Below are 115,343 nucleotides of genomic sequence, written 5' to 3'. Positions count from 1 at the left end.
GGGCGGGCCACAAGACGCAAAACCTTCATCAGGGACGTGCCGAAGTATTCGTTGGAAAGGAGCAGGCACAGATGCAGCGGCGACACGAGGACTCCGACGAAGCCGCTCACCAGAGCCAGCATCATGTAGCCTAGGATGGCATGGGCTTCCCCAAAACTTTGGATCAAGGAGATCAAGATGGGGAACGTCGTGCCCACGAAAGCGATGGTGATCCCCACGACCATGCCCACCAGGAACGGAAGGATCACGGTGATGGCCAGCAAAGGAATTTTCAACGCGAGCAGCTCGGCGCTGATGGCTTCCACGGCGTGGGCGCTGTCCAGGATGCCCTTGAAGACGAGGATGGATCCCACCATGTAGAACATGTCCCACAACTGACGGCTTTTGAGGATCCGGAGCCGTTGTGGAGGAGAAAGACGTCCGGTGTGCCACACCCAGAAAATACTCACAGCCAGGGCCACAATGAGGCCCAGTTCCTTGGAAACGGTGACTTTCCGCGGCAGCGTCATGGAAAGCAGGAATCCCAGTCCAAGCCCGCCGAGGATGACCATGGCGATAGGGGTGAGTTCGCGGAGGAACGGCCCTAGCGGGGCGCGGCTTCCTTGGATGTGCGCCTTGCCCCCCGCCTCGGGTTCTTCGGGGTTTGTCGCAAAGGACAAAGGAAGATAGCCGGCCGTCACGGCCACGATGGTCATGGGGAAAAGCGCCGCCACGAAGATCCACAGGTCCAGGCCGGCCAGCGTCGTCGTCAAGAGCACCCCGGGATACAGGGGCCACCAGTATTCCCAAATGTGTCGGAACCAGTAGTTGATGTAGCTCAACTGATCTCCGGTGAAATGAAACGCCCGCCCCAGGGTTTTCACCATGGGGGCGGAAAAAATGGCGCCGCCGGGCATGGGTAACAGGCCGATGAGCGACGGAAAAATGACAAGATTCAGTCGAGGGGTCCGGACCAGCCCTTGAAAATTGGCCAAGAGCCGCTCCATCTGGCCTGCGGCTTCCAGGCTGTGGCTGAGCACCAGGATGAGAGACACGATGACCGCCAAGGATAAAGTCTTGGCGTGGGTAAAGGAGCGGAACACGGAGAGCGCCACATCCCCCGGCCCCATGCCGAAAAAGAACCCCAAGGTCACGGAACCGAAAAAGAAAGCGTTGCCCAAGGACACTCTTTTGCGGATGGCAAAAAGCATTCCCACAAAGACGATGAGCACCCGCACCAGGGCGGGGATGTGATCCGGCATGATTCGACGACCTCCTTGTGCGTGACCTTTCAGCGGTGCTCGATGCAACGCGAATCCGTGAGATGACGACTTTGCACGAAATTTTTCCCTGTGGGATTGCCGTCCTCGTCCGGGCGCCCCCGTGGTCGCCCGGATACCGCGACCTTCATCTGATGATGCGCATTCATCCGGGCAGGCACAGGGGCCTGCCCGACATGAACGGTGAAACAATGTCCCAAAGGCCGGGATCGCACGGATTCCGCTGAAAGAAAATCCCACCGGGCCTTCCGGCGCCGTCAAGCGGCCGTTCGGAAAACGGCACGTGTCGGCGGCTGCGCCACACCTCTGAAATCCATAAAACGGCCGGAAAAACCTCCCCGGGAAAAGAAGATCCCAACGCGTTCATGAAGTCTTCGGTGTCCGAGGGGTTTCATGCCGAGCTTCGATCCTCGACAAACACCTTGCCAGAATGAACCGTTGGAACGATGCGGTATCAGGGCCGAAATCCAGATCCATCCGGAAAAAGACGGCCCTTTCGGCCAGGGGCACCGGCATCCGCACCGCGTCTTTTTCCGTGGTCACGATCCAGCGGGCTCCCGTGGATCGCAGCGTATCCAGAAGCCTGCGAACATCCTCAGCCGTCCAGCGGTGGTGATCCCCATAGGCGAGGGCACGGCGGCAGACGATCCCCGCACGCTGCACCGCAGCGAAAAAACGGCCCGGCCTAGCCGTTCCCGCCACAGCGAGACAAGGCTCGTGGAGGATCTCCGCCCAGCGGCGGTCCGGCCCGATGGTTTTTCCCCCATTTCCGTCCTGCGGCGGCTCCAGGGGCTGCAGGGAGTGAGCACGATACAGCCCGCAGAACACGGGAGACGCCCGAAAAACGGGGATGCCGCCCAGGGCCGCGTTGCCGGAAAGACCGGGCGTTTCCCGGGCGTGGTCGAAATCTCCCACGAGAACAAAGGCGTGTGCCCGGGCGGCGTGTGCCGGCGGTTCCCGAAGCGGCCCGGCGGGAAGCGCCCGCCCGTTCCCCAGAGGCCTGGCGGCGTCCATGACAAGGATGTCCGTGTCTCGATCCAACTGGAGATGCTGAAAGCCGTCGTCCAGAAGCAGCACGTCCAGCGGATCTCGCTCCAGGGCCATCCGTCCGGCCTGCCACCGGTCCGCCCCCACCCACACGGGGGCGTCCGGAAGGTTTCGGGCAAGAAGCACGGGTTCGTCCCCGTAGCGGCGAGAGAGCGCGTGGAAGGATCCGTCCAGCACCACCTTTTCCACCGCCCGCCCCGCACGCCCGTAACCCCGGCTCAAGATGCCGACGGCGATATGATGTTCCCGCAACTTCCGGGCGATCCACAGAACGACGGGGGTTTTCCCCGTGCCGCCCACCGTGATGTTGCCGACGCTGATCACCGGGCAGGGAAGCCTTCGGCGCCGCCGCCGCCGCGCCGCCTGGTCCAGGCGAAGACCCAGCAGATACAGTTTTTCCGCAGGCCACAGGGCGGCTTGGGCGATCCGGCGCCGCGGCTCGTCAAGCGTTCCATACCACAGCCATTCCCAAAAAACCTGTGTCGGCATCCTCATGCGATGCACTTTCCCCGTTGACAATGCGCCCTTCCTTTTACCCAAATGCCGACTCAGGAACAAGCGCGCCGACGGAAAGAGCGGCCTTTGCCCCGAAAAGAAAGGGTTCCGGCCCTCCGGTACGGGAGGACGACCGCATGGGTGCAGAGGCGCCGAGGCACAGGGGATGCGGACCTCAAGAGACGGAAAGGAGAGGACGGTATGGCGCAACTTCCGGCTTTGGAGCGACTGGCGTGGATGGATTCGGAAATCCGGGCAGGGCGGTATCCCAACGCACGAAAGATGGCCGAGAAGTTCGAGATCTCTTCCAAAACCGCCCAACGCGCCATCGACTGGATGCGGGACCGGTTCATGGCCCCATTGGAATATGTGCCCGAAAAAAAGGGTACCGGTACTATGAAGATTTCCGGTTGCCGGTCACCGGTTTGACCGTGACGGAACTCACCCATCTGCTGGCCATCCAAAAACTCTTGGAGGACGCCTCTAGGGGAGTGCTGGGCAAACAACTGGCGGGAATAGCCGGGAAAATCCAACGCTGCTTGGCCGAAAACTTCTTCGGCGGCGTCAATCCCCAACAGGTTTTTTCTCTGCGCTGGACCGCCACGGCGCCGTGCGCCGACGAGACTTTCCAGTGTGTCCTCAGGGCCGTGGTCACGCGTCACCGCTTGTCCTTCGAATACGCCTCACCCTACACGGGCGAGATGATGACCCGCACCGTCGAACCCCATCACCTGGTCAATTACCAAGGGACCTGGCACGTCCTGGCGTGGTGTCTCCTGCGGGAGGATTGGCGGGATTTTGTCCTGCCACGGATGAAACAGTGCCGTGTCCTGGACGACACCTTCCGTGTGAGGGACTCCAAAGAGTGGAAAGATCGGCTGGAGAGAGATTTTGGGATTTTTCGGGGTCCAACCCGGTTCCAGGTCACGGTGCGGTTCCTCCCGCCGTTGGCGCGGTGGGCGAAAGACCAGATCTGGCATCCGGACCAGAGGTTGGAAAACCTACCGACCGGGGAGGTGGAAGTGACCTTTCCCGCCTCCCACGAAACGGAAGTGCTGGGGGAAATCCTGCGCTACGGGTCCTCCGTGGAATTGATCGCCCCTCAATGGCTCCGGGACAAGCTGCGCGACGAACTGCGGCGCATGGTCGAGATTTATACAGACTCCACGGAGCCTCAGGAATCCCCAAGGTCTTGAGATTCGGGGGTTTGGCAGCAGGACCGCGCCGTCGAGGATGTCGCTCCTTGGGGCATCCTCGGCATCCATGAAAAAAAGTGTGCCCTATCCGGATGTAGGACACTCTTTGGGGGAGTGGCGCCTTCAGACTGGGCTCAAAATCGGGATTTTCCGTTGGCCGTCGCAACCTGGGGAGGTGAACTTCGATGAACTCCATGGACTATTCACATTTTTTTAAGAACGTCACCGGTGTGCAGCCCTATCCTTATCAACGCACACTGGGCGAGGAGGCGTGGCCGGAATTGCTCTGCATTCCCACGGGCCTGGGAAAAACCGCCGCTTTGGCCGTGGCGTGGCTGTGGAAGACCTTGAACGCGAATGCCGAAACGCCCAGGCGCTTGGTGTACTGCCTGCCCATGAGAGTCCTGGTGGAGCAGACGGCGTCTTGTGTTCAATGGTGGGTGGAGCGGGCGGCGGAACATTTTGACCGTGCCGGCCGACCGTGCCCGACGGTTCATGTGCTCATGGGTGGGGACGTCCAGGATGATTGGACGCTCAAACCCGAAAATCCTGTGATCCTCGTGGGGACGCAGGACATGCTCCTGTCCCGGGCCCTCATGCGCGGCTATGCCATGAGTCGTTACCTCTGGCCGGTGCATTTCGGCCTTTTGCACAACGACGCCTTTTGGATTTTTGACGAAGTGCAGCTCATGGGTTCCGGGCTTCCCACTGCGGTGCAATTGGAAGCTTTTCGCCGTCACCTGAAAACGTTTCTTCCCTGCCGATCCCTGTGGGCTTCTGCCACTCTTCAGCCGACATGGTTGGAAACCGTGGATTTTAAAGATCCCGAGGCGAATTGTTCCTTGCTCCGGTTGAGCGAAGAGGATACGCGTCAGGATTCCGTTCGAGAGCGGCTCCATGCGAAAAAAAATCTGCGTCGCGCCGCAACCCGCCTAGACAAAGCCTCTCAAAAGAAGTCTTGGGCGGCCTACGCCGAAGCCCTGGCGCAGGAGGTCGTCGGTGCCCACAAGGAGGGAACGACCACACTGGTCATGGTCAACACGGTGGAAAGGGCCCAAAAGATCGCAGAAGCGGTCGAACGCCTTACGGAACGTCGAAATGCACCTGAACGCCCCGAGGTTCTTTTGGTCCACTCGAGATTCCGCTCCGCAGAGCGGCAGCTTCTCCATGAGGCTGTGCAAAGGGATCTCCAGGCTCCGGGCCGCATTGTGGTGGCAACCCAGGCCTTGGAAGCCGGGGTGGACATAACCAGCCGAATCCTCTTTACCGAACTTGCCCCGTGGGCTTCCCTGGTCCAGCGGTTCGGCAGGTGCAACCGGGGCGGCGAATTTGAGAACGCCGATGTGTATTGGATCGACATGGATTTGGAAGAGCCACATCTTGTCGTGCCCTATGAAGCGAAAGATTTGCACAACGCCAGGGAAAAACTCGAAAGATTGTCCGATGTGTCCCCGGCCGGACTTCCCCCCGTGGACGATCCCGGCGTCATCCGAGCCGTCATCCGAAAAAAGGATCTGATGGATCTTTTCAACACCGATCCCGATCTCTCGGGATTCGACGTGGATGTGTCCCTTTATATCCGTGATGCCGAGGATGCCGACATCCAGATTTTTTGGCGGGATGTGTCCTCCGGGTGGGAAACACAGCCTCTCCCGCGCCCTGAAGAGCTTTGCCGGGCATCTTTGGCGCAGGCTCAAGAGCTTCTCCGCCGGTGGCGTAAAGCACAAAACCGCAATGCCCACGACTTTGGGCCTTTCATTTGGGACAGCTTGGATGGGAAATGGAGAAGATTTCCAGGGCGCCTTCGTCCGGGCATGGTCCTCATGGTCGGGGCCGAAGCGGGGGGATACTCACCAAAAATGGGACTGTGGCCGGAAGCGCAGGAGGCGGTCCCATGTCTTCCTCCCTCGGCAGAGGAATCTTACGAGGAAATCTATGAATCCGACCCGAGAAGCCGTTCGACGGTCCCCGTCCGTTTAGATATACATCTGGAAGACGTTTCCCGGGCTGCCCGGGATCTGTGCCGGGCGATCGGTTGGAATGCTCCGGAAGCGGAAGCCGTGGAACGAAGCGCAGCCTGGCACGATATGGGAAAAGCCCACCCGGTGTTCCAAGCTTCGATGCATGGGTGTTCCGTCGAAGAGGCCAAGGGCCGCGTGCCGCTTTTGGCCAAATCGGAGAAGGTCCGGCGACATGCCCGCAGGCACTTCCGCCATGAATTGGCATCCGCCTTGGCTTTCTTAGACGAGGCCGACGGCACTTCCCAAGACAACAATCTCATCGCCTACCTTATCGCGGCCCACCATGGGAAGGTTCGGATGTCCCTTCGGGCGATGCCCGATGAAGAAGAACCCCGGATGGGATATGGCCCCCGGTTTGCCCGCGGCGTGTGGGAAGGCGAAGAACTGCCACCGGTGCGCCTCCCCGGAGGGGCATGCTATCCCGGGGGAGAGATCCGCCTTGAAATCATGGAATTGGGTGAGGGTGCCATGGGTCCGTCGTGGACATGGCGTGCGGAAGAGCTCTTGAAAACCTACGGTCCGTTTTGTCTGGCGTGGATGGAAGCCCTTGTGCGGATCGCCGACTGGCGGGCTTCGGCAGAAGAAGAGAAGGAGAGGGCATGAAAAGCACAGTGCGGCTCATGGGTTGTCGGCCCGTTCCTTTGGCCGGTTATCTCAAAGGGTTGGGCGTTCTCAGGTTGGTGGCGGATTGCAAAGATCCGGAAGCCGCCGGCCGATGGCGGAACGAACACTTTGAACTTCGCACCCGCCTTTCGGAATCCGAGCTTACGTCCTTCTTTCTTCAAGAGTATTCACCCACGCCGATTCTTGCCCCGTGGAACAAAGGGAGCGGATTTTATCCAAAGGACAATCAAACCGGCATTCAAGCACTCCGGGCGTCCAAGGCCGCTCGCTTCGCCCCCTATCGGGACGCCCTCGAGACGGCGTTTCGACTCAAAAAGGAATTGGAAGCCCATTGCGGCCAGTCTGAGCCCACTGAAAACACCAAGGTTGTGTGGCTCCAGCATTTCCGCTCTCAGTTTCCCGAAAACGCCTTGCCATGGTTTGACGCGGCCGTTCTCCTGACGTCGGCGAAACCTCAGTTTCCCCCGCTTCTCGGCACGGGAGGCAATGACGGTCGTTTGGATTTCACCAACAATTTCATGCAGGTGCTCGTCAAAGAGCTCTTCGACCCCGACACCGGAAACCCTCGACAACCGGAAACCGGGCGTTGGTTGCGTGCGGCGCTTTTTGGAGAGGCCGTCCCGGGGTTGGTGAACCGGCCCATCGGACAGTTCTCTCCCGGCCATGCCGGCGGTCCGAACGCGGGTCTGGGGTTCGAAGGAGAACCTGTCACCAACCCGTGGGATTTTGCCTTGATGCTTGAAGGCGCCGTGCTTTTTGCCGGAGCGGCAACGCGCCGGCTGGAATCTCTGGAAACGGAAGCCTTGAGTTACCCGTTTACGGTGAAGACCACCCCCGTGGGGTGCGGCACGGGTCACATGGGGGACGAGGCGACGGCGCGGGCGGAGACCTGGGTCCCTTTGTGGGAGCGTTTCCTGACCCTGGCCGAGGTCCACCAATTGCTGAAAGAAGGCCGGGTCACCTTGGGCCGCCGCCCCGTTCGGGATGGACTGGATTTCGTCAGAGCCGTCTGCAGTTACGGGGTGGATCGGGGAATTTCGGCGTTCCAACGCTTCGCGTTCCTCCAGCGCGCCGGTCGGGCTTATCTGGCGACGCCCATGGGAAGGGTTCGGGTGCAGCGAGTACCCCAGGCGGATCTCCTCCATGAGCTGGAGGCCAACCGGTGGCTGGCCCAGGCCCGCTCCTTGGCCCGGGGGGATAATGCCCCGGGACAGTTCCTTCAATGGATGCGGCGCCTGGAAGAGGCCGTGTTCCAATTGGCCCAAGCGCCGGGGCGAAAGCCCGTGCAGGATATCCTCATGTGCCTTGGCCGGATTCAGTGGCTCCTTTCAAAAAGTTCCAAGTGCCGGGAGGCTCTCGGTCCCCTGCCTCTTCTCAGTGAATCCTGGGTGCGGGAGGCGGACGACAGGACCTGCGAATTCCGACTGGCCTGTGCCCTGGCCGGTCTTTCCGGGGCGAGGCGGTTTCTCTTCGGCGTGGAGGACACACACGACGGCAGGAACTCTTTCTGGGTGGATCAACCCCGATGGACAACCGCAGATGTGGTATCCAATCTCGTCGCCATGACCGAACGGCGATTACTTGCCTCGGCCAAGGACTCCGCCCCGAAACGGGACGCGTCCGAACTTTTTGAAAGCCCGGCGCCCGCCGATCTCTCATCGGTCATGGCCTTCTTGGAAGGGCGCACCGACGATGCCAGATTGTCGCTTCTCGTGGCCGCTTTGGCCACGACGCGCCTTCCCACAGACCTGCCCTCACGGGAAAAAGTGGATGTTCCGGTCCCCGCGGTGTACACGATCCTGAAGCCCTTTTTCACCCCCGCATGGATCCTGCGCGGACTCGGTCTGCTCCCTCCGGACGGAGCGCTGCCTTTTCCCAGAGAACTTTTGCGCAGGCTTCATTCCCATGATCGCCCCACATTCGCCGCGGCCGTCAAGGAAGCCTGGCAACGTTTGCGCCTGGCGGGCTTCCCGCTCCCCGCTCATCCCAACACGCCGCCGGAAACCGTTCCCTTTTGGGGCCCTCGCCTGTATGCCGCCTTGGTCGTGCCTGTGCATTTTTCCGACCTTCGAGGCCTTTATGCCCCCAGGATGCGACCCCGGGTCGCCTCGTCATGAACCCATAATAGAAGGAGGACTCACCATGTCGCTGGATTTCTCCCCACTGAAAAAAACCCCCCGTTTCCTCATGGAAGCCGAGCTCCAGCCGATGCAGGGGACGCGCTTTCAACCCACGGGCTTTCCGGACCTCGGCGCCGCCCTCTACTATGCACCGGACGGCACGCGCATGCTCTTGGTGGAATCGGCCCAGAGCATGGCCAACCGGCTGGAAACCGTCTGCTGGGACTTGAGCGCCGATGACTGGGTGGAGCCGCTCAAAGGACTGCCGGTGGTCAAGGTGGTCTTGCCGGACCACAGCCCGCTGACCAATTCCGTTCTCGAAGCCCACCGGCTGAATTCCCCGTACATCCTGGAAGGGCAGGACAAGACGGTCTTCGACATGCTCAAAAAAGAACTGGCCGGCATGGAAGAGCGACCGGTGGACCTGTGCAAACTGGCCCGCGTCGTCTTTCGCTACGACACCAATGCCCTGATTCACGGGGTTTTTCTTGCTAAAAAAGAACTGGCGGGCGGACGGCTGCGGCTGCCGCGGATGCTCTCCGCCTTTATCGAAGCGACGGATGTGAGTGTCGCTCAGAGCGGCGGGGTGAAAAACGATCATGTGAACCCTTCGGGGGACACGGCCAAAGGGTTTGGCAACGTCCCCTTTTCCCGTGATGAATACACGGCGGCCAAGATCACGGCCTATTTCAACGCGGATCTGAGCCAACTCAAGGGGTATGGCTTGGGTGACGAAGCCGAAGATTTGATCCTCGCGCTGATCTTTTTCAAGATTCAAAAATTTTTGAAGGAGGGTCTGCGATTGCGCACGGCCTGTGATCTCAAATGCACGCGGGTCACCGTCAAGAGCCCGGAGGCGTATGCGCTCCCTGCACTGGAGAATCTCGAAAAGCATCTCCCGGAACTCATCCAGGCCGCGGCCCAAAAGGGCCTCTTTGCCGACCCGAGGGTCACCACAGTGCAATGGAGGAAATAGCCATGTTGGCGATCGGTTTTCGGTTCCCGGCGGGCCGCTTCCATGCCACCCCGTGGGGGCGCCATGTGAACGAAGCCGAGGTGGAATGGCCCCCGTCGCCATGGCGCATCGTGCGGGCGCTCGTGGCGGTCTGGCATCGCCTGTCGCAAGAGAGTCGAGGTGAGATCCAACGGCTCGAGGATCTTCTGGCTCACCTTGCCCATTCCCCCCCTTTTTATGCCATCCCCCCGGCCATCCACAGTCATGTGCGCCATTACATGCCTATGCGGGAGGGGACCGAGGAAAAAAAGAGACTCGTTTTCGACGGATTTCTGCGGATTGATCCGTGGGCCGAACTCGTGGTCGCCTGGCCCCATGTGGAGCTCCAGTCCGAGGAGAAGGACCTGTTGGACCGACTCCTTTCCGGGCTCGGGTACCTGGGTCGGGCGGAAAGCTGGGTGGTGGCGCGACGCGTCGAGTCCACCGTCGAAGGGAACACGTTTCCCACCGACGAAGCGCGGACAGACGAATCTCTCGCCCGGCAAAGCGCACCGGAAGGGGAAACCCTTACCCCTGACGCCGAACCTGACCGGACGGATGAACGACAAGAAGGCGGTCCCCTCCGGGTGGAGGAACCGCATGGGGCTGTATCCGCCGAGGCGCCGCAGGGGGGTGATTTTCCGGAAAGGGCCCATGAACTCGTCCCGCTCCTGTGCCCGCTTTCCCCGCGGAACTATGCGGCCTTTGTTGAAAAGGAGCGGGGCGCCTCTTCGGTAAAAGGCTCGGCAAAGACGAGGGGCAAGGCAAAGACGGCAAAGGACGTCCTTCCCTCCACATGGCTCGAAGCCGTGAGCGTGGAGACGGCGACGCTGCGGTCCTCGGGATGGAGCCTGCCGCCGGGGGCCACGGTCGTCTGGTATCGGCGGCCCAAGGATGCGGTGAAAACCGTGGCACCTCCCGTGCCGGTAACGTCCATCGGCGGGGACGTTGGTCCCACCGTGGTCCGCTACGCCGTCTACGGGAAACCGCTTCCCCGCATCGAAGAGGCTCTCAAGGTGACGGAAGCCCTGAGAAAGGCCCTCATGGCGAGGCTTGAACGCCGGCTGGAAAGGATCCCGAACGTCCTCTCAGGCCATGACATGAACGGATCGAGCAACCACCGGCATGCGTTTTACTTGCCCGAACCCGACGGCGCCGGGCGCATTGCGCACCTCATGGTTTACGCTCCCGCAGGTCTTGAACCGGAGGCGGTGTCTGCCATTGGCGAGTTGCGAAGACTCTACCTGACGGGCGGCCAAGAATGGGAATTGTGGCTGGAAGGTGCAGGCGCGCCTTCGGCGTTTTCCCCGGCCTGTCCCGTCTTCCGTTCTTCCACCCGCTGGGTTTCTCTCACCCCGTACATGCACCCCTGGCATGTCAAGAAAGGATTTGGACCCTGGGACCAAATCCGCAAGGAATGCCGGCTTCGGGGGCTGCCGCTTCCGTCTCAGGCCACCCGTTTGGAAGAAATCGCTGTGTCCTCCCGCCCGTTAAGACCGTCCCAGTTCCATCGGTTTCGAGCCAAGCGGGGCTTGGTCCAGCCCGACCGGCGAGGCTCTTTCTGGATGCTGGAATTTCCCGATCCCGTTGCCGGCCCGCTGGTCCTAGGTTTTGCCTGCCATTTCGGCATGGGTTTGTTTGTCCCCGCGGAAGCCTGATGCGGTGCGGTGCCGAGGAGGGGACAAAATGGACGAACTTCAGGGAGAAATTCCTTTGGTTCCTGCGAGGATCCTCAATGAGTACGTTTACTGCCCGAGGCTGGCTTACCTCATGTGGGTGCAAGGGGAGTTCGCGCCCAACGTGTATACCGTGGAGGGATCCATCCGGCACCGCACCGTGGATGCGGGGGGAGGGTCCCTCCCGGAACAGCCTGCGGAAGACGAGGTGATCCACGCTCATTCCGTCATGCTGTCCTCGGCGGGACTGGGCCTGATCGCAAAGATCGACCTGGTGGAAGGCGTCGGTTCGGCGGTTATCCCCGTGGATTACAAGCGGGGCAAGCGCCCTCATACGGCGGGCGGAGTGTACGAGCCCGAGCGGGTCCAGCTGTGCGCTCAGGGTTTGTTGCTTCGAGAGCATGGGTATTCGTGCGAGGAGGGGATGATTTACTATGTGGGCTCCCGGGAACGCGTGCGGGTGAGGTTCGATGAGGCCCTTATGGAAAAGGTGACCAGGACGGTGCAAGAGATCCGCGCTCTTGTGGCTTCCGCTCAGATTCCTCCCCCCTTGGAGGACAGCCCCAAGTGTCCCCATTGCTCCCTCATCGGGATCTGTCTTCCCGATGAAGTCCGTTTTCTCTGTCACCTGGGACAGAAGCCCCGCCCCATCTTCCCCGGCGCCGAGGACGCCCTTCCCCTGATTGTGCAATCTCCCAGGGCTTACATACGCAAGGAGGGCGAGCTGTTCATCGTTGAGGAAAAGGGCAGGGAGCTGGCACGGGCGAGGCTTTCTGAAGTGTCTCAAATCGTGCTTTTTGGTGCGGCCTCCATGAGTGCCCCGGCACTTCAGGAATGTTTCCGCAGAGAAATCCCTGTCACCTGGATGACCTATGGAGGCTGGTTTTTGAGGCACACGGTGGGCGCCGGGCACCGAAACGTTGAAACGAAAACGTGGCAGTACCGTCGCAGCTTCGATCCTGCGGTTTGTCTGCATTTGGCCAAGCGCTGGGTTGTCGCCAAGTTGGCCAACGCGCGGACTTTGCTCCGCAGAAACTGGCGTTGCGGATCGGGAGAGGAGGAGGCGAAAATCCCCGCCGAGCTCCACCAGTCCTTGACGCGGTTGATGCGGCAGGCCATGAAAGCGCCTTCAATGGAGGTGCTCCTGGGCATCGAAGGCGCGGGGGCGAATCTGTATTTTCAGCATTTTTCTCGGATGCTCAAAAGGGACCATGGCGTCTCACAGGGTTTCGATTTCAAGACGAGAAACCGCAGACCCCCGAAGGATCCGGTCAATGCGCTTCTGTCCTTTGCCTATGCGATGTTGACCCGGGAGTGGACCGTGGTTCTTTCGGCGGTGGGGCTGGACCCGTACCGCGGTTTTTATCACCAGCCACGTTTCGGCCGCCCCTCCTTGTCTCTGGACATGATGGAGCCCTTTCGCCCTCTGGTGGCGGACTCCGTGGTTGTCACCGCCATCAACAACGGCGAAGTGCGCGACACGGATTTTTTGACGGCCGCGGGATCCTGCACGTTGAAGGATTCCGGGCGCAAGAGGTTTGTTGCAGTTTTTGAGCGTCGCCTGCAGCAGCAGGTCACCCACCCGATTTTCGGCTATCGGGTGACCTATCGGCAGTTGTTCGAAGTGCAGGCGCGGCTTTTCATCCGGTATCTTGCGGGGGAGATTCCGAGTTACCCGAATTTCGTGACGCGTTGAGGGGCGGCCATGGAACACCTCTTCATTGTGACCTACGATGTGCGGGATCCGCGAAGGTGGAAGCGTCTTTTTGATGTCATGAAGGGTTATGGGGAATGGTTGCAGCTTTCGGTGTTTCAATGTCGGCTGGATGCCATGAGGCGGTTGCGGTTGGAGGAGGCTGTGTCTCGGGTGGTGAAGACAGGGGAGGACCATGTGTTGATCCTGGATCTTGGGCCGGCGGATCGTGTCAGCCTGAAGGTGCAGAGCATTGGGAAGCGTTTTGAGCCGGTTCGGAGGGAACCTTGGATTGTGTGACGGGCGCCGCATGGCGGCGAGCGGTTGGGATCAGGGCATTGCACCGGGACCGCTCGCGTTGGAAAAATCCAGGCGAAGCAAAGAGATGGACACTAGCAGAGAAAAACCCATGGCCAAATTTCCTGAAAAAGTGCACAAAGGAAGGAAGCTCTCGCATTAGGTCCGGCAAACCCAACAGCACAGCCCGTTGGGAAGGGCGGAGTTTTCCGGGGTATTTATGCCCCGGCCCCATTGAAGCCTCGTAAGTGGGGGGGCATCCGAGATCCCAGGGGTGTTTTCCGGGGTATTTATGCCCCGGCCCCATTGAAGCAACGTATTCATCAATAGACTTCATCAATTCATGAAAGTTTTCCGGGGTATTTATGCCCCGGCCCCATTGAAGCGGTTCCGGGAAAATCACATGCCGCGAATAGAGGAAAGTTTTCCGGGGTATTTATGCCCCGGCCCCATTGAAGCCTTCCGCCAACCCCAAACCTGGAGCTTTCGAGAAGGGGGTTTTCCGGGGTATTTATGCCCCGGCCCCATTGAAGCAAGTCAGGGTGCTAACCACGGCGGTTAACAACATCAGTTTTCCGGGGTATTTATGCCCCGGCCCCATTGAAGCTGGACTCCTCCTCCCCTCCTTGCCTGTTCTTGTCCCCGGTTTTCCGGGGTATTTATGCCCCGGCCCCATTGAAGCTCAGTGTTCTGTGGACTTCATCTGCGGCGATGCTGAGTTTTCCGGGGTATTTATGCCCCGGCCCCATTGAAGCTAGGGATTTAGCCAATGTCGCCAGAAGTCGTGACAGTTTTCCGGGGTATTTATGCCCCGGCCCCATTGAAGCATCTGCAAATCGGAGACAAGCGCCATGTCTTCTATTGTTTTCCGGGGTATTTATGCCCCGGCCCCATTGAAGCCATGACGCGGGAAGGGTCGGTGGTTACTGTGACTAGTGTTTTCCGGGGTATTTATGCCCCGGCCCCATTGAAGCACTGTCCTAAAGGCCAAAGCCAAGGAGCTTAAAGCAGAGTTTTCCGGGGTATTTATGCCCCGGCCCCATTGAAGCACAATCAGGAATAAGGACTTATTTTGTTTTTAATTGTTTTCCGGGGTATTTATGCCCCGGCCCCATTGAAGCACTACTTTACCCCTCTTTTACACCCCCTATATATTAGTTTTCCGGGGTATTTATGCCCCGGCCCCATTGAAGCTCCCGGATCGGCCTTGCCTGCCGGCCAGATAATACTTGTTTTCCGGGGTATTTATGCCCCGGCCCCATTGAAGCAGGAGCCTTAATCGACGCAACACATAGAGTGTTTGTGGTTTTCCGGGGTATTTATGCCCCGGCCCCATTGAAGCGATAATCTCCCTTGTCTGGTCAGAATCTTTCCTCCGGTTTTCCGGGGTATTTATGCCCCGGCCCCATTGAAGCTATGCTCCATGAGCCAATACTTACCATCGACTTCCACAAGTTTTCCGGGGTATTTATGCCCCGGCCCCATTGAAGCCATTTATTCCTCCAGCTGCGTTGACAGCGGCTAGCAGAGTTTTCCGGGGTATTTATGCCCCGGCCCCATTGAAGCTGAGCATGGATCCGGTGCTGGAGGATCCTCAGGTCTAGTTTTCCGGGGTATTTATGCCCCGGCCCCATTGAAGCCGCAGAGCCTCGGCCTCAGGGAATGGTGGAATGCAAGTTTTCCGGGGTATTTATGCCCCGGCCCCATTGAAGCCTTTACCGTAATCCCCTCAGACATTCCGGGGATGGCGTTTTCCGGGGTATTTATGCCCCGGCCCCATTGAAGCTGCAACAGCGTTATACGGGGCGTACGTGAGGTGGGCTGTTTTCCGGGGTATTTATGCCCCGGCCCCATTGAAGCTGTTATTGATTGGGCATTGATAGCCGAATCCCGGCCCAGTTTTCCGGGGTATTTATGCCCCGGCCCCATTGAAGCAGCGCCCAACGCAACAAACGCCTGCACAAACCGCCGCTGGTTTTCCGGGGTATTTATGCCCCGGCCCCATTGAAGCGGACACTGTCCCCGATGCGCCTCATTGGAAATCACTAGTTTTCCGGGGTATTTATGCCCCGGCCCCATTGAAGCCACGTCCAGTCATCTATTGCGATGAGAATCTCCCGTTGTTTTCCGGGGTATTTATGCCCCGGCCCCATTGAAGCCTCGACGGAAGCGCCGGCGGCAATGTCGAGCTCACCACGTTTTCCGGGGTATTTATGCCCCGGCCCCATTGAAGCTCGCCATGCGCCGACGTAATCCGCTCCCCGTGCGAGGTTTTCCGGGGTATTTATGCCCCGGCCCCATTGAAGCGCCTACGAGGCCGAGACGCCCATCAGCGCCGTGGGCAAGTTTTCCGGGGTATTTATGCCCCGGCCCCATTGAAGCCATTTTGGGGGAAGTGGCCCATGAGGGGAGAATGCCCGTTTTCCGGGGTATTTATGCCCCGGCCCCATTGAAGCCGAGATCGTTTGTTTGTTGATTTTGCTGTTGAGGAGGTTTTCCGGGGTATTTATGCCCCGGCCCCATTGAAGCAAATTTTGGATCCAAAATGGCCTCTGAAAGCATTTTACGTTTTCCGGGGTATTTATGCCCCGGCCCCATTGAAGCTTTGCAGATAAAATGAGAAAAGTATGTGGGGTGTTATCGTTTTCCGGGGTATTTATGCCCCGGCCCCATTGAAGCATGCCGTAAAGGACGAGGCGGAGGCCACACGCGGCGCGGTTTTCCGGGGTATTTATGCCCCGGCCCCATTGAAGCTTGACAGCCGACCGCTTCACCAGTAGGCCGACGTTCGGGTTTTCCGGGGTATTTATGCCCCGGCCCCATTGAAGCGCATCTTCACGCGCAGGACCTTGGCATTCCTTATCGAGTTTTCCGGGGTATTTATGCCCCGGCCCCATTGAAGCGTGTAATCATCACATACGACAATATAGTCCTCGTTAGGTTTTCCGGGGTATTTATGCCCCGGCCCCATTGAAGCCATCCCCTCGTTAATTGTCCTCTTGTCGAATACGAAGTTTTCCGGGGTATTTATGCCCCGGCCCCATTGAAGCCACAGTGGCCAAGCCCCTAATCCGCCTGGAAGTGAGATGTTTTCCGGGGTATTTATGCCCCGGCCCCATTGAAGCCAGTGGTATGGGTGGGATGGACTGAGCTATTGGTTGTGTTTTCCGGGGTATTTATGCCCCGGCCCCATTGAAGCCACGTAATCGGCTGCCCCAGATCTCCACGCAGAGAAGTTTTCCGGGGTATTTATGCCCCGGCCCCATTGAAGCTGGGATGTGGAGAGACCCGGTGAGGGATTGCCCATGGGTTTTCCGGGGTATTTATGCCCCGGCCCCATTGAAGCTTAATTTGATGAATACGATGTTCAGCAAAGTATATAGTTTTCCGGGGTATTTATGCCCCGGCCCCATTGAAGCTTTTCCGGCCTTCCACATCGAGTAAAGCTTCTTTGGCCGTTTTCCGGGGTATTTATGCCCCGGCCCCATTGAAGCCCGGAGCTTTCCTGAAACAGGCCGCTTGAAGTAGCCTGGTTTTCCGGGGTATTTATGCCCCGGCCCCATTGAAGCGTGAGAAGGCCTGATTCTTCGAGTCGCTTAGCGATTGTTTTCCGGGGTATTTATGCCCCGGCCCCATTGAAGCTTACATAGTGAGACACATGATGCCCTATCATACAGGTGTTTTCCGGGGTATTTATGCCCCGGCCCCATTGAAGCTGCCGTGCCTCCCCGATCCGGTCCGGCGTTAGGTCGGTTTTCCGGGGTATTTATGCCCCGGCCCCATTGAAGCAACATAGCGATGCGTTGTCAGCCGGTGATCCCGATCGTGTTTTCCGGGGTATTTATGCCCCGGCCCCATTGAAGCGTCCCAGAACGTGGGGATGATTTAAAGATGTTTGAAGTTTTCCGGGGTATTTATGCCCCGGCCCCATTGAAGCGCTTCTGAACTCACTGATGAGGAAAAACAAGGTTGGTGTTTTCAGGGGTATTTATGCCCCGGCCCCATTGAAGCCACACCCTTCTATACAATTCGCGTGTGGACCAACAGGGTTTTCCGGGGTCCTGAATCCGTGAAGTGTGATTGCGTGGACTGACGTGCATGGATTCGGCACCCATCTTGGGGGTCACCGAGACCCTGATTCAGCCACTTTTTCGGGTCATCGCCTTTTCAAGGACTGAAAAGCCCTCATGACGATGCCATCTCAGACATTTTCGGACACACCTCACCCCCTTATGCCCAAAGGAGCTTTCAGGCTTTTGCGGCGGCGATCCCTACGCTGGGCAAAATTTGAGATAAACACTCCGAAAAGCGTGAAAAGCGGGACAATGCCGACCAAACTGCAGCTTCAACCGACGACCGGTCCGGATCACACGCCCTGCCAGATAGATCAGCTCCTGCATCACGGTCTTTATGCGACGCCGCTTGGCCCGATGCCGTACTGGCGAAAAATGGGCCAAGAGCCCGGTTTGGCCCAGGATGCGCAATATGTTGTAAGCCAATCCGCCCAGGGTCAGCACCAGCGCATTAGTGGCAAACTTTCCAGACGGCAATCGTTCCAAGTCCAGGTCGGACTTGATCTCACTGTGAAACTGCTCGCTCAGACCTCGGTTCTCGTACAACCGGATTACTTCATCTTCAGGGACGGAAAGCGACGTCCACCAGCCCTCCAGCTTGATATCAGGCCGGATCAAGATTTGTCCCTTGCTATCCGATATCCTCTCGGTCACCCGGATCAGCAGCCGAAACCGATAGGTCCCTTCTTCATGATGTCGCGTCACCCACGTGCTGAAGATCGCCACTTTCTTGCCGGGCCGGGGTTCACACACACGGCCTTCCCTGAAGGCCCGATCACGCCAGGAAAGGATGTCCGCCCTGCGCGGATTCCATCGGATGATGAAGCTCACCTTGGGATGTCGGCGAAGCTCCACAAGCGTTTCCAGGGCATCATGAGCCGCGTCCGTTCGCACCAGCAGGGGCTTGCGGGTCACCTTGCGCGCATGCACCAACATCTTGCGCAAAAAGTCAACAAATCCGCTCTGAGAATGCTGAGACCCAGGGCGAAGCTCCAGGCCCACACACCATCCCTCCTGGCCAAGGTAGGCCCCGATCGGCGCATATCCGTCGTAGTCCTGGTACGTCCGCGAAACCCCTTCTTTCTTTGTGTCGGAATTGTCCAGGCAGAAAACATCCAGGTCCAAAGGCACGTGCCCCGAGGAAAGAGCTGTCACGGGAACCTGGGTCCTCTCAAGCAGTTCTACGCTACTTGCGCTGGCAAGACGTTCGAAAACTATCGCGTGCTTGTCCAAACGTTGCCGCATGGTTTCTTGCGAAGGAACCTTCTGAATGTCCAGAGCGTCTTTGAACCAGTCATCGCCGGAAACGCCCTCAGCGGCTTCAAAGTCACTCTTGCCCAGACACAGAAGCCCCAAGTAGGTCTTGACCACATCCGCGTGCGAGATCATTGGTCGCCCTGGAACTTGCTTTTCCAACTGCTCGCACAGGCTCGTGTACCCGTTGATCAGATTCCCCACAAGGGCCAAGCCTGCCTGCCCGCTGTAGAAGGCCTTGGAAGATTGTTCGATCTCAATTTTCTTCATGAGTGCACCTGCCGGGTGAAAATGTGACAGGAGGTCCTATAGCATAAATGAGATGTAAATTCAATGAGATATCCACCACAAGATAGTCTTGTGCATAGGTGCAATTTCACGGATTAAGGGGGGTATTTATGCCCCGGCCCCATTGAAGCGGTGGATAACCTCACTTCACTCGTTCAGAAGGCAAACAGTTTTCCGGGGTATTTATGCCCCGGCCCCATTGAAGCAGGTGGAGCGAATTGAGGGCTTCCTCGAAACGCGCCAGTTTTCCGGGGTATTTATGCCCCGGCCCCATTGAAGCAGGTGGAGCGAGTTGAGGGCTTCCTCGAAACGCGCCAGTTTTCCGGGGTATTTATGCCCCGGCCCCATTGAAGCCACACCCTTCTATACAATTCGCGTGTGGACCAACAGGGTTTTCCGGGGTATTTATGCCCCGGCCCCATTGAAGCGGTGGATAACCTCACTTCACTCGTTCAGAAGGCAAACAGTTTTCCGGGGTATTTATGCCCCGGCCCCATTGAAGCAGGTGGAGCGAATTGAGGGCTTCCTCGAAACGCGCCAGTTTTCCGGGGTATTTATGCCCCGGCCCCATTGAAGCAGGTGGAGCGAGTTGAGGGCTTCCTCGAAACGCGCCAGTTTTCCGGGGTATTTATGCCCCGGCCCCATTGAAGCTCAGCCCACTGTTTTTCAGTGGCTCAAGGGCAAGAAGTTTTCCGGGGTATTTATGCCCCGGCCCCATTGAAGCTGACCTCGCTCCCCGGTGGGTTCGGGGCCGTGCCGCTAGTTTTCCGGGGTATTTATGCCCCGGCCCCATTGAAGCTGCAGTTTCCCATGCTTGTTCGGGTGTGTCACCGACGTTTTCCGGGGTATTTATGCCCCGGCCCCATTGAAGCAGGGTCCCGCACAAAGCGGCACCGACCAGTTCCGCCTGTTTTCCGGGGTATTTATGCCCCGGCCCCATTGAAGCATGCTCATCTTAAAGGGGTCGTAAGACCTAGCAATAGTTTTCCGGGGTATTTATGCCCCGGCCCCATTGAAGCATATAACTTAGGCTCACTCGCTCTTCGCTAGTGAGGTTTTCCGGGGTATTTATGCCCCGGCCCCATTGAAGCGTGGACAACTTGTTGGAATCCTCACAAGTTTTTTGGCCACGTTTTCCGGGGTATTTATGCCCCGGCCCCATTGAAGCTGTACTTCCCCGCCATCACTTGCTGGAGCGATGCCTGTTTTCCGGGGTATTTATGCCCCGGCCCCATTGAAGCGGCTGCCCGCTCGGCAAGGCCACGGGCCTGAGCACGGAGTTTTCCGGGGTATTTATGCCCCGGCCCCATTTGCTATTGTTATCGCATTTTTATCTGAGAGTTGAATCGATTCGGATAGGTGCAGGTCAGCCTGCGGTGTCTCTTTCCCCGTCTTTAGGTTGATCGCGATGCCAAACCCCATCCATGGCCCTGTTATCCAGGTCGCCGGCGACCTCCGGTGGTCGCCCTGCCGACAGGGTGCGCTCTCATCCAATGCACCGCACCGATTCAGGGCAAATGGGAGACTTGTTTCCACAAGTTCAGGGCAGGCACGGGGGCCTGCCCCTACAGGATCGTTTCCCGAGTTGGCTATTCGTGATCCATCAAGAAGAAAGCGTAAGGCACAGGGGCCTGGCCCTACAGGGCTGTTATCCAAGGCCGGCATCGATTCCAAAGCATGACCACCAAACGATGGAGCCTTGGCGGCGGTCGCAAGGGTTCAGAAAGACGCGGATCCCAACCTGGAATGCGAGTCACCATGCGTAGGAACGTCTTGTCACTTGCCTTTCGAGAATATTGACCTGCCCATGGTCAAGGACGAGGAGGGGTGCTCCAATGGACTCTTGGGTGCGCGTCCCGAATACGGTTCGAGCCGCCCTTGGGATCGGCTGGAAGACAAACCGGCTGGTGAAGCGCAACAAGGAAATCCGCTCCCGGAGTGGCATCTGCGCAAGCAGATGGACAGGCGGGCGGGAAACAAAGGCGGGGGGGCTTCCTGCCCCGAAAATGATGGGCCTAGAGCCGGACGGCCAGGGGAGGCTCAGGCCGCTTATGGCGTTTCCCGCGGTGTTCCAGGAAAGCTTTCCGCGCTGCCGCCCGGCCCGTTGCGCAAAAACCTTTTCCGGAGTATGTATGCCCCGGCCCCGGCGATCATCCGTGGCCTCGATGATGGAAAGCGTGCCGCAAAGCGCCGATACAGCCTCGGTGAGGACACAAGACGCCGCGAAGCGGGAGATGCCCCTTCCGTGCCGCGAGATATCAGCGCCCGAAACAGAGGACGCTGTCCGCGCGAAAACACAGGCGGTGCTGCGCGGGGTTCATGCGGACAACGTGTCCACACTCGGGCCTTCGGACCTCTCGGCTTCCCCGTGCTCGAGGTGCCACGATCCATCAACCCTCTTGAGCCCGCCGGTGCCCCTGGACGTGCACGTTGATGCCAAGGGGATCACGGCGCCGTGATCCACCGGCGGCCGCGGTTCCCCCGCAAGCCCACAGAGGAGTGTGCCATGCTCCCGCGCCACCCGTACCAGTTGGCCCTGATGGGCTTTTGGCTCGATGAAAGCCCGCACGAAGACCTCCCTCGGTACGTCGAGATTCTGGAAACATACACCGCCAAGCTCCAGGAGGAGCTGGACAAGCTGCGCGAGGAAAACGAGGAACTGCGCCGAAAACTCAGCAGCGCCCTGCGGGAAAAAGACGAAACCCGAAGAGCCTTTCAGATCTATACCGCACTTCAAGGCATCAAGCGGGCCGCCCCTGGCCCGAAAGCGCCTGCAGTGGATCCCAACGGCGTCGGCGCGGACAACGGCCCGGTCTGCCCCGATACGGCAGCAGTGGAGACGATACGCCGCTTCCGGGAAGACGTGGAACGGCTGCTTCGGTTTCTGGCGAAGTTTTTCGGGCCCCAGGACAACCCTTTCCTCACATCCCGAGGGATGGCGCACCGAGAAAAACTTCTTCGTTATGTGCGTTATATGACCAAACAACTGGCCGAGATCTTTTAGGACCCGCCCGAAACGCCAAGACAGCTTTCAAGGTCGTCACCCGTCTGCATCCACAGAATCCGCCCCGGCCCCCTAAATTTCCCGCCGTCCGTTCTGCCTCATCCCTCCCCCATAACGGGACCGCCCCCGCAGCGAATCATGTGAGGTGAGGCGTCACGACAAAAAAATTTTTCTCTCGCGCCGGATGTAGGACGCTTTTTGGGGGACCGGACCCTTTACCAATGAGGCCAAGATCCCCACAGGGGTGTGCACCCCACTGCAAGAAAAGGAGGTATCGATTATGGCCAGAGTCTCCGAATTTGTTCCCAAATCTATTTCCCCGGGAGAACCGTCCCACTACGCTTCCATGGCCGTGGTTCCCATCACCAACGGTGAAACGGTCCAAGAATTCGCCACGGTGGTCCTCCTCGAGGAAGCGTTGGAAAAGGGATGGGCGGAAATCACAGAAACAGACGCCGGCGGCCAGGTCCCTTTCCTTCGCGTGAAAAACCTCGGGCCCCAGCCGATCCTCATCCTGGACGGCGAAGAGCTCCGAGGGGGCAAGCAGAACCGCATTGTCAACACATCCATCTTGGTCGCCGCCGGGATGACCCTCAACATGCCGGTGTCCTGCATGGAGGCGGGACGGTGGCGGGAAACACGCAGGGACTTCGAGGCCGCCAAAGCCGTCTTCCCGGCGAGATCCCGGGTTCGCCACAAGGAGAGCGTCATGATGTCCCTGAGCACTCACAGGGAATTTTTCAGCGACCAACACGCCGTGTGGGACGAAGTGTCTTCTCGGCTGGAGGAAGTCGGAGCCTCCTCGCCGACCCAGGACTTTCAGGAAGCCCGCAGGCGTGCGGATGCACGCATGGAAGACTATTTGGAAAAACTCACGCCCCAACCGGACCAGCTGGGGGCGGTCTTCATCGGACCCCAAGGACTCCTGGGAGCTGAGCTGCTGGGATCGGTGGAACTCTTCCGCAAAGCTTTCCCGAAGATCCTGAAGAGCTTTGCGTTCGAGGTGCTCTATGGGCCGCAGGAGCCGCCTTCGGGTGTCGCCGACGCCGCCGGGTGGTGGCAGCGTGTGCTGGAGATCCCCGTGGCGGTGTTCCCGTCTCCCGGTCTCGGCAACGATCTTCGGGTGGATTCTCCCGACGTCATCGCCTCCGGGTTGGTGTGGTCGGAAAGGCTCTTGCACTTTTCCTGTTTTCCCAGGACCTCGAATCAGAGGCGGTCTTACGGGCACCGGGAGACACACCGTGTATCGGCCTCCGAGCGCAGGCGTCGCATGACGTTCTAAGGCGCGCGTCACCGTAACCGAGCGCACGGCGGCAGCGGACTTTTCCGATCACGAAGGGCGGCGGCGTTTTTCGCCGCGCCCTTCATGACACACTGTCCTCGCAGGAAGGACCCGTGATCGGCCCACGCTTATCCGGCGGCGGCGCGTCCGCATCGGCCGGTCCATGCGTGGAAGAGTTCCCCCCGCGGGACAGACCGGTTTCTCTCCCATAATCCGCCCGGGATGCCTGCGTGGCTCTTCTCCCGGCAAGGCGGGCGGTGGACGTCATGATCCAATCGGCCCCAAAAAGCATGACGGATGCCTGCCCGTCCTTTCCACCGACAAAGCGGGGTGTCCTCCACCTCCCGGCGGGACTCCCTGTCCCGAGCCGCGCCGAGGTTCCGCCTTGACATCCCCTGGGGTCGGCGCCCATAGTGCGGTCCGGGGCTTTCTATGAGATCCGCCCTTGAAGGGCGATTCCCCGCGCGGGCGATGTCCACAGGACCGGATGCAGAGGAGGGTTCGATCCATGTTCAGCGCCGACGAAGTGCTCAAGATGGCCGTGCGCATCGAAGAAAACGGAGAAAAATTCTACCGGCGGGCGGCGGGGCTCCAGAGCGATCCCCAACTCCAGGAAATCCTGCAGGATCTTGCGGGCGATGAAGCCCGCCATCGGGAATGGTTCGATACCATGCGGCAGCATCTCCCCCGGGAAGAGGGAGAGGCGCAGTGGGTCCGGGAGGTGAGCGGCGATTTGCTCCAGTCCATGATCGGCGATCAAGCCTTCAGCCTCAAAGAGGTTGACCCGGCAGAGTTGGTGACCATGGAAAAAATCTTCGAAACGGCCTTGGAGTTCGAAAAGGACAGCATCCTCTTTTACGAGATGCTCACCGGATTCATGGACGAAGGGGAGAGCGCCCGGGCCCTCGAAGAAATTATCGCGGAAGAAAAGCTCCATGTGGAAATCTTGGAGGCGCGCCTCAAGGCCCTCCGGTGCGGCACCGAGGCGGCACATCGTTGAAACCTTTTGAAGCTCGCGCCGCTGCCCGACGGCGGTAGTGCGCACGGGATTATCCGAGCCGTGAGGCGCCGTCGTCCGGAGGCAGCGGCCGGCCCAAAGCCCGTGGCGCCCGAGCCCGGATGAACCGCAGGATGCGCCCCGCCCACGGCCGCGCCGCCGCCCACCGTTCCACCTCGGGTCTTCCCCCTAAATGCATGAACACCAAGGTGAAGATCATGAGAGGGAAGGGCGCCGTCTGAAACACCTGGGAGGGAACGGACGGCCAGATGCCCTGCAGGGTGATGCCCAGCATTTGGAGCACCGCGAAAAGATAAGCCCCCACGGCCACCTTCACAGGGTGCCAGCCGCCGAAGATGACCAGGGCCAAAGCGATCCAGCCGATGCCTTCGGCCCCTTGAGGACGCCCCCATCCCGGCTTGACGCTGAGAGAGAAGGCCGCGCCGGCAAGCCCCACCAGCACACCGCCCACCGCCGCACACAGCACCTGCACATGCCGGGCATGTATCCCCCGGGCAAAGGCGGCCCGCGGATTTTCCCCCACAGCCCTTAAAACCAGCCCCGCCCGGGTGCGATAGAAGAGGAACCAGATCACGGCGATGCAGACCATCGAACCATAGGTGACCCAGGTATGCCGGAACAGGGCGGCTCCGAGACCCGGCAGGGCCTCCAGAAGCGGGATGGGCACGGGGGACGTCTGTGGGCCGGGCAGACGCGCATAGGGGTTGCCCAAAAAGTACGCCAGGTCTTTGGTCATGAGGGTAAGGACAAAGCCGACGGCCACCTGCGGCTGCCCGAAGTACAGGCTCATGACGGCGACGACCACCGCCGGAACGGCCCCCGTGACGGCACCGGCCAAGAACCCGGCAGCGAGGCTTTGGGTCTCGGAGGCCGTCACGAAAGCCGTCATGGCCGCCAAGAGGATCGTCCCGTCCAGGGACAAATTGATCAGCCCGGCTTTTTCCGTCAGGGTTTCCCCCATGGCGGCCAGGACCAAAGGCGCCGCCCCGGCGAGCACCCCGGCGGCAAACAGAGCGAGATGGCCGTCGGTCACGATGACCTCCTCCGCCGGCTCGACACGCCCTGCACGGCCAAAGCGGCGAGGACCAGGCTTCCTTGAAGGACGCCGGCAAGAGACGAATCCATGCGGAGCATCATGGGCAATTGGATACTTCCCACGTTCAGGACGGCAAAGAAGAGAGCGATCCACGGAATGAGCTGCCATCGTTCATGGGCCAGCATGACGACGAGCAGGGCCAGGTAGCCGTATTGGCTGGAGATGTTGGGGATGAGCCGATGATAGACGGCCAGGGCTTGGTAGGCCCCGGCGAGTCCCGCACAGCTTCCGGCGAGGAGCATGGCCAGGAGCATCCATCGGGAGGGGCTCAGCCCCAAGAGATACGACGCATGGGGATTTCGGCCGATGGCTTTCAGGGCCAGACCGACCCGGGTGCCGCGCAGACTCCATGCCGTGAATCCCAGGACAACGACGGTCGCCGCCACGGCATAGGGGGACACGGCCCAGCCGGGGACCCCCGGAAACCAATAGGCCTGAGGAAAGGTCTCCGTGCCGCTCATGCTCGCAATTCCCGGCTGTTTCCACGGACCGAAGATAAGATAGAGAAGGAGACCGGAGGCGACGAAATTCAAGCCCAAACCGGCGAAAATCTCGTTGACTCCGCCTCGGGTTTTCAAGATCCCGGCCGCCAGCGCCCACAATCCGCCGCACAAGGCGGCGCCGACCAAGGCCGCGGGCAGCACCAGTTCGGGCGCCGCCCCTCCGCCCCACCGGACTACGGCGGTGGCCCCCACGGCCCCCAAGACCACCTGGCCTTCCACGCCGATGTTCCACAGCCCGATCTGAAAGGTGAACAAGAGCCCGAGAGAGCACAGGGTGAGGGGCACCCAGACCCGGAGCACTTGGGCGAATTTGGCCCAAGATCCCAACGATCCCGCCAGGATGTGGCGGTAGGCTTCCAGGGGAGACGCGCCCCCCAAAGCGACCACGGCGGAGCTCAAGCCCACGGCCAGAACCACCGTCCAGAACAAGCGTCCACAGGTTTCTCCCCACGTCCCGGACTTCATGGACCCCTCGCAATTTTACAGGGAAACGCGCCCGGCGATGGCACTCCCCAAAAGCTCCGGCCGGGCGTCTTGGGCGTCCACATCCAAGAGGATCCGCCCGTTATAAAAAACAAGCACCCGATCGGCGGCCGTGAGGATTTCATCCAATTCCGCGGAACTGAACAGGATGGTGGCGCCGGCGTCGGCGAGCCGCAGCAAGTGCTCCCACACCCAATGGCTGGATTCCACATCCAAACCTCGGGTGGGTTGTTCCAAAAGCAGCAGGGTCGCCTCCGGCGGCACCAGAGAAAGGAGCAGCCGCTGCTGATTGCCGCCCGACAGCGCGTCGGCGGGGGATTCGGGGGTGCCGCGGATGCGGAATCTTTCCACGCGCTCTTGGGCCGTGCGGCGCGCCGTCTCCCATGGAACGCAGAGTTTCGGCGGACAGGCGGCCAGGGCGAAATGTTCCGTCAGGGTAAGACCCTCGATGAGGCCTTCTTCCAGACGGCCTTCCGGCACGAAAGCCACCCCGCGGCGGCGGAACGCATGGTGGTCCCGGCCCGTAACTTCCTCCCCGAAAAGCTCGATGGCACCGGAGACGGGCCGCTGCAGTCCCGCAGCGAGGCGAAGGAACACGCCCTGCCCGCTGCCTTCCAGGCCCGCCAAACCCACCACTTCGCCTTTGCGGAATGTCGCCGTGGCGTCCCGAAGTCCGGCCCGCCCCCCGAGACCGCTCACCCCGCGCATCTCCAGCACGATCTCCGTTGAGGTTCTCAGGCCCTTCTGCAGCGGTGCCGGCGGGCTGCCGAACATGAGCGCCAGGATCTCCCGAGGATCGAACGGGGCTTCCAAAGATCCGGTCACGGCCCCTTGCCTTAGGACCGTCACCGCGCCGCACAGGTTTTCCACGTCTTCCAACTTGTGGGACACCAGGAGGACCGTCTTGCCGTCTTCGGCGACCCGGCGCAAAGCCCGGAACAGGAGTTCTTTTTGCGCCGGAGAAATTCCCGTGGTGGGTTCGTCCAAAATGAGCAGTCGGCATCCCAAGGACAAGAGCCGCAGGAGCTCCACCTGCTGACGTTCCCCCAAGGTCAGGGTTTCCAAAGGGGCCTGGGGGTCCAAATAAAAGCCGAAATCCCGGCACATGGATTCCAAATGATCGGCCCAGACCTTCGGCGACGTCTTGGGGTATCGGGGACGGCCGACCATGAAATTTTCCAGAACGGTCAGCGGGGGAAAATCCAGAGGTTCCTGATACAGCATGCCGATCCCGGCTCGGGACGCTTCCGCAGGGTGCGCAAAATCCGTGGGTCGGCCGTCCAGCAGAATCTCCCCGGAAGAGCGGGGCACCGCTCCGGCAAGGATTTTCATCAGCGTGCTTTTCCCCGCGCCGTTTTCCCCGAGGATGCCGTGGATGGTGCCGGAACGCACCCGAAGATCGATCCCTCGATTGGCGTGCACGGGCCCGAAAAATTTATGAATGTTTCGAAGTTCGACGTCCACCCCGCAAAACCTTCACCCCGAAGATTTTCCCTCGGCTTTTTCGTTGATTCCCCCATGACCCGGTCGCCTTCGGGAGGGCTCCCGGCGATTTTCCCGTGAGCGGCCGCTGCCGTCCGTTGAAGAGACCGTTTGGATGATCTTTTCGGAAAACGAGAGGCGGTCCGCCTTTCGAAGCGCACCGCCCCTGACGCTCCCCTTCACCGTCTCGACCGTCATTTCGCGCTGCTGGGGCCTTCCATTCCTTTAAGCAACTGTTTCATGGTCCAGATGTCCTGATCGGAGGCCGTGGCGCCGGCCGGCACGAACACCGACCCGTCCTGGTAATACAGGGGCCCGGCAAAGAGATTGACGGCGCCGGAGGCCAAATCGGCGATGAAACGATCCAGCGCGTGGCTCACTTCCGGGCTCAAGGCCTTGCCTTTCATGAACCCCAAGGGACTGGTCGCTTCGTTGTTGAGGTCCTTCCAGTCCGGGCCCAGCCACAACCATTGGGATTTCCAACGGCCGGTCATGGCGGCCTGAACCAGCGGCACGTATCCGGGACCCCAGTTGTAGTAGGGCACTCCCAGGCAGGCGTTCGGAGCGGCTTCACAGGCACCTTTGTAGTCGTAAGGAACCGCCCAGGCATCCCGACCTTCTTGGCGTTTCTGGGCGGCCACGGTCAAGGCTTCCGTGGTGTCGATGCCGGAAACGACGACGTCATAGCCGCTGTGGAAAAAGTTTTGGGCCACCTGTGTGGGGTCGGCGGTCACCCCGGGGATGTTGAACCAAAACCCGATCCAGGTCACCGTAAACACCAGTTTGTCCGCAGGTTCCTTGCGCACCTGCGTCCAGGCATACCGAGCGCCAAGATAGGTCGATGCGGCGAGACGCCGCGTTTCTTCGTTGATGAGCGGGCCGAGGTAGCCGATCTTTCCCGTTTTGGTCGTCAAGGCGGCGGCGAAGCCCGCCATCATCTTTCCGTATTCCATGCGGACCATGAGATTGGACAAATTGGGCGGGGCCTTGCCGGTTAACACATCGTCTCCGGAAACGTGGACAAAAGCCACATTCGGGTGCTGGACGGCCGCTTCCCGAATGCCGTCTTTCATGTCGTCGGAATTGGCGATGATGAGCTTGGCGCCTTTGGAGACGAGATCATCCACCACCTGAGGGATGGTGACCCCCGGGCGGTCCGCCGGGTTGACTTTGTCAATGTAGAGCATCTTGGTACCCGGCACGGTGCGCTCGACGTACAGGCCCGCATCGTAGTGCGCCTGGCTCCATCCTTTGTCGTTGTACGGGCCCACCAAGAGCAGGCCGAAAACGAAAGGTTTGTCCTCGGCCCCCCCGAGCGCGGGTGCCCCCAAAAGCGCCAGACCCAGCACCACGGCTCCCCAGATTTTCCATCGGTGGTTTTGTGTTCCCATCATCCCCTCCCCGCTCCGATCGGTGGTGTGTTCCGCCACGTGGGTCAACCCCTCTGTGCCCCCCGTTTCCGCCGCACCAGGCCGCACCCGAGCATGGATCATAAAGAAAAGGCGCACCGATTGCAATCGAAGCCCGCCCAAAAAGCAGCCCCATCGGAATGCCAAGCCTTGACAAGGCGGGATCGAGCCTTATAATGCCCACGAAACATCTTGTGCGTCTCACACAAGTTTATTCCGCCTCAATCGGTAAGGAGGTACCGAGGTATGCCCATCTACGAATACGAATGCACCGAGTGCGGTCAGATCACCGAAGCCATGCAAAGGTTTTCCGATCCGCCCCTGACCGAATGCTCCCATTGCCGTGGGCCGCTGCGCAAGATGATTTCCATGAGCACGTTCCACCTCAAGGGGTCCGGCTGGTATGTCACGGATTACGCCGGAAGGAAACAAAACGAGAACACCCATTCCAAGAAGAGCACCGAGAGCGAATCCAAGAGTTCGGAAAGTTCCACGAGCACGTCTTCATCCGCCGGCAGTTCTTCATCTTCCGACGACTGATCCGGTGGCATCTCCCGATGAAAAAAGCGGGGTTTAGCCCGCTTTTTTCTTTTCACGGGTCATTTTTTTGGCGACGCCCGGGCACGGGCGCCAAAGAAATCGGGTCCCTCAGGCGCGTTCCCGGGTCACTCGTCGAGGCCCAAGGCGGCCCGAGTCGCCGGGCCGACGATGCCGTCCACCTTCAGTTTTCCCGTCGCCTTCTGAAACGCCATGACGGCCCGGTGGGTTTCCTGCCCGAAAACGCCGTCCACTTCCACCGGATATCCCGCATGGCGCAGGGCTTCCTGAAGCTTTCGGACATCGCCTCCTCGAAGGGCCGGGGTTTGCAAGCGAAGCAGGCGTCCCGCTTCCGGTTCTTCGGCGGAAACGCGCACCGGGGCGTCCAACAACACCGATGCGTCGATTCGTACGCCCCGAACGACAAAAGGGAGTTCCAGACCCCATTTGTTGTCGTCCATGAGGGTGCGGAAGCTTTCCATGCGATAGACCGTCTTGCGAAGCAGGCTGTTGGAATGCTGGGCGAGCCAATCCCGACGGCGCCGCACATAGCCTTCGATCCACGCCTTTTCCCCAATCCGGTGAGGATGCCCGATCTGTTCCGTGGTAAGGTCGCGCAGGCGCGGCCACGAGCCATGAATGCGGCTGTCATAAACCACAGCGACGCCCAAAGCCGATCCCACCCCGAGGGTGCCGGCCGCATGCAGGCTGGGTTCCCAATACACCCGGTCGAAAAGCGGTCCTGGCAGTCCCGCATCACGGGGTCTTGGCCGGCATCCCGCAGGATGCCCCGAAGCCGCTCATCGTAGTTGAGGGATGGATCCCGTCTGGCAAGTTGGTCCAGATACACGGCGAGCTGCGGCCCGAAAGCTCCGTCCGGCATGGCGCAGTAGTCCCTCACCAGAAGATACAGATTGCCGCTGGCCAGGGTGGTTTGGGAGCGGCCGTAGGTCAGTTCCCCCGGGTCCTTGGGGTGAAAGGTCACTTTGCCGTAATCCCCCTGGGGACGACCCGTTTCGAAAACATTGACGATGGCCTGGGCAGCCCTTTTCTGGAGATCGCTCAACATGGGGCCCTCCTTACGGTGTGGAAGGAAAACCGAAGACGCCGGGCCTTCCGCCCCTCCAAAGCGGGGTGGGGAAGGGAACACTGTCCGGAGTATACGCCATGGGCGTCGAAAAGGCCTCCATGTTTCGACGGACGGTTCCCGAAAACTTTTGTCGCGAAAGCGCACGCTGCCGGCTTGACAACCCCCGGCCCGAAACGCTATAAACCGTGTGCTTCCACACCGGGGATGTAGCTCAGTTGGGAGAGCGCAGCCTTCGCAAGGCTGAGGCCACGGGTTCGAATCCCGTCATCTCCACCATGAAAATCCTGCAGGCCGTTCAGAGAATCTGAACGGCCTTCGCTTTTTCCGAAACGGGAGCGCGTAAAGCGGCCACCCCATAAAAGACGGCACCCGCCACCAGCACGGCAACAAATCCCCAGCTCATGGCCGCCAAGGCTGCCGCAAGGGCGCTGACCACGGAAGCACATCCGTTGACGGCCCACGCCCAAGGGACAAGGTCTGGGTGGGTGCGGGCCACAGCGCGCAGGCCCAGGGGCATGGGCATGCCCATGAAAAACGCTGCAGGGGCCATGCCCAGAACCGCAAAAGCCCACCGGAACCCCGCAGGCAGTCCATGAGCCCACGGCACCAGAGCGATCCATGCCAGGCCGCACACACACACCATGACAGCCGTGAAGACGGCCGTCACAGCCAGAGGGGTCCCGAGCCGGGCGACACGACTTTCCTCGAGCCGGCGGGCCCACCGCTGCGACGCCAGACTCCCCAGCCCCGCCCACACAAGAAACGGCCCGACGGTTCCGGCGAAACCGGAGACGGGGTGTCCCAGAAGAAAAACATTTTTTTGAATCATAACCGTTTCGATAAAAAGAAACGCAAGCCCCAAGGATCCGAAATAGACCAGGATTTTTCCAGCCATCCGAGACGACGGCCGAAAAGAAGCCGTGCGGCGAAGAGCCAAGGGGAGGGCGATCCATAGCGCCGCCGCCAGAGTCGCCTGAACCGCCGCCGCCATGATCACCGGATAGCCCCACGACAGGAGGGATAGACCTCGGCCGTGCTGAGATCTCATCACATGGTTAAAGGTTCTCCAGCGGAAAAAATGAAACGCATAGGGCCGATTGTCCGTCACGGGATCGATGCGAAAGGGGTATGTCTTCAAAAAATTCCCCGCGCCGGGGCTCAAAAGGCTCGAAACGGCTTGGTGGAGGGGTTCGTCCTGGGAAACGTGAAATCGTGGGGATTGTTCTGGAATCATGCCGGGCAGGTAGGCGATGTCGAAGGAACGGGAAGAGCAAAACTTTTGGATAAATTGTTTTTCCAGAGCGGAAATCTCGGCTTTCTTTACCAAGAGGAGAGCCGTGTTCCAATCATGGATGACGGCCAGATGGCGAGACGGGTGCTCCACGCCGCGACGCTTCAACGCCTCCACGGCTGTGGCCACGAAGCGCAGGGTCGCCTGGGCGGGGACGGAAAGACTGTGTTCCAGGGCAAGAAAGCCTTGGGGAGACAAACGATCCAGATAGATTAAGAAAGCCTCCACGGTGGCCTCGTAGACTTCCATAAGGCTTGCCCCGCCCACGGCCGCGGTGCTGAGCGTTCCGACCGCCGCCGGATGAATCACGTCATAGGTGTGTGTTGTCGTGCGTAGGAACCGCCGCGGATCGGTGATGTCGACGCTGACGCGGCCGGGTCCCTCGTCCGGCCTGAGACCCCAGGCATGGTCGGTGACAGTCCGGGCCGCATCCCCGTGCCTTTCCACCACATCCAGGAACGAGGCACCCTCCGCCCGGGCGATCACTGTCTCCAGATTCCCGTGAAGGCCCAAAAGAAGACCTCGGATCTCCCCGGCTGAACGGCTGTGGAGCGCCGCCAGACGGTACGGCAGGGTCCGCAGGAGACAGTCGCGAAAGCCGAACCCCTTGGGAAATGCCTCCTTGGAAAACACGGGCATGGGGCCGGCACCGTCCACAAAGACGCCCAGGGGAGTGGACGGCGGTTCCGCGGCACAGGAGAGACTCCATCCGGAAAGGGACCGAAAGGGCACGTGGGGGCTTTCCACCACGGCGACCCATCCCATGGGGCCGAAACGCTCGGAGACGATTCGTGCCTCGGGAACTTTCAAAGCATAAGCCAGGCCTTTATAAGGATTGGGCATGGGTTTCAACGCGTCGGAGGGCACAAGGAGCTGGATGATTGATCCGGCCACGGCACACAGCAGAGCCCAAAAAACGAAGTTTCCAGATCGGAGCCTTTGAAATCGGGGAACATGCTTTTTCCGCAGACCGCTCCAAAAGGTGTGTGAAAAGATTGTGCGCCACGTTGTCCCTGAGCCGTCCGCAGGTGCTTCCAGGGGCCGGTCGTTGAGGCTTCGTGGCGGTGTGCAAAACAGCGCGGTGGCGGCGGTCCGCCCCTCTGGGGGCTGGATCCCGCACAGCACCGCAGACAGCACGGCCACGGCCGAAGCCGCTCTTAAAGCCCCGGCCGGATCGGCAACCTCAAGTAAACCCACCGCCAACGCCGCGCCCAAGCCGGCTCCGCAAAGATCCGCAAGGTAGAGCCGGTGCGTGCTTTCCGGCCGGCATCGAAAGGCCAATCCCAGCGCCATGCCTCCTGCACCAAAGGGCACACTGAGGCAGAGATAGAGGGCGGCGAGGTGCCCGATCTGGCGTCGATCCCAAAGGATTTCCAAGGGATTGAAAGAAAGGCGGGCGAGGGCGGCGGGGCTCAGAAGGACGGTCCAGGAGAGAAAAACGGCGGCGGCGGCAAAAGCGGCCCGCGGGCGCCGCCCCATGAGGTGCTGGGCCAGGGTGAGGGCCGTGGCGCCGGCACCGTAGCCCAAAAGCGCCAGGCTCAGGATCATGAATGCAAAATGGTGGTCATGAACGATGCGCAGAATGCGGACGAGAAGGACTTCATAGGTGAGGGCGGCACAGGACAAAAAAAACACGGCCGCTGCGGGAATCATGGTGTGCCGCCGCTTCGCGTCAGCGGGACAAAGGCCACGGGAAGCACACGGCGCGTGGTCACCGTGCCGTCTCGAGCCTTGTGGACCAGGGTAAGGAATTGGGTAAGAAACGGCGGCCCGACGGGAAGGATGAGTGTGCCTTCGGGCTTCAATTGGTCAAGGAGCGGCGGTGGGATGTGGGGGGCGGCGGCGGTCACCATGATGGCGTCAAAGGGGGCGTGCTCCTTCCAGCCGAAATAACCGTCGCCGGTTTTCACCTGCACGTTGGCATACCCGAGGGTTTTGAGCCGCGTTTCGGCGCTCCGGGCCAGTTCCGGAAGGATTTCCACGGTAAAGACCTCTTTTGCCACATGGGCCAAAACGGCGGCCTGATACCCGGAGCCCGTGCCGATTTCCAGCACTTTGTCGTTTTCGGTGAGATCGAGGAGTTCGGTCATGAGCGCCACGATAAAGGGTTGGGATATGGTCTGGCCGTAGCCGATGGGGAGCGGCCGATTGTCGTAGGCGTCGGGCACGAGACGGGCAGGGACGAAAAGATGCCGCGGCACTTGGCGCATGGCATTAAGGACAGGGGCGGACAGGGTGCTCCGGCCCGTTTCCGCCGCCGTTGCAGCCATATCCGCCACGACCTCTCGCAGCATGGACTCACGCCGGGCCGCAAAATCCGGCCCGTCCGCAGCCGACGAATGCAGCACCTCACCAAAGGCCAAGGCCCACACCAGCACCCATCGGACCCTCCATGCAGCCGCAACATGCTTTCGGCGAGGAATCATGAGCGCCACGCGTTTTCCCTTTCTCGCGGGTCGTGTCTGCCCATTATCTTTTGCATAGCATGGCGCCAAGTTCGACCATGGTCAAGCCCGATGCCGAGGCGGTCAAGCTGCCTGTCGTCGCCTTTTTCAAGCAAAGCTTTACTTGAATCGGTTTTGCTGAGTTCCGTGTGGTCGGCGGCTCGTTTGGCGCTTTTGAAGGAGCGCTCATTATGAGAGGACGCCAGAGCCCTTGATCCGGGCCATGGCGGGAAGCCTTCGAAGAGAGTCATAAAGGACCACCATCGGTCTGCTCCATGGAATCTCCAAACTTCTTGTGCACATGGCTTCTCGCAGGAAGCCGATCGCGCCTCGTGTCAAGATTTCCTGCGGAACGCATCACTTCGGCGGTTAAGGCGTGGATGTGGCCGTGATGCGGGGTGGATCGCGAAAGGAGGCGGCGGTTTGGGGAGGGGTGTCTTCAAAAAAGCTCCCTGATGCGGTAGCCCGTGCAAGATGCTGGGCGCGCAAAGAATCGCCGTATCGCACTTTGGGTCATCTCCTTATGGGAAAACGCCCGGCAAAAATCTTTCAATGCAGTTCGGCCGGCCGGTAAGACAAAAAAGGGGGCTTTTGCAGCCCCCGTTCGGATTTTTTCCGGTGATTGAAGAAACGGCCCGTCAAGATTTTCTCCGGCGGCGCAGGACCCGCCCCCCTAGGCCGCTGCCGATCAAGCCCGTGCCGACGAGCAGCAGAGTCCCGGGTTCCGGGATGGCTTGCGGTGGCCCGCCGCCATCTCTGTAGGTGACGTCATGCGACCCAGGGTTATTGACTATGGTTGACACTATGTCTGAATTTCTCTGGTCGTCCGTCTCGATGGCCATGACGTCAAAGTGAATCCTGTCGAAGCTGAGAGAGCCTGTCGTGAACGTGATCTCTTTGATTTCGCCTTTGGCGGAACCACTCCCGTCGGCAAAATCGGGTACAGTCTCGTCAGCCGCAAAATTCCCAATATCAAAATAAAAGAAATCAGCGACGTTGCTCTGGACGGGGTAGTGATTGTTGGGGAAATAACTGTTTTCCGAGAAATAAAAAGAAGTGATCGCGGTCGGACTGCCATCGATGTAAATCTTAAACTCGGTCGTATTTGATCCAGCATAGGAGTCCGGAACCGAGACGACCAAAATCGCGCCATGGCCATCGAATTCATCGGGAAGACTGGAGTCTATATCATTCCAATCCAGCCCGCCGTTGTACTGACCGCCGAGTTGGAGCGTCGGATCTTGGTTTGCATTTTGGGCACGCACCCCGGCTACGACGATGGTGTCCCCCGATGTGAAGGCGGTGTCCTCATCTGGGAAATCGTCCACGTAAGGCGCATACCCGGTGGAGGTGGGAACGCCCACCTGGAGGATGGGAACAGCCTGTGCGGGGATGGATGCCATGCCCAGGAGGGCAACAGTTCCGATGGCGAGTGCGATTGTCCGTTTCATGTGTTATTCCTCGCTTTTCTTGAGTATGGACCAGTGAAAAACTCTGGTTTGCCGACCCCATGCATAAACCTTCAGCCGTACGTTGTCCAAAGACTGTGCCAGAGTTTCCAGGTTCGGCAACTTCAATGATTTCATATGTAATGACGTGCAGTTAAGGGCTGCACGGAAAAAGTGCCCTCCTTCCCATAGCGCCCGGGTGTGCAATGGTTTGCCGGTTTTGTGTGCAGTTCGTTGGGTAAGAGTGGAAACAGTTTGCACAGCTTCCGTCTGGTGGGGAAGGGAGTGGAAGGTGGGATCAGAACGGTGCGGCCGATGCAAAGGCGGCCCCCGTGAATGATCGAGTGCTCCTTTTTTGCTTGAGCGCCGATGCCCACCGGCCCGGCGCCTTCGGTCATTCCAACGCTCATGGGTGCGGCTCACCGCCGGCGAAAGCCCATTCGGTTAAGGAGGCTTCATCCCTTGGTTGGGCCCATGAACCTCGCGGACATCATGTCCTGACACGGGGCTCCCCGACGCCGACGGGTGAGGGAAAACCCTGCTGATGGGAATGTCCGCCTTGAGGCCTCTGGATTCTGTCGATGCGTGTTTCTGGATTCGGAGGCCGTGTCTGTCCGTCTCAGGGGGCGAAAGCGCTCCCTGAGACGGGCGGGGTAGAAAATGACGAAAGGGATGGCAGTCCTATTTCGTCACGCGGATGGAAGTCTGCCCTTGGTTGCCTCCGGCGTCCGTGGCGACGGCCGTGATGGTGTGTGTGCCGGCAGCCACCGACGAGGTGTTCCAGCTGTACGTCAGGGACGACCCTGTGGTGGAAGCTTTCAGGACGCCGTCGATGTAGCATCGAAGGGCGGTGACCTTCACATTGTCCGTGGCGCTCATGGAAATGGTCACTTTCTTGCTCACTTTGGCGCCGTCGGCAGGACTGAGAATCTTCACCTGGGGCGGAGTGGCGTCCACGGGATCGGGAACATTATCCACCGTGATGGTCACAGCTTTGGAGCTTGCCCAATTTCCGGCCGCATCCCAGGCCTTGGCCGTCAGGGTGAGCGATCCGTCGGCAAAAACCGAGGTGTCCAGGCTGAAAGCGTAAGGCGCTTCAGAAGATTCGGCCACCAACTGGCCGTTGGCGTACAGTGCCACACGTTCGACGCCCACGTTATCCGATGCGGACACATCCACGGCCACACTGCCGGAAACCACCGCACCCGCCGCCGGGGCTGTGATAGAAACCGTCGGGGCCTGGGTGTCCACGCTATGCGCGTCCAGGGCCGCCAGGATCGCTGCATGCGCATTGACACGCCCATAGCCGTAGTAGGTATCCCAGCCGCTCGTGCCTAAATCCACGGCGGTCTGCTTCAAAACGGTTTCCACCTGATCCGGCGTAAAGGCGGGATTGACAGAAAAGACGAGGGCGGCGACCCCCGCGGCCGCAGGGCTGGAAAAGGACGTTCCGGACACACTGGCGTAGCCGCCGCCTCGAGCCGTGGTCAGAATGCCGGCACCTGGAGCGGCCAGGTCCACATAGTTCCCGTAACTGGACCAGCTGGCCTTGAGGTCTGAACTGGTGGTGGCGGAGACGCTGACAATGGATGGATTTTCCGGCGTGCTTTCAAAGGCTCCGGTGTTTCCGGCCGACGCGAACAAGAGCCCGCCTTTTTGTCGGAAATAATTGGCGGCGCTCGTCACGGTGGAGCTTCCCGTGACCATATAGCTGATGTTAGCCACGCGAGCCCCGTGATCCGCGGCCCAAATCACCCCGTTGGCGATGGTGCTGTAGTAGGCGTAGCCGTCCGGCTGACTGATGCGGACGGGCATGATTTTCGCGTTCCAGGCGAGACTCGCCACGCCGAGGCCGTTGTTGGCCGCAGCCCCGATGACTCCGGCCACGTTGGTCCCATGGCCGTAAACGTCGGAAGTGTCGGCGTTGTTGTCGTACATGTTCCAACCGGGGACGAGTTTTCCGGCAAGATCCGGATGCGCGGCGTCCACGCCTGTATCGAGGACCGCAGCTACCACGCCGTCCCCCAAAGTATAGTCCCACGCCGCCGGCGCCTTCACGAGAGGCAGGTGCCATTGACTCGCGTATTGAGGGTCGTTGGGGATCGTGTCGTCGGGAGGGATCAGGGCATCCGGTTCGGCAAAGGCGATCTTGGGATGCTTGGAAAGGGCGCGAGCCACGGCTTCTTCCGCCTGAGGGGGCACCGAAACCACATGGACACGGATCTTTTCCAGGGTTCCGAGACGCTGGCCGCCGTGTTCTGAAAGAACGTCATCCAGTTCGGCATCACTCACCCCGATCCGGGCCTGGACCAAAAGGCGCCCTTGGGCAAACGCCGGTTTTTCAGCCCAGGCACGAACGGCTCCAAATATAAGGTAAAAAGCAAGACAGGCAAAGAACGCCAGCGCACCGGCGCAATAAAAGAAGGCTGAGGTCCTCAAGGGAACAGTGGTCGCGGACCGAGGAAAACGGTTGGCTGAAAGCATAGTACACCTCCTGGGCATTTGGAATGTTCAGGCAAGAAACGGGAGAGACTGTCTTCCACAGGAGGAAGGAGGTGTTCCCGTTTCTTCGGCAGCCCGGCCGTCCCAAAGATTTTGGGACCCGTGGCTTTGCGTCCCCGCCTTACGGCGGGTTTGCCTTTTCGGAAACGCGGGGCTCTTCGGCCCACACTGAATTTATCGGAGGATCCGGGGGAAACCTTAAAAAAAATCTGAGGGCATCTTTCGAATTATTTCTTTGGTGCCATGTTCCCGGAATCCTGTGGAGGGACGGCGTCCCGGCCGTCCCCTCGGTTCCCGGAAAATCACCCACTTTACCGGGCCGGCTTCTTCGGGGTGAAGGCGACGCCGACCGTCCGCAAGACACGGCTATTTAAGGATCCGTGGGAAAGGTCAGGAGGCGTGGGGGTGATCGGACCCGTAGTAATCCAGGTACCAATCCACGAATTTTTGGATGCCTTCCCGGATGGAGGTGGAGGGACGGAATCCGAAATCGCGTGCCAGGTCGTCAATGTCGGCCGCGGTTGCGGGAACGTCGCCGGGTTGGATGGGCAGGAATTCCTTTTGAGCCTCCCTGCCGAGGCACTCTTCCAGCACGCGGATGAATTCCATGAGTTCCACCGGTCGGTTGTTGCCGATGTTGTAGATCCGATATGGGGCGGCGCTGGTGCCGGGATCCGGGGCGTCCCCGGTCCAAACGGGATCGGGTTGGGGAGCCTTGCGCATCACACGCACCACCCCTTCGATGATGTCATCAATGTAGGTGAAATCACGGCGCATTTTACCGTAATTGAACACCTTGATGGGTTCACCCTGGAGAATCGCCCGGGTGAACAGAAAAAGGGCCATGTCGGGCCGACCCCACGGGCCGTATACCGTGAAAAACCGCAGGCCTGTGCAAGGCAGGCCGTAGAGGTGCGCATAGGTATGGGCCATGAGTTCGTTGGCTTTTTTCGTGGCCGCATACAGAGACACGGGGTGGTCCACATTGTGGTGGACGGAAAACGGCATGCGTGTGTTGGCCCCATAAACGGAGCTGGAAGAAGCAAAGACCACATGGCCTGACCCATGCCGACGGCCGCCTTCCAGGATATTCAGGAAGCCCATGAGGTTGCTGTCCACATAGGCGTAAGGGTTGACGAGGGAGTAGCGCACGCCAGCTTGAGCCGCGAGATGGACCACCACCCGGAAGCCGTAGCGGTCAAAGACAGCTTCCATGGCCGCCCGGTCCGCCAAATCGATTCGATGGAAAACGAAGCCCGCGTGCGTTTCCAGGATCTTGAGGCGGTCCCATTTAATCCGCACATCGTAGTAAGGGTTCACATTGTCCACACCCACCACGGGGTATCCGTCCGCAAGGAGCCTTCGGGCGAGGTGAAACCCGATGAAGCCGGCGGCGCCGGTGACCAGCACGGGAACGGCAGGATCCAGCAGGGAATTGTCGGCCATGAACGTCTAATCCTTTTTCTTCAGGCGTACGGTGAGAACAGAACAAGGGGCTTTGCGCACCACACGATCCGCCGTGCTCCCGAAAAGGACGTGGGCGATGCCCGTCAGGCCCTGAGAGCCCATGACGACGAGATCGATACCGCGCTCCACGACGAAGCGGACGATTTCCGTGGCCGGGTACCCCGAAAGGATGTGGATCTCATAAGGCTGTTTTTCGCGCAGTTGGCTCACATACCGTTCTTCGATGGCGGCTTTGGCTCCTTCGGTGGCGCGTTCCACGAAATGGACATCCATTTCCAGCGGGACGTAAATCTCCCGGATCGGGGCGGTGGAAAAGGTGACCAGCACATGCACCAGGTGCAGGGTCGCCCCGTAGCGCCAGGCCAAATCTTTGGCGGCAATAAAGGCTTCGTCGGCGTTGTCGCTGAAATCCGTGCAAAAAGCGATGGACTTATAGAGATTCTCGCTCATGGTCGGTCTCCCCTTCAGACGTGGGTGGATGAATGGCTTAAGGGAATCAGGCGTCCACGATCCAGACCGTGACACCCCGGGCAAGGCCGATAACCGATTTAGACACACTCCCCAAAAAGAACTCCTTGACGCGGCTCAAACCCCGCCGGCCCAGGACCACGGTGGAACATTTCAAGGCCTTGGCGCGTTCCAGGATGATGTAGGCGATTTCCTGGCCTTCCACGCCGAAATCTTCTTGGATCTGGGACTCGCTGAAACCTCCATGGAGCAAAATGTCCCGGGCCGTGGCGAAGGTGCGCCGCATCTTCTCTTCGTCTTCCGGATTCCAGAAGTAGCCGCTCACATGGGGATGGGTTTCATGGATGGATTCGATGCGGCGGATCACATCCCGGGGGAGAAGATTGGGCGAGGCCGGCGGGAGCACATGAAACAGGATGCAATCCACGTGGGTCGCACCCTTGAGAAGACGGGTGACGTATTCCACGGCTTTTAACGACCCGGGGCGGTCGTCCAGGGCGATGAGCACGCGTTCCATGGGCACCATTCTCCAGAGCCTTACAGGTCCTTGAACACCTTGGCGAGGGAATCGCCCGCCACGTGGATTTTCCACTCGTTGAGATAGCCGAAAGGGGTCTCCAAAACGGTGAAACCTGTGCGTTCCAGCCGATGCCGGACCTCAACCGTCATGGCCCGGGCCGTTTCAGGGGAGGCCTTGGTTTCCGCCAGATGATTGAAGGAATGGAGGACAATCGTGAGGGTGTCGAATTTTCGGGCAAGCCACTTGGCGTTTTTCACCCACTTTTCCACCACCTTGTCTTGCCGCTCCTCATCCCGTGCTTCCGCATGAAAGAAGATGACCACGGCGTTTCGGCATTCCTTTTCTTCATCCCGGTCCGGCATGTCCGGGAGCGTCTTCACAAAGGTCCGGTACCAGAAGTGCGGTGCGTAAAACATGAGCAGTTTCATGGAGAGCCCCACCCTACGGCATTCCCACAAGCGGCTTCGGACCCGGTGAGGTGCAGGTTTTCCCCCGCTGCGGTTTCGGCAAGAACGGTCCCCTCGCCTGACGTCCTCTCATCGCCGTATCCTATACACCCAGAAAGCGGTGGGGCGCAAGGCACCTCCGTTCGGCCGGTGATGGATATTGAGCCGGAATCCACCTCTGTTTTGATTTCGCTCAGGGGCCCAAAGCGCCGGAAGGGGTGAGTCGGTTTTCCTTGACTTGTCTTGACATTGCGGGGGGGCACCGATAGGATTTGGCCGACTTCGGCATGGGCTGCGTGCGGAAGTCTGCGCACGGATGAGGGGGACATCGCCGTCGAGTGCTTGGATGGCGTGGTTCCCAAAGGTGTTCAAGGACAATCCGCAAAAGCGCATAGGAAGAGTTCAGGCGGGCTTTCAACGCATGGGGTGCGGGGCCGAACAGAGCGCCCGTTCGAGGCCGTAGGCGGCCGGTCCCGGTGGGAAGCGGCTTCTCGACCAGATTCCTTAGAGAAAACGGTGGAAAGGTGGTGACTGTGCGCTGGCGGGTCCTTGCGCTCCGATCGGTCCTCGGTGTTTTTTTTGCCTTTTTTCTCGGGAAATTTTTCTTTCCGGACGCATCCGGAGGGAAGATTCTCGTCCTGGCACTGCTGCTGATTTTTTCGGCCTACGTTTTGGAGTCCTTGCGATCCAGAGGGTCATGAAGGGCGGTTGGGGGTGAATGCTCCGGCGCGACGGTGCCGACGCACGAGGAGTTTCCGGCCGGAGGCGGCCGAAGGATCAGGAGGGACTACATGGATTGGCAGAGACCTCCGAATCGGGGGCAGGGCCCGGGGGTTCCACCGGACCTGGAGCAAGTGATCCAGCGATTACGCCAACGGTTCCAGTTTTCCGGGTTCAAAGGAAGCGCCTTTTGGGTGGTGGCCCTCATCGTCGCGGTTCTTGTGGTGGGCGGCAACGCCTATTACACGGTGGCGCCCCAAGAAACGGCCGTGGTCCAGCGTTTCGGACGCTTTGTGCGCACCGAAGGTCCCGGGTTGCATTTCAAAATTCCCTTCGGTGTGGAAACCATCACCAAAGTCCTCACCGGCCGGGTGCTTCAGCGGGAATACGGCTACCGCACCGTGACCCCCGGCGTGCGCAGCCGCTTCACCGAACAGGGTTTTGAAGAAGAAGCCCGCATGCTCAGCGGTGACCTTAACGTCATCGACCTCCAATGGACCGTCCAATACAAGATCCGGGAGCCCATGGAATACCTCTTTCGGCTCCACGATGTGGAAAGCACGCTGGATGACATTTCCGAATCCGTTATGCGCCGGATCGTGGGGAACCGCTACGCTGATGAAGTGCTCACCGTGGGGCGCGCGTCCATTGCGGAAATGGCCCGTCAAGAGATCCAAGAAATCATGGACACCTACCACACGGGATTACAGATCGTCACGGTGAAGCTTCAAAACGCCAACCCGCCCGATCCGGTCAAAGCGGCCTTCAACGAAGTCAATGAAGCCCGGCAGGAAAAAGAGCGGATGATCAATGAAGCCCAGCAGGCGTACAACGAGCGCATCCCCAAGGCGCGAGGCCAGGCCCGCCAGACCATCACCCAGGCGGAAGGTTATGCCACGGAGCGGATCAACCGGGCGGAAGGGGAAACAGCCCGGTTTCGCACCATTGTGGACGAGTATGAAAAAGCCCCGGATGTCACCCGCCGCCGGATGTACATCGAGGCCATGACGCAGTTTACCGCCAAGGCGGGCAATCTTCTTGTGCTGGATTCGGGAGGCGCGGGTGTGCTGCCCATTTTGGATTTGAACCAGGTGGTCCGCCAATGGGCGGATTCCAGCGCCGGGCCCCAAAAGAAAGGGGAATGACCGCCATGCCGCAAAATCTACGCATTCCCATTCTCATCGCCGTTGTGATCGCGGTGTTGGCGGCTGGATCGCTTTTCGTTGTCGCTGAAACGGAACAGGTGGTCATCACCCAGTGGGGAAGGCCTGTGGGCCGGCCGATCACCACGGCCGGGCTGCATTTCAAAATCCCACTCATTCAGAAAGCCAACTTTTTCGAGAAACGCGTCCTCAAATGGGACGGAAGCCCAAACCAAATCCCGACCCGCGACAAAAAATACATCTGGGTGGACACCACGGCCCGGTGGCGCATCAAAGACCCGTTGCTGTTCCTGCAGCGGGTAGGCACGGTGAGCACGGCCATGAGCCGATTGGACGGCATCATCGATTCCGTGGTGCGGGACCACGTCTCCAATAACAATTTGGTGGAACTGGTCCGCAGCGAAGGTTGGGAAAAGGCCAGGGAAATCCTCATCGAGGCCGGACTGGGAGATTACCAGTTCATCGCCGGCGAGGAAGGGGAAGGTGATCCGGAAGCCTCCGCGGCCTTGAGCAAAGGTCGGGAAAAAATCACCCGGGAAATGGTGGCGGACGCTTCCCGATTGCTTCCGGAATTCGGCATCGAACTGTTAGACATCCGCATCAAGCGGATCAACTATGTCCAGACTGTTCAGCAGCGGGTGTTCGAACGAATGATTTCGGAACGCAAGCGGATCGCCGCCCAATACCGTTCCGAAGGGGAAGGGGAGAGGGCGGCGATTCTCGGCCAGATGGAACGGGATCTGGCCAAAATCCAGTCGGAAGCCTATCGAACGGCGGAAGAGATTCGAGGAAAAGCTGACGCCCAGGCCACTCGGATCTACGCGGAAGCGTATGGAAAGAATCCAGAGTTTTACCAATTTTATCAAACGCTCGATTTCTATAAACGGTACGACAATCCTCGGGGGCTCTTCGTCATTGGAACGGACGCCGAACTGTTCCGCTACCTGAGGGAACGGGACCCGGAAACCCTGGAAATCCCGTGAAGTGGGGACCGGACAAATAAAAGCTCATGGGGTACCCTTGTGAAGACGCGCCGCAATTTTCGGACAGCGCGCGCTTTGCCGGTCACCCATGAGTTGAAGACATGGGGGAGCGCAGGTGGCGCCGGCGGTCGGTGCCCCGGCGAGCGGGAGGAATGGCCGATGAATCGGAGTTCGGGATGATTGCCGTGGAAGAGAATCCTCAACAGATTGAGCAGGTGGACATTGTGGTCGCCATTCCGACATTCAATGAGGCGGCCTTTATCGGGCGGGCCGTGGAAGTGGTGGGGCGGGGTCTTCGAGAAGCGTATCCCGATCGCTCATCGGTCATCATCAATTGCGACAACGCCTCGGTGGACGGCACCCTGGAGGCTTTTTTCCAGGCACACACAGACGTGCCGCGCGTGTACCTTTCGACGGCAGCCCATCAGCGTGGAAAAGGCGCCAACCTTCGGATGCTCTTCGAAAAGCTCACGGCGCTAGAGCCCAAAGCCGTGCTCGTCCTGGAAGTGGACATTACCAATGTGTCTCCTGTGTGGGTGCGCTTATTCATCGAGCCCATTTTCCGCGGGGCAGCTTATGTCACCCCGTTGTACCTGCGTCACAAGTACGAAAACACTTTGACCTCGGCGGTCGTCTATCCCATGCTCCGCTGCCTGTATGGTCGGCGGGTGCGTCAACCCGATGCGGGAGACTGCGCCTTCCGCGGCGATATGGTGGCCAGGTTCCTGGAAGCTCCCGCATGGTCCGAAGCCGTCGACGCCACCGGGATCGACGTGTGGATGGGGGCCGTCGCGCTCACGTCTCGGGCTCCTGTCTGGCAGACCATCATCGGGGCCCCCAAAAGACACCGGGCCAAGGACCCCTTCGCCCACCTCGGCGCCCGGTTTCGCCATGTCTTGACGGCCCTTTTCGACCAAATGGACGTCTATGCGGACTTCTGGAAACGGGTCAAATGGAGCAAGCCCACGGCGCTTTTCAATCTGGACGGCCAGGAAATGGACAACCCGCCGTTGGTGGAAGTCAATGCCGCCCGGCTTCATCAGCGGTTCCTGGAGGGTTTTCAGGAACACGAAGGCATGTGGCGCCAGGTGTTCGATCCCGCGGTCATGAACAAATTGGATGAAATCCGAGGCATGCCGTTTGAGCAGTTCGCCTTTCCCAGCCAGACGTGGGCGGCGGTCCTGTTCGACGCGGCATGTGCGTACCGCCGTTTTTCCCGCGAAACGCGGGGGCGTCTTCTCGATGCCTTGGTGCCGCTCTACCTTGGAAGGGTGGTCGCCTATGTGAAACGCACGGAACGCATGTCGATCCAGCAGGCGGAAGATCACGTGGAAGAGACGTGTACGATCTTTGAAGAATCCAAACCGTACCTGGTGGAACGTTGGCCTTCATGAAAAGAGCCGCCGAGATCCGACGGCGCGCGATTTCGCGGCAGGAGGAACCTTATGGCGAAGATTTTGGTCGTGGACGATGAAGAACACATCCGCCTGCTCTATTCGGAAGAGCTTCGCGACGCGGGATACGAAGTCATCACGGCCGACAGCGGCTATCAGCTCCTGGAGCGCATCGAGAAGGAAAAGCCGGATTTGGTCATCCTGGACATCAAGATGGTGGATTACGACGGGCTGGATTTGCTGCAGGACATCCGCGGCCGGTTTTACGACCTGCCGGTGATTCTTTCCACCGCCTACGACACGTTCAAGGAAGATTCCAAATCCATCGCCGCCGACTATTACGTGGTGAAGAGCTTCGATTTGACGGAGCTGAAAAAAAAGATCGCCATGGCCCTGGAAACCCATCTGCCGAGCTGAGGGGCCGCGGCGCCCACGGCCTCAGGAACGGGCGCACCGGAGAAAAGAAGGTCGTATGCCGTCGAAGTGACGGGCGATTCGGCCCGTGCCGACCGCTGCCTTTCCCTTCGATCGGAAGTGCCCTTCCCGCAAGGGGGCGTTCTGCACGGACCGGGTGACTCACTGCGGGGCGCGCCGCCATAGAGCGACACCCACGCCCGCGAACAGGATGTTGGGCGTCCAGACGCCAAAGCTCACGGGAAGCGTTTCCGAGCGGGCCAGAGAAACCCCCGTCTGGAACAGGACAAGGTAGGCGAAAGTCAGGGCGAGAGCCAGGGTGATCCCAAGGGCGATGCCGCCGCGATGCCCCAGATGTAGGCTGAGGCTCACCCCGATGAGGCCCAGGATGAACGCGGCGCACGCCGACGCGGCCCGCGTGTGCAGCTCCACTACATAGGGAACGGCGTTGTAGCCGTCGGCGGCGACTTTCTGCGCATAGCGAAAAAGTTGATCCCAGCGAAGATCTTCCGGCAGGGCCGACGCGGCGGAAAGATCCTTTGGTTCCAGGTTCAAAGGCACGGCCATGCGGTCGAAGGTGGTGTGCCGAGCGGTGCCGTCTTCCCATTCCAGCACGCTCCCTTTCTCCGCACTCCACGACGACCCGGTCCACACTACCCGTTGGGCGTCTAGGCGCTGGCGCAACCGAAAATGTTCGTCCAGACGATAGATAGAAACCCCTTGAAAAACTTGGGCGGCCGGATTGTACGTCCTCGCTTGCAGGAACACGTTTTCGCCGCGATACCAGACGTTTTCTTGGACAAAGCCCAGCGGGGCGCCTTTCTTGGCGATCCTTTCCTGCCAGAGGATTTCAGCCTTTCGGCTCAGGGAACGGCCCACGGTTTCGCTCCCCACGAAGGTCAAAACGCCCAAGACAATAGACGCCGCGACCATGGGACCGGCGTACACCCAGGCACGGCAACCGGCAGCGCGCAACGCGATGATTTCTCGGTTTCTCTGGAGCAGGCCCAAGCCGATGAGAGCTGCTAGAAGCCCGGCCATGGGAATCCCCTGGACAAGGATGGCGGGAAGCTTCAGGGTGAAATAGAAGAGCGCGTCGGCGGCCGCCGCTTTTTTTTCGATGATGTCGTCCAGCTTTTCGAAAAAGTCCACCACAAGGTAGATCCCCCCGAACCCGAAAAGGGCGACCCCGAATATGGAAGCAAAATGACGCAGGACGTACCGGGTGATGATCTTCATCGGCGATGGGCTTTCACCCAGAGGACAACGGCCGCGGCGCCTGTGGCCGCGTTGGGCAACCAAATGCCCACGGCGGGCGGGACCACGCCCTGTTCTCCCAACGCGTTGCCGGCGGAAAGGAGTATGTAATAAGCGAGAAACAAGGCGATGCCCGAGGTGATGCCGACCATGCGCCGCCCTTGGGCAAAGAGAACGCCGAAGGGAGCGGCGGCCAAGCCCAAAACCAAGCAGGCGAAGGGTAAGGCCAGGCGTTTGTGCCATTCCAAGGCAAAGCGCCGATCTTGGGTCTCCGCTAGCGCCCGGCTTAATTCTTCCATGGTCATTTCCCCTTTTTTCCAGCTGCCTTCTCTCTCTGTGCCGAGCAGAGCGTCCAAAGACAGCACCAGATCGTACCTCTGAAAAGAGATGGTTTGGCCGGTCTTCAAATCCGATCCCATGCGGGAGACCATCCCGTCCTGAACCTGGAGGACCACTTCCCTGCCGTCGGAGCGCTCACGGATTCTGGCTTCTCGAGCCGTGATGGTCACACGGGTTTGAGGGTTTCGAGCGTCATGGATAAGCACCCCCTGGACGGACTGATCCGCCGCATTCACATGATCGAAGAAAAAGACCATATTCGGCAGGGCGTCTATGAACCGGCCTTCGCGCAGCAACGCCGGAATGACCGCCCGGCTCAGGGATTTCAGGACGGTTTTCAACTCCCGATTTGCGGTTGGCAGGAGTTCGGTGGATGTGTAAAAGGACAAAGCCGAGAAAGCCAGGGCCAAGGTGAGGACGCCGGGGGCCAGCTGGGCGAAGCTGATGCCGGCACTGCGCAGGGCCGTGAGTTCGTTGTCGGCGTTGAGGCGCACGAAAGCGAGCACGGTCCCGATGAGGCCCGCCATGGGTAGAGCGTACAGGGCCAGTTTGGGCAAGGCCAGGGCGATGATCGTGACGATGACGGACAGGGACACCGACGCGGCGGTGAGATACTCGAGGAACTGCATGAGCCGTCCCGTGACGAGGATCATCAGCAGCCCGAAAAAACACAAGGATGCCGGTATCAGCTGCTCCAGCACAACGTATCTATAAAGAATCCAACCCATGGGTGCCGTGACGTCCTTCCGAGGGGCTCGCCGCCGACCGGTCGGACCGCGGGAGCCTCCGATGTGGGCGGCCCGGACTCTCTTTGCGAATTCGGGTCACGTCGAGATACGTTCATGGTGGGACACGCACTCGGGAACCCCCCGGAAATCTCTCCTGGTCCGATGAAAACGGTGCATTTTTTAGCGGCCGGGGACGACTGCTGTGCCCCAGATGCATCGCCCTCATTACCGAAAGGCTTCGAGGTGGTCAATGCTCAAAGGGGAAACGTTGGCTCGACGCGAGTTTGCCACGGTGCGCCAGTGGCTGGAGGCCCGGGAGTTTGAAGTGTTAGCCCCGCAGGCCCAAAAGAGCGCGGCCACCCGAGGCCGCCAGGAGCCTGACGAACCGGAATGCCCGTTGCGGACGGCCTACCAGAGGGACCGAGACCGCATCGTCCATTCCAAGGCGTTTCGGCGTTTGAAACACAAGACCCAGGTTTTCCTCTCCCCGACAGGCGACCACTACCGCACCCGGCTCACCCACACGCTCGAAGTCTCCCAGATCGCGCGGACCATCGGCCGGGCTTTGGCCTTGAACGAGGACCTTATCGAAGCTGTGGCCTTGGGCCACGATTTGGGCCACACGCCCTTCGGTCACGGAGGGGAACGCGTCCTTAATGAGATTCATCCCGGGGGATTCCGCCATCATGAACAAAGCTTGCGGGTGGTGGATGTCTTGGAAAAGGGCGGCCGCGGTCTCAACCTCACCGAGGAGGTCCGTGATGGCATTGTCAAGCACTCCAAAGGGAAAACCCATCCCATTTTGACGGAACCCGGCAAGAGGCCCATCACGCTGGAAGGTCAAGTGGTGCGTGTGGCCGATATCGTGGCCTACCTGAACCATGATCTGGACGACGCCGTGCGGGCGAAGGTGCTCTGCCCGGATGATCTTCCCGAATCCATCCGTGCAGGGCTGGGCGAGACCCATGGGCAGAGGATCCATACTTTGGTGGAAGATGTGATCATGGCCAGTCTGGAGGGAGGGCTGGAAGAAATCCGAATGAGCGAGAGGGTGCTGAAGCTCATGGAAGATCTTCGGGCTTTCCTTTTCGAAAAGGTGTACGAACTGACCGCCATCCGTCAGGAGTTTCAAAGAGCGCGAAAGATTATCGAGGACCTTTACACCGTGTTGCTCAAAGACAAGGACCTCTTCCGGCGCGAAGTGGGCCCGCGGGATCCTCGGATGTCCCGTGCCCAGCAGGTCTGTGACTACATCGCCGGCATGACCGATCGCTATGCCCTGGACCTGTATAAAAACATCTTTCTGCCGCGTCCCTGGATGCGATTGTAACCGGCAAGGGATATCACCGTGTGCTGACGAGGAGCGAACGGCGGTCCGCGAATTGCTTGACACTGATTTTTTCGGCGTGCTAACGCTTTCGTGCTTCGTGACCTGCCCATATGCTGTGCACCGAAGCTGTGTGCCTTTATGTCGGAGCCGCCCAAGCGGCGTTTTCCGGCTCCAGAAGGAGTAATTATGAAAGACCCTAAAAAACCGGATCATAAAAAAAATCTCGGTGCGGCGCCGCATGACGATATCCGTGACTTGTTCGCTACCGCGGAAGGCCTCGATACATCCCCCGAAGACGAAGAGGACGAAGACGTCCTCGAACTCGATGAAGTCGTGGACGACGGAGAAGACGGATTGAAAGACCTCCCGGATCTGGATGACGCCCTCCCGGACCTGGAGAATCTGGATGTGGATGAACCATTGTTGGACGAAACCGACATCGAAGAGTCGCTCTTCGATGATGAGGAAATGACTGTGGAATTGGCCCCATCCGGGAAAGGGACGGCACCGTTGCGTAAACCGCTGGAAGAAGACGTCCCGGCTGAGGAGCCGGTCGAGCCGGATGAAACGCTTCTGGCCAAAGAAGAAAACGCGGTAACAGACGCACTGGAAGAGGAATCCTGGCCGGAGGAAGAGCTTGACAACGAGGCGCCGGAGTCCGAAGAAGAGCAAGAAGCCGTGGAGGATCTCGCCGAGCCGCAACCCGTGGAAACGGAACTCTGGGACATCGATAAGGAACTTGAGGAAGCACTGAAAACCATCGAGGCTGAAGGCGAGGCGGCATCGGATCTGGACGGTGCCGCTCAGGAGTCGGGATCCGACACGGGAACGGCGTTGCCTGTTGAACCCGACGTTTTGTCCCGCGGACCTTCAGAAGATGAACCCCCGAAGCCGCAGAAAGCCCAAAAAGAACCGACGGCCGATCAGGGTTTGTCTAGGGAAGAGCTCACGGTGCATGCGGCCGCTGCGGCCGGAACGGCCATTGCGGCGGGCATGGCGCGGGAAATGGACAACCGTGGTTTCACGATGTTAACCGAATCCGCCGAGGAGATCGCGATGGAAGAACGGCCGGCCATGTTCCAACCGATTGTGGAAATCTTGGAGAAAAAACTGCAAGTCATGGTGCACAAGGCGGTGCAGGAGCAGTTGCCCGTCATTGTGCGACGGGTGTTGCAGGAAGAAATCGAACGGCTGAGCAAATCCTTGGGCTGATGCTGTGGATGCGATGGAAAAGGGTGGAGGGATCTTCTTGATGAGTCACGGGGCGTTACCGAAGGCATACGAATTCCGGGATGTGGAAGAACGATGGGTGGAATACTGGGGGAAAAGCCAGAGTTTCCGAGCGGACCCCGGGGCGTCGAAGCCTCCTTTCAGCATTGTGATCCCGCCGCCCAATGTCACAGGGCAGCTCCACATGGGCCATGCGCTCAACAATACCCTCCAAGATATCCTCTGCCGTTATAAAAGGCTCAGGGGCTACGAAGTCCTGTGGGTCCCCGGCACAGATCATGCCGGCATTGCCACCCAGAATGTGGTGGAACGTCAGATCGCCAAAGACGGTCTCACCCGTCACGATCTGGGACGGGAAAAGTTTTTGGAGAAGGTCTGGGAATGGAAACAGACCTACGGGGACTACATCATCCGGCAGCTGAAACGCCTGGGCGCAAGCTGCGATTGGACCCGGGAACGGTTCACCATGGATGAAGGGTTGTCGCATGCCGTGCGCCTCGTCTTTGTGAAACTTTACGAGGAAGGGCTCATCTACCGCGGTCACCGCATGATCAACTGGTGTCCCCGGTGCATGACGGCGTTGGCCAACATCGAAGTGGAAGGGGAAGAGACGGCGGGTTGTCTGTACCACATCCGGTACCCCTTGGCCGACGGGGGCGGAGCCGTCACGGTGGCCACCACCCGACCGGAAACCATGTTGGGCGATACCGCCGTGGCCGTGCATCCCGAGGACCCTCGGTACCGCAAGGTGGTCGGCAAAACGGTCATTCTCCCCTTGATGGAACGGCGCATTCCGGTGATCGCGGACCCGTACGTGGACCGGGAATTCGGCACCGGCGCGCTTAAGATCACCCCGGGACACGACTTCAACGATTTCGAGATCGGACTGAAGCATGGCCTCGAGGTCATCCAGGTCATCGGCGAGGACGGGATCATGACGGCCGAGGCCGGGCGCTATCAGGGGTTGGATCGGTACGAGTGTCGCAAAAGGGTGATCGAACATTTGGAAAAGGGCGGCTATTTGGTCGCGGTCCAGGACCATCTCCATCGTGTCGGCCATTGTTACCGGTGCAAGAGCGTCGTCGAACCCATGCGGTCGTTGCAATGGTTCGTGAAAACCCGTCCTTTGGCGGACGCGGCCATGGAAGCGGTTCGAGACGGACGAACGCGGATCATCCCGGAAAAGTGGGAAAAAGACTATTTCCAATGGCTGGAGAACATCGAGGATTGGTGTATCAGCCGTCAGATTTGGTGGGGACATCGCATTCCGGCGTGGTACTGCGCGGACTGCGGCGCCGTCACCGTGGCCGTGGAAGATCCTGCGGCGTGCTCTGCCTGTCAGGGCGGTCGTCTGGAACAGGATAACGACGTCCTGGACACGTGGTTCAGCTCGGCTTTGTGGCCGTTCACGACCATGGGGTGGCCGGAAAAGACGCTGGAATTGCAGAAGTTCTACCCCACATCCGTTCTCGTCACCGGCTTCGACATCCTCTTTTTCTGGGTCGCCCGCATGATGATGATGGGCCTGCACTTCATGCAGGAGGTGCCCTTCCGTGATGTGTACGTCCACGCTCTCGTGCGGGATGCCCAAGGGCAAAAGATGAGCAAGTCGAAGGGCAATGTCATCGATCCTTTGGTCATGATGGATCGGTACGGCACGGACGCCCTCCGGTTCACGCTCACGGCTTTCGCCGCCCAAGGCCGGGACATCAAACTCTCCGAGGAGCGCATCGAAGGGTATCGGCACTTCGTCAACAAGATCTGGAACGCCACCCGGCTGGTGCTCATGAACATCGAGGGCGCTGAGCTCCTGGAACAGATTCCTGAGAGGCCCATGCGTCTGGCCCACCGCTGGATCCTCAGCCGTTTCCAGTCCTTGCTCGACGAGGTGGAAACGGCTCTGGAAAACTATCATTTCAACCAGTACGCTCAGAGCCTGTATCAATTTTTCTGGCACGAATACTGTGACTGGTACCTCGAAGTCATCAAACCGGATCTCTACGGCGAAGACCCTGAAGCCAAGGTTTTGGCCCAGACTCTGGCCACAACTCTCCTGAAAAACCTCTTGGTTTTACTCCACCCCGTCATGCCTTTTGTCACAGAGGAGCTGTCGCAGCGGCTCCCGGGATCCCCCGAGAGTCTCGTTCAGGCGTCCTTCCCGCAAAGAGAGCCGTGGCGCGTGGATCCTCAGGCGGAAAGAGACATGGGCCTGCTCATGGACGTCATCACAGGCATGCGCAATATCCGAGGGGAAATGAACATCGCCCCCGGCGTGCGCCTCAAGGCCGTGTGTTTGTGCGCCTCCGCCGAGGAAGAGGATTTGTTGGAAAACAACCGTCAGACGGTTCTGGATCTGGCCCGGCTGGAGAGCTTGACCGTAGGGCGCCAGGGCGAAATGCGGAAACCCCGGTTGGCCGCCGGCACGGTGACGGCGGGTGTGGAAGCTTACGTCATCCTCGAAGGGGTGCTGGACTACGAAACCGAAGCTAAGCGTCTGGACAAAGAAATCGGTAAAATCCAAAAGGAACTGGAAGGCACGCGGAAAAAGCTTTCCAACGAAGACTTCCTCCGACGCGCTCCGGCGGACGTGGTGGAAAAAGAAAAAGAAAAGGCGGAGCGGCTTGGAGAAAAGCTCGGGAAACTGCGGGCCAACCGAGACCGCGTGGAAGCTCTGGTCAAAGAAGCGGCCCAGGGCCTGTGAGGGCGGATGCGGAAGCCGTGCCTTCCATGAACGAATCCGGGCGGTTTTACGGCCGGTGCGAGCTTATCCGGCATGCCATGGCGTCTTCTATCGAGAGATGGAATGAACGTGGATCAGGTTCAGCTTTCGGGGAACATTCATGCGACGTGTGCCGACCGAAATCCCTGAGGTGATTCTTTTCGAGCCCAAGGTGTTTGAAGACGAGCGCGGGTTTTTCTTCGAGAGCTACAACAGAAGGACTCTGGAAGCCCTCGGGCTTGCCGTGGACTTTGTGCAAGACAACCATTCCCGGTCCCGCCGCGGGGTGCTGCGCGGCCTCCACTACCAGATTGCTCCTCGGGCCCAGGGGAAGTTGGTGCGGGTCGTCGCCGGAGAAATCTACGATGTGGCTGTGGATCTGCGACGTTCTTCACCCACTTTCGGGCGTTGGATCGGCGTGCGGCTGTCCGCGGAAAACAAGAAGCAGATTTACATCCCCGAGGGGTTCGCCCACGGCTTTCTCGCTTTATCGCCGTGGGCCGAGGTGTGCTACAAGACCACGGACTATTACTCCCCGGTACATGAACGGTGCCTTCTGTGGAACGATCCGCGCTTGAACATCTCTTGGCCTCTGGGTGATGGGGAATCGCCCACGCTGTCGCCGAAAGACGCCCAGGGCGTGCCGCTGGACCAAGCGGATGTGTTCGATTGATGCGGTCCGGCAATCCCGCCTTCGACGGGTCCTTTCAGGATAGGAAAACCCCCTTCGATACGGCTCCCCACGGAGCTCTTCCGGCAATTCCGAAGCCCCTGACCGGACGGTTCGCGGGCCGGCGCATCAAGGGGAGATCGGCGTTTCCACGGAGTCTATCGCCATGAAAACCGTTGTGGTCACAGGCGCTCTGGGTCAACTCGGCTGGGAACTCCGGCGTTCGGCCCCGTCTTGGGTCCGTTTTGTCGGTGTGGATCTCCCGGAAACAGACATCACTCAGCCGGACCACGTGGTCCGACTCTTCGCGGCGCATGGCCCGGATGTCCTGATCAACGCGGCTGCGTACACGGCCGTGGACCGGGCGGAACACGAACCGGAGGCCGCCTATCGGGTCAACAGGGACGCCGTCCAGCATCTTGCGGCGGCCTGCGCTCGGACGGGAACCCATCTGGTGCAGATTTCCACGGATTTCGTTTTCGACGGGACGCAATCCCGGCCCTATGGACCCGAGGACAAGCCGAATCCTCTCGGGATTTACGGGGCGAGCAAAAGGGCCGGGGAAGAGGCGGCGCAGAACATCCTCGGGGCCCGGTGCACCATTGTGCGCACGGCCTGGCTGTATTCCAGTCATGGCGCCAACTTCGTCAAGACCATGCTCCGACTTTTCCACGATCGGGAGGACGTGCGCGTGGTGTCCGACCAAGTGGGGACGCCCACATGGGCGGCCAACCTGGCCGATTTCCTCTGGGAACTCATCGGCGCGGCCCCCGTACCTCCGGGCATCTACCACTTCACCGACGCCGGGGTGGCCTCTTGGTATGATTTCGCCGTGGCAGTGGAAGAGGAAACCCGGGAACAACGCGGAAAACGGGTGTCCGTGCGACCCATCCGGACCGAGGAATACCCCACACCGGCCCGGCGTCCGGCCTTCAGTGTTCTGGACAAATCCGCCAGCTGGGCTCTATGGTCCCGCCCGCCCCATCACTGGCGGGAGGCGCTGCGGCGCATGCTTCAGGAACTTCAGCCGTTGCGCCCCGAATGAACAACGCTCCGGGACTTTTCAGCTCCGGTCTTCATGGTTTTCCAGGCCTCGACGAAAAAACAGGCCTCGATACCGGGCGGCTCGATCTCTGAAAAGCCGGGGCACAACTTTACCATCCAGGGCCCGCACAGGCATGATCCCCACAAGGCTGTTAGTCATCCAGATTCCTTCAAAGGTTGGGATCTCCCCTGCCGTAATGTTGTCCTCACCCACCCACCACCCATCCTCGCGGAACAGGTCCACGATGCGCTTTTCGGCCGTTCCGGGCAGACGGGCGCGGCTGGCGGACAGGACACATCGGCCTTCCCGCAAAAATAGGAGAGATCCTGTAGCCGTTTCGGCGACTCGGCCGTCTTTGTCATAGATCAGGGTTTCGTCGAAGCCGGCGTCCATGGCTTCCTGCCGGGCACACAAATAAAAAAGGAAATTCAAGGTCTTCATGTTCGCCAAGGGAGGGCTCCAGCCGGTGCGGCAGGTGCAGAGCGACCAGCCCGAGGCGTACTCTTCCACCGACGGCGGCGTGTAGGGTTCTGCCAGGATGCAGAGGGTGGGCCGGACAGGGCGGGGAAGCCCCACGCCCGAAACCGCCCCACGAGTGACCAGGATCTTCAGCCGCGCAACCCCTCGCTCCAGTCCGTTTTCTTTCAGAAGTCGGACGCACCGATCCCGCCACGCGGCCGTGTCGTGAAAATCCAAGGTCGAACGGTGCCGCGGCCCCATGTCATCCAAGCGAAGCCGGACGGCCGCCGCACGCAGCCGCTCGAGATGGTCTTTCAAGTAAAGGATCCGGCCGTTTTCCGTGCGAAGGGTCTCGAAAAGGCCGTCCCCGAAGAGAAAACCCCGGTCGAACGGAGATACCCGCACGGCCTCTTCGGCCGCATACGCATGATTGACCCACACGATGCGGCGGCGTGGCAAAGGGCTTGTGCCGCTCAAGAACGAAAATCCTCCTGCTGTTCGGCGATGGCCCGAAACAGGGTGCGCCCCTTGTGCAGGGTTTCCTCATATTCGGCCGCTTCGTCCGAGTCATAGACCACGCCCCCGCCGACGGCGAAATGAAGCCGCCCGTCCTTGAGGATGGCGGTGCGGATAGCGATGTTCATATCCATGGTGTCATGCCAGCCCACATAGCCGATGGATCCTGTGTACACGTGGCGCACATGATGCTCCAACTCGTCGATGATTTCCATGGCGCGGATCTTGGGACATCCCGTGATGGACCCCCCGGGGAAAGTCGCGCGGAAAATCTCGCCCGGAGAGACCCCCGGGCGAAGCTTTCCCGTGACGATGGACACCAGGTGCCAGACGTTTTCATAACCTTCCACGCGCTTGTGTTCTTCCACGACGATGGACCGCGCCTCACAGACGCGCCCCAAGTCGTTCCGCAAAAGATCCACGATCATGGACAGTTCGGCGTCGTCCTTCGGACTTGTCCGGAGCTCCTCCCGCATGCGGTCGTCTTCGTCGGGTGTGGCCCCCCGAGGCCGTGTGCCCTTGATGGGGCGTGTCTCGATGCGGTCACCGCGCCGGAATAGAAACCGTTCCATGGAGGTGGACAGAATGTGGTGGTCGTCCAAGTGGAGAAAGGCATAGAATGGAGCGGGATTGCGCCGGAACAGGTGGGACCAGAACAACCACGGATCCCCATGGAACGGCGTGGAAAACCTTTGAGAAAGGTTCACCTGATAGACGTCGCCGTCGCGAATATAGGAGCGGATGCGCGCGATGGCATCCATGTAGGCCGCTCGTGAAAAGTCACTTTGAAGCCGAGCGGATTCCGGCTGAGGGCTCCCCCGGCGGGGTCCGTTGTGGGCGTGCGACCTGTGCACGGGATCGAGATCGCCCGTTTCCACGATGAGGTGCACGGTTTCGCCCGTGCGTCGATCGAAGACCAAAGTGTCCTTGGGAAGGAAAAACAAGGTTTCCGGCAATCCGAGATCGTCGTGGGCGGTTTGCGGAAGTTCTTCCAAAACGTTCTTCAGTTCGTAGGTCAGGTAGCCGACGAGACCGCCCGAAAAAGGTTCGACGAGCGGAGGGGAATCCGGGCGCGTGGCTTCAAGGAGATCGTCCAAAGCCTCCAGGGGATGGGCGTCCTGAAGCTCCGAGCCTTGGGAGGTGATCAGGGTCACCCGCAGCCCTTTGGAATGTTGGATGACCAAGGGATTCCAGAAAGCCATGGAGTAGCGGGCGCAATCCAGCGCGGTGCCGCTGACAAACACCGCACTGTAAGGTTGTTGCGCCACGCCCCTGACCCGCTCGAGAAAAGAGGCGTCTGTTTCCTGTGAAGAGACTTTTGTGAGGCGCATGCCGCGAACCGCACCTCGAAGCGCTTCAAAGATGTGCCCCATCCGCTGATGTCCTCTTCCCATGGTTTCCACCTCCAAGACCACGGGCTTTCATGCCGCGGCGCCCCCAATCGGGCGGTGACGATTTTCCTGGGCCTTGGATCCAGCGCGGGAATCGGTCCCACCCTTCAACTCCCTGAGGGATAGATGGGCAAAAGTCTTCTCGGGACGCCAGGAAATGTGCGGCGATTTCCAGGCCGTAATCGGAAAGGAAGGATTCGGGATGGAACTGGACACCCCAGAGCGGAAAGCGTTTGTGCTCCAACGCCATGAGCACGCCGTCATCGGCCCAGGCCGTTTCTTGAAGGTCGGCTGATTTGACGCGGCACTGGAGGGAATGGTATCGGGCGACCCGAAAGGGAGAGGGAAGTCCTTTGAAGATTCCGCCCCCTGTGTGGTGGACCATGGATGTTTTGCCGTGCACGGGAACGGGAGCCCGCTCGGTGGATCCGCCGTAGACTTCGTTGATGACCTGCATTCCCAAGCACACGCCCAGGATGGGCACCTTTCCGGCGAAACTCCGGACCACCTCCTTGCTGACCCCGGAATGGGCCGGGGATCGAGGCCCGGGACTGAGGACAATCCACCAGGGGGCGAGTGCGGCCAGGGACTCTGGAGAAATTTTGTCGTGCCGAAAGACCAAAACCTCGACGTCGAATTCGCAAAACAGCTGGTAAAGATTGAAGGTGAAAGAGTCGTAGTTATCAATCATGACAAGGCGCATAAAGCCTCTCCACGATCGAGACTGTGGATTCCCGCCAAAAGAAAAAGCCACCCGGCCGGTGAGGCTGGGTGGCTTTCGCCTGGCATACCTCAAAATGCCTTATGCCCTTTTTTGGGGTTTCCGTCAATGGAGTTGTCGGCCCTATCCGAGCGTCGGCCGGGCGAGGGCAGCGAGCCGATGATCCCAGGCCCCGAGAGGTTTTCCTTCTCACGGGGAGGAATCCACGTCATCCCAAGATCTCTCAGGAGAGGGCCCTTTTCCGAAAGTTTTGGACGGCTGAGAAACGGCACCCAAATATCGTTCCATAATACACAAAATCACCTGACCGTCTTGACGGTGGGGCGGGATGCCGTTAAATTCCGCCCAATTGGTCTGCCAGGACCATCGCACGCAGTTGGAAGGGACCAACAAAGTGATGATGCTCGGCCAAGGGCTCGGCAGGTCCCGAAAAGCCGGGCCGCGGGCCCCACGCCGAAAAGCGGCCGGAACGCCGAATGGCCGAGGCATCGGTTCTTTTCGGGACTCAGGAAATGGATCGGTTCCTCTCCCACGGTGGACGCTTCGGATTCTTGGCGGGTGGGAACGAGCCCCGATGTCGGACCTGGGCCATGGATCCGGACGGCCAAGGAACCGACGGGCATGGCCCACCGTCCAGGGCGCCTTTCTTCCGCGTGGGACGTTGGAGTGCACCCCATTTTCCGAGCGCCCGCAGTGTGCATCGCTCAGGAAAGAGGCGTAGCGGCGATTTCAGGTCCGCTTCTCAAAAGAGAACACGGGCGGGGAAGCATGGCGACGGGGTGTGTCGAGACCGCCAGAGGACAGGGTAGGGGATAAAGCATGCAGATGTGGTACGCGTTTTTGACGGGACCGGCATTGTGGTTGACCTTCATCATTTTTTTGGGAGGGCTTGCGCTCCGGCTGGCATTTCTCTACGGACTCAGCCGGGAAAGGGACCGGGTGTTCTACAACCACATGGACTGGAAATGGGGTTTGAAGTCCATCGTCCATTGGCTTGTTCCGTGGGGCAGCGCGTCCATGCGTCTTCAGCCCGTTTTCAGTGGGGTTTTCGTGCTGTTCCATGTCGGGCTTTTTGCCGTGCCCCTTTTTCTTTCCGCCCACAACATCTTGTGGGATCGCGCTTTTGGGGTGAGTCTCTGGTCCATGGGCGATGCCTGGGCGGACGCTTTGACGGTGGTCGTTTTGGTGTGCGGGGCATTCCTCTTGGGCCGCCGGATTGTGCGCCCGGAAGTGCGCATTTTGACCACGGCGTGGGATTACGCGCTCTTGGGCCTCACTCTGGCGCCTTTTATTACCGGGTTTCTCGCATACCACCAGTGGGGACCTTACGACCTGATGATGGTCCTTCATGTCTTGTCGGGTGAGATTCTTCTCATTCTCATTCCCTTCACCAAGCTGGGACACATGGTGCTCTTTTTCTTCACCCGAGCCTTTATTGGGTTTGAAATGGGAGCGCGGCGCGGCGCCCGGGCGTGGTGAGGGGGAGTCCAGAGTTGGAATAGACGGATGAACAATGGAGCGGTGGCCGTGGAGCAGCGAAGTCATGAAGCGCGTCCGGTGGACGTCAAAAAGATTCAGCACATTTTGGAGGCCAACAATGGGGCCCGCATCCGGACCTGGCTCGGGATATGTTCCCGATGCGGGCTTTGTGCGGAAAGCTGTTTTTTCTATCTGGCCCACGATTGCAACCCCAAACTAAGCCCGGCTTATAAGTTCAAGGCGACTCTCGGGGAACTGTACAAGCGCAAGGGGCAGGTGGACTGGGACTTTTTGCACCGGTGCGCCGACATCGTCTGGGGCGAATGCACCACGTGCAAGCGTTGCTCCATGTATTGCCCTTTTGGGATTGATGTGGCCACTTTGATTGCGACCACCCGCACCGTTTTGTATTCTCAGGGCATCGTCCCCCAGGGGCTGGCTCGGGCGGTGGTCAATTACCGGGAAACCGGCAACCAGATGGGCATGAGCACCGAAGACTTTGTGGACACCTGCGAGTGGATGGCGGAAGAAAGTCAAGATGAGATCAAGGGCGTGACGATTCCCATTGACAAGAAGGGGGCGAAATACATGTACACGGTCAATCCTCGGGAGCCCATGTTTTACCCGCAGGATCTCGCCATGGCCGCCAAGATCCTCACCGTGGCCGAAGAGGACTGGACCATGCCCACCACAGGATGGGATTGCACCAATCTGCCCATGTTCGCCGGAGATCGAGCCCTCGCCGGCCAGGTGGTCCGAAACATGTACGAGAAAGCCGTGGAATTGGGGGTGCAGGCGATCCTGATCACCGAATGCGGCCATGCTTTCCGATCCGCCCTGTTTGAAGGCCCTTACCTGGCGGGATACCCCGATGGAAAACCTCCGGTACCTGTGATCCATTCGGTGCAGCTCTTCTACGAATACATCCGCGACGGGCGCATCCGGATTGATCCGGCCAAGCGACTCAAAGAACCGGTGACCTATCAGGATCCGTGCAATGTGTCGAGAAACGGGGGTTTGTGGGAGGAAGGACGGAAGTTGGTGCAATTTCTGGCCGAAGACTTCCGGGACATGAACCCCAATCGCGAACACAACCACTGCTGCGGGGGTGGAGGCGGCTACATCCCCATGGGGCCGGAATACAAAGCGCGGCGCATGGCTTCGGGGCGTGTGAAAGCCGAGCAAATCCGGGCAACCGGCGCCAAGATCGTCATCGCCCCATGCCACAACTGTTTCGACCAGGTCAGCGATCTCAACAAGGAATACCACCTGGGGGTCAAGGTCATGTCGCTCAAGGAGATCATCTGCGAACTCATGGTCGTTCCCGAAAAATTCCAACCGGAGGAAAACGGGGACGAGGAAGGCCCGGGGACGGACGAATAGGGCTGGAGCCGCCGGGACGTCACAGGGGCACAGGAGGAGGGGAGCATGTATCGGAAGATCCTTTTTTGCGCAGATCTTTACGCCAGTTCCGACTATGCCTTTGCAGCCGCTCTGGACCTTGCGGAGCGCTCGGGTGCGGAGCTGATTATCCTCCATGTGTTGGAGTCCCGGCACCGGTACTCTGGCCATGTGATCACCGAGGACGGAGAAACGTGGGCCGGCCCGGAAGTCATCGAGAAGCTCAAGAAAAAATTGCGCGAATACTATCTCATTCGCATCGAGCGGGAGGACCCACAGGACGTACGGGTGGAAGTGCGCGCCGGCATCCCGTGGGTTGAAATTTGTCGGTTCGCCCGCAAGGAAAAGGTGGACCTGATCGTGCTCGGCCCCTACACCATCCACGATCCCACGGCCCCCCTGGATCTCGAGCAACCGCATCTGGGTCAAAATGCACAGGAAGTGTCCCTGCGGGCGCCGTGTCAGGTGTCCATCGTCACTTCGCCCAAGCAGCGTCTGGCTCTGGAAAAGGCGGGGATTCATCCTCGGGACAAGAAACGGAAACGGCAGACGGAGTGAACCGTGTCGGCGGCAGGAGGTTTCATGATGCGGAGCGCCTTGGCCCTGGTGGGGGGCCTTATCGTGATTTTCACAGTGTCTTGGGCTTGGCCTCAAGAGGACGTCATCGTTTTCAAGGGGGACGGTAAAAAATCTTTGGAACGCCCCGCCGTGTCTTTTCCCCACGAGAAACATGCCCAGGTGGTGGAATGCACGGGCTGTCATCACGATTACGACATCTACGGCGTCAACAAAGGCAGTGAAGGCCAGAAATGTTCCGACTGTCACGGAAACCCTTCCGTGCAAAACCCCATCCCATTACAACGAGCCTTCCATGAACAATGCTTGTCCTGCCATGAGCGTGTCCACGCCCGTCAGGGGCGTTCCCTCCCTGTGATGTGCGGGCAATGCCATGTGAAGTAACGGCCGGTCAGGAGACACGTCCGCCGAAAAGTATCCGCCGCCGGCTTAGGGCCCGGGGCCCGAGGGGTCCGGGCCAAGGGTTTTCAGAGCCGGTGTGGCCGGAGATTGGATTGTCCTTGACATTTCTTCATGAGCGAAGCACTAGGAGGCCGACCGAGTAGGCCGCCTTGTGGCTTTTGGGCGTCAGGCGGCAATGAGGCCCCTGGGGCTCGTGAGGACGTTCATGTTTTCCCTGTGGACCCTGACGGGGTAGGCATCGTCCCGGGGGAAAGGCTTTTTCGGTCGAAACGGGGTCGTGGACACCGAACGCGGTGATCTCATGCTGCAGCGCTACGATTTCAACTGGAGGAGGGCATCGAGGTATGGAACGGACACTGTCGATCATTAAGCCGGATGGCGTGCAGAGGGGTCTTGTGGGACCTATCGTGGGGCGTTTTGAAAGCGCCGGGATCCGCATTGTGGGCATGAAACGCGTGTCGTTGACCAAAAAGGAAGCGGAAGCCTTCTATGCCGTGCACAGGGAACGACCGTTCTTCGACAGCTTGACGTCGTACATGTCCTCAGGCCCGGTAGTGGTCATGGTCTTGGAAGGGCCGGATGTCATCCAGCGCAACCGCGAAATCATGGGGGCGACCAATCCGGCACAGGCCGCTCCGGGAACCTTGCGCAAAGAATACGGCTTGGACGTCGAGAAAAACACCGTGCACGGATCTGACGCGCCGGAGACGGCGGCCAAGGAAATCGCGTTTTTCTTCAGTGAATTGGAACTCATGCGTTAGGCTGCCGGACGACGCGGAGCGCCTTGCGTTGTGGAGAAAAAGAAACAGGGCGGCTCCGCCGAGATGTCCCTTTTGCCCGAGCGGTGATCCACTGCCCTCATAACGGAGGGCGTCCGGCATATCGGCCCAAGGAGACGAGGGGATTTTTCGGGAGGTGTTCCAATGCGGTGGCGGATTGCGCTCATGGCGGCGTTGAGCCTGGTGGTGTTTTCCTGTGCGGGGGTGGAGACGACCAAGCCGGTCCAGGAAGCGGCGGAGGTCGTACTGGCACACCGAGGGGGGGAAGCCGCACCCTCAGAGGCCGTGATCCCCATGGCGCCCTATGTGCCGCCTCCCCAAAAGCTGGACTTCTGCGGCGAACCGGTCCCTTTGCACATCCGGGACGTTTTGGAAAGGTTCGATCGGGAATTCACCATTGTGGTCTATTCCCATGCCCAGGTGTATTTATGGCTCAAGCGGGCGGAGCGCTTCTTCCCTTGGTTTGAAGAGGAACTGCGTCGGCGCGGCCTTCCTGACGATCTCAAGTATGTGGCCGTCGCCGAGAGTGATCTTCAGCATGGGGCGGTCTCCCCGGCCGGCGCGGCCGGCATGTGGCAGTTTATTCCATCAACGGGGAGCCGCTACGGGTTGGACCAGAGCCCGGAGCTCGACCAGCGCTATGATTTTGAACTGGCGACGGACAGCGCTCTGCGCTACCTGAGCGATCTTTACCGACGGTTCAATAATTGGACGTTGGCCGTTGCGGCTTACAACTGCGGCGAAAAACGGGTGTCCGACGAGATGGCCTTCCAGAGGGTGACGGACTACTATCAACTGAAGCTTCCTTTGGAAACGGAACGTTATGTGTTTCGCATCCTGGCCATCAAGACGGTGTTGTCGAATCCGAAAAAGTACGGCTATGAGCTTCCCCCCGGGGCGGGCTATCCGCCGGAACGGTACGACATCGTCACCATCAACGCGCGGTATCCTTTGCCCATTGTGGCCGTGGCCCAAAAAGCGGGCATGAGCTTTCGAGAATTTAAGAGACTCAACCCGGCCTTCACCACGACGACCATCCCGGCGGGAACACATCGGGTCCGAGTCCCCGAAGGGTGCGGCAAGGCATTGGAGCAGGGTCTGGAGTCCTTGTCGACAAGTTATCGGGCGCCGGAGGTCATCATCCATAAGGTCCGCCCGGGAGAAACCTTGAGCAGCATTGCGGATCGCTACGGGGTGTCGGTGTCGGACGTCAAGCGCTGGAACGACCTCACAAACCCCACGGTGAAGCCCGGCCAGAGCCTTCGCATCCAGCGATAAGACGCCGTGGGGGTGATCCTTGACAATGCAAGAACAACACCATTACCATGGCTCCGGCAGACGGAGAGAAACCGTGACATCACTGAGATCAAGAATATGTCGCTTTCGGTGATCCAACAAGCAGCCGAGCGCCTCCGGGCCAGTACGTGGGCGGTGGCGCTTACGGGCGCCGGCATATCGGTGGAAAGCGGGATTCCCGATTTCCGTAGCCCTGGAGGGCTATGGTCCAAGTACGATCCCATGGAATACGGAGATATCCGTTCTTTCCGCCTCAATCCCGGCAAGGTCTGGCGCATGTTGCTGGACATGGACCGCATGCTCCGCGAGGCGCCTCCGAACCCGGCCCACTACGCCTTGGCGGCCTTGGAACAGGCTGGACTTCTGAAGGGGGTCATCACCCAGAATGTGGACAGCCTCCACCAACGGGCGGGAAGCCGCACCGTGGTCGAATTTCACGGCCATGGGCGCAGCGCTCGGTGCGATCACTGCGGTCACGAGGTGCCCCGGGAAGCTCTGAATCTGGAGGAACTGCCTCCGCGGTGCGGCTGCGGCGGGCCCATGCGGCCCAATTTTGTGTTTTTCGGGGAGGATATCCCTCGCACCGCCTACCTTCATGCCTATTCTCTGGTGGAGCGCTGTGATGTGCTTTTGGTGGTCGGGACGTCGGCCACCGTGGCCCCGGCGTCCCAGTTGCCGATGGCAGCCAAGAGGCGCGGAGCGTTTCTGATAGAAGTCAACCCGAACGAAACAGAACTGACGCTGACCCACACCGACCTTTACGTTCCTTTGCCGGCCGGACAAGCCCTGCCGGCCATTGTTTCGGCGTTGGGCCTGTCCATCGAGAGCGAGAAAAAGGGAGTGGGGAATTCATGATAACCCTGAGTGCCTTTTTACCTATGTTGGTTTCCGTGGCCTGGGCGGCGCCGGATCCCGGGGCCGCCACCAATGGCGTCACGGACATGATCTGGAACGCCGGCCCCATGGTCAAGTTGGTGCTCTTGCTTCTTGTGGGCATGTCTCTGGCCTGTTGGGGAGTGGTGTTGGTGAAGTTCAAGCTGCTGCGGCGGGCGGAAAGACAATCAGAGGATTTTTACGAACTGTACCGGCAAAAGAAGAACTTCACCCAGCTTTATCGCGAAAGTCAGGTCCTTGCCGACAGTTATTTGGCCCAGGTGTTCCGTTCCGGCTTCACCGAATGGGGAAGGGTGACCAAAACCTTGGAGGCTTTAGGCAGCTCGGATACCGCTCTGGGAGAGGAAGCCCTGAGCACGGTGGCGAAAGCCATGGAAGGTGCCATGCTCTTGGAAACGCGCCGGTTGGAACGGTTTCTTCCTCTGCTGGCCACCACGGGGAATACGGCTCCCTTTATCGGTCTTTTCGGCACCGTGTGGGGAATCATGACTTCTTTCCACCACATTGGACTGAAAGGCGCGGCCAATTTGGCGGTGGTGGCTCCCGGCATTTCCGAAGCCTTGGTCGCCACGGCCATCGGCCTTTTTGCGGCCATTCCCGCCGTGATTTTCTTCAACTACTTCATGAACCGCATCCAGGCCATTCAAGGTCAGATGCAGTATTTTGCGGGAGATCTCTACACCGTGCTCAAGCGCGAGTGGTTGCGCCGCACCGCTCTCCCGACCAAAAACGGTGCCGAAGAATCCGCGGCTGTCTTGCGCACGACCCGCTGAGAGGGATTTCCCATGAAAACCAACGGTCCGTCTCGGCAGCTCATGTCGGAGATCAACGTCACGCCTTTTGTGGATGTGATGCTGGTGCTTCTCATTATTTTCATGGTAACCGCCCCCATGATGATGCAGGGCATTGACGTGGACTTACCCCATGCCGAAGCTCCTGCCATCCCATCCGAAGAAGAGCGCTTGGTTGTTACAGTGGATGCGCAAAGAAAGGTCTATATCAACGAGTACCCCGTGGAGATGGAATCCCTCGGACCAAAACTCAGTGCCATCTACAAAAACAAGGGCGTCAAACAGGGGGTTTTTCTTCGGGCCGACGCTTCGCTTCCTTACGGCTTTGTGATGGAAGTGATGGGGGCCATCCGACAGTCGGGCATCGATCAAATCGGAATGGTGACCGAGTCCTCTGAAAAGCCCCAAAAACCTTCCAGTGGATAAACGGCCATGACGGCAACGGACGCCTTCGATCGCTTGCGTTTTCCCCGCCAGGACGTGGTTTTTGGGATGGCGGTTTCCGTGCTCGTCCATGTGGTCATGATCTTTGGGGTGCTCTTTTTGCCCCATGTGCTGCCGCGAAAACCTGTGGAACTGCCTTACTATGCGGTGAAGTTGGTGAGCGCCGGGGATTTGGGGCTGGATCAGGGAACCGGGGGAAAAGGGCCGAAAGCTCAAGTGAAGGCGCCCCAGGCACCCCCGAGCCCTACAAAGAAAGAAACGGCTCCGGTTCCGGTGGTTCCCGTGAAGCGCCTTGCCGATGGCTTCAAAGTCTCCGAAACCAAGGTGGAAAAACTGGACTCCGACGTCCAACCCACCCTCGGGCGCATTGAAAAGCCTTCCATCGAAAAAAGTGTGGAACAGCTTTTGCCCAAGGAAAAGGCCGAACGCCCCAAACCCCCGCCGATGCCGGAGGCAGGATCGGGAAAAGCCGCGACCGGATCCCCGGCAGCCGGTGGAAAAGAGGGACCCTCCAAGGCGGAATCGGCATCGAGAGCGGATGCTGCCGGAGCGGGGGCATCGTCCAAGTCGGGGTCCGGCGCCGGATCCGGCGCGGCGGGAAGCGGCAAGGGCAGCCCCGGCCCCGCGGGCCCAGGCGGTGGGGGTGAAGAACTGGCGCTGGCTCGGCGCCTTTACTACACGGAAGTGTGGGCGGCCATCAAAAGACAATGGGTGTTACCCAAATCGCTTCTGAACGCTCAAGACCTCGAAGCGGTAGTGGTGATCGTGGTGCGTCGTGACGGCAAGATCGAAAAAATGCAGTTCGAAAAGCGATCGGGCAACCAACTCTTCGACGACTCGGTCCTGCGGGCGATCCAAAAGGCGGATCCGCTGCCGAAATTTCCGGACATCTACAGTCCGCCGCGGGATGAAATCGGAGTGCGGTTCCGACCCGAGGATCTGGGGTAAGGCCCTCTGTGAGGAAAAGGAAGCGGGTGAAGCGGTGCGTCGAACGAACGGTGTGCTAAACGGGACGATGCTTTTGGGGGCGGTGTGGGTCGTCATCTGGGGAATCCTCGGAGGGGTGGCCTGGGGGGCCGAACGGGTCTATATCGACATCACCCAGCCGGGTTTTGTCAAGCTGCCCATCGCCGTCCCTGAGTTTAAGATGCAAGGCCCTGAAGAAGCGTCTTTGGCACGGCAGATGGCGGCCGTGGTCAGTGAAGATCTGGATTTTTGTGGCTATTTCAAGGTCCTGGATCCTGCGGGTTTCCTGGAGTCTCCTCAGCAGATGGGGGTTCTGCCCTCGGAAATCCGCTTCGACAGCTGGAGGGCTATCGGTGCCGATTTCCTTGTGCGGGGGCTCTATCAAGCTCAAGGCGGCACTTTGAAGGTGGAGTTTCGACTTTTCGATGTCGTCTCTCAAAAAATGGTGATAGGAAAAGCTTACGAAGCCCGGGTTGTGGATGCGCGGGCCGTGGCGCACCGAATCGCCAACGAAATCATCGCGGCCCTGACCGGTGAGGCTGGGATTTTCGACACCCGACTCGCCTTTGTTCAGGCGGACGGGGACACCAAGGAAATTTACGTCATGGACGTGGACGGCCAAAACCTCACGCCGCTCACGAGGGATGGCAGCACGGCCTTGTCGCCGGCCTGGAGCCCCGATGGGACGCAGTTGGCCTACGTGAGCTATGTGGAAGGCCAGCCCAAGGTGTTCGTTGCCAACGTGTTCACCGGAGCTCGACGGGCGGTCAGCGGCTATCCCGGGATCAATATCACGCCCGCGTGGCATCCCTCCGGGGGACGCCTGGCGGTGACTCTGTCCAAAGACGGCAACCCCGACATCTTTTTGATGGATTCCCAAGGCTCGGTTCTGAAAACCTTGGTGTCCGGCTGGGCCATCGACGTCTCTCCCACATGGTCACCGGACGGATCCAAAATCGCGTATGTCTCCAACGAATCGGGGAACCCTCAAGTGTATGTGCTCGACATCTCCAGTGGCCACAAGAAGCGTTTGACCTATGAAGGCAAATACAACACGTCCCCGGCCTGGTCCCCGAAAGGAGACTGGATCGCCTTTTCCAGTTTGACGGGTGGCGCTCATAACATTTTTATCATCCGGCCGGACGGATCGGGCCTGAGGGCCTTGACCCATGGGGAAGGCAACAACGAAAGCCCTACCTGGTCGCCCGACGGTCGGCTTGTGGCGTTCAGTTCCACCAGGAACGGGTCGAGCGCCATATGGGCGGCAGTGGTGAATGGTGAGGGAACTCGGCGGTTGACCCGGTTGGGAGGGGCGCAGAGCCAGCCCAGTTGGTCGCCGCGGGCGAATCGTTAACGGCATCATGATCAAAGCAGGGAGGATTCTATGAATCATCGCGTGACGGCGGTATGGGTGTGGTGCTGTGTTTTGTTTGCCATGACGTTCATGACGTCTTGTTCGAAGAAAGCCGTACCGGGCCAGACGGGCTATCCGACGGGTACCGCGGTGCCCACGGCTCCCGGCGCCGGCGGACGATATACGCCCGGCGGTCCTATTGACGAGGCCACATGGCAGAAGCTGGGTCTGCGCACCGAAGAGGAACGCCAGCGTTTCTTGAAAGAAATGGATCAGTTCCAGAACGACGACATTTACTTTGAGTTCGACGCCTATGTGTTGATGGACGAGGCCAAGGCCATTCTGGACAGGAAGGTCGATTTTCTGCGCCGATACCCGGTGGTCCATGTCACCATTGAAGGGCATTGCGACGAACGCGGCACCAACGACTACAACCTGGCCCTCGGAGAAAGGCGTGCCAATAGCGCCTGGCAGTACTTGGTGAACTCCGGCATTGAGCCGTCCCGCTTGAACATGATCAGTTATGGGGAAGAACGCCCCATCGCTCTCGGCCACGATGAAGCGTCTTGGGCCAAGAACCGTCGAGCCCATTTTGTGGTGCAATTCTAAAGGAGGAAAGGAGCGGTCTATGGGCGGTGGAGTGCGACGCGGCTTCTTCGGTTTTTGCGGGCTCGTCGGGGCGCTGTCGATCCTGTCCGGGTGTGCCTCCACCCAGGAAACTCAAACGCTCCAAAGCAACCTTGTCGGCCTTCAGACACAAGTCCAGGAAATGGACGCCCGCATGCAGCGGTTAGAGCAGGCGGTTTTCGGGGCCAAGGGATCCGGGGGAGCCGGCGCGGGAGGCTTGGCCGCCCTCAATGCCCGCATGGACCAGATCCAATTGAACATGGCGCAGATCCAAGGGCAAATCGACGAACTGCGACATCTCCAGCAACAGACCGCCTCGGCGCCTCCGGCACCCAAGCCGGTCCAGGACCAGCCGGTGATCAGCATCCCGGGAGCTCCCCCGGTGTCGAGCCCTCAAGCACCTGCGCCGGCTCAAGCTGCTCCGCCGTCCCCAAGCGCTGCGGCCCCGGCGCCGACGGCCGTGGCGACGCCTTCGGCCCCGGCCCCCAACCCCGAAAAGGACCTGTACAACACGGCCATGACCCTTTTTCAAAAAGGGGATCATGGAGCAGCCCTACAGAAATTCAAGGAATTCACCACACGGTATCCGACCTCCGAGTTGATGGACAACGCCATCTTCTGGACCGGTGAATGCCACTTCATGATGGGCAGTTATCAGGAAGCCATCAACAGCTACCAAGAAGTCTTGGACCGTTTTCCCAAAGGCAACAAGGCCCCCCATGCGCTCCTCAAACAAGGGGCCGCCTTTGAAAAGCTGGGCGATTCCACCGCCGCCCGCATCTTGTACGAACGTGTGATCCAGCAATACCCCAAGACCCCACAGGCACAAGTGGCAAAGCAATGGCTTGAGAAGCTCAAATAGCAAGGTCTCCTCATTGATGGATCGCCTAGGCCGGTTCGGTATCGGCGTGGCCGTGTCCCTCCTTCTCTGTGGCGTGCCGTCCGCGCTTTCCGCGCAGACGGCGGCACCACCCGCTGTGCGCTTTATCCGCTTTGTCGGCATCAAAAGCTTCAATGCCGCCCGCCTCGAAAAGATCATGGAAACCCAAGCCAAGCGTTTCCGCTGGGGGCGGGGCAATCCCCTTGACGAGGCCGTGCTGCGGGAAGATCTGGAGCGCATCGAGAAGTTTTACCGAAGCCAGGGATTCTACGACGCGCGGGTGTTGGGCCATCGATTGATCCCTCTGGGCGGTCGCGAAGTGATCCTGGAGATCACGGTGGACGAAGGTTCACCCGTCATGGTGGAAAACGTCGAGCTCACCGTGGACGGCATGGCCTCCGGCCCGTGGCATGAAGACCTCATGGAGGTCATCCCGGTCAAATCCGGGGGCCGCTTCACGTCCCCCGATTTTTACGACACGGAAAAAGCGGTTCGCCGTTTCCTCAGCCAGTGGGGCTATCCTCGGGCGCACGTGGAAACCACCGGCACCATGGACAAGGAGGCGAAGATCGCCCGCATCCAGGTCCATGTCTCTCTAGGGCCCCTGTGTTCGTTCGGACCGGTGCGCGTGGAAGGCAACCGTCGTGTGGAAACCCCGCTGATCCTCAAAGAACTCGCCTTCCGGCCGGGTGAACGGTATCGGGCCAAGGCCCTGACGGATTCCCAGAAACGCCTCATGGATCTTAAACTCTTCACCTTTGTGGATGTCCAACCTCTGCTGGACGAATCCTCCGGGTCGGAAGTGCCCGTTTCGGTGGTCGTCAAGGAAGCCAAGAGCCAGACGGTGAGGCTGGGTGCGGGATACGGCACGGAAGACCGGATGCGTGGTCGGATCGGCTACGAATATCGGAATCTTCTCGGGGAAGGAAGGAATCTGGAATTCGACGCCAAGGCCAGTGCTCTCGTGCGGTTTTTTGAATCGCGTCTCGTCCAGCCCCACTTTCTGTGGGACCCGCTCCGACTGACGGTCGCCGGGGGAGTCTCCCGAGAAATCCAAGAAAGCTACGAGAATGAACAGTATTTTCTGAGGCCTCAGGTGGCCTGGCAGCTCAACGACCACTGGCTGCTTACGGCCGGCCCCAACGTGGAAGCCAACCGTTTGGTGGATGTGGGGCTTTCCCCAAAAGCCATTCGGCCGAGCGACCAAAAGGGTGAGGAGTATTACGTGTCGTCGCTGGTGTTCGGCACGACCTACCAGAGGGTGGACAACATCTTGGATCCCCGACGAGGCGTGCAGTTGTTCCATCGCCTGGAGTGGGGGGGCACGCCTGTCGGTTCTGAGGTGGCTTTTGTGAAACTGGGCCTCGAAGGGCGCTCCTACCTCCCCGTGGACCCCTTGGGTGTGTTGGCCTTTCGGGCCAAATGGGGCGGGATCGCCGCTTTGGAAGACACCCGCCGGATCCCCATCTTTAAAAGATATTTCAGCGGCGGCAGCACCAGCATTCGCGGATATCCCTATCAGCAGCTCGGCCCCTTGGACGAAGACGGCAATCCCTTGGGCGGGCTGACCCTGCTGGAACTCAGCAGTGAATGGCGTTTTCCTGTCCGGGGTTCCTGGGAAGGGGTGCTCTTTTTCGATGCCGGCAACGTTTTCCAAAGCGGCTATGAACTGCTTTGGGATCAACTGCGCACCAGCACAGGGGTCGGACTCCGCTACAAGACGCCCGTCGGACCCCTGCGGCTGGATTTCGGCTACCAACTCAACCCGCCCGACCAGGATTTTTTCAATCGCTACCAAATCCACTTGAGCATCGGCCAGGCGTTTTGATGTTCCCTATGAAACGGCGGGAACCGGCCGAGCAGAACCTTAATCTCGCCTGTGCCTCAATCCTGGCGCCCCCAAGGCTCGAACCTTTCAGACTAGGGGGCTGAACAGGATACAGGCCGTGATCACGCTTCGAACCTCGGCTGGAGCCTTGGCTATGGAATGAGTACACCGGTGCCTTCAATGCGGTCGCCCTTGAGGTCCTGAAGCGCCTCGTTGGCTGCGTCCAAAGGATAGGTCCGCACGGTCGGGCGGATCGGGATGGCGGCGGCCGTTTCGAGAAGTTCCAGCGCATCCTGACGGGTGTTGGCCGTGACGCTGTGGACGTTCTTTTCGTAGAAAAGATGTTTTTCGTAGTCCATGGGCGGAATCTGGGTCATGTAGATGCCGGCCAGCGCCAGAGTTCCGCCTTTGTCTAAATGTTCCAAAGCGGCAGGCACCAAAGAGCCGGCTGGAGCGAACACGATGGCGTGGTGGACCTTGACGGGAAGATCTTCGGCTGAAAAGCCCGCCCAGACGGCCCCCAGTTCCAAGGCAAGTTTTTGATGGCGTTGGGTGCGCGAGACGGCAAAGACCTCATACCCCCAATATCGGGCGATCTGGATCACGATATGCGCGGAAGAGCCAAACCCGTATAGCGCGAGCGTTCGAGGTTTGTGAGGATTTTTCCCGTGTAACGGGCCGCACAGAGCTCTCTTGAGGCTGCGATAGCCGATGATGCCGGCGCACAGCAGCGGTGTGGCTTCCGCATCCGAGAGATTGTGGGGAATGGGGTAGGCAAAATCTTCATGGACCACCGCGTGCGTGGCGTAGCCTCCAGGCGCGTGGTAGCCCGTGAACCGTGCCTTTTCACAGAGGTTTTCGCGCCCCTCCGCACAGGCGTCGCACACGCCGCAGGTGTGCCGAAGCCAGGCAATCCCCACGCGGTCCCCGACGCGGAACCGTGTCGTCCCGGGTCCCGTTTTGTCCACGCGCCCGACGATCTGATGGCCGGGAATGACCGCATGACCCAGCGGGGGCAATTCTCCTTCGATGACATGGAGGTCCGTGCGGCACACGCCGCACGCCAAAACCCGCACGCGGATTTCCCCTTGGGAAGGCTCCGGATCCGGAAGCTCGACCAGACTCAAAGGATTTTCTTCCACAGGGGCGCACCGGTGTAGGACCATAGCTCTCATGGGGATTCCTCCTTCGCGGACGGATAACCGTGAACATGAGTTGATTTAACCGGCCGAGTTGTTGATAATCGGCACATGACGATACACGACACACCACCACCCATCGGGAGATGATGGAACCGTGGGATCATTCACAGGTCAAGGGAAAACGCCATCGAGGCCGCCCCACCGGCAGCGGGCCGGAAATGGCGCCAAAGTTTTCCCCGGCATTGTCAAAGGACTCCTCGTTTTCGGCGCGCTCGGCCTGATTTTACTGTGTCTCCTTGGGCTTGCGATCCATACCCCCTGGATACAGAAACGGGCTGTCGAAAGCCTGAGCGCACGAATTCAGAAAGAGACCGGCCTTCAGATGGTGCTGGGCGGTTTCCGATGGTTTCCCACGGGACACCTTCGTCTGGAAAACCTTGCTGCGGAAGTGGACGGGCGTCCCTTGTTTTCTGCGGCATCCGTAGAGGTGGACTATGCGTTCCGGTGGAGCCGTCCTCATGTGAAAATCCGGAACCTGGTGCTGACTCAACCGGTCTTGCGGGTGGAAAAGACCCCTGAAGGGGCCTGGCGCGTCCCCGTGTCCGGCAGCAGAGGGGGAAACGGCATCTCGACCGGGGCGGGCCTTCGGATTCTCATGGATCCCGTTCCGGTGACCATGGTTTCGGGGCGCATTCAGGGCTTTGACGGGGATCGCTGCCTCCTGGATGTGCACGAAATCACCGGTCGGCTGTCACTGCGCGGCGCCCCAGATGGAAGCCCTTTGGGAATAGAAGTGTCCCTCGAACCGTGGCATATGGAGTTTCAGGAGCCCATCCGTGCAAAGGTGGCGCTGACCGGTGAGGCGTCCTACAGGCACGGCTTGCTGCAGGTGAAGGCTGTGCGGGCCACGGTCAATGAAACGTCACATGTGGTTCTTTCCGGAGTCTGGTATAACCTTCCCGAAGGGCATCTGTCCTTGGACGTGCAGCTCACCCCGTGGCAATGGACCATTGAAGGGCTGCCCGTTTTCGACAAAGGCGATCGGGGACCGCCCACCCTCGAAGGGGTAATCCGCGTCGAAGGCCCCATCAGGAGGTTGCAAGGTCATTACGATCTTCGAAGTGCGCACGGAAAGATTTCCGGCACGGCCTCGTGGATCGCGTCTGAAGGGTTGACCCAGCTTACGGCGGACACGGCGTTGCAGGACTTCTTTTTGCCGTGGGGATTGCAGGATTCGTCTCGGTTGTCGGCGACGGCCCGGATCCGCATGGAGCGCACAAAAGATGCTCCCCTTACCATGGCCCTTTCTTTGTCCCACGGGACATACACCACAGGCGCTGTGACAATGAGGGACGTGACCCTGGATGTGGAATTCAAAGATCAGCGCATCACGCTGCGACGGGCGGCGGTCCGAGTGGGCGCCGACGGCTTCCTGGAAACCTCGGGCACAATTACCCTCAGCAATCCAAAAGGCGTTCCACAAAACAAAGGGCCGGCGGTGGATTTGACCCTCAAAGCCGATCGGGTCCCCCTTGAACTTTTCGGGCACATGGCGGCCGACCGTTCTTTGTCGGGGCAGGTGTCGGGACACGGCCTCCTGCAAGGAACCTGGCCAATGCTCACCTGGACGGGACAGATTGCAGGGACGGACTTGATGGTTGCCGATTTCCGGGCCAAGACCGTAAAAATTGATGGCACCTCGAACTTTTCCCGAGCGCGGGAGGCCCGGAAACTCACCGTGGAGATCCTCTCTTTCGGTTACGGCCGTATGACCGGGGATTCCTTGCGGTTGAGGCTTCGCCAAGATGCCACAGCGGAGACGGTGCATTTCGACGCAGAGGGACGACGCCTCGCCGCCGTAGAGCGCATGAACATGAGAGGCGCCGTGGAGTCCCTTGACGATCCCCAAAGGGTGATCCGGATCGACAAAGGGGATTTTTCCTTGGGCGGCGAAATATACCAGATCTCCGGACAACTCAAGGCCGGCCAAGGCGGTGTGGACGTCTCTTCCCTACGCTGCACTCACGGCGCTGAATACGCCGCAGTACAGGGTACACTCAGGTCTTCAGGGACTCTGGATTTTTTCGTGCAGCTCACGGCGGTGGATCTGGGCCGATGGCTCTACAAGGCGATCCCTGGCGAACGAGACGGAAAGTCCTTGAAAGCGCTTTCCAATGGACGTCTGGACGGTCGATGCCGCATCCAGGGGTCGGCACAGAATCCCACAGGACATTTTGAGGGTTCTGTGTCCCGGATCGAAGTGCTTGGCCTGATGCCGGCTTCCTTGACTTTCTCGGGCCGTTACGAAAAAGGCAGATTTTCAGCGCGTGGAGAGCTCACCGCCGCGGCATGGGACAGCCCCGTGTCCTTGGAAGCCGATGTCCCCGTCACGGTGTCTTTCGTGCCGTGGGAGTTTCGTGTGCTATCGGCTGCTGGCGGGTCTCTTCGTTCCACGGCGAGGAATATTCCTCTCGACAGCTTACAGGGGCTCATTCCTCTCAAAGAGCTGAAAGGGCGCGCCTCTTGGGACCTGCGCCTGGCAGGTTCTTTGGATGCAATCCGTCTCGAAGGCGCAGGGACGGTCAACCACGCCGCTTTTCAGTGGCCCGGTTGGGGAGAACGTCTCGAAGACATGGAAATCCACTGGCGGGCCCAAGATCACGCCGTGCGGATCGAAAGCGCCGTCTTTACCCTGCTCGGCAGCCGGGCCCAAGCCCGTGGGGAGCTTTTTTTATCGGGGGCCCGCTTCGGCGGGTATTTTTTGGAAGTGGCCGGAGAACACGTCCGGTTTCCCGAAATCTTTGGCATTGACGGCGAAGGTGCGGTTTCCGGGACCATTTCCCAAGCGGGACCTGCGTTCGCACCGGACATCGCCGGAAAAGTGCGACTCACAAAGGCCGCCGTCAACCTTGGGGAACTGGAAAAAGACATCGCCCGGCAGATCCGCATCGTGGAGGAAATCGGATCCGGTTCTGTCGTCCGACTTGGGACACGGCCTGCCCATCCCCAAAAAACCAAGGGATTTGGGAGTCTGGCCATGGAATTGGAGATCCGACTTCCCGAAAAAGGTACCTGGGCACGCGGGTTTGGTCTGGAAGCCGAAGTTCAAGGGGGGGTGGTCCTTCATAAGGCCCGGGGTGGCCCGATCCAGCTTCTCGGCACCTTGGAGACGTCCAAAGGAGAATATGCATTTCAGGGGGTACGCCTCAAAATTGTGGAAGGGGAACTCACGTTTCGCGGCGACACACCTCCCGATCCCTTCCTCTCCCTCACCTGTCACAAAAACGTGCACGACTACAGCATCACGGCGTCCCTATCGGGGCAGCTCAGCCGCCCGACCTTGGTGTTTTCCAGTTCCCCGGAAATGGACCAGGTGGATATTGTGTCGCTCCTGCTTTACGGCCGTCCTGCCAGGGAACTGAGCCACAGTCAGGCTCGCGACATTCAAGACCGGGGTCTTCAGTTCGTCTGGGGCGACACCACCCCGGTGGTCAAAAGCCTTTTGGGCGGCACGCCCCTTTCGCCTGACGCCGTCGACATCAAGGGAACGGAAAACGGCAGCGTGCTGGAAATCGGCAAATACCTGACCCCTGAACTTTATGTGACATACCAAAAGGCTCTTGAAGGAGACGACAAAGACGAGCTGCGGGCAGAGTACCGCGTGAATCGATACCTTTCCATAGAAAGCCAGGTGGGGCGGGAAGATCGGGCAGGGGTCGACGTGTTTTTCCGCTACGACTTCGGAAATTGAGAAAGGAGTCGGGCCATGAAGATGCAGGACATTCGAGCCAAAGCCAAGGCGCTGGGGATCAATTCTTTCGGCAAGAAAAAGGCGGAGCTTATCCGCGAAATCCAACGGGCCGAAGGAAACTTCGATTGCTTCGGCACGGCCAAGGGCTATTGCGACCAACTTGAGTGCTGTTTTCGCCCGCTGTGCCTCACCGAAGACATGAACACGGCCACGCAGGGGCCGAAACGTGCCACCAAGGGAGAAAGCGCCTAGTGCGGAGGACGAGTGGCACACACCCGAACGGGAGCTCTTTTCGCGGATCCTCGGACCTCGGGGCCTCTTCGGCCTTCCATTCTTAAGAAAGGATAAACATGGAAATAGATCCTCACGAGAAGAAAATCGAACTCCTCAAGGTGCAAAATCAAAAAAAGCCGGAACAGGTGATCTCGGTGGTTCGGGATCCTCACGCCGATGGATTTCACACGGAAGGATTGACCCGGCTCTTTGGCCTGAAGGAGATCTGGATCGACACTCGGAATTTGTCCGAATCCGTCTTGGAATATGCCAAGGTGCTTTCCTTTATCATGGAAACCATCTCGGAGGCACAGGACTTGGGCCTGCCCTTCGGTTACCAAGACGAGTTCACCTTTCACGGGCTCCGCTATTCCTTGAAGGACAAAGGAGCCTACCGAGTGTTGCGCCGCATCCCCGAATTCGGCCAGGCGGCTTACGATGAATGAGCGCGGAAGGAGTCTCTGGTTTTTCGAGCCGAAGCTTATGAAGGCTCCTCGGCTTTTGTGAGGACATTTTTGGGCTGTCGGCGGGTGCTCTCATTGGGATCGACCCACTGCAGCGCACGGGGCATAAGGCAACGCAGGATGCCCCGGGGAGTTGCTTCCGTGTCAACCCTTGGAACCCAGAACCCCCCGCAGTGCGGCAGGCAGATCCGCCGGCAAGGTGATGACCTTGGCATTATGAGACTCCGCAAGCAGTTTGAGGCTTTCGATGTACCGCTCCCCTAAGATGAACATCAGGGGGAGCGGATTGTCCTTCGCGGCTTCAATGACCAGCTGAATGGCCTTTTTATTGGCTTCCGCCAAGACGATCTTGGCCTCGGCATCCCTCCGGGAAGCTTCCAGACGTCCTTCGGCCTGAAGAATCGCCGCCGTTTTTTCGCCCTCGGCTCGGGTCACCGTTGCCCGGCGCTGCCTTTCCGCCGCGGCCTGTTCCTCCATAGCCTTTTGCATGTTGGGCGAAGGGGCGATATCCTGAATCTCAACGGACTTTAAGGTGATGCCCCAATCCGAGATATCGTCGGAAATGGCTTCTTTGAGCTTTGCCTTGATGATTTCGCGCGACGACAGGGCATCGTCAAGATCCATTTCCCCGATGATCGAACGCAGTGACGTCTGCACCAAAGTCTGGATGGCCACCTTGTAATCTTCGACGCCATAAACGGCTTTCTCGGGGGAAACGATGTTGATATAGGCGACTGCATTGGCCACGATGACCGCGTTATCCCGAGTGATGACTTCTTGAGAGGGAATGTCGAAGACCTGGTCTTTCGTGGGGACTTTGTAGGCTACCGTATCCACATACGGGATGATGACGTTCAAACCTGGGGTCAAGGTCTTGTGGTATTTGCCGAGGCGTTGCACGACAAATTTGTAGCCCTGGGGCACAATGCGGACGCCCATGATAATGGTCACCAAGACGAGGATGAAAAAAATGATCGCCAGAATCAATCCAGGGGTCATGACTTCCCTCCTTTTGGGCGGATGATCAATGTATTTCCTGAGATTTCAGTCACTTCCACTCGATCTCCCACAGAAACCGCCTGCCCTTCCTCCGCCAGGCAAGGCCACTCTTCGGCGCCGAGCAGCGGGATTGGAAATCGAATCTTGCCTCGGGCGGCGCCCCGCGGCGCTTCGATGATCTGGCCGACAGCCCCCACGAGAACCTCCCGAGAAAGTCCCGCCTTGGTCTGATCTCGCATTCGGGGCTTGATGAAGAGAAACCACAGGCCCACAAACGCCAGCGAACTCAAGGCCCAGATGATGAGCTGGATCTTCAGCGAGACAGATGCGACGGCAACGAGAAGGCCCACACAGATCGCTCCCAAACCGAACCAGATGATGACGAAATTGGGAACGAAAATCTCGCAAATGGCGAGAATCATACCAAGGGAAATCCATACCCAGTATCGCATCCGATCACCTCACTTTTGCCCTAGGCCCGACTTTCAAACGCGGGGCGTGGGCATGTTTACGTCCTTGCGGAGTGAGCTGCTCTCGGGGATGGCTCTCATTCGACAGTGAATCCAAGGGAGATGTGTGAACCCAATCCGTGGTTCTCCCGAAACCCTGATCCTCCTTGTGCGGCAGATCGAATCGTGAATCCCTGCGGTCCCCGCCATTAGGGTATTTGTTCTGCGGTCACGGTTTTGAACGGAGGGCCCCCCTCGGGCAACCATCATGGATGGGCAGATCCCCGTGCCTGTCCTGAACCAAAGCCTGACCATAGGCAACGAAAAGAACGGAGAGCCGGGTTCAGGTGCCTGACCTGAATCGGCCCGGTCCATCGCATGAAGGCCGTGCCCGGAGTCGGGGCGACCGCTGGGGATCGCCCTGACACTACAAACAGGTGCATGCATGCCGCCCGGCATCACAATGGCTCTCAATCCGTGGAACGGGACGCCGTGGGTTGACCTTCCGACATCCGAATCAATGGACCCGCAAACTGAAAACGTGATGGCAGACCCTATCGCACCAAATCAACGTAAATTTACTACCATTGCAAAAATTGCTAATGCATAGACGCAGTCTGACCAATTGAGGACAGCCGCAACCAGCTCGGGGCAGGCCCCTTGCGAGGCGTTCCGGTGCGTGAGTGATTCGCCCCAGAGGGTTTTCGGCAAGAGGATTCGCCACACGCCCGAGAGCTGAAAACCCGCCGCTGCGGCGTGTCACTTAAGGCCGGGTCCAGTATGGGTGGGACAGGTCTTCGAAGATGGTCATCGCGGCGCCCGCCCCGGCACCGACCGCCGTGACGATCTGCTTATAACCGCCTTCCACATCTCCGGCGCAATAAATGCCCGGCACGTTGGTCCGATGAAAACCATCGTGCCGGATGTAACCTTCAGGGGTGAGGGCCACGCCCAAAGCCTGGGCGAGACGGGTTTCCGGGACGTAACCGATGGCCACGAAGACGGCATCGGCGGGCACATGGAAGGTTTCCCCCGTCTTGGTATTGAGCAGCTCCACATGGGTGACCCTTTTCTCGCCGTGGATCTCCTTGACTTGAGTGTTCCACAGGACGGGAATTCCCGCGTCGGTCAAGGCCTTCACGAGATGTTCCTGAGCCCGCAGATGATCGCGCCGGTGGACGAGGGTCGTGTGGACGCCGATATGATGCAAATGCAACGCCTCCGTGACGGCGCTGTTGCCCCCGCCGATGACCAGCGCCTTTTTCCCTTTGTAGAGAGGCCCGTCGCATGTGCTGCAAAAACTCACCCCGCGTCCCGAAAGCCGGCTTTCACCGGGGACCTCCAGCTTTCGGTAGGTCGCCCCTGTCGCCAAGAGCACGGCCCGGGCATGGAAGGTCCGTCGATTGGTGCGGACTTCCATGGATGGAGAAAGCTGAATCTCGAGGACTTCTTCGTTGGGGAAGATTTCCACGTATTCCATGGCGTGGGAGACCATAATGTCCACCAGGGTCTTGCCGGCAATGCGAGCAAACCCCGGATAGTTTTCCACCACCGGTGTTGTCGCCACCTGACCGCCCAGGGTGCCTCGTTCAATCACCGCCGTGCGAAGCCCGCTCCGCACCGCATAAATCCCCGCCGTCAAACCCGCCGGTCCGCCGCCGACGATGACCAGGTCGGTGTCCACCCGTTCGGCGTCGCTTTCGGGGATGAAGATGGTTTGGGGTTCCATCTTTTCCAAGGAGGCCATGAAAAGTTCTTCCGGTTGTGCCCCTTGGGCGATGAGAACGTCATCGGCAAAGGTCTGAGGGACGCTGAATGCGGAGTACTTTTCCGCAAGATCCGGATTGAACTGAATATCCACAATTTGGACGGAGACCAGGTCCGGGCGTTCGACGGCGGCTTTGACGGCATTGACGGCCTCTTGCGGGCAGTAGGGACAGGTGGCGCTGACAAAAACTTTGATCGTCCTCGGGTCGGTCAGTCGGCCCACGATTTTTCGCGACGCGGGGCTGAGAGCGCTGTCGCGGGTGCCCACAAGAAGAAGGATTTCGACAAAGGTTCGTCCTTCTTCTCCCAGGGGCAGGCCCAAGTAGGCGATGCGATATCGTTCGGGTTCAAAGACGAGAGCCGGTGCTCGATCGATTCCCCACGAGGCCACCCGGGGATCGCTTCGGTCCATTTCTCGGAAAATGACTTTTTCCGAAAGGGATCGAAACAGATCCGTAAATTCCTTGACCACCAGAGTGATCCCCTCAGACTGGGTTTTGTCCGTGATGACGTGGACGGAGACGGGGTAGGGGAGCTTGTTAAAAAGCTGTTTGAGGTGTTTTTCCACGTCCTTAGGTAACGACGCCTGTCGTGCCATGAGCTGCCTCCTGGTGTTCTCGCGACAGGAACGGAATGCACCTGCGGATTATTGAATCCACGGAAGAATTCTGGCCCATGCTTCATGGACCCCTTCCCGGGTGAGCGCCGAAAAGACCAGGATCTCGGTTGCAGGCACACCCAAAATCCGGGCGGCCGACTGGACAAAACTCAGGCGTTTTCCCCGGGGAACTTTATCCGCCTTGGTAAGCACAGGCAGAGTCCGGATTCCTTGGGTGCGGAGCCAATTCCACAACTGGACGTCGTCGGCCGTGGGGGGATGCCGGAGATCCATGATGTGCACCAGCCCGGCAAGTTCCTGACGGGAGGACAGGTATCTTTCCACCATGGGACCCCATTGGTCCCGGACCTTTTGTGGGACTTTCGCGTAGCCGTAACCCGGCAGGTCCACGAACAAAAAGGAGTCGTTGATTTTGAAAAAATTGAGGGTTTGCGTACGGCCCGGCGTTGCACTGGTCCGCACGAGCTTTTTGCGGCCGACAAGAGTATTGATGAGCGAAGATTTTCCCACGTTGGATCGGCCGGCAAAGGCCACTTCGGGAAGGCCTTCCCTTGGGTAGCCTTGAGGCGCCACCGCGGAGGTGATGAAAACAGCCGATCGGATCATCACAGGGGATGCGGCGTGGGGGATCGTTGCATCGTCCATGCGAACCTCTCAGCCCGACTCGGGTAACCGTGCGGTGGCATTCCGAGAGTGACGGGGTCATGGCGAACACCCCTCTATGGTCTCCTTTTATACCCCGGGACGGTCGGAATCGGGGCACCGTGGTCCCGCCAAGACCCGGCCCTGACGGCTGCGTTCGGCAAGGAACCGTTCCAGGCGATCCATGCCCTCGGCAATGTTTTCCAGTGAGTTGGCGTAGCTGAACCTCAGGTATCCTTCGCCCCGGCTGCCGAAGTCCACTCCCGGGGTCACCCCCACACGGGCCTTTTCCAAGATTTCAAAAGCAAAGTCTAAAGAGTTTGGAGAAAAGTTCTTGGCGTTGGCAAAGACGTAAAACGCTCCGGTCGGCTCCACGGCAATCCCAAAACCCATCGCTCGAAGCCTCTGGATCATAAACCGGCGCCGTTCGTCGTAGATCCGCACCATTCGGGCCACCTCGTCGCGGACCTCCGGGACCGTCAAGGCCGCCAAGCCCGCCCATTGAGACACCGAATTGGCGGAAATGAAAAAATTCTGCATGAGGGCTTGCATGGGGCGGACGAGATCCTTGGGCACGATGAGATAGCCCAGCCGAAATCCCGTCATGGCGAAGAGCTTGGAAAAACCGTTGAAGACGATGGCCTTCCGAGTGAATTCCAGAATGGAATGGGCCCGACCCTCATAGACCAACCCGTGGTAGATCTCGTCGCTCAGGATCCACAGTCCCAGATCGGCCAACGCCTCGAGGCGCTCCCTGTCCATGATCGTCCCCGTCGGGTTGGACGGCGAATTGATGAGCAGCGCCCGGGTCTTGGGCCCGATGGCCCGGCGCACAACTTCGGCCCGGAACTGGAACCCGTCTTCTTCTTCCACGGCCACCATTTTCGGCACGCCGTCCAAAAAGGTCACGAAGCTCGGGTAACAGGCGTAGTGCGGATCCGAAAGGATCACCTCATCGCCCCGATCCATGATGGTGCTGAGCGCCACGAGGAACGCCGGGGATGAACCGGAGGTCACCAGGATCTGATCCGGTTCCAAATCCTTCACCCCGTAGGTTTCGGCATAGTAGGCGCACAGAGCTTCTCGAAGCCGCACCAGCCCAAGGCTGTGGGTATAATGAGTCTCCCCGCGCTCCAGCGCCTCCTTGGCGGCTTCAAGCACAGCTTTGGGGGCGTTGAAATCGGGTTCCCCCACTTCGAGGTGGATGACCGATTCCCCGCAGCGTTCCATGGCCTGCGCCTTCTCTAGGACATCCATGACCAGGAACGGCTTGATGTCACGCACACGGCGGCAAATCATGGGTTCTGTCCTTCGGCTCCCAGTTTTCGAAGATAGATCGAGGCGGCATCGGCCAGGGCAGTGCCCGGTGCAAGCCGGATCACATGACGGAACGCCTTCACGGCTTCTTCGGTGCGGCCTTCGGTGGCACAGACTCTTCCATAGTGAAATTGGGCCTCGGCAAGATTCGGGCCGTACGTCACCGCGGCTTTGTAAGCCCGGCGGGCCTCAGCCTGTCTTCCCAGCGCATCCAGAGCCCGGCCACGGTAAAGGTGCGCCTCGGCGTAAGTGTTCTGAAAATGAAGAGCTTCGTCGAAATATCTCAAGGCTTCCGCATAGCGCCCTTGGTCCATCATCAACCGCCCAAGATTGAACAAAGGTTTTTCGGGTGTGCGGTAAAACGGGTTGGCCAAAGCCTTCTGAAAGTGTTCTTCGGCCTTTTCTCTTTGCTGCTGTTCCGCGTAAAAAGCGCCCAAGGCGTTATGCGCCTCGGAATAATCGGGTTTCAATTCCAGGGCTTTCTGAAAATGGAACAGGGCCTGGTCCGGCAGGCGGCGGGCCGCATAGGCCAAGGCCAGGCTGTAGTGGGTGCGGGGGTCTTTGGGATCTTTGTTTTCCGCGGCGGCCAAGTATTGCAAAGCTTGGCCGGTGTCCCCGGCGGCCAGGAATTTATCCCCGAGCGCCCGCAGTTCGTCGGCGTCCATCCATCTCGTGGGGTCGTGTCCAGAAGACGGCAAAGGTGTACATGAAGCCAGCAAGAGCGCCCCGAGCAGGGCCATGAGCCCCCCGGTGTTCCGTAAAGCCCTACTCGGCCCAACGCCTTGTGCCGCCGCACGTGGATGCCGCTTCATGGCTTCTCCCCGGGTCCCAGGAGTGTTATCCGATGACTTTGTTCAAACTGTATTCGATGATCCCTTCCGCCCCACGCTTGATGAGCTGTGGGACGAGTTCGCGCACGGTGTGTTTGGAGACCACCACTTCCACACTCACCCAGTCCGATTGATAGAGATGCGCCGTGGTCGGCGAGGTGAGGCTCGGCAAAATTTCGATAACGTCGTTAAGTTTGTTCTTGGGCACGTTCATCTTGAGGCCCACCAGATCTTCGGCCCGCAGCGCCGCTTGAAGCAGCAAGCTGATCTGCTCGATCTTTTCGCGCTTCCAGGGGTTGTTCCACGCCGCCTTGTTGGCGATGAGCTGGGTGTTGGTGAGCATGAGTTCCTTGACGATCCTCAGGCCGTTGGCGCGCATGGTCGCCCCCGTCTCTGTCACCTCCACAATGGCGTCGCACAGCCCGGCAATGACCTTGGCTTCGGTGGCCCCCCAGGAGAATTCGACATCCACGCGCACCCCGGCTTGGTCGAAATAGCGCCGGGTAAAATTGACCAATTCGGTGGCAACCTTCTTGCCTTCCAGGTCCTGCAGGTCTTTCACCGGGGAGTCGTAAGGAACAGCCAGGACCCAGCGGGCCGGGCGTTGACTCACCTTGGAATAGATGAGATCCGCCACCACATGGACATCGGAGTCGTTTTCCAGGATCCAGTCCTTTCCCGTCAAGCCCGCATCAAAGGTGCCGTTTTCCACATAACGGCTCATCTCTTGAGCCCGGCAGATACTGCACTGGATTTCCGGGTCGTTGATTTCGGGGAAATAATTCCGGTTTGTAAGGGAAATCTTCCAGCCGGATTTCCGGAACAGCTCGATGGTGGCTTCTTGTAAACTGCCTTTGGGAATACCGAGGATCAGCTGATTCACTCCTTATAAACCTCCTTGGGATTAAAGACTTGAGCTTCCGCCACTTGGAAGACACCGTTTTGAAGTCGGCGGAAAAAACACGAGGCGTAGCCTTCGTGGCACGCCGCCCCGGTTTGTTCGACGAGGATCAAAAGGGTGTCGGCGTCGCAGTCCAGGTACATGTCCCGAACCTTTTGGACGTGACCCGACGTTTCGCCTTTGAGCCACATCTTCTGTCGAGAGCGGCTCCAGTAATGGGCCAACCCCGTCTCCAGGGTCTTGGCCCACGCAGCCTCGTTCATGTACGCCAGCATGAGAACGCGACGGCTCGCCGCATCTTGGACGATCACGGGGAGCATTCCGTTTCCCTTAGCGAAATCAGGTTTCTCTGTCAACGCCGTCTCCTCTGCTTCTCTTCGCCTGTCTTGAGCACCATCCGTGGATGGGTGCGCTTTGGGCACTAAAATCCGCCAAGCTCGGCGAAACCTTAAGAGGATACCATCCGAGCGGCCAACTGTCCACAGGCCGCTCGGATATCCGCCCCGCGGCTCTGACGCACCGTGGCCGTAAGATGGGCCTGCTGAAGAATCTCCTGGAAATGGAGCACGGCTTCTTCGGACGGCCGTTGAAAAGGAAGGTCGGGGTGGGGGTTGAAGGGAATGAGATTCACCTTGGAACGCACCGAGGAGAGCAACTTCACCAAACGCCGGGCGTCTTCCGGACGATCGTTCACACCTTTCAGGAGAATGTACTCAAAAGTGATCCGCTTGCGAGACGGTGTGGGATACGCCCGACACGCTTCCATAAGGGCGGCCAAGGGATATTTCCGGTTGATGGGCATGAGGCGGCTTCGGGTGTCATCGTCCGCCGCGTGAAGGCTCACAGCGAGGTTTACCGGACTTTCCCTTCCCAAACGTGCCATCTGCGGCACCAGACCCACGGTGGAAACGGTGACCCGCCTGTGGGAAAAGCCCAGCCCGTTGGGGTCCAAGAGTATTGTGAGAGCCTTCAAGACGGCATCTTCATTCGCCAAGGGTTCGCCCATCCCCATAAAGACGATGTTGGTGATCCGCCCGTCCGTTCCGAGCGCCTGCTGCATGTGGATCAACTGATCGACGATTTCCGCTGTGCGCAGATTGCGTTTCAGGCCCATGGTTCCGGTGAGGCAGAACCGGCAGCCTAGGGCACAGCCCACCTGACTGGAGACACACGCGGTCAGGCGGGGTGGGTCGGGAATGAGCACGCTTTCGATGAGGTTTCCGTCATGGAGACGGAAGACGAACTTGCGCGTGCCGTCGGCGGCGTCTTCCGTCCCGATCATCTCCATGGCATTGAGCCACGTGCCGTATTCCAGCTGAGTGCGGAACGCTTTGGAGAGGTCGGAGCATTCGTCCCAGGAGCGGACAAAGCGACCATAGAGGTGACGGTAGATTTGGCGGGCGCGAAAAGGCCTCTCGCCGAGGCGTTGGACCCAGGCTTCCAAGGCGTCCAAAGGAAAATCTTTGATATAGACCCGATCCATGGGCATGGCCGATCACGCCGTCTTGACCTGATACCGGTTTATGGTGCGATCCTGCAGGAAAACCCGATCATAAGAGCGCAAACTCACCGAATCGAACCATTCATAGCCCAGGGCGACGCAGTCCGGACAGGCCTTCCGAGGAATGTGCACGGCATAGATATGATATCCCCGGTCAGTCAGGGAATCGATGGACAATACCCCGCTGCACACCGGGCACACGCGCAGGCGTTCTTTTTGGTTTTCCAGAATGTTGTCCGTATCGTAATAAATGGTGCGCTCGCGCTGCGCAAATTCTTTGGTGGCCCGGTTCTTGGCAATGAATTCAGGACATCGGCGCCAGTAGTCCATGATTTCCTGGGCCATTCGGTCAATATAGTCGTTCGTTTCCGGCGACTGTCGAATCCGTGCCGGGTCGTAGTCCGGTTCCATCACTTTGCTGTAATCCACCCCCGCGAGCGCGAGAATGATGCCCACATTCACATAGGGCAGAGCCCCTTCGATGGAGTACCCCCCTTCCAGCACGGCAATATGCGGGCGGAGCATGCTGGTGAGTGTGGCGTAACCTTGCGCCGAGAAATTCATGTTGGTGATGGGGTCCGTGTAATGATTGTCTTGTCCGGCGGAATTGACAATCAATTCCGGCCGGAATTCTTCGAGGATGGGCAGCACGATCTTTTCCATGGCCCGAAGGAAACCTTCTTCCGATGTCCTCGGGGGCAAGGGGATGTTGATCGTCGCCCCCATGGCCGTCGGGCCTCCCAGTTCGTGATGGAAGCCGGATCCGGGATACAAAGTGCGCCCATCCTGGTGCATGGAAATAAATAGAGTGTCGGGGTCGTGCCAATAGATGTCCTGTGTGCCGTCCCCGTGGTGGCAGTCCGTGTCCACAATGGCGATGCGATCGATCCCGTAGGCGGACCGGAGATACTCGATCATGATCGCTTCGATGTTGATGTTGCAAAAACCTCGCGCCCCATGCACCACCCGCATGGCATGATGGCCCGGAGGCCGGACCAACGCAAAGCCTCGTTCCACCTGACGCTCCATGACCGCCTTGGCGATGGTCATGGCGCCTCCGGCGCTGATGAGGTGGCTTTCGGTAAGCACGCTGCGTTCGTCCGGAGCACAAAAATGGACGCGCCGAACGTCCTCGATGGTGGCCAACTCGGGCTTGAATTCGACGATCCCCTCAATGTCCAGGAGACCTTCTTCAAAGATTTGGTCCTGAGTGTAAAGCAGTCTTTCTTCCCGTTCCGGATGTGTGGGGCTGATCGCCCAGTCGAAAGCGGGGAAAATCACCAGTCCGGTTTTGGAAGCGGCACGGAGCATGAGCAGCTCTCCTTGAATTCAGCCGGCGCGGGAACAGGATTCCGGCGCGTAAGCGGCTTGAATTTTTTCGATGACCGATCGGTAGTGGTGGATAAGACCCGGTTTCACTTGAGCTTTCACGCGGTAGTACTTGCCCGTGGTGTAAAAGCCCCGCACCATGTTGAACTGAAGCCTTTCCAGAACTTCCATTTCCAGGTCCTCGCGGGTCGCCCCCTCTCGGACGGCTTTTTCCGCGAGCAATTCCACGGCCAGTGAAACCGCTTTCTCCATGGTGAAATCGCGCTTCACCGGCTGATGGAAGGCTTCTTCCGGCGCTGTGGCGATCCCGCGTTCGGTGTCCACAAACAGGGTGAGCTCGCAGGTGGTCCGCGCCAGCGCCGCACCGACGGCGTTGGCCACCTGCCATTGGGGAACCACTCGAGCGGTATAAGGGGAAATCTCTTGGAGCCGCTTGGCGAAATAGGGAGCCGGTCCACCGAGGACAAGGAGCTCCTTGGGCCGGACTTGGTAGCCCTCCAGCAGTTCGTGGACGGTGTAAACCGGCTTGGCGTTGATGACACGCACCATTTCTTCGGCGGCATCCAAAATGCCTTGGCACGCGGCGTCAAAGACCTGTTGGGCGGCTTGCGCTACAGTCACGCCCAAGGCGTGCGCCACCTGAGCCATACCCCGTTGGGCGGCGTCCCGGTTGCCTTTCAAATCCCCGCCCAAGGTGATGATGGCATCGGTGGGCGTCGGCGTTGGTCCGCCGAAGGCCATGGCCGGCCCCTCGCGATCGGGTCCGACATGCAGGCGGCCGTCTTTGACCCGCACCGCACTGTCTCCCCCCAAAGCCAAGGAGGTGGTTCGCAAAGCGCGGATGAGTGTGCGGAATCGGCCGAGCTCGGCTCCCTGCGCCGCCAGAAGCGGGACGGTGCCCACCAGCACGGCCATGTCCGTGGTGGTTCCGCCGATGTCCAAGACGATGGTATCCACATCCTCCGCAGTGAACGGCAACGACCCCATGACGCTCGCCGCCGGACCGGAGAGAATGGTCTGTCCGGGGAGGTCCAACGAAGCGTCAAAGCTCATGGTCCCCCCGTCGGCCTTAAGGATATGGATGGGAATGGGCAGGCCGTTTTTCTTCAGAGAGCGGCGCACGGCATCGAAGAATCTTTTGTGGATGGGATAGACCGCTGCATTGAGGTACGCGGTGGCGATCCGACGGGGGAAATTCAGGTTCCCCGACAGCCGGTGTCCCAAGACCACATATTCAAAATGGTCTCCCAGAAGCTGTTGGATCTGGGTTTCATGTTTGGGATTGCGCACGGAAAATTTCCCCACCACCCCCACATGGCGCACGCCCTCTTTTCGCAGCTTGGACGCGATGGCCTCAATCTCCATGGGTTCAATGGGTTGGATTTCCCGACCTCGGTGGTCGATGGAGCCGGCGACTGAATAATAATGCTCATTTGTGCGGAAAAACTCGGGATCCAATCCCGGCCCGCCGGCCACGATCATGCCGACCGGCGGCAGCTTCTCCTCCGCGATGGCATTGGTCGTGAGCGTCGTGCTCAAGACGATGCGTTGCACCTCGTGGGGCTGCACCCCCAAGGTGACCGCTTCCAAGCCCTTCCACACACAGAGGAGCAGATCCTCGTGGGTTGTGGGTATTTTCGCCTGGCATTCAATCCCTTGTTCTCCCAACAAGACCACATCGGTGTGAGTGCCGCCCACATCCAGTCCTATGATCATGACCAACCTCGAAGTTTCAAAGGATTCGCCGGTGCCGCATGAATCCGTCCGTGATAGTCGCCGCAGGCATCGCCACGGTTCTTGCCGCTCGTCGGGAAAAGGCCGCGCAAGTCCTAGGGATGCTAGCCAAAAGGCCCTCGGGTGTCAATGAACCGTTTCTGCTTTCGGAACAGCAAACAAGCTTTTCTTTACAACAAAATGAAAAGAAGTTATTTTGTCTCGTTTTAGAAAGCACGAATGAGGACCTAAAGCCGAGAAGGGGCCGGAACTGATGATCCCCCTGCGCGATGCCAATCCGTCCCGGGAATTTCCTGCGGTGACCTATGGGATTATCGGGATTTGCATCGTCGCGTTCCTCTACGAGCTCCTGTTGGGACCTCAGTTGCGCGTATGGATCTTTCAATACGGCATTGTTCCGGTGCGCTACACCCACCCTGAAATCGCGGCGCGCTACAGCCTGGTGGAACAGACGATTCCCTTTGTCACCACCATGTTTCTCCACGGCGGATGGATGCATCTGATCGGCAACATGTGGGTGCTCCATATCTTTGGGGACAATGTGGAAAGTGCTCTGGGACGCGGCCGGTATCTTGTCTTTTACCTGCTCTGTGGACTGGCCGCGTCGTTACTCCACATCGTCACGAATCCGGCTTCGAGGATCCCGACCATCGGGGCAAGCGGGGCCATTGCCGGTGTCATGGGCGCCTACTTTTTGTTGTATCCTCGGGCTCGAGTTCTCACCTTGGTGCCCATTTTCTTTTATTTTTCCATCATCGAGTTGCCGGCCTATGTGTTTTTGGGCGTGTGGTTTCTGATGCAGTTCTTTAGCGGCACTTTTTCCCTGATGGGCGGCGGGGCCCAGGTGGGTGGGGTGGCCTGGTGGGCCCACATCGGCGGCTTCATCGCCGGTATGGTCCTCCTCAAAGTGTTCAGGGGGCGCCGATGATTCGGCATCCGAGGACTGATTTTCGGCCGGGAAAGGACTTTCCCGCGTATGTGCGGAGCCACCCTGAGGGGGCCGCGGTGTCGCTCCGGGTGCAGCCCAACGCCCGTAAGACCGAGTTGGCGGGAATCCAGGACGGGTTCTTGAAGCTTAAGGTCTGCGCTCCGCCTGTGGAAGGGGCGGCCAACCGAGAATGTCTGCGGTTTTTTTCCGACCTAACGGGAACGGCCAAAAATCGTGTGGTGCTGCTTCACGGGGATAGGAGCCGAAATAAGGTCGTTTTAATCCAGGGAACGAGCGCCGAGCGGCTTGTGGAAATCTTTCAGGCCCTTGGCATAGGCGAAGAGCGGCATTCGCCAACATCCAACGGAAGCTGAGAAGGAGGACAAGGTCATGCGGGAAGCGGTGATTGTGAGTGCGGTGAGAACGCCGCTGGGGAGTTTCAATGGGTCTCTTTCATGCATCGGCGCAACGGCTTTAGGCGCCGTGGTCATCGAAGAAGCCGTTCGGCGCGCCGGCATCCAGAAAAGCGACGTCAACGAGGTCATCATGGGCCAGGTGCTGCCCTGCGGCTATGGGCAAAACCCGGCTCGGCAGGCTGCTGTGAAAGCCGGAATGCCCTGGGAAGTGGAATGCCTCACTGTGAACAAGGTCTGTGGTTCCGGCCTCAAAGCGGTGATGCTTGCGGCCCAGGCGATTCAGACGGGCGACGCCGATGTGGTGGTGGCGGGCGGAATGGAAAATATGAGCATGGCTCCGTACTTTCTGGACAAAGCGCGCACCGGCTACCGCATGGGTCACGGGCAGTTGAAGGATCATATGATCCACGACGGCCTGTGGGACATCGTCAACGATTTCCACATGGGAATCTCCAACGAATTGTGCAGCGAACGCTACGGCGTGAGCCGTGAGGACCAGGACAAATATGCCGAAGAGTCCTATCGGCGGGCCTTGGCGGCCATTGCCGAGGGGAAGTTTCAGGAAGAAATTGTTCCGGTGCCCATCCCGCAGCGAAAGGGAGACCCGGTCCTTTTTGCCAAGGATGAATGCCCCCGGGAGACGTCCTACGAAATCCTGTCGAAGATGAAACCTGCCTTTAAGGAAGGCGGCGTGACCACAGCCGGCAACGCCTCCGTCATCTCCGATGGGGCGGCCGCCGTGGTGGTCATGGCCAAGGAAAAGGCGGAAGCCTTGGGATGCCGGATCTTGGCTACCGTGGGTGCCCAAGCGTCCGCCGGCATCGACATGAAATACGTTCTGGTGGCACCCATCTGGGCCGTGCCCAAATGCCTCAGAAAAGAGGGGATCGGTCTCGAGGATGTGGATCTTTATGAGATCAACGAGGCTTTCAGCGGATCCACCGTGGCCGTCCTTCGGGAACTGAAGCTGGATCCGGCCAAGGTGAACGTCAACGGCGGCAGCGTCTCCCTCGGGCATCCCATCGGTGCCAGCGGTGCCCGGGTCTTGGTCACCTTGATTTACGAACTCATTCGGCGGGACAAGAAAACCGGCTTGGCCTCCCTGTGCCTCGGCGGCGGCGAGGCCGTGGCTCTTGTGGTGAAGCGGTAGAGCGAAGGAGGAAAACCATGGAAGTCAAGACCTTTGGCGTGATCGGTGCCGGTCAGATGGGAAATGGCATTGCCCAGGTGGCGGCCATGAGCGGCTTGTCAGTGATCATGAACGATATCCAGGAAGAGTTCGTCCAGAGAGGCCTCAACACCATCAAGAAAAACCTGGCTCGAAGTGTGGAAAAAGGCAAGATGAGTCAGGAAGAGATGGACGCCGTCCTGGGGCGCATCCGCACCAGCGTGGACCTCAAAGATATGGCCGTTGCCGATTTCGTGGTGGAGGCGGCCACAGAAAACGAGCAGATCAAGTTTAAAATCTTCCAGGATCTGGACAATATCTGTCCACCCCATGCCGTGCTCGCCACCAACACGTCCTCCATCCCCATCGGGCGCATCGCCGGCAAGACCAAGCGGCCCGAAAAAGTCATCGGCATGCACTTCATGAACCCTGTGCCGGTCATGAAACTGGTGGAGATCATTCGCGGCATTGCCACCTCCGACGAGACGTTTCAGCTCACATGGCAGCTGTCGGAAAAAATGGGGAAAACGCCGGCCTTGGCGCAGGACTACCCGGGCTTCATCGCCAACCGGATCCTCATGCCCATGATCAATGAAGCCGTCTATTGCCTGTACCACGGCATCGGCACCCGAGAAGACATCGACACGGTCATGAAACTCGGCATGAATCATCCCATGGGACCCTTGGCCTTGGCCGACCTCATCGGCCTGGATACATGCCTGGCCATCATGGAAACCCTGTACCAAGGATTCTGTGATTCCAAGTACCGACCGTGTCCGCTGCTGCGCAAATACGTCGAGGCCGGGTGGCTGGGCCGCAAGACCGGACGGGGATTTTACGAGTACAGCTGAAACGGAGGCGTCCCTGATGCACTTTGAACTCACCGAGGAACAAAAAATCATTCAGGAAACGGCGGCCAAGTTCGCCAAGAACGAACTGGAACCCGTAGCGGCGGAACTGGATCGCACCAAAAACCGGGACATCCTCAAGAGAAACCTGAAAAAGTTGGCCGAATTGGGCTTCATGGGGCTTAATGTGGACCCGGAATACGGGGGAACGGGTGCCGGGGTCATCGCCTTTTCCTTGGCCATGACGGAGCTGGGGCGCGCTTGTGCGGCCACGACGGTGACCACGTCCGTGACCAACATGGTGGCGGAAGTCATCCAGGCCATGGGGACCGAAGAGCAGAAGCGGCGCTACATTCCGCCTTTGTGCAGTGGCGAATATGCGGCGGGAAGCTTTGCCCTTTCCGAACCCGGCGCCGGGTCGGACCCCGCGGGTATCCGCACGAGCGCTGTCAAAGACGGGAACCACTGGATCATCAACGGCACCAAGCTCTGGATCACCAGTGGAGAGTACGCCGGCATTTTCGTGGTGTGGGCCGTGACCGACAAGGAAGCTCCGAAAGGGAAGGGGATCACCTGCTTTCTCGTGGAACCGGGAACACCGGGATTCACCATCGGCAAAGACGAAAAGAAACTCGGCCAGCATGGTTCATCCACCAATGAGTTGCTCTTCGAAGATTGCCGCGTGCCGGAAAGCGCTGTGCTGGGGAGAGTCAACGACGGCTTTCGGATCGCCGTTTCCGAACTTGCCGGCGGGCGGATCGGCATCGGCTCCATGGCCTTGGGGATCGGCCTCGCCGCCATGGATTTTGCTTCCAATTACGCCAAGGAACGCATCCAGTTCGGGGTGCCCATCGCCAAACATCAAGCCATCCAGTGGATGATCGCGGACAACTACACGAGGCTGGAAGCGGCGCGGCTGCTGCTCCTTCGGGCGGCCTACCTCAAGGAAAACAAACGCCCCTATTCCAAAGAGGCCTCCATGGGAAAACTCTATGCCACCGAAGCCGCCAACAAGGCGTGCTACGATGCCATCCAGATCCTGGGAGGATACGGCTACACCCAAGACTTTCCGGTGGAACGCTACTACCGGGATGTTCGCGTCACCAGCATCTATGAAGGTACCAGCGAAATCCAACGTCTCATCATTGCCCGGGAACTCTTGAAATAGGAACCCCGGCAGGTCATCGCCAGCCAAGGGGCACGGTCCACCGTGCCCCTTTCAGTTTCCGTGGGAATGCCCCAGAAGACATACGAGCCTATTGTCAAGCACGCTTTTCGCGACTGGACGGTCCAGGACGGAAGACCTCAGCCAGCTGGGAAAGAATCATTCCGGCAAGCATGAGGACACAGCCGAAAACAGCTCGCAAAGAAAGCGTTTCTGCAAGGATGACCCAGCCCGCCACAGCCGCAATGGGTGATTCCATACTGAGCAAGATGGCGGCATGGGCCGGGTGCGCATCCTTTTGGGCGACCACCTGCAGCGTGTAGGCAATGCCCACGGAGACGAAGCCACCGTAGAGGATCGGGATCGCAGCGTCGTGGACCGCCTGCCACGTGATTTCCTCGAATCCGAGCGCCGAAAACACACTCAAAATGGAACAGACGGCAAATTGACAACACGCGAGTTTCACGGGATCGCGCCGCGGGGAAAGCCAGCCCAGGAGCAGGACGTGGCCCGTCCAAAAAAACGCCCCGACAAGAACCAGAGCATCCCCGAATTCCATGGTGAATTCTCTGGTGACACTCAAAAAATAGAGCCCCACGGCGGCAACAAGAGCGCCCACCCATGTGCCCAACGACGGGCGTTGCTTCCAGATCAACCCGAAAAGGGGGACCATGACCACGTACAGCCCGGTAATGAAACCGGCCTTTCCGGCTGTTGTGTAAACAATGCCGATTTGCTGGAGAGACGCCCCTCCGAAAAGGACCAAACCGAGCGTCAGGCCGGAGCGCCACGCCGCGCGCCATCCCGTGTCCGACCCGGGCAAAAGACGGGAACCGTTTTTCCGTCGGTCCATGATCAAAATGAGCGGGACCAAGGAGAGGCTTCCTAAAGCGAACCGAATGCCGTTGAAGCCCATGGGCCCGATAGCTTCCATGCCTTTGCGCTGGGCGACGAAAGCCACCCCCCAGAGGACGGCGGTGACGAGAAGCAACAGGTCTGCTTTGAGCGTCTGCGTGTGCATGAGGAAACCCCGCACGATAAAGTTGAAAAGGATTCTCTTCCGCGAGACGATGAATCACCATGGAATTGGGAGCCCCGAAGCGGTGCATTCTGGGTCAAGCACCTCATCGGAGTCAAGTCCAGGTTGGCGGTTCCCCTTGCGTGCGCTCATAAAAATTGGATATGTAAAACGAAACACAAAATGGAAACCGACTCTCCTTGATACCTGTCAATGAGGGGGATCGGCGCCGAGCACACGGTGAACGTCGAGACTTCTTCACAGAGAGGGCTGACCCATGCACGATGAGGATCGATTGGTGAAACCGATTCTGGTCACCGGGGCCACGGGATATGTTGGCGGGCGACTCACCCCGAGGCTGCTGTCCCAAGGATACCGGGTGCGCGTCATCGCCCGGTCCGCAGCCAAAGTCCGCTGCCGTCCCTGGGGGCGGCATCCCCACCTCGAGGTCGTTCGCGCCGACGTCATGGATCGCGACTCCCTTATTCGCGCCGCACAAGGCTGCCGGGCCGCTTACTACCTCGTGCATTCCATGACACCGGGAAAAAAGGATTTTGCCCATGCTGACCGCATCGCTGCGGAAAACATGGTCATCGCCGCGGGGAAAGCCCGATTGGAACGCATCATCTACCTGGGAGGGCTGGGTCGGGAAACACCGGATCTCAGCAAGCACCTGCGCTCAAGAATGGAAGTGGCCCATATCCTTCAATCGGGTCCCACCCCGACGACCTTCCTCAGGGCCGCCATGATTCTCGGCGCCGGCAGTGCTTCCTTTGAAATCCTTCGCTATCTTGTGGATCGCCTTCCCGTGATGATCACGCCACGATGGGTGCGGACACCCTGTCAGCCCATCGCCATCAGCAACGTGCTGCACTATCTATTGCACTGTTTGGAATCACCGCACGTGCGGGGGGAAACGCTCGATATCGGCGGCCCCGATGTCTTGACCTACGAAGATCTCATGCGCATTTATGCCGAAGAGGCCGGACTGCCGCGACGGTGGATCATCCCCGTGCCGGTGCTCACCCCGAGATTGAGTTCCTACTGGCTCAATTTGGTCACCCCTGTCCCCATGGCGTTGGCAAAACCCCTTGCCGAAGGGCTGCGAAACCCTGTGGTCTGCGAAGATTTCCGAATCCGCCAATGGATTCCCCAAAAACTTTTAAGCTGTCGGGAAGCCATCCGAGAAGCACTTCAAAAGATTCAGCAGGCCCAAGTGGAAACCTGCTGGACGGATGCGGGCTGGTCGACCCCGCCCGAATGGGTCCAATGCGGGGATGCACCTTATGCCGGCGGCACGGTCAGGGAGTGCGCCTACCGGATGATCCTCCCGGTGACCACCACAAAAGTCTGGGACGTCGTCGAGCACATCGGGGGCGGCCAGGGCTGGTTTTTCGGGGACGCCTTGTGGCGGGCCCGGGGCTGGATCGACCGCATCATGGGCGGTTTCGGCCACATGCGAGGGCGGCGCGATCCCAATCAGCTGCAGATCGGGGATACTGTGGATTACTGGCGCGTGCTGGAAATTGTTCCCGAAAGACGCCTCCTGCTTCTTGCGGAAATGAAAATGCCCGGTGAAGCTATCCTGGATTTCCGCCTTGCCCCCGTGGATACGGCCCAAAGCGAGGTGCAGGTCATCGCCCGGTTTCTCCCTCGAGGGCTCATGGGCGTATCGTATTGGGCTCTGTTGGCCCCTTTTCACAAGCGCATCTTTCGAGGCCTTTTAGAAGAGCTGGCCAGGATTCTTGGAAAGGCGCCGTCGGCCGGCCCAGAACCCTTTGATGCACGTCTGCCCCATGCGTGCCGTCTTGCGGCGTAGAAGCCCGTTCGACACCTTGGCGCCACCATGGCTTGTGGAAGGAAAAGCTTAGTTCGTTGGTGGCCTGTGGACCAGATTGGTTAGGCATCATCCACCCAGAGCGGGAAGACGTCGGGCGCCCGACACCGAAGATCCGTTCAGCTCATCGGCGGATGGATTCCCGAGCGTGTTTTAACTTTTAACGCAGGAGGGGACGATGAAGAGGGTAGTGCTTTCTTTGGTGATTCTTTTTGCCTGCCTTGGGAGTTTTGGGCGAGATGGACCGGGCGCTTTGGGGGTTTCCTGGGCTGGTCCGCCTCTGGTGGTCATAGGGGATAGCCTAGGGGAGGGGGTGCAGTCGGCGGACGCCAATGTGCGGACCCAACCCTACAGTTACGGCGTGTGGGTCGCCCGCCAGTCCGGACTGAATCTTGTGCTCCCTTACATTGTGAGCGGACCGTTGGGCGTCGTGGGGGACACCAGAGTTCGGCATCGCCTGTTCCCTTATGCCGAAGCGACCAATCTGGCCGTCTCTGGGGCCGATTCATGGTCCATACTCAACGACCGAGCCATGGCGACTTTGCCTCGTGAGATCTCCAGTGAGACGGAACTGGTGCTCTTTCCACGAACGGGAAGCCAGATTGAGATCGTGGAAGCTCTCAAGCCTGCAACGGTTCTGTGTTGGATCGGAAGTAACGACGTCCTCTCGGCGGTGCTGGCCTTCGACCAGTTGAATGAGACCCAAATTCGCCTCCTGATGACCGAACCGGAAGATTTTCGGGAAAACTATGAACAGATTTTGTCGCGCCTGAAAACAAGTGCGCAACGCGTCGTCGTCGCGGATATTCCCAACGTGACCGACATCGGCTTTTTGCTCGACAATGAGGACGTCGCCCGGTTCCTGGGACCTGGCGATTATGTTGCCGAGGGATCGAAAACCACCATCGCCGCTGTCTTCATGGTCCGCTTGGGTCTCGCTGATCTGGGGGTTTTTGAAGATCCCGACTACGTCCTGGATTCTGGAGAAATTGACGTGATTCAACAGAGAATCCAGGAATTGAACGAGATTATTGTCGAGACGGCGCAAATTCATGATTTTCCTGTGGTGAGAATTGGCGAAAAATTCCGGGAAAATGCGGAAAACCCGCCGGTATACGCCGGAGTCCCCATCAGTTCGCGGTATCTCGGCGGGATGTTCAGCCTGGATGGCGTGCATCCGTCGAATATCGGACATGCCTTGGTGGCCAACGAATTTCTCGCCACCTTGAGGACTCGCTACGGCTGGACCTCACCGGATTTAGATCGTTCCCTTTTGAACGACATCGCCGGCGCTGATCCCTTCGTGGATCTCGATGGGGACGGAAGGGTTCGAGGCCGCCCTCTGGCTGGTGCACTGGAAACCATCGGCCCGATCCTCGGCATTTCCGGTGATGTGGATGAGAATTCCCCTGGAAGGACAACTATGGGACTCAGCGAGCGAGACCGCCAGGACGCATTAAGCGTCTTGAACGAGCTGCGTGATCCCAAAGAGCGCGGAACCTCTCTCTGGACACAGGACCAGGTCCGCAAAGTGTTTCGTAAAATCTTCCGACTCTGAGACGGCCACAGAGGCGCCCCGATACGCCCACATCGGTGCAGGGTTTCAAGGGCGGCGGCGAGGTCGTGCAGGTAAAAACCCCGTGCGCGCAGCTTGTGCGCGTCGCGTGAGAGGCCGGAAGCGGTGGCGCTTCCGGCCGTGTCTTAGAAATAGAGATGAACGTTATGATTTCAATTGGTTTTTGACGGCGCCGAGGATGGTGAGGCGCCGTCGGGTTTTTCCGCGCCCGCAGGTGGTTGTGCCGGCGCGGTGATAGGGGCTTTGGCTTTCTTTTCCGGCACTCGGTGCAAAAAGTCGCTCTTGTTCCACAGAAACAGAGCTGCTGCAAGAATCGCAATGCCAAGAAGCCACAGTTTCCATAGCCCGGATTTTTCAGCGAAGGGATCCTCGAGCGTGCGTCGGGTCCCTTCGGGCAGTCGCGCAACTCCCGTTAAGGATTTGCCGAAGGGAATATTCAGCCGGGCACGCGTATTGATGGCCCAGCCACAGGCGTCGAGGATGGGGCCGAGATTTCTCTGTCGTAATTTCAGCCACGCGATGACCATGGACGGACCGGAAATGGCCAGGATAATCCCTGCGATGGCCATGGGGATCTGCCACCATAGCAAGGACAGGAGGCCGGTCATGAAAGAGGCCAGCGCCGTGCCGAGAGCGCCGACGGCCAGCCCGATGGCGGCAAAGATCCCGGCAAACTTTCCAATGTCGAAGGGCGCCGGGAGAGCGGCCGTCGCCGCAGGGGTGACGGGAACAGTTGCTGCCGCCGCCGATTTGGCTTCCACAGCTTTTTCTTTGGACGCGGCTAATTTTTCGATTTGCTCGGCGACCATTCGAGCGAATCGTTTGTAAGGCGCCCAAAAAGCCTGGCGGATACTAATGGGGTGTTCCACGATCTTGATGATGGTCGCATCCCAGTCTCGGCCTTGCCGATCATAAAAGACCCCATTTCTGCCGACACGCAGGTTGTCCGAATCTCCATCGGTAAAAGCCACCGCAATCTTCATTTGTTCTTGACCCCCTCGACGCGTGCATGCGCAGTAGGCCAAGTAGGTCCGGCTCAGACTTGCCAGGGCGCTGTGCGATTCCACATCGTCAACGTGGACGCACAGCGTGCAGCTGCGCTGGTCGAGGTAGAGCGTTCCGGCTTGGAAGATGGCATGGGCATTGGGATTGTAAAAATCACTGAAACACACAAAATTCCTCACCAGAGGGAACAGGTCTCGATGATAACGGACCAACCGATCCACATGATCTATGGCATCCGCCTCCGCTTGCAGGGCCTTGTCTCTGGCGAGGAGATCAAAGACAGCCTCTCGCCCGTTTTCTGTGAGGATTTCGCGGATGCGCGGAAGCCCCAGTTTTTCCACACTCGCACCTTTCTTTGCCTCGAGCCAGGCGTCCATCGCGGCAAACGTGGCGCACACGGCCTGCCACTCCTCAACACTCAATCGTGACCTTTCGCCCAGTAAAGGAATGACCACCTCGTCGCGAAACCTCTGGACAGCAGGTGCCCACGCGGGGTTCAGTCCCTCAGTGAGAGGCAGAGCTCCGTCGGGTTCGATACGCGCCAAAGGCAGAGCGGCAATTTCTTCCAAGGCCGTAGAGAGATCTTTGGACGCCAGGGAATGGTATTCTTCTGGGGATGGATTGAGAAGATCACCGGCACGGTTGTCGTAACGGGCTAAACGACACCTGAGGAAGTAATCGTCGATTTTTCCTTTCAGCGCCTTAAAGCCTGCGGCGGCGGCCTCCGTTTTTTCTCCCAAAGGCAGAATGCGATCGGCAGCCTCTTCGGCCGTGCGCCACCACTCCAGGTAAGCCTCCGCTTCGGAAAAAAAAGCCCGCAGTTTCTCCTCACCCACTCCCGGCCGACCGCTGCGGTCCATGTCTGTGCCCATGCACTCCATGATGTCCCGGATGAGGTTGGCGGTTTTTTCATCATCGTCAGATTCCGGACAAATGACGCCGTCCCCGTTGAAAGGCGTCTCGGCGAAAATCCGCGCGGTATCCCCGGTGTCTTCAACGCGGATCACGTCCGCATCAGGTTTCCCGAGGTTGGCCAAGATCCGCCGTGCCGACTTGAGAATCTCGGAGCCCTCTTCGGAACTGTTATTGATGGCCGAAAGAGGGAGACCTGACGAGCCGTGCAAGAGATCATCGGGATTTTTCAGATACTTTGCGGCCCACTGCACAGCGGCGATAAGCTCGGGAATGCGGATGCGGCCGTCCCCGTCCGTATCGATGAGCTGCAGCGTGCGTTCGTCAAAATAAACCCCGTGGATGGGGCAGCTCAGGGCCGTCCACACCTTAGGGTCCAGTTGGTCCAGGGCGAGCAGGTCCGCGCCGGAGGAGATGTGCACCTGATCAAAGCCCCCAAGTCGGACAAACTTCCAGGGATGCCGTTCCGTCTTTTGGTTGTTGTCGGCCATAATCGTCCTTTCCGGGCTATGGGCCAGGGGGATAAGGAAACAAAAAAGGGCTTTCCGTCTTCGGGAAAGCCCTTCTTGTGAGCTGGCGGGGACGACCGGACTTGAACCGGCGGCCTCCGGCGTGACAGGCCGGCGTTATAACCGTCTTAACTACGTCCCCGTGTGTTGTGGTGGGCGGAACAGGGCTCGAACCTGCGACCCCCGGCTTGTAAGGCCGATGCTCTCCCACCTGAGCTATCCGCCCCCGGAATTCCGTCGGGATCATGTCGGCCTCGCCCTTGCGTGAGGCCCCTTATTAGCCAACTCCCTTAGGGATGTCAAGCTCTTTTTGGCCCATCAATGGGCGTGGATGTCTTCGGGGCACGGAGCCGGTTCGCCGCCGAAGAACACCGTGTCCGCCGGAGGCGACGCGTCCTTGAAGAGCCGCTCCGGGTCGTCCAAAACGAGCGCCTTGCGCAGCACGTCATCCATGTGCCCCACAAGTTCCACATTCACCTCTTCGAGGATTTTGGCCGGAATATCCCGAAGATCCTTGGCGTTCTCCTCGGGAATGAGCACCGTCTTGATCAAGCCCCGATGCGCCGCCAGGATTTTTTCTTTCAGTCCACCGATAGGGAGAATCCGCCCGCGCAGCGTGATTTCCCCGGTCATGGCCACGTCACTGCGTACGGGGATTTTGGTCAGCGCGGAGACCATGGACGTTGCCATGGTGATGCCGGCAGACGGTCCGTCCTTCGGAATGGCTCCTTCCGGCACATGGACGTGCAGGTCTGTGTGCTCATAAAAGTCTTTGGCGATCCCCAGCCGTTCCGCTCTGGAACGCACGTAACTGAAGGCGGCTTGCGCCGATTCCTGCATGACATCGCCGAGTTTACCCGTGATGATGATCTTGCCCTTGCCCGGCATGGTCACCGTCTCGATGCCCAACAGATCCCCACCGAATTCCGTCCACGCCAACCCGATGGCCAAACCCACCTCGTCCCGCTCTTCCGCCCGCCCATAGCGGAACTTCGGCACACCCAGATATTCCTGAATGATTTCCTCCGTCAGAACCACTCGGGTCTGCGGTCCGCTCCTCACCACCTCCTTGGCGACCTTGCGGCAGATGGAAGCGATTTCCCGCTCCAGGTTGCGCACCCCTGCTTCCTTGGTGTAATGGCGGATGATGTGCAAGAGGTTTTCGTCGGTAAAGACCACATTTTCCTGAGTAATCCCGTTAGCCTCACATTGCTTCCGCACCAAAAAGCCTTTGGCGATCTGGAGCTTCTCGATTTCCGTATATCCTGGCAGCCGGATGATCTCCATTCGATCTTGGAGAGGCAACGGGATGGAATGGAGCGTGTTCGCCGTGGTGATGAAAAACACCGACGACAAATCAAAATCCAGGTCCAGGTAATGGTCGTTGAACGCAAAATTCTGTTCGGGATCGAGCACCTCCAAAAGGGCAGCCGCCGGATCCCCCCGGAAGTCCATGGTCATTTTGTCGATTTCGTCCAGGCAGAACACGGGGTTGTTGCTTTTGACCTTTCTCAGGCTCTGGATGATCTTGCCCGGCATGGCCCCGATGTAGGTCCGACGGTGGCCGCGGATTTCCGCTTCGTCACGCACCCCTCCCAAGGACAGACGGACAAAGTTCCGGTTCATGGCCCGGGCGATGGATCGGGCCAGGGAGGTTTTTCCGACACCCGGAGGCCCGACAAAGCACAAAATGGGGCCTTTAATCTTTTTCACCAGAGACTGGACGGCCAGGTATTCCAGAATCCGCTGTTTGGGTTTTTCCAGACCATAGTGGTCCTCGTCCAAAACAGCGGCCGCCTGCTCGATATCCAGCTTATCCTTGGTTTTTTCACACCACGGCAGGGACAAGATCCAGTCAATGTAATTGCGCACCACCGTGGCCTCGGCGCTCATGGGAGACATGAGCTTCAGCTTTTTAAACTCATGACGCACCTTGGCCGCCGCTTCCTTGCTGAGCCGTTTTTTCTTGATGCGTTTTTCCAGCTCCTCGAGCTCGGACTTGAAGTCGTCCTTTTCCCCCATCTCTTTTTGGATGGCACGCATCTGTTCGTTGAGATAGTACTCCCGCTGGGTCTTTTCCATCTGTTTTTTGACCCGGCCCTTGATGCGTTCCTCCGTTTTAATGATTTCGATCTCCGCTCGGATGTAACCGAAGAGTTTCTCCAGGCGCCGCACCGGATCCAGCACTTCCAACAGCTTTTGTTTCACCTCGATTTTAAAAGGCATATAAGCCGCTACGGTGTCAGCGAGCCGAGACGGTTCATCAATTTCATTGACGGCATCCAGGATTTCCTGGGTGATTTTCTTGTTGTGCTTCGCGTAGGCGGAAAAGGCCGAGCGTACCCCACGACGCAGGGCTTCCACTTCGGTGGGCTCGGCGTCGGTGGACTCCTGCAACGTTTCCAACTTGACGTAAAAAGCGTCGGCTTGAGACACCAGTTCCAGGATGCGGCACCGATATTCTCCTTCGACCAGGACCTTCACCGTGCCGTCCGGCAATCGCAGGAGCTGAAGAACGGTGGCTACCGTCCCAATGCGGTAAATGTCGTTAGGCCCTGGATTGTCTGTCTTCGCGTTCTTCTGGGCCGCCAGGAAAATCTTCTTGTCGGTGTTCATGGCCTTTTCCAAGGCATTGACCGACTTGTCCCGACCCACGAAAAGGGGGACCACCATGGCGGGATAGACCACGATATCCCTCAGCGGCAACAAGGGCATGGTCACTGTCCGGCCCGGGTGCACCGGGCCGTCTTTCTTTCGGATGATCTCAAACATAGGACTTCACTTTCCCGGTAGCAAATCTACGCCGATTCGCGACTCTGGCTGTGGTAGAGCAGTATAGGTCGGTCATTGTTGATCACGACCTCTTCGTTGACCACGCATTCCTCCACATCCGTTTGAGAGGGTAGGTCATACATCACATCCAACATGATGTTTTCCATGATGGAGCGTAACCCGCGAGCTCCAGATTTCCTCCGCAGCGCTTCCTTGGCGATGGCCCTCAGAGCCCCTTCTGTGAAGCGCAGTTTGACGTTTTCCAATTCAAAGAGTTTCCGATACTGTTTCACCAGGGCGTTGCGGGGTTCGGTGAGAATCTGAATCAGTTCCTCTTCGGTCAGTTCACCTAGGGTGGCAATGACCGGAAGACGCCCGACAAACTCCGGGATCAAGCCGAATTTGATCAAATCTTCGGGCTGGACCTGACACAGTGTTTCCCCCACATTCTTTTCGTCCTTGCTCTTGATATCGGCCGCAAAGCCTAAACCCTTGACGCCCGTGCGGGATCTGATGATGGCCTCCAGGTGGTTGAACGCCCCGCCGCAGATGAACAGGATGTTGGTGGTGTCGATCTTGATGAATTCCTGCTGCGGGTGCTTGCGCCCACCCTTGGGAGGTACATTGGCCACCGTGCCTTCCAAGATTTTCAGCAAGGCCTGCTGGACGCCTTCTCCCGACACGTCCCGGGTAATGGACGGGCTGTCGGATTTCTTCGCGATCTTGTCGATCTCGTCGATGTACACGATGCCTCGGGAGGCCCGTTCGATGTCATAGTCGGCCGCCTGGATGAGGCTCACCAGGATGTTCTCCACGTCTTCGCCCACATAACCGGCTTCGGTCAAGGTGGTGGCGTCGGCAATGGTGAACGGGACGTTCAAAATTTTGGCCAACGTTTGGGCCAGAAGCGTTTTCCCCGAACCCGTGGGGCCGATCATTAGGATGTTGCTTTTTTGGAGCTCCACATCATCTTTCTTGTCGGGGCGCAGCTCGATGCGCTTGTAATGATTATGAACGGCCACGGACAGAATCTTCTTCGCCCGTTCCTGCCCGATCACGTATTGGTCGAGGGCCGCCTTGATCTCGGCAGGCTTGGGAATCTGCGTGGCTCGATTGACCTCGTCCCGCTCGTATTCCTCCGCAATGATGTCGTTGCACAATTCCACACATTCGTCACAAATGTAGACGGTTGGACCGGCGATCAATTTCTTGACCTCGTTTTGGCTCTTTCCGCAAAAAGAGCATCGCAGCTCTCCGGTTCTTTCGTCACGCTTTTTGGCCATGGGATGTCCTCCTCCATTGCCGCCCGGGAAATTCGGCCTTTTCACCCACACGATTTCGCCGGGCTTCCTACCGCTTTTGAGATCGCCAGCCCAGTGAGCTGGATTGTTGCCTAATGATAACGCCTGTGCGGCGTCCTATCAACGGCCCTTCACCTATTCCGTCTTATAGAGCAAAATGCGCGCCAAAGAGAAGCTCTTTCTGCAGGGCAGGTGTCCAGGGCTCGGGTCGGGGAGCCAAAGGCTTACCCCCTCTGTGCCCAGAGTCTCAATGGAGAAAGGGGGATGAACCATATCCCCCTTGGGAACGACGAGAACGTCGTGGATATACCGGCTGAAAGGAAAGAAAGGCTGCGCTCCACAGGTCGACGGAACGCATGGTTTGTCTCTATCGGGACTTCTCCGCAGGTCCTTCCGCGCGCCGCACGATCACTTCATCCACTAAACCGTATTCCTTGGCCTGAAATCCCGACATGTAGAAATCCCGGTCGGTGTCTTTTTCAATCTGTTCGAGGGGCCTGCCGGTGTGGTGCATGAGAATTTTGTTGAGTTCCTCTCTGAGGCGCAGAATTTCCCGGGCTTGAATGTCCACATCCGTGGCCTGTCCTTGGAATCCGCCCATGGGTTGGTGGAGCATGATGCGGGCGTGGGGCAGGGCGTACCGCTTCCCCTTGACCCCGGCAGCCAAGAGCACGGCCGCCATGCTGGCCGCTTGCCCCATGCACAAGGTGGACACATTGGGCTTGATGTACTGCATCGTGTCGTAAATGGCCAAACCCGCCGTCACCAATCCCCCAGGTGAATTGATATAAAAGTGAATATCTTTGTCCGGATCTTCCGACTCGAGAAAAAGCATCTGGGCGATAATCACGTTGGCCACCTCGTCCGTGATGGCCGTGCCCAGGAAAATGATCCGGTCCCTGAGAAGGCGCGAATAGATATCAAAAGCCCTCTCTCCTCGGCTGCTTTGTTCAATGACGATGGGGATCAAAGACATCACGACTCCTCCGAACCTTCAGCCGTCGTCCCTTCATCACGTTCTTTGGCGACGGCATGGTCTTCTAAAAGCTTCAGCACCTTTTCTTCTAACTTATGATGGCACATCTCCAGGACAATGGCACTTTCCTGATATTCGGTTTTGACTTGAAGCGGTGTCGTTCGATAGAGTCGGGCGACTTCGCTGTAGACTTCTTCCTTTTCCTCTTCACTGAGTTCCAGGTTTTCCTGGGCGGCGATCTGTTCGACAATGAGTCGCCAGCGGATATCCCTCTCCGCGGCAGGCCGCTGCTCCGCTTTGACCTCCGGGGTTTGGAAACGGCTGGGATCGATCTTGAGCCCCTGAGCGGTCAGTTGATGGACAAAATGTTGGATCCTCCGATCGACTTCCCGATCAACGACTTTTTCCGGAACATCGAAGGTCACGGTGCTGAGCAGTTGATCCATGATGGCGGCACGGATATGATGCTTCGTCGCCTGTTGGGCCGCGTGGGTCAACCTTTCGCGCAGAGCGTTTTTCAGGGCTTCCACGGACGTGTGGCCACCCACTTTTTGAGCGAAGGCGTCGTCCAAATCGGGCAGCACTTTTTCCTTGATTTCCTTAAGGGTCACCTCAAAGCGGACCCTTTTCCCCGCGAGATCTCGAGCTTCCGCATCTTCTGGGAAGTCCAGTTCAAAGACGAGTGTCTCCCCGGCGCGATGTCCCACGATCTGCTCGTCAAAGTTCGGATGGATCTTCTGTGTTCCCAGTTCCACGTAGAAATTTTTGTGCACACCCTTGTCAAAAACTTCTCCATCCACGGAAGGCACCACATCCACGATGGCGAAGTCCCCCATCCGGGCGGGCCGATCGTCTTCCACGGATCGAATTTCGGCGTGTCTTTCCTGCAGCGCCTGCAATTCCGCCTCGACTCTTTCGTCGGAGATCTCCTCAGTCGGTGGGACAGCGATTTCCAAGCCCAAATAATCCTTCACCTCGAAAACGGGACGGACTTCCACAATGGCCGCATATGAAAAGGATCCGTCAGGTTCGAACCGATAATCCTCCACGTCGCCTTCCATTAAAGGCTTCAGGTCCGTCTGTTTCAATGCGTCGGGATAAGTGTCCTGGATGAGCTGGTTGGAAACCTCCCCCTGGACCGTTTTGCCATAGTAGGATTCCAAGATTTTTCGTGGGACCTTTCCGGGGCGAAAACCTTTGAGGCGAACTTGCCGACTCAGTTGGCGGTAGCGCCGATCCAACTCTTTTTTCACGTCTCGAGGTTCCACGACGACAAGCAACTTTTTCTGGGTTGGCCCCAGGTCCGTCACGGTGACTTTCATGTCCACGGTCAAACCTTCCTTCTGAATGCTCTTGAGATCCCCAAACCCTCGTCATTTGAGGAGGACCCTCCTTTGATGTGCAGGTCCCCACGGTCCTCAACGCGCTCACCCAAAAACGAAACGAAGTTAGCGACCCCCAGGGACTAACTTCGTTGCCGAAACCCATGCACTTTATTCGTTGGTGCACAGCCTCTTTGCGGTCTGTCAACGCGCCGCCCTGGGCACCAATCGGGTGCGAGAGGGGGGAGTCGAACCCCCAAGCCCGAGGGCGCTGGATCCTAAGTCCAGTGCGTTTGCCAATTCCGCCACTCTCGCGAAACCCCGGCGGAGCACAGAGTCTTGTAATCGCTCCCCATGCATACTGTCAAGGGAAAAGGAATCAATAGGTTAGCGTGCTCCTCTCCGGGGAGCCTCTGTCGTCCGCCGAAAAACATGCATCAGGAGTGTTCATACAGAGTAAAAATAGGTAAAATGGTTTTTAAGTCGACGCTTCGACCCAGGTTCCCGGTGGGTGCCTCAACGCGAACACTTACATGGTTTGTGGGCGAGAACAAGGAGGTGGCATGCATGGTCGTGTATCGTCGTAAGGAAGACAGTCAAACATGGCATTGGTGTTCCAACTGCAGTCAGTACCCGACGGGGCAAGACATCATCAAGAGGCAAAGCCGTCCCGAGTATGGAGACTTCTGCAGCGAATGCATGGTCAAGGAACAGACGGGGGACTGCAAATCGGATTCATTCTTTTCCGTGAGAAAATAGTCGTTGTGACAATGGTCCTCACAGGCCGCTCAGGACACCGCGCGACAAAGAGGTCTCCGGCGGCCCTGATGGGTGCGATGGAGCTTTTCAGGGGTTCCCATACCGAGGGAGGCATGGCATGAAGAGGCGTTTTCATGTCATTCCGGGGGGACGGACGCCCACGGTCGGCGGATCGCTGCAACCGTTGAGGCTCTATCGCGCCTATTCCGTTGGGGAAATCGAAAGGGATCGGATCACGTACTACGGGGTGCGGCTCCATTGGTACCGGCTGGACAGAGCAGAGCCCGTAGCCCCCCTCGAAAGACTTGTCGCCGACTATGAAAGGCTCAGCGAGCCCAAACGCCGGCAGGCCGTGGAACAGGTCTTGCGCTACCTCACGGAAGAAGAGGTGTGGGGACTGCGGGCTTACCTCCGGGAACGGCACGCGCTGGAGGTCATCGCCGAGGAGGTGCCCTTGCCTATCGAAGCGCCGACAGGCCCTTTTCACTCGCCTTACGGAGAGGTGTACGAGTTTCTTGAGCTCTCGGAAAAGGAAGACTATCCATTACCGTACAAAATCTGGGGGTATTATACACTCAGAGGCTGTCTCAGCGGTCCGAATGTGGCGGACGGCGCCCGGTTCCTCGAAAAAGCCCTCCAAAAGTTGCGCATCCCCCACCAATTGCAATCCAAGGATCTCGAAGGCATCGTGAAAGCCCTGTACTTCGAAGAAGGCCTGGTCGTAAGACCCCGGGATGCCGACGCGTCCTAAGCTCAAGGGCCGCCCCGCTTTTGGGGCGGCATCGCCTCCTCGGCCTCAGTACAGGAACATCGGTTTTCCTATGACATGGCGCACTTTGGGCCGGTAGTTTTCCACGTCGTAGAGTTCATGAACGTCCACTCGCTTTTGACCTGACGTGACAATGCTGACAGGCATGTCCGTATAAATTCCCTTGCTCAGGGCCACCATGCGGCCGAAATTTCTCCTTAAAGCCAAGTCCACAGCCATATTGGCAAAATTGACCGCCACCATGAGATCCAAAGAATCCGGAGCGCCGCTTCGCATCAAATAGGAGAGCTGTTGGTAGATGATCTCTTCGCCCGTGAGTTTCTTCAAGATTTCGCCCGTGACCAGTCCGATCCCCCCGAGTTTTTTGTGCCCGTAGGCGTCTTCTTCCCCGCGTTCCATGACCTTTCCGGTCATCATGCGAGCCCCTTCGCTGATGGTGAGCATGGCGTAATTGCTGGGGTTGTTTCTCTTGTCTTCCATAATGAGCGACGCCAATCGCTCGGGATCGAAGGGGACTTCACTGATGATCGCTCGATCTGTGCCTGCGAGATAGGCGCTGATGAGCGATGTTTCCCCACAGTGGCGCCCGAAGAGTTCGATGACGCCGATGCGTTCGTGGGACCCTGTGGAAGTCCGCAGCGCGTGGATAAAATTGACACTGCGCGTGACCGCGGTGGAAAAACCTATGCAATAATCCGTGCCGAACACATCGTTGTCCATGGTTTTGGGAACCGCCAGGACCGGAAACCCCTCCTGATGCAACCGCACGGCATAGCTCAGAGTATCGTCGCCGCCGATGGCCACCAGGCAGTCCACACCCAGTTTCTCCAAATTGGTGAGGATGTGGGCCGTGAAATCTTTTTTTTCCCCGTCCGAGGTAAATTGCGGTTTGAGAAAGGGTGGGGCTTCCTTGAGCCGCACCGCCGCCGGGTTGGTCCGGGACGTGTGAAGATATGTCCCTCCCGTGCGGTCGATCGTCCGGACCGTATTCTTTTCAAGCCACTGCAAACAACTCTTAAAAGTCTCTGGATCGTCAGGATTGTAATCCAAAAGGCCGGCCCATCCTCGGCGGATTCCCAGCACCCGAAAGCCTTCCTCTACGCAACGGTAGACCAAAATCTTGATGCAGGGATTAAGCCCTGGCACATCGCCCCCACCTGTCAAAATGCCGACGGTCTTGATGGGTTTCAGCTCACTCGCCATGGAATGCCTCCTCCCTCTCCGAGTCAGTGTCTCTGGATGACGTTCGGCGCGTTGGAGTCGCTACGTTCCACTTTATCCAATGCTCCGGCCCATGCAAAGGGAGACCTTTACGAATCGGGCCAGGACTGGTAAAACTCCGCCGGCTTGCGGAAGCTGGACTCGCCATGCAAAGGTGTGGGGCGTGCGGGTTCCCCGAGGATCCTTCGAGAACCGGCACGGCAAAGCCGCTTGATCCAAGAGATCCTCGGGTCCGGTACGTTGCCGTTCCGGTGACAAAGAAGCGATCTCCCCCTGAACGTTTGGACAAGAGCCGGTCCGGGGATTCCCCGGCGTTCGATAGACCTGTGAGATCATATGGGAGAGGTTCGGGCGATGAACGACAAGGCAATCCATGACTTTTGGCAGCACCACAGTGAGCGGTTTCTGGAAATGGCATTGCGTACCGATCGCATGGAAATCCTTACGCATCCCGACGGTTATGGAAAAAAAACAGGGGACTGCGGCGATACCGTGGAGTTTTTCATCCTGACCGATCCCGACGGAACGATCCGACGCATATCTTTTCAGGTCAACGGATGCCTCAACACCATAGCCTGCGCCAACACGGTGTGCGAACTCGTGGAAGGAAAATCCTTGGACGAAGCCTGGGATGTTACACCGGAGCAGGTCATCGACTATCTGGAGTCGCTCCCCAAGGGAGAACACCACTGCGCCGAATTGGCCGTCGGGGCTCTCTACCTCGGCATTGCGGACGTGCAACGGAAAGAAAAAGAGTCCTGGAAAAAAATCTACGGAAGAAGCTCCGAGATTCGCTGAAGGAAGACAGAGACATCCTCCAGAACCTCATGGATCCCGGTTCTTTGGGCAAAATCTGAATCCCAGTGGAAAACCGGGCCTCCGGCCACAAACTTCACGCCATGGGGAAGCCCTTGGGCGATGGAGGCAATGACGGATTCCGATTCTGCGTGGAGGACGGTGACACCGAGAATGTGCGGAGCTTGCCGAGCGCATTTTTCGAGTATTTCGGATGCCGAGCGCATGAGGCCGAGGCGGACCGTACGCGCCCCGACGGCTCGGGCCGCCGCTTCAATCACATCCAGACCGTGTCCCCAGCCGTCGTCGACGGTGGCCAGGTAGACCAAGGGAAAAGCCTCCGGTGGCGGCATGGCCTCCACCGGAATGGTACGTCGCAGACGCTCCAGGTCCTGAAGGTCCTGCACGATCCGCCACCGCCCCGGAAGCCCGGAATCCCGCCATTCATGGATGCGCTGCTGCAGCAGCGATTTAAAAGCAGCCCAGGTGAACGCCGGCATCCGACTAGTGGTGCTCATGGCTGCAAATGCCTTCCGAAAGAAGACGCTTTTCTTCCGCCAGCCTCTGCCGAAGCCACACGAGCACCTTGTCGAATTCCTCTCTGAACTCTCGAAGTGCCCGGCCTCGATGACTGACCTGCGCCTTCTCTTCCGGGCTCATTTCCGCGAAGGTCTTCCCCATGGGAGGATAGAAAAACACCGGATCATACCCAAACCCAAAGCTCCCTCGAGGCTCTGTGGTGATTTCCCCATCGCAGGTGGCCTCATAGGTCAGCGCAGGCCCCATAGGGACCGCCAAGGACAGGACGCACACAAAACGGGCCTTCCGGTTGGATTGCCCCTCCATGGCCTGGAGAAGTTTACGGTTGTTGTCGGCGTCGGTCGCGTCATCCCCTGCGTAGCGCGCCGAACGCACCCCCGGCGCACCCGCCAAGGCCTCCACTTCCAAACCCGAATCATCGGCCAGCGCCGGCAGCCCCAGGACCCGGGCCGTAAAGAGCGCCTTCTTATAGGCGTTTTCCTCAAAGGTCAGCCCGTCTTCAATGGGTTCGGGTATCGGGCCGAAGTCGGCGACATCTTTGATTTCCACTGGAAAGTCTTTTAAAAGGGCACGGATTTCGGAAGATTTGGCTCGGTTTCTCGTGGCAATCACCAAGGTGATGGGTTCCATAGAGCGATGATTCCTCTCCGAAGACAACGTTTATGCCGCGGAAGTGGATGTCTCCTTCTCTTCCTCGGCCTCGGTTTCTTCTTTTTTCCCGAAAAAATAGGCAATCCAGACGCTTGCCTCGTACAACAACAGCAGCGGGATGGCCATGAGGATTTGTGTGAAAACATCGGGAGGTGTCAAAATAGCCGCCACAATGAAAATTATGACAATGGCATACTTTCTTTGTCGCTGAAGAAAGCTTGCCTTCACCAAGCCCAGTTTGGCCAAGAATAAAGTGACGAGAGGGAGTTCGAAAACGAGTCCGAAGGCGATGAGGAGCCGTGTCGCAAAGGACAAGAATTCTTTCGTGCTGATCATGGGGGCGATATATTCGGTGGCAAAAGAGGCAAAGAACTGAAATCCATAGGGAAAAACTACGAGATACCCAAAGGCGGCTCCCCCGAGAAAAAAGACGGTGGATAAGATGACAATGGGGTAGAGGTAGCGCCGTTCGTGGTCGTAGAGTCCCGGGGCCACAAAGCGCCAAAACTGGTAAAGAATGACGGGAACGGCCAAGGCGACTCCCCCGAGAAAAGACACCTTGAGGTAGGTCATGAAGGCTTCATGGGGTGCCGTGTAGATCAACTTTTGGTGGCTGTCTTCTGGAAGAGCCTGAAGCAAGGGCTGCATCAGCCAGGCGAAGATTTTCTCCTTGAAAAAGTAGGCAATGATAAACCCGACGCCGATGGCGATGGCGCACACGATGAGCCGTCTTCGCAATTCCTCGAGATGTTCCGTAAAAGGCATTTTGTCGGTCGGCTGGCTCATGAGATCTTCCCATCTCCAGCGGTCTCGCTCTTGGGCATGGTTTCGTCCGCAGCTTGGGCCTCAGGCGTTGATGCAGTGAGAGCGTGCCCCGATGCCTCGTCCTTTGATGCCTCCCTCAAGGGCTCCTTTTGCCCAAAAGAAGGCGAGGCGCCGGCCGAACCGAGGTTTTCCAACATGATTTGGCTCTGTGCGGTCCGGAATTCCTTTTTCAGCTCTTGCACGGTTTCATCTTGGTCGAAGGTGCTTTTGAGCTCGTTGGTCGCTTTGCGGAACTCCGCCAGGCCCCGGCCGAGGGCGCGGGCCAGATCGGGCAATTTCCCGGGTCCCACCACGATCAAGGCGATAAAAAGAATCAACAGGACTTCTTGGAAACCCAACCCGAACATATCACACCTCCTTCTGGTCCGGAGGCTGCGCAGGCAGATCCTCGTGTCCCGGTAACGGCCGATATTCGGCGTCCCGCACCTGCGGCTTTTCGGTGCGAAAACCCGCTTTGAATTGGGTGACGCTTTCCCCCAGAGCCTTGCCGAGGTCGGCCACGCGCTTTCCGCCGTAGATGAAGATGACGATAATCAAAATGACGAGCAGTTCCGCCGGACCCAGCCCAAAAACCATGGCAATCCCCCTTTCCGCGCGGCCGACCGCATGGGCGTCAGACCCAGCTCACTTGGTCGCGTAGCTGTGCAGACCGCTCAACAGAAAATTCACGCCGAAATACGTGAAGAGGACGGAACAAAATCCAACGACAGAGAGCCAAGCAACCCGCGGCCCTCTCCATCCCCGGACCGCTCTCGCATGCAACACCGCAGCGTAAATCAACCATGTGATCAGGGACCAGGTCTCCTTGGGATCCCAGCTCCAGTAGGAACCCCACGCCGAATTGGCCCAAATGGCCCCTGTGATGATGCCGATGGACAACCAGAAGAATCCAAAGAGGACCATTTGGTAGTTGAACTCTTCCAATTCTCTGGACCCGGGCATCATGCTGGCGGAGAGCAGAGCCAAAGGACGGCCGTCTTTCCTGCGGCGCCATAAATAGGCGAGGCTTAGGCCGAAGGAAATGGCAAAGGCGCCATAGCCCATAAAACAGGTCACCACGTGGGCAATGAGCCAATTGCTTTTCAGGGCGGGAATAAGGGGCTGAATCTTGGAAACCACGCCTGGGGAAAAGGACGCATAGGCCATGGCAAGGAACGCAATTCCCGTGGGCACGAATCCGAGGGCGCGCTGCCCGATTTTTCGCTCATAGATGACATAGATGAGGACAAGCACCCAAGAACCGAAAACCAGGGATTCATAGAGATTGGACAAGGGGGCATGGCCGAAACCCAGATCGTAGGATTCCTTCCAGCGGAGTGCGATCCCCGCGGTCTGAACCCCGAGGGTCACCACGGCGCACACGGTTCCCCACGAGAGGATTTTCGGTTTGTGGAACGTGATCCCGGCCAGATAGACTGACGTTGCCAACAGGTAGGCGAAGGTGACGACACTCAAAAGGACCGAGCTGTTCATGACGCGCTATTTCCCCTCTTTGCGGCAATCCAGAGCTTCCGCAAGGCGATCACAAAAATGTTGGAATTCCTTTTCAAAGGCAAGGGTTTTCTTGTTACTCCACGCCGCCGCCACCACCGTCGTCCCCGGATTGCTCTTTTGCGCCCACAAGTACACCCTCTTGTGGGGGACGTAGAAGGTGATCAAAAGCCCGACAAGCAGCGCCACAAAGCCCGAAATGACGATGGGGACGCCGGGGTCTCGTTTCACCTGGAGCCCGGTGTAATAAGCGCGTTCTGCCTGAGAGACCGTCACGTGATAGCCCTGGATACGATTGCCATGAAAATCCGGATGGTTCATGAGAATCCAGGAACCGGAAGGCTGTTCGCCTTCCTTCCATGTGGCAATGGCGACGGCGGGTCCGAAGCCGCTGAAATTTTCAGTATAGTCCACCAGCTGCACCTTTCGGTCCGTGGGCCCGAAAGGGCGCGCATCCCCGAAAGGCAGATCCAGCTCGAAGCGTTCGCCTTGATCGGC

Annotated in this window: 95 protein-coding genes, 4 tRNA genes, 2 CRISPR repeat arrays and 1 riboswitch (2 of these 102 only partly in view); of the genes, 49 read left to right on the top strand and 50 right to left on the bottom strand. The window is 59.0% G+C overall.

Going from position 1 to position 115,343, the window contains the following annotated elements; translation table 11 throughout:
- Together ACZ5K9_RS16100 and lpxK are read right to left on the bottom strand one after the other, a co-directional pair.
- Positions 1-1,241, bottom strand: the 5' portion of a protein-coding gene (locus tag ACZ5K9_RS16100) for a DUF401 family protein (RefSeq protein WP_464272331.1). Its footprint begins 61 nt before the window's first position; 1,241 of the gene's 1,302 nt are visible here — the first part of the coding sequence; its start codon is at positions 1,239-1,241; its stop codon lies off the left edge, out of view.
- Between the two features lie 381 nt (positions 1,242-1,622).
- Complete coding sequence (lpxK, locus tag ACZ5K9_RS16095) at positions 1,623-2,801, bottom strand: tetraacyldisaccharide 4'-kinase (protein ID WP_464272330.1); 1,179 nt, start codon at positions 2,799-2,801, stop codon at positions 1,623-1,625.
- Between the two features lie 201 nt (positions 2,802-3,002).
- On the opposite strand from lpxK, the gene ACZ5K9_RS16090 reads away from it, so the two are divergent.
- The 8 genes from ACZ5K9_RS16090 to cas2 all read left to right on the top strand — a co-directional run bounded on the left by ACZ5K9_RS16090 (position 3,003) and on the right by cas2 (position 13,425).
- Entirely contained in the window at positions 3,003-3,230 is a 228-nt protein-coding gene (locus tag ACZ5K9_RS16090; protein ID WP_464272329.1) for a hypothetical protein, read from the top strand.
- Positions 3,212-3,997 (top strand): helix-turn-helix transcriptional regulator, encoded by a 786-nt coding sequence (locus ACZ5K9_RS16085; protein ID WP_464272328.1) that lies wholly within the window; start codon positions 3,212-3,214, stop codon positions 3,995-3,997. The genes ACZ5K9_RS16090 and ACZ5K9_RS16085 overlap by 19 nt, the downstream gene beginning before the upstream one ends.
- A gap of 185 nt (positions 3,998-4,182) precedes the next feature.
- The gene (gene cas3g, locus ACZ5K9_RS16080; RefSeq protein WP_464272327.1) at positions 4,183-6,621 is read left to right on the top strand and encodes a type I-G CRISPR-associated helicase/endonuclease Cas3g; all 2,439 of its coding nucleotides are present in this window, start codon (positions 4,183-4,185) and stop codon (positions 6,619-6,621) included.
- The gene (gene cas8g1 / locus ACZ5K9_RS16075) at positions 6,618-8,759 is read left to right on the top strand and encodes a type I-G CRISPR-associated protein Cas8g1/Csx17 (protein ID WP_464272326.1); all 2,142 of its coding nucleotides are present in this window, start codon (positions 6,618-6,620) and stop codon (positions 8,757-8,759) included. Before cas3g ends, cas8g1 begins: the two co-directional genes overlap by 4 nt.
- 25 nt (positions 8,760-8,784) lie before the next feature.
- A complete protein-coding gene (gene cas7g / locus ACZ5K9_RS16070; RefSeq protein ID WP_464272325.1) occupies positions 8,785-9,738 on the top strand; it encodes a type I-G CRISPR-associated RAMP protein Csb1/Cas7g in 954 nt (317 codons plus the stop codon).
- A gap of 2 nt (positions 9,739-9,740) precedes the next feature.
- The gene (gene csb2 / locus ACZ5K9_RS16065) at positions 9,741-11,414 is read left to right on the top strand and encodes a type I-G CRISPR-associated protein Csb2 (RefSeq protein WP_464272324.1); all 1,674 of its coding nucleotides are present in this window, start codon (positions 9,741-9,743) and stop codon (positions 11,412-11,414) included.
- 28 nt (positions 11,415-11,442) lie between these two features.
- Positions 11,443-13,128: a CRISPR-associated endonuclease Cas4g/Cas1g gene (gene cas4g/cas1g / locus ACZ5K9_RS16060; RefSeq protein ID WP_464272323.1), complete on the top strand. Its 1,686-nt coding sequence runs from the start codon at positions 11,443-11,445 to the stop codon at positions 13,126-13,128.
- A 9-nt stretch (positions 13,129-13,137) separates the two neighbouring features.
- Positions 13,138-13,425: a CRISPR-associated endonuclease Cas2 gene (gene cas2 / locus ACZ5K9_RS16055; RefSeq protein ID WP_464272322.1), complete on the top strand. Its 288-nt coding sequence runs from the start codon at positions 13,138-13,140 to the stop codon at positions 13,423-13,425.
- 201 nt (positions 13,426-13,626) lie between these two features.
- Positions 13,627-17,433: direct repeats of the CRISPR family, unit length 37 nt; unit sequence GTTTTCCGGGGTATTTATGCCCCGGCCCCATTGAAGC.
- Between the two features lie 260 nt (positions 17,434-17,693).
- Here cas2 and ACZ5K9_RS16050 read toward each other — a convergent pair.
- Positions 17,694-19,019: an IS1380 family transposase gene (locus ACZ5K9_RS16050; RefSeq protein ID WP_464272321.1), complete on the bottom strand. Its 1,326-nt coding sequence runs from the start codon at positions 19,017-19,019 to the stop codon at positions 17,694-17,696.
- A gap of 112 nt (positions 19,020-19,131) precedes the next feature.
- A CRISPR array of direct repeats spans positions 19,132-20,353; the repeat unit is 37 nt; unit sequence GTTTTCCGGGGTATTTATGCCCCGGCCCCATTGAAGC.
- Between the two features lie 1,190 nt (positions 20,354-21,543).
- Between ACZ5K9_RS16050 and ACZ5K9_RS16045 the strand changes: the two genes are divergently transcribed.
- From ACZ5K9_RS16045 to ACZ5K9_RS16035, 3 genes are all read left to right on the top strand, one after another.
- Positions 21,544-22,041: a hypothetical protein gene (locus ACZ5K9_RS16045; protein WP_464272320.1), complete on the top strand. Its 498-nt coding sequence runs from the start codon at positions 21,544-21,546 to the stop codon at positions 22,039-22,041.
- A gap of 280 nt (positions 22,042-22,321) precedes the next feature.
- Positions 22,322-23,323 carry an ARPP-1 family domain-containing protein gene (locus ACZ5K9_RS16040; RefSeq protein ID WP_464272319.1) on the top strand — a complete coding sequence of 334 codons (1,002 nt, stop codon included), beginning with the start codon at positions 22,322-22,324 and terminating at the stop codon, positions 23,321-23,323.
- Positions 23,324-23,831: 508 nt separating this feature from the next.
- The gene (locus ACZ5K9_RS16035) at positions 23,832-24,323 is read left to right on the top strand and encodes a ferritin family protein (protein WP_464272318.1); all 492 of its coding nucleotides are present in this window, start codon (positions 23,832-23,834) and stop codon (positions 24,321-24,323) included.
- A 49-nt stretch (positions 24,324-24,372) separates the two neighbouring features.
- Here the strand turns inward: ACZ5K9_RS16035 and ACZ5K9_RS16030 are convergent, their stop codons facing one another.
- From ACZ5K9_RS16030 to ACZ5K9_RS16015, 4 genes are all read right to left on the bottom strand, one after another.
- On the bottom strand, positions 24,373-25,374 hold the full coding sequence (locus ACZ5K9_RS16030) for an ABC transporter permease (protein ID WP_464272317.1): 1,002 nt from the start codon (positions 25,372-25,374) through the stop codon (positions 24,373-24,375).
- A complete protein-coding gene (locus ACZ5K9_RS16025; protein ID WP_464272316.1) occupies positions 25,371-26,405 on the bottom strand; it encodes an ABC transporter permease in 1,035 nt (344 codons plus the stop codon). Before ACZ5K9_RS16025 ends, ACZ5K9_RS16030 begins: the two co-directional genes overlap by 4 nt.
- A 15-nt stretch (positions 26,406-26,420) precedes the next feature.
- A complete protein-coding gene (locus ACZ5K9_RS16020; RefSeq protein ID WP_464272315.1) occupies positions 26,421-27,887 on the bottom strand; it encodes an ABC transporter ATP-binding protein in 1,467 nt (488 codons plus the stop codon).
- Between the two features lie 212 nt (positions 27,888-28,099).
- Entirely contained in the window at positions 28,100-29,296 is a 1,197-nt protein-coding gene (locus ACZ5K9_RS16015; RefSeq protein WP_464273989.1) for a BMP family lipoprotein, read from the bottom strand.
- Between the two features lie 264 nt (positions 29,297-29,560).
- Between ACZ5K9_RS16015 and ACZ5K9_RS16010 the strand changes: the two genes are divergently transcribed.
- Positions 29,561-29,854 carry an FmdB family zinc ribbon protein gene (locus ACZ5K9_RS16010; protein WP_464272314.1) on the top strand — a complete coding sequence of 98 codons (294 nt, stop codon included), beginning with the start codon at positions 29,561-29,563 and terminating at the stop codon, positions 29,852-29,854.
- Positions 29,855-29,979: 125 nt separating this feature from the next.
- Here the strand turns inward: ACZ5K9_RS16010 and ACZ5K9_RS16005 are convergent, their stop codons facing one another.
- Positions 29,980-30,576: a peptidoglycan-binding protein gene (locus ACZ5K9_RS16005; RefSeq protein WP_464272313.1), complete on the bottom strand. Its 597-nt coding sequence runs from the start codon at positions 30,574-30,576 to the stop codon at positions 29,980-29,982.
- Between the two features lie 565 nt (positions 30,577-31,141).
- On the opposite strand from ACZ5K9_RS16005, the gene ACZ5K9_RS16000 reads away from it, so the two are divergent.
- A tRNA-Ala gene (locus ACZ5K9_RS16000) sits at positions 31,142-31,217 on the top strand.
- A gap of 19 nt (positions 31,218-31,236) precedes the next feature.
- On the opposite strand, the gene ACZ5K9_RS15995 is transcribed toward ACZ5K9_RS16000, so the two are convergent.
- From ACZ5K9_RS15995 to ACZ5K9_RS15960, 8 genes are all read right to left on the bottom strand, one after another.
- Entirely contained in the window at positions 31,237-33,885 is a 2,649-nt protein-coding gene (locus tag ACZ5K9_RS15995) for a hypothetical protein (protein WP_464272312.1), read from the bottom strand.
- Positions 33,882-34,610, bottom strand: coding sequence for a protein-L-isoaspartate(D-aspartate) O-methyltransferase (locus ACZ5K9_RS15990; protein ID WP_464272311.1), 729 nt, complete (start codon positions 34,608-34,610; stop codon positions 33,882-33,884). The genes ACZ5K9_RS15995 and ACZ5K9_RS15990 overlap by 4 nt, the downstream gene beginning before the upstream one ends.
- A 704-nt stretch (positions 34,611-35,314) precedes the next feature.
- Positions 35,315-36,127 carry a choice-of-anchor N protein gene (locus tag ACZ5K9_RS15985; RefSeq protein ID WP_464272310.1) on the bottom strand — a complete coding sequence of 271 codons (813 nt, stop codon included), beginning with the start codon at positions 36,125-36,127 and terminating at the stop codon, positions 35,315-35,317.
- Positions 36,128-36,805: 678 nt separating this feature from the next.
- A complete protein-coding gene (locus tag ACZ5K9_RS15980; protein WP_464272309.1) occupies positions 36,806-38,608 on the bottom strand; it encodes a S8 family serine peptidase in 1,803 nt (600 codons plus the stop codon).
- 84 nt (positions 38,609-38,692) lie between these two features.
- Positions 38,693-38,773: riboswitch (cyclic di-GMP riboswitch) on the bottom strand.
- A gap of 243 nt (positions 38,774-39,016) precedes the next feature.
- On the bottom strand, positions 39,017-40,072 hold the full coding sequence (locus ACZ5K9_RS15975; RefSeq protein ID WP_464272308.1) for an NAD-dependent epimerase: 1,056 nt from the start codon (positions 40,070-40,072) through the stop codon (positions 39,017-39,019).
- Positions 40,073-40,078: 6 nt separating this feature from the next.
- Positions 40,079-40,543: a universal stress protein gene (locus ACZ5K9_RS15970; RefSeq protein ID WP_464272307.1), complete on the bottom strand. Its 465-nt coding sequence runs from the start codon at positions 40,541-40,543 to the stop codon at positions 40,079-40,081.
- 46 nt (positions 40,544-40,589) lie between these two features.
- Positions 40,590-41,078 (bottom strand): universal stress protein, encoded by a 489-nt coding sequence (locus tag ACZ5K9_RS15965; protein ID WP_464272306.1) that lies wholly within the window; start codon positions 41,076-41,078, stop codon positions 40,590-40,592.
- Positions 41,079-41,098: 20 nt separating this feature from the next.
- On the bottom strand, positions 41,099-41,509 hold the full coding sequence (locus ACZ5K9_RS15960; RefSeq protein WP_464272305.1) for a threonyl-tRNA synthetase editing domain-containing protein: 411 nt from the start codon (positions 41,507-41,509) through the stop codon (positions 41,099-41,101).
- An 809-nt stretch (positions 41,510-42,318) separates the two neighbouring features.
- On the opposite strand from ACZ5K9_RS15960, the gene hflK reads away from it, so the two are divergent.
- The 4 genes from hflK to ACZ5K9_RS15940 all read left to right on the top strand — a co-directional run bounded on the left by hflK (position 42,319) and on the right by ACZ5K9_RS15940 (position 46,204).
- Positions 42,319-43,392: an FtsH protease activity modulator HflK gene (gene hflK, locus ACZ5K9_RS15955; protein WP_464272304.1), complete on the top strand. Its 1,074-nt coding sequence runs from the start codon at positions 42,319-42,321 to the stop codon at positions 43,390-43,392.
- Positions 43,393-43,397: 5 nt separating this feature from the next.
- Positions 43,398-44,393: a protease modulator HflC gene (gene hflC / locus ACZ5K9_RS15950; protein WP_464272303.1), complete on the top strand. Its 996-nt coding sequence runs from the start codon at positions 43,398-43,400 to the stop codon at positions 44,391-44,393.
- A 152-nt stretch (positions 44,394-44,545) separates the two neighbouring features.
- The gene (locus tag ACZ5K9_RS15945) at positions 44,546-45,787 is read left to right on the top strand and encodes a glycosyltransferase (protein ID WP_464272302.1); all 1,242 of its coding nucleotides are present in this window, start codon (positions 44,546-44,548) and stop codon (positions 45,785-45,787) included.
- Positions 45,788-45,838: 51 nt separating this feature from the next.
- Positions 45,839-46,204, top strand: coding sequence for a response regulator (locus tag ACZ5K9_RS15940; RefSeq protein ID WP_464272301.1), 366 nt, complete (start codon positions 45,839-45,841; stop codon positions 46,202-46,204).
- Between the two features lie 159 nt (positions 46,205-46,363).
- On the opposite strand, the gene lptG is transcribed toward ACZ5K9_RS15940, so the two are convergent.
- Positions 46,364-47,440, bottom strand: a complete 1,077-nt coding sequence (lptG, locus tag ACZ5K9_RS15935) for an LPS export ABC transporter permease LptG (RefSeq protein WP_464272300.1) — start codon at positions 47,438-47,440, stop codon at positions 46,364-46,366.
- On the bottom strand, positions 47,437-48,525 hold the full coding sequence (locus ACZ5K9_RS15930; RefSeq protein ID WP_464272299.1) for an LptF/LptG family permease: 1,089 nt from the start codon (positions 48,523-48,525) through the stop codon (positions 47,437-47,439). The genes lptG and ACZ5K9_RS15930 overlap by 4 nt, the downstream gene beginning before the upstream one ends.
- 250 nt (positions 48,526-48,775) lie before the next feature.
- On the opposite strand from ACZ5K9_RS15930, the gene ACZ5K9_RS15925 reads away from it, so the two are divergent.
- The 5 genes from ACZ5K9_RS15925 (at position 48,776) to rfbD (ending at position 55,519) form a co-directional block, all read left to right on the top strand.
- On the top strand, positions 48,776-49,855 hold the full coding sequence (locus ACZ5K9_RS15925) for a deoxyguanosinetriphosphate triphosphohydrolase (RefSeq protein WP_464272298.1): 1,080 nt from the start codon (positions 48,776-48,778) through the stop codon (positions 49,853-49,855).
- A 186-nt stretch (positions 49,856-50,041) separates the two neighbouring features.
- The gene (locus tag ACZ5K9_RS15920; protein WP_464272297.1) at positions 50,042-51,067 is read left to right on the top strand and encodes a hypothetical protein; all 1,026 of its coding nucleotides are present in this window, start codon (positions 50,042-50,044) and stop codon (positions 51,065-51,067) included.
- Between the two features lie 40 nt (positions 51,068-51,107).
- Positions 51,108-53,786 carry a valine--tRNA ligase gene (locus tag ACZ5K9_RS15915; protein ID WP_464272296.1) on the top strand — a complete coding sequence of 893 codons (2,679 nt, stop codon included), beginning with the start codon at positions 51,108-51,110 and terminating at the stop codon, positions 53,784-53,786.
- Between the two features lie 139 nt (positions 53,787-53,925).
- Positions 53,926-54,477: a dTDP-4-dehydrorhamnose 3,5-epimerase gene (gene rfbC / locus ACZ5K9_RS15910; protein WP_464272295.1), complete on the top strand. Its 552-nt coding sequence runs from the start codon at positions 53,926-53,928 to the stop codon at positions 54,475-54,477.
- 163 nt (positions 54,478-54,640) lie between these two features.
- Positions 54,641-55,519: a dTDP-4-dehydrorhamnose reductase gene (gene rfbD / locus ACZ5K9_RS15905; protein ID WP_464272294.1), complete on the top strand. Its 879-nt coding sequence runs from the start codon at positions 54,641-54,643 to the stop codon at positions 55,517-55,519.
- 18 nt (positions 55,520-55,537) lie between these two features.
- Here rfbD and ACZ5K9_RS15900 read toward each other — a convergent pair whose 3' ends face one another.
- Genes ACZ5K9_RS15900 through ACZ5K9_RS15890 form a run of 3 tightly spaced genes read right to left on the bottom strand, consistent with a single transcriptional unit; the run spans position 55,538 to position 58,588 of the window.
- Positions 55,538-56,455 (bottom strand): aminotransferase class IV, encoded by a 918-nt coding sequence (locus ACZ5K9_RS15900; RefSeq protein WP_464272293.1) that lies wholly within the window; start codon positions 56,453-56,455, stop codon positions 55,538-55,540.
- A complete protein-coding gene (pabB, locus tag ACZ5K9_RS15895; RefSeq protein ID WP_464272292.1) occupies positions 56,452-57,888 on the bottom strand; it encodes an aminodeoxychorismate synthase component I in 1,437 nt (478 codons plus the stop codon). Before pabB ends, ACZ5K9_RS15900 begins: the two co-directional genes overlap by 4 nt.
- Positions 57,851-58,588, bottom strand: coding sequence for an anthranilate synthase component II (locus ACZ5K9_RS15890; protein WP_464272291.1), 738 nt, complete (start codon positions 58,586-58,588; stop codon positions 57,851-57,853). Before ACZ5K9_RS15890 ends, pabB begins: the two co-directional genes overlap by 38 nt.
- An 837-nt stretch (positions 58,589-59,425) precedes the next feature.
- Between ACZ5K9_RS15890 and tmcC the strand changes: the two genes are divergently transcribed.
- The 14 genes from tmcC to ACZ5K9_RS15820 all read left to right on the top strand — a co-directional run bounded on the left by tmcC (position 59,426) and on the right by ACZ5K9_RS15820 (position 72,323).
- Entirely contained in the window at positions 59,426-60,085 is a 660-nt protein-coding gene (tmcC, locus tag ACZ5K9_RS15885) for a TmcC family electron transfer complex membrane anchor subunit (RefSeq protein ID WP_464272290.1), read from the top strand.
- A gap of 27 nt (positions 60,086-60,112) precedes the next feature.
- Positions 60,113-61,468 carry a (Fe-S)-binding protein gene (locus ACZ5K9_RS15880; protein ID WP_464272289.1) on the top strand — a complete coding sequence of 452 codons (1,356 nt, stop codon included), beginning with the start codon at positions 60,113-60,115 and terminating at the stop codon, positions 61,466-61,468.
- 45 nt (positions 61,469-61,513) lie between these two features.
- Positions 61,514-62,044 carry a universal stress protein gene (locus tag ACZ5K9_RS15875; protein ID WP_464272288.1) on the top strand — a complete coding sequence of 177 codons (531 nt, stop codon included), beginning with the start codon at positions 61,514-61,516 and terminating at the stop codon, positions 62,042-62,044.
- Positions 62,045-62,068: 24 nt separating this feature from the next.
- Positions 62,069-62,446 carry a cytochrome c3 family protein gene (locus ACZ5K9_RS15870; protein ID WP_464272287.1) on the top strand — a complete coding sequence of 126 codons (378 nt, stop codon included), beginning with the start codon at positions 62,069-62,071 and terminating at the stop codon, positions 62,444-62,446.
- A gap of 362 nt (positions 62,447-62,808) precedes the next feature.
- The gene (gene ndk / locus ACZ5K9_RS15865) at positions 62,809-63,225 is read left to right on the top strand and encodes a nucleoside-diphosphate kinase (RefSeq protein WP_464272286.1); all 417 of its coding nucleotides are present in this window, start codon (positions 62,809-62,811) and stop codon (positions 63,223-63,225) included.
- A 162-nt stretch (positions 63,226-63,387) separates the two neighbouring features.
- Positions 63,388-64,521, top strand: coding sequence for a lytic transglycosylase domain-containing protein (locus ACZ5K9_RS15860; RefSeq protein WP_464272285.1), 1,134 nt, complete (start codon positions 63,388-63,390; stop codon positions 64,519-64,521).
- Between the two features lie 108 nt (positions 64,522-64,629).
- Entirely contained in the window at positions 64,630-65,394 is a 765-nt protein-coding gene (locus ACZ5K9_RS15855) for an SIR2 family NAD-dependent protein deacylase (protein ID WP_464272284.1), read from the top strand.
- Positions 65,391-66,206: a protein TolQ gene (gene tolQ, locus ACZ5K9_RS15850; RefSeq protein ID WP_464272283.1), complete on the top strand. Its 816-nt coding sequence runs from the start codon at positions 65,391-65,393 to the stop codon at positions 66,204-66,206. The genes ACZ5K9_RS15855 and tolQ overlap by 4 nt, the downstream gene beginning before the upstream one ends.
- 12 nt (positions 66,207-66,218) lie before the next feature.
- Positions 66,219-66,650, top strand: a complete 432-nt coding sequence (gene tolR / locus ACZ5K9_RS15845; protein ID WP_464272282.1) for a protein TolR — start codon at positions 66,219-66,221, stop codon at positions 66,648-66,650.
- A gap of 6 nt (positions 66,651-66,656) precedes the next feature.
- Positions 66,657-67,616 (top strand): energy transducer TonB, encoded by a 960-nt coding sequence (locus tag ACZ5K9_RS15840; RefSeq protein WP_464272281.1) that lies wholly within the window; start codon positions 66,657-66,659, stop codon positions 67,614-67,616.
- Positions 67,617-67,650: 34 nt separating this feature from the next.
- On the top strand, positions 67,651-68,988 hold the full coding sequence (gene tolB, locus ACZ5K9_RS15835; protein ID WP_464272280.1) for a Tol-Pal system beta propeller repeat protein TolB: 1,338 nt from the start codon (positions 67,651-67,653) through the stop codon (positions 68,986-68,988).
- A 30-nt stretch (positions 68,989-69,018) separates the two neighbouring features.
- Positions 69,019-69,597, top strand: coding sequence for a peptidoglycan-associated lipoprotein Pal (gene pal, locus ACZ5K9_RS15830; protein WP_464272279.1), 579 nt, complete (start codon positions 69,019-69,021; stop codon positions 69,595-69,597).
- A gap of 19 nt (positions 69,598-69,616) precedes the next feature.
- Positions 69,617-70,477, top strand: a complete 861-nt coding sequence (gene ybgF / locus ACZ5K9_RS15825; protein WP_464272278.1) for a tol-pal system protein YbgF — start codon at positions 69,617-69,619, stop codon at positions 70,475-70,477.
- Positions 70,478-70,493: 16 nt separating this feature from the next.
- Entirely contained in the window at positions 70,494-72,323 is a 1,830-nt protein-coding gene (locus tag ACZ5K9_RS15820) for an autotransporter assembly complex protein TamA (protein WP_464272277.1), read from the top strand.
- Positions 72,324-72,475: 152 nt separating this feature from the next.
- Here the strand turns inward: ACZ5K9_RS15820 and ACZ5K9_RS15815 are convergent, their stop codons facing one another.
- Positions 72,476-73,498: a zinc-dependent alcohol dehydrogenase family protein gene (locus ACZ5K9_RS15815; protein ID WP_464272276.1), complete on the bottom strand. Its 1,023-nt coding sequence runs from the start codon at positions 73,496-73,498 to the stop codon at positions 72,476-72,478.
- 121 nt (positions 73,499-73,619) lie between these two features.
- Here ACZ5K9_RS15815 and ACZ5K9_RS15810 point away from each other — a divergent pair, with 121 nt between their 5' ends.
- The 3 genes from ACZ5K9_RS15810 (at position 73,620) to ACZ5K9_RS15800 (ending at position 77,935) form a co-directional block, all read left to right on the top strand.
- Positions 73,620-77,216, top strand: coding sequence for a translocation/assembly module TamB domain-containing protein (locus tag ACZ5K9_RS15810; protein ID WP_464272275.1), 3,597 nt, complete (start codon positions 73,620-73,622; stop codon positions 77,214-77,216).
- A gap of 15 nt (positions 77,217-77,231) precedes the next feature.
- The gene (locus ACZ5K9_RS15805; protein WP_464272274.1) at positions 77,232-77,468 is read left to right on the top strand and encodes an SAP domain-containing protein; all 237 of its coding nucleotides are present in this window, start codon (positions 77,232-77,234) and stop codon (positions 77,466-77,468) included.
- 98 nt (positions 77,469-77,566) lie between these two features.
- Positions 77,567-77,935 (top strand): hypothetical protein, encoded by a 369-nt coding sequence (locus ACZ5K9_RS15800; RefSeq protein WP_464272273.1) that lies wholly within the window; start codon positions 77,567-77,569, stop codon positions 77,933-77,935.
- A gap of 162 nt (positions 77,936-78,097) precedes the next feature.
- Here the strand turns inward: ACZ5K9_RS15800 and ACZ5K9_RS15795 are convergent, their stop codons facing one another.
- The 11 genes from ACZ5K9_RS15795 to ACZ5K9_RS15745 form a co-directional block, all read right to left on the bottom strand.
- Positions 78,098-78,952, bottom strand: coding sequence for an SPFH domain-containing protein (locus ACZ5K9_RS15795; RefSeq protein WP_464272272.1), 855 nt, complete (start codon positions 78,950-78,952; stop codon positions 78,098-78,100).
- On the bottom strand, positions 78,949-79,404 hold the full coding sequence (locus tag ACZ5K9_RS15790; RefSeq protein WP_464272271.1) for an NfeD family protein: 456 nt from the start codon (positions 79,402-79,404) through the stop codon (positions 78,949-78,951). The genes ACZ5K9_RS15795 and ACZ5K9_RS15790 overlap by 4 nt, the downstream gene beginning before the upstream one ends.
- A 760-nt stretch (positions 79,405-80,164) precedes the next feature.
- Positions 80,165-81,766, bottom strand: a complete 1,602-nt coding sequence (locus tag ACZ5K9_RS15785; RefSeq protein ID WP_464272270.1) for an FAD-dependent oxidoreductase — start codon at positions 81,764-81,766, stop codon at positions 80,165-80,167.
- A gap of 48 nt (positions 81,767-81,814) precedes the next feature.
- Positions 81,815-82,396, bottom strand: coding sequence for a ribosome biogenesis GTP-binding protein YihA/YsxC (yihA, locus tag ACZ5K9_RS15780; RefSeq protein WP_464273988.1), 582 nt, complete (start codon positions 82,394-82,396; stop codon positions 81,815-81,817).
- A gap of 123 nt (positions 82,397-82,519) precedes the next feature.
- Positions 82,520-83,728 carry a pyridoxal phosphate-dependent aminotransferase gene (locus ACZ5K9_RS15775; RefSeq protein ID WP_464272269.1) on the bottom strand — a complete coding sequence of 403 codons (1,209 nt, stop codon included), beginning with the start codon at positions 83,726-83,728 and terminating at the stop codon, positions 82,520-82,522.
- Positions 83,725-84,558 (bottom strand): tetratricopeptide repeat protein, encoded by an 834-nt coding sequence (locus ACZ5K9_RS15770; protein ID WP_464272268.1) that lies wholly within the window; start codon positions 84,556-84,558, stop codon positions 83,725-83,727. The genes ACZ5K9_RS15775 and ACZ5K9_RS15770 overlap by 4 nt, the downstream gene beginning before the upstream one ends.
- 25 nt (positions 84,559-84,583) lie before the next feature.
- Positions 84,584-85,459 (bottom strand): ATP phosphoribosyltransferase, encoded by an 876-nt coding sequence (hisG, locus tag ACZ5K9_RS15765; RefSeq protein ID WP_464272267.1) that lies wholly within the window; start codon positions 85,457-85,459, stop codon positions 84,584-84,586.
- On the bottom strand, positions 85,456-85,797 hold the full coding sequence (gene hisI / locus ACZ5K9_RS15760) for a phosphoribosyl-AMP cyclohydrolase (RefSeq protein WP_464273987.1): 342 nt from the start codon (positions 85,795-85,797) through the stop codon (positions 85,456-85,458). Before hisI ends, hisG begins: the two co-directional genes overlap by 4 nt.
- A gap of 128 nt (positions 85,798-85,925) precedes the next feature.
- Positions 85,926-86,966: a dual-specificity RNA methyltransferase RlmN gene (gene rlmN, locus ACZ5K9_RS15755; RefSeq protein WP_464272266.1), complete on the bottom strand. Its 1,041-nt coding sequence runs from the start codon at positions 86,964-86,966 to the stop codon at positions 85,926-85,928.
- 6 nt (positions 86,967-86,972) lie between these two features.
- Complete coding sequence (locus ACZ5K9_RS15750) at positions 86,973-88,289, bottom strand: histone deacetylase family protein (RefSeq protein ID WP_464272265.1); 1,317 nt, start codon at positions 88,287-88,289, stop codon at positions 86,973-86,975.
- An 18-nt stretch (positions 88,290-88,307) separates the two neighbouring features.
- The gene (locus ACZ5K9_RS15745; protein WP_464272264.1) at positions 88,308-90,023 is read right to left on the bottom strand and encodes a hydantoinase/oxoprolinase family protein; all 1,716 of its coding nucleotides are present in this window, start codon (positions 90,021-90,023) and stop codon (positions 88,308-88,310) included.
- Positions 90,024-90,294: 271 nt separating this feature from the next.
- Here ACZ5K9_RS15745 and ACZ5K9_RS15740 point away from each other — a divergent pair, with 271 nt between their 5' ends.
- The 5 genes from ACZ5K9_RS15740 to ACZ5K9_RS15720 are packed head-to-tail and all read left to right on the top strand — an operon-like array spanning position 90,295 to position 94,569.
- On the top strand, positions 90,295-90,969 hold the full coding sequence (locus ACZ5K9_RS15740) for a rhomboid family intramembrane serine protease (RefSeq protein ID WP_464272263.1): 675 nt from the start codon (positions 90,295-90,297) through the stop codon (positions 90,967-90,969).
- Positions 90,966-91,343 carry a DUF167 domain-containing protein gene (locus ACZ5K9_RS15735; RefSeq protein WP_464272262.1) on the top strand — a complete coding sequence of 126 codons (378 nt, stop codon included), beginning with the start codon at positions 90,966-90,968 and terminating at the stop codon, positions 91,341-91,343. The genes ACZ5K9_RS15740 and ACZ5K9_RS15735 overlap by 4 nt, the downstream gene beginning before the upstream one ends.
- A 16-nt stretch (positions 91,344-91,359) precedes the next feature.
- Complete coding sequence (locus ACZ5K9_RS15730; protein WP_464272261.1) at positions 91,360-92,535, top strand: acetyl-CoA C-acetyltransferase; 1,176 nt, start codon at positions 91,360-91,362, stop codon at positions 92,533-92,535.
- Between the two features lie 17 nt (positions 92,536-92,552).
- Positions 92,553-93,404, top strand: a complete 852-nt coding sequence (locus ACZ5K9_RS15725) for a 3-hydroxybutyryl-CoA dehydrogenase (protein WP_464272260.1) — start codon at positions 92,553-92,555, stop codon at positions 93,402-93,404.
- A gap of 16 nt (positions 93,405-93,420) precedes the next feature.
- Positions 93,421-94,569, top strand: coding sequence for an acyl-CoA dehydrogenase family protein (locus tag ACZ5K9_RS15720; RefSeq protein ID WP_464272259.1), 1,149 nt, complete (start codon positions 93,421-93,423; stop codon positions 94,567-94,569).
- A gap of 94 nt (positions 94,570-94,663) precedes the next feature.
- On the opposite strand, the gene ACZ5K9_RS15715 is transcribed toward ACZ5K9_RS15720, so the two are convergent.
- Positions 94,664-95,587, bottom strand: coding sequence for a DMT family transporter (locus tag ACZ5K9_RS15715; RefSeq protein WP_464272258.1), 924 nt, complete (start codon positions 95,585-95,587; stop codon positions 94,664-94,666).
- A gap of 274 nt (positions 95,588-95,861) precedes the next feature.
- On the opposite strand from ACZ5K9_RS15715, the gene ACZ5K9_RS15710 reads away from it, so the two are divergent.
- Positions 95,862-97,403, top strand: a complete 1,542-nt coding sequence (locus tag ACZ5K9_RS15710) for an SDR family oxidoreductase (RefSeq protein ID WP_464272257.1) — start codon at positions 95,862-95,864, stop codon at positions 97,401-97,403.
- A 196-nt stretch (positions 97,404-97,599) separates the two neighbouring features.
- Positions 97,600-98,979 carry an SGNH/GDSL hydrolase family protein gene (locus ACZ5K9_RS15705; protein ID WP_464272256.1) on the top strand — a complete coding sequence of 460 codons (1,380 nt, stop codon included), beginning with the start codon at positions 97,600-97,602 and terminating at the stop codon, positions 98,977-98,979.
- A gap of 170 nt (positions 98,980-99,149) precedes the next feature.
- Here the strand turns inward: ACZ5K9_RS15705 and ACZ5K9_RS15700 are convergent, their stop codons facing one another.
- The 8 genes from ACZ5K9_RS15700 to ACZ5K9_RS15665 all read right to left on the bottom strand — a co-directional run bounded on the left by ACZ5K9_RS15700 (position 99,150) and on the right by ACZ5K9_RS15665 (position 108,109).
- On the bottom strand, positions 99,150-101,405 hold the full coding sequence (locus ACZ5K9_RS15700) for a hypothetical protein (RefSeq protein WP_464272255.1): 2,256 nt from the start codon (positions 101,403-101,405) through the stop codon (positions 99,150-99,152).
- An 83-nt stretch (positions 101,406-101,488) separates the two neighbouring features.
- Positions 101,489-101,565: transfer RNA gene (locus ACZ5K9_RS15695), tRNA-Asp, on the bottom strand.
- A gap of 8 nt (positions 101,566-101,573) precedes the next feature.
- Positions 101,574-101,649, bottom strand: a tRNA-Val gene (locus ACZ5K9_RS15690).
- Between the two features lie 92 nt (positions 101,650-101,741).
- Positions 101,742-104,195, bottom strand: a complete 2,454-nt coding sequence (gene lon / locus ACZ5K9_RS15685) for an endopeptidase La (protein WP_464272254.1) — start codon at positions 104,193-104,195, stop codon at positions 101,742-101,744.
- A gap of 26 nt (positions 104,196-104,221) precedes the next feature.
- The gene (gene clpX / locus ACZ5K9_RS15680; RefSeq protein ID WP_464272253.1) at positions 104,222-105,478 is read right to left on the bottom strand and encodes an ATP-dependent Clp protease ATP-binding subunit ClpX; all 1,257 of its coding nucleotides are present in this window, start codon (positions 105,476-105,478) and stop codon (positions 104,222-104,224) included.
- 385 nt (positions 105,479-105,863) lie between these two features.
- On the bottom strand, positions 105,864-106,472 hold the full coding sequence (gene clpP / locus ACZ5K9_RS15675; protein ID WP_464272252.1) for an ATP-dependent Clp endopeptidase proteolytic subunit ClpP: 609 nt from the start codon (positions 106,470-106,472) through the stop codon (positions 105,864-105,866).
- Complete coding sequence (gene tig / locus ACZ5K9_RS15670) at positions 106,472-107,794, bottom strand: trigger factor (protein ID WP_464273986.1); 1,323 nt, start codon at positions 107,792-107,794, stop codon at positions 106,472-106,474. Before tig ends, clpP begins: the two co-directional genes overlap by 1 nt.
- Before the next feature lie 233 nt (positions 107,795-108,027).
- Positions 108,028-108,109 (bottom strand) — tRNA-Leu (locus ACZ5K9_RS15665).
- Positions 108,110-108,361: 252 nt separating this feature from the next.
- Between ACZ5K9_RS15665 and ACZ5K9_RS15660 the strand changes: the two genes are divergently transcribed.
- Both ACZ5K9_RS15660 and ACZ5K9_RS15655 read left to right on the top strand, forming a co-directional pair.
- Positions 108,362-108,553, top strand: a complete 192-nt coding sequence (locus ACZ5K9_RS15660) for a hypothetical protein (RefSeq protein WP_464272251.1) — start codon at positions 108,362-108,364, stop codon at positions 108,551-108,553.
- Positions 108,554-108,671: 118 nt separating this feature from the next.
- Complete coding sequence (locus ACZ5K9_RS15655; protein ID WP_464272250.1) at positions 108,672-109,304, top strand: hypothetical protein; 633 nt, start codon at positions 108,672-108,674, stop codon at positions 109,302-109,304.
- A 45-nt stretch (positions 109,305-109,349) separates the two neighbouring features.
- On the opposite strand, the gene ACZ5K9_RS15650 is transcribed toward ACZ5K9_RS15655, so the two are convergent.
- The gene (locus ACZ5K9_RS15650) at positions 109,350-110,525 is read right to left on the bottom strand and encodes a 6-phosphofructokinase (protein ID WP_464272249.1); all 1,176 of its coding nucleotides are present in this window, start codon (positions 110,523-110,525) and stop codon (positions 109,350-109,352) included.
- 372 nt (positions 110,526-110,897) lie between these two features.
- Here ACZ5K9_RS15650 and ACZ5K9_RS15645 point away from each other — a divergent pair, with 372 nt between their 5' ends.
- A complete protein-coding gene (locus ACZ5K9_RS15645) occupies positions 110,898-111,341 on the top strand; it encodes an iron-sulfur cluster assembly scaffold protein (RefSeq protein ID WP_464272248.1) in 444 nt (147 codons plus the stop codon).
- Here ACZ5K9_RS15645 and ACZ5K9_RS15640 read toward each other — a convergent pair.
- The 7 genes in view from ACZ5K9_RS15640 to resB are tightly spaced (at most 48 nt apart) and all read right to left on the bottom strand, a layout consistent with a single transcriptional unit that may run on beyond the window.
- Positions 111,314-111,856, bottom strand: coding sequence for a hypothetical protein (locus ACZ5K9_RS15640; RefSeq protein ID WP_464272247.1), 543 nt, complete (start codon positions 111,854-111,856; stop codon positions 111,314-111,316). The two genes, ACZ5K9_RS15645 and ACZ5K9_RS15640, sit on opposite strands and share 28 nt — an antisense overlap.
- On the bottom strand, positions 111,843-112,508 hold the full coding sequence (locus ACZ5K9_RS15635; protein WP_464272246.1) for an XTP/dITP diphosphatase: 666 nt from the start codon (positions 112,506-112,508) through the stop codon (positions 111,843-111,845). Before ACZ5K9_RS15635 ends, ACZ5K9_RS15640 begins: the two co-directional genes overlap by 14 nt.
- A 30-nt stretch (positions 112,509-112,538) precedes the next feature.
- Positions 112,539-113,315, bottom strand: coding sequence for a twin-arginine translocase subunit TatC (gene tatC / locus ACZ5K9_RS15630; protein ID WP_464272245.1), 777 nt, complete (start codon positions 113,313-113,315; stop codon positions 112,539-112,541).
- Positions 113,312-113,701 (bottom strand): Sec-independent protein translocase protein TatB, encoded by a 390-nt coding sequence (gene tatB / locus ACZ5K9_RS15625; RefSeq protein ID WP_464272244.1) that lies wholly within the window; start codon positions 113,699-113,701, stop codon positions 113,312-113,314. The genes tatC and tatB overlap by 4 nt, the downstream gene beginning before the upstream one ends.
- 1 nt (position 113,702) lies before the next feature.
- Complete coding sequence (locus ACZ5K9_RS15620; protein ID WP_464272243.1) at positions 113,703-113,930, bottom strand: twin-arginine translocase TatA/TatE family subunit; 228 nt, start codon at positions 113,928-113,930, stop codon at positions 113,703-113,705.
- A gap of 48 nt (positions 113,931-113,978) precedes the next feature.
- Entirely contained in the window at positions 113,979-114,827 is an 849-nt protein-coding gene (ccsB, locus tag ACZ5K9_RS15615) for a c-type cytochrome biogenesis protein CcsB (RefSeq protein ID WP_464272242.1), read from the bottom strand.
- 6 nt (positions 114,828-114,833) lie between these two features.
- Positions 114,834-115,343, bottom strand: partial view of a cytochrome c biogenesis protein ResB gene (gene resB, locus ACZ5K9_RS15610; protein WP_464272241.1) — the end only. The gene runs 861 nt beyond the window's last position; only the last 510 of its 1,371 coding nucleotides appear in the window; its start codon lies off the right edge, out of view — the gene reads right to left on this strand; the stop codon is at positions 114,834-114,836.

This window comes from Desulfosoma profundi, from assembly GCF_055387865.1.
This window is presented reverse-complemented; position numbering and strand designations above follow the sequence as displayed.

Bases quoted from the DNA above. Each gene is read 5' to 3' on its own strand.
- ACZ5K9_RS16090 (WP_464272329.1), top strand. From the start codon at position 3,003: ATGGCGCAACTTCCGGCTTTGGAGCGACTGGCGTGGATGGATTCGGAA.
- ACZ5K9_RS15805 (WP_464272274.1), top strand. From the start codon at position 77,232: ATGAAGATGCAGGACATTCGAGCCAAAGCCAAGGCGCTGGGGATCAAT.
- cas7g (WP_464272325.1), top strand. From the start codon at position 8,785: ATGTCGCTGGATTTCTCCCCACTGAAAAAAACCCCCCGTTTCCTCATG.
- ACZ5K9_RS15965 (WP_464272306.1), bottom strand. From the start codon at position 41,078: ATGGAACGCGTGCTCATCGCCCTGGACGACCGCCCCGGGTCGTTAAAA.
- ACZ5K9_RS16045 (WP_464272320.1), top strand. From the start codon at position 21,544: ATGCTCCCGCGCCACCCGTACCAGTTGGCCCTGATGGGCTTTTGGCTC.
- ACZ5K9_RS15840 (WP_464272281.1), top strand. From the start codon at position 66,657: ATGACGGCAACGGACGCCTTCGATCGCTTGCGTTTTCCCCGCCAGGAC.
- ACZ5K9_RS15770 (WP_464272268.1), bottom strand. From the start codon at position 84,558: ATGAAGCGGCATCCACGTGCGGCGGCACAAGGCGTTGGGCCGAGTAGG.
- ACZ5K9_RS15785 (WP_464272270.1), bottom strand. From the start codon at position 81,766: ATGGCACGACAGGCGTCGTTACCTAAGGACGTGGAAAAACACCTCAAA.
- ACZ5K9_RS15875 (WP_464272288.1), top strand. From the start codon at position 61,514: ATGTATCGGAAGATCCTTTTTTGCGCAGATCTTTACGCCAGTTCCGAC.
- ACZ5K9_RS16035 (WP_464272318.1), top strand. From the start codon at position 23,832: ATGTTCAGCGCCGACGAAGTGCTCAAGATGGCCGTGCGCATCGAAGAA.
- ACZ5K9_RS15985 (WP_464272310.1), bottom strand. From the start codon at position 36,127: ATGAAACGGACAATCGCACTCGCCATCGGAACTGTTGCCCTCCTGGGC.
- ACZ5K9_RS15700 (WP_464272255.1), bottom strand. From the start codon at position 101,405: ATGGCCGACAACAACCAAAAGACGGAACGGCATCCCTGGAAGTTTGTC.
- ccsB (WP_464272242.1), bottom strand. From the start codon at position 114,827: ATGAACAGCTCGGTCCTTTTGAGTGTCGTCACCTTCGCCTACCTGTTG.
- ACZ5K9_RS15740 (WP_464272263.1), top strand. From the start codon at position 90,295: ATGATCCCCCTGCGCGATGCCAATCCGTCCCGGGAATTTCCTGCGGTG.
- cas4g/cas1g (WP_464272323.1), top strand. From the start codon at position 11,443: ATGGACGAACTTCAGGGAGAAATTCCTTTGGTTCCTGCGAGGATCCTC.
- cas3g (WP_464272327.1), top strand. From the start codon at position 4,183: ATGAACTCCATGGACTATTCACATTTTTTTAAGAACGTCACCGGTGTG.
- ACZ5K9_RS15940 (WP_464272301.1), top strand. From the start codon at position 45,839: ATGGCGAAGATTTTGGTCGTGGACGATGAAGAACACATCCGCCTGCTC.
- ACZ5K9_RS15655 (WP_464272250.1), top strand. From the start codon at position 108,672: ATGAAGAGGCGTTTTCATGTCATTCCGGGGGGACGGACGCCCACGGTC.
- ACZ5K9_RS15800 (WP_464272273.1), top strand. From the start codon at position 77,567: ATGGAAATAGATCCTCACGAGAAGAAAATCGAACTCCTCAAGGTGCAA.
- ACZ5K9_RS15640 (WP_464272247.1), bottom strand. From the start codon at position 111,856: ATGAGCACCACTAGTCGGATGCCGGCGTTCACCTGGGCTGCTTTTAAA.
- ACZ5K9_RS15745 (WP_464272264.1), bottom strand. From the start codon at position 90,023: ATGATCATAGGACTGGATGTGGGCGGCACTCACACCGATGTGGTCTTG.
- ACZ5K9_RS15710 (WP_464272257.1), top strand. From the start codon at position 95,862: ATGCACGATGAGGATCGATTGGTGAAACCGATTCTGGTCACCGGGGCC.
- ACZ5K9_RS15730 (WP_464272261.1), top strand. From the start codon at position 91,360: ATGCGGGAAGCGGTGATTGTGAGTGCGGTGAGAACGCCGCTGGGGAGT.
- rlmN (WP_464272266.1), bottom strand. From the start codon at position 86,966: ATGCCCATGGATCGGGTCTATATCAAAGATTTTCCTTTGGACGCCTTG.
- cas2 (WP_464272322.1), top strand. From the start codon at position 13,138: ATGGAACACCTCTTCATTGTGACCTACGATGTGCGGGATCCGCGAAGG.
- rfbD (WP_464272294.1), top strand. From the start codon at position 54,641: ATGAAAACCGTTGTGGTCACAGGCGCTCTGGGTCAACTCGGCTGGGAA.
- csb2 (WP_464272324.1), top strand. From the start codon at position 9,741: ATGTTGGCGATCGGTTTTCGGTTCCCGGCGGGCCGCTTCCATGCCACC.
- pabB (WP_464272292.1), bottom strand. From the start codon at position 57,888: ATGGGAAGAGGACATCAGCGGATGGGGCACATCTTTGAAGCGCTTCGA.
- ACZ5K9_RS15970 (WP_464272307.1), bottom strand. From the start codon at position 40,543: ATGAGCGAGAATCTCTATAAGTCCATCGCTTTTTGCACGGATTTCAGC.
- ACZ5K9_RS15750 (WP_464272265.1), bottom strand. From the start codon at position 88,289: ATGCTCCGTGCCGCTTCCAAAACCGGACTGGTGATTTTCCCCGCTTTC.
- rfbC (WP_464272295.1), top strand. From the start codon at position 53,926: ATGCGACGTGTGCCGACCGAAATCCCTGAGGTGATTCTTTTCGAGCCC.
- ndk (WP_464272286.1), top strand. From the start codon at position 62,809: ATGGAACGGACACTGTCGATCATTAAGCCGGATGGCGTGCAGAGGGGT.
- clpX (WP_464272253.1), bottom strand. From the start codon at position 105,478: ATGGCCAAAAAGCGTGACGAAAGAACCGGAGAGCTGCGATGCTCTTTT.
- ACZ5K9_RS15960 (WP_464272305.1), bottom strand. From the start codon at position 41,509: ATGAAACTGCTCATGTTTTACGCACCGCACTTCTGGTACCGGACCTTT.
- lpxK (WP_464272330.1), bottom strand. From the start codon at position 2,801: ATGAGGATGCCGACACAGGTTTTTTGGGAATGGCTGTGGTATGGAACG.
- ACZ5K9_RS16015 (WP_464273989.1), bottom strand. From the start codon at position 29,296: ATGGGAACACAAAACCACCGATGGAAAATCTGGGGAGCCGTGGTGCTG.
- ACZ5K9_RS15995 (WP_464272312.1), bottom strand. From the start codon at position 33,885: ATGATTCCCGCAGCGGCCGTGTTTTTTTTGTCCTGTGCCGCCCTCACC.
- ACZ5K9_RS15635 (WP_464272246.1), bottom strand. From the start codon at position 112,508: ATGGAACCCATCACCTTGGTGATTGCCACGAGAAACCGAGCCAAATCT.
- ACZ5K9_RS15775 (WP_464272269.1), bottom strand. From the start codon at position 83,728: ATGATTTGCCGCCGTGTGCGTGACATCAAGCCGTTCCTGGTCATGGAT.
- hflC (WP_464272303.1), top strand. From the start codon at position 43,398: ATGCCGCAAAATCTACGCATTCCCATTCTCATCGCCGTTGTGATCGCG.
- ACZ5K9_RS15880 (WP_464272289.1), top strand. From the start codon at position 60,113: ATGAACAATGGAGCGGTGGCCGTGGAGCAGCGAAGTCATGAAGCGCGT.
- ACZ5K9_RS15715 (WP_464272258.1), bottom strand. From the start codon at position 95,587: ATGCACACGCAGACGCTCAAAGCAGACCTGTTGCTTCTCGTCACCGCC.
- ACZ5K9_RS15860 (WP_464272285.1), top strand. From the start codon at position 63,388: ATGCGGTGGCGGATTGCGCTCATGGCGGCGTTGAGCCTGGTGGTGTTT.
- cas8g1 (WP_464272326.1), top strand. From the start codon at position 6,618: ATGAAAAGCACAGTGCGGCTCATGGGTTGTCGGCCCGTTCCTTTGGCC.
- ACZ5K9_RS15720 (WP_464272259.1), top strand. From the start codon at position 93,421: ATGCACTTTGAACTCACCGAGGAACAAAAAATCATTCAGGAAACGGCG.
- ACZ5K9_RS15890 (WP_464272291.1), bottom strand. From the start codon at position 58,588: ATGCGCCTTGTCATGATTGATAACTACGACTCTTTCACCTTCAATCTT.
- tig (WP_464273986.1), bottom strand. From the start codon at position 107,794: ATGAAAGTCACCGTGACGGACCTGGGGCCAACCCAGAAAAAGTTGCTT.
- ybgF (WP_464272278.1), top strand. From the start codon at position 69,617: ATGGGCGGTGGAGTGCGACGCGGCTTCTTCGGTTTTTGCGGGCTCGTC.
- clpP (WP_464272252.1), bottom strand. From the start codon at position 106,472: ATGTCTTTGATCCCCATCGTCATTGAACAAAGCAGCCGAGGAGAGAGG.
- ACZ5K9_RS15795 (WP_464272272.1), bottom strand. From the start codon at position 78,952: ATGACCCCTGGATTGATTCTGGCGATCATTTTTTTCATCCTCGTCTTG.
- tmcC (WP_464272290.1), top strand. From the start codon at position 59,426: ATGCAGATGTGGTACGCGTTTTTGACGGGACCGGCATTGTGGTTGACC.
- ACZ5K9_RS15790 (WP_464272271.1), bottom strand. From the start codon at position 79,404: ATGCGATACTGGGTATGGATTTCCCTTGGTATGATTCTCGCCATTTGC.
- ACZ5K9_RS15925 (WP_464272298.1), top strand. From the start codon at position 48,776: ATGCTCAAAGGGGAAACGTTGGCTCGACGCGAGTTTGCCACGGTGCGC.
- ACZ5K9_RS15645 (WP_464272248.1), top strand. From the start codon at position 110,898: ATGAACGACAAGGCAATCCATGACTTTTGGCAGCACCACAGTGAGCGG.
- ACZ5K9_RS15660 (WP_464272251.1), top strand. From the start codon at position 108,362: ATGGTCGTGTATCGTCGTAAGGAAGACAGTCAAACATGGCATTGGTGT.
- ACZ5K9_RS15980 (WP_464272309.1), bottom strand. From the start codon at position 38,608: ATGCTTTCAGCCAACCGTTTTCCTCGGTCCGCGACCACTGTTCCCTTG.
- ACZ5K9_RS15725 (WP_464272260.1), top strand. From the start codon at position 92,553: ATGGAAGTCAAGACCTTTGGCGTGATCGGTGCCGGTCAGATGGGAAAT.
- pal (WP_464272279.1), top strand. From the start codon at position 69,019: ATGAATCATCGCGTGACGGCGGTATGGGTGTGGTGCTGTGTTTTGTTT.
- lon (WP_464272254.1), bottom strand. From the start codon at position 104,195: ATGTTTGAGATCATCCGAAAGAAAGACGGCCCGGTGCACCCGGGCCGG.
- lptG (WP_464272300.1), bottom strand. From the start codon at position 47,440: ATGAAGATCATCACCCGGTACGTCCTGCGTCATTTTGCTTCCATATTC.
- tatB (WP_464272244.1), bottom strand. From the start codon at position 113,701: ATGTTCGGGTTGGGTTTCCAAGAAGTCCTGTTGATTCTTTTTATCGCC.
- tolQ (WP_464272283.1), top strand. From the start codon at position 65,391: ATGATAACCCTGAGTGCCTTTTTACCTATGTTGGTTTCCGTGGCCTGG.
- ACZ5K9_RS15705 (WP_464272256.1), top strand. From the start codon at position 97,600: ATGAAGAGGGTAGTGCTTTCTTTGGTGATTCTTTTTGCCTGCCTTGGG.
- ACZ5K9_RS15945 (WP_464272302.1), top strand. From the start codon at position 44,546: ATGGCCGATGAATCGGAGTTCGGGATGATTGCCGTGGAAGAGAATCCT.
- ACZ5K9_RS15815 (WP_464272276.1), bottom strand. From the start codon at position 73,498: ATGAGAGCTATGGTCCTACACCGGTGCGCCCCTGTGGAAGAAAATCCT.
- ACZ5K9_RS16040 (WP_464272319.1), top strand. From the start codon at position 22,322: ATGGCCAGAGTCTCCGAATTTGTTCCCAAATCTATTTCCCCGGGAGAA.
- ACZ5K9_RS15915 (WP_464272296.1), top strand. From the start codon at position 51,108: ATGAGTCACGGGGCGTTACCGAAGGCATACGAATTCCGGGATGTGGAA.
- hflK (WP_464272304.1), top strand. From the start codon at position 42,319: ATGGATTGGCAGAGACCTCCGAATCGGGGGCAGGGCCCGGGGGTTCCA.
- ACZ5K9_RS15920 (WP_464272297.1), top strand. From the start codon at position 50,042: ATGAAAGACCCTAAAAAACCGGATCATAAAAAAAATCTCGGTGCGGCG.
- ACZ5K9_RS15820 (WP_464272277.1), top strand. From the start codon at position 70,494: ATGGATCGCCTAGGCCGGTTCGGTATCGGCGTGGCCGTGTCCCTCCTT.
- ACZ5K9_RS15735 (WP_464272262.1), top strand. From the start codon at position 90,966: ATGATTCGGCATCCGAGGACTGATTTTCGGCCGGGAAAGGACTTTCCC.
- ACZ5K9_RS15930 (WP_464272299.1), bottom strand. From the start codon at position 48,525: ATGGGTTGGATTCTTTATAGATACGTTGTGCTGGAGCAGCTGATACCG.
- ACZ5K9_RS16010 (WP_464272314.1), top strand. From the start codon at position 29,561: ATGCCCATCTACGAATACGAATGCACCGAGTGCGGTCAGATCACCGAA.
- tatC (WP_464272245.1), bottom strand. From the start codon at position 113,315: ATGAGCCAGCCGACCGACAAAATGCCTTTTACGGAACATCTCGAGGAA.
- ACZ5K9_RS15870 (WP_464272287.1), top strand. From the start codon at position 62,069: ATGATGCGGAGCGCCTTGGCCCTGGTGGGGGGCCTTATCGTGATTTTC.
- hisI (WP_464273987.1), bottom strand. From the start codon at position 85,797: ATGCTCCCCGTGATCGTCCAAGATGCGGCGAGCCGTCGCGTTCTCATG.
- ACZ5K9_RS16050 (WP_464272321.1), bottom strand. From the start codon at position 19,019: ATGAAGAAAATTGAGATCGAACAATCTTCCAAGGCCTTCTACAGCGGG.
- ACZ5K9_RS16025 (WP_464272316.1), bottom strand. From the start codon at position 26,405: ATGAAGTCCGGGACGTGGGGAGAAACCTGTGGACGCTTGTTCTGGACG.
- ACZ5K9_RS15975 (WP_464272308.1), bottom strand. From the start codon at position 40,072: ATGGCCGACAATTCCCTGCTGGATCCTGCCGTTCCCGTGCTGGTCACC.
- ACZ5K9_RS15620 (WP_464272243.1), bottom strand. From the start codon at position 113,930: ATGGTTTTTGGGCTGGGTCCGGCGGAACTGCTCGTCATTTTGATTATC.
- ACZ5K9_RS15650 (WP_464272249.1), bottom strand. From the start codon at position 110,525: ATGGCGAGTGAGCTGAAACCCATCAAGACCGTCGGCATTTTGACAGGT.
- tolR (WP_464272282.1), top strand. From the start codon at position 66,219: ATGAAAACCAACGGTCCGTCTCGGCAGCTCATGTCGGAGATCAACGTC.